Raw genomic sequence first — 112,583 nt, forward strand, 5'->3', positions numbered from 1 at the left:
TCCCCCCTGCTCATCAAAACCTACCAGCGGAAACAGTACCGCATCCAGTGCCCAGGCCGGTCTGCGCCTTGAGCGTGGAAATGCCGGTTCCGGGATGCCAAAGCGATTAGCGGTCAGTTCAACGCCGTCAAAGTACGGACTGAACACCAGTTTGCCCGGATACACCGGGTGCAGAATTGGCAGGTAAAACCGAATGCCTTTGCGCCGGCCCAGATCAATGAAAAGGCTTGGGTCGATCTCGCCATCATTGGGCAGATAGATGCCAATATGCCTGGCACGGTAAAGGTCGGGGTGCTTCAGAAGGTTCAGTGCCAGTCGTTCCGAGGCTTGCTGTTGCTGTTCGAAGGATAAGGCTCGGCGTTTTTGCCGGAGGTGCCTGCGGAGCTCCGTCCTGGACAGGGTGTCCGGATGGGATTCAAACGGTTGGGGGGAGTGGAAATGACTCAAAATAAAGCTTCCCGGGCTGCCGTTATCGGATGTAGCCCTTGAACCCAAAGTTCAAGGTCGGTGGCCGCTGTGACATATTAGGCTTTCCCCCTTGGGGGACATGCTCACAATGCCCTGAAGTGGCCACCTGGGTAGTGCGCATCGGCTCGAGGACGTACCCGACCAGCGAACAGCCCAGGAAGTTGATCCCATTATACGGGCAGGGTCGGGGCCGATTGCAACCCCATTTCCCGGAATCTTTCTGAAATCAATTTCCGGACGATTCTCCGAGGGCTTCGTCCAGCCGGTTGTCCATGGCTCTGAGCAAATTGCTGGTTGCGTGAGACATGGTATCGCGCTCCAGCAGTTCGTGGGTAATGTTTAGCGCGGCCATCACGGCAATGCGCTCGGTTCCGAACACTTTGCCACTGGAGCGGATTTCCCGCATTTTGTTGTCCAGATGCCGGGCCGCACGAAGCAAGGCCTCTTGCTCTTCCTGCGGGCAAGCCACCAGGTATTCCTTGTCGAGTATTCTGACTTCAACGGTGGTTGATGACTTTGACATCAGTGGTGCTCCAGCGCCCTCAGGCGGCCTATCATGGCTTCAATCTTGTTTTTGGCAAGATCGTTCTTGTGCATTAGCTGGGCTCGTTCCCGATTCCAGTCGTCCTGCAGCTCGCGCAACAGGGCGTTATCCTTCTCCAGCTTTTCGCAGCGTTCAATCAGCTTGTCCAGCTTGTCCGCTAATGCCTGTACTTCGGACTGTTCCATGACGTGCCCAACAACGGTGATGTAAGTGTGAGTAACTATAAGTGCCGACGCCAAACCGGTCAATTTAACGCATTGTCATGGCGCGGATTCCCGTGATGGCCATCACCTTCGGCGCGGGTTCAGTCTGTATCGGCGGCACCAAATCCCTGTTTCCGGCTCTTTCGCCAGGTGCTGTTGGCCGGCACCAGTGATACCAGCAGGGCCGACACCGGAACGGCAGCCAGCAATAACCATTCGTCCTGTTTCAGCGGGCGCAGACTGATCTGGATACCGAACTGCTCCAGTAACCAGGGACTAAAACCGGCAATCGCGCCGGCTCCGATAACCAGGGCCAGCAGGCAGGCGGTGAGGGCCAGTACCACACACTCGAAACTGTAGAGTGATGCGATCAGGGCCGGGGAGGCGCCGGTCGCCCTTAAAACCGCCACTTCCCGCTGGCGTTGGGCCTGCAAGGTCAGCAGCACCGCCACCAGGCCAACCAGGCTGGTAACAACCACGAAGGCGCTGATGCCGAGCAGCGCTTTTTCAAATTGCCCCATCATGCGCCAGAGCTCGCTCAGCGCGACACCGGGGAGAATGGCGGATAACGGCTCGTCCCGGGACTGGTTCAGTTCCCGTTGTACCTGAAACGTGAGGATGGGCTGACTCAGGCCGACAAAGGCCGCCGTGATGGAGTCTGGTGTAAAGTCCCTGGCTCTGGCGCGGTCCGGGGATAAACCCCGGCCAGGGATGGCGACACCGGATTCCCAGCCTACATGAATCGCTTCCATGGCCTCCAGGCTGATATACACCGCCTGGTCCACTGGTGTGCCGGTTGGGGCAAGTACGCCGGATATCCCGAAGGGCAGGTCGGTGTGATTGGAGAAGCTGGTACGACCGCCCCCGTGAGACAACACGATCTCATCGTTGAGGTGATGGTCGAGTTGCCTGGCAACACCGGCGCCGAGGACCACGTCGAACAGGTCGTCAAACCACTCGCCTTGGGCCAGTTCCAGAGACTGGTTGTTGCCGAACTGGAGCCGGGCCAGAAACTGGTCGTTGGTGGCGACCACCCGATAGCCACGATAGCTGTCCCCCAGTGAAATGGGGATGGCCCAATCAATTCGGCGATCCTGCTCTAGCTTCTGGAAGCTGGACCAGCGGATGTTGTTGGTGGCATCACCAATATGAAACACCGTGTACAGCAGCAGGTTAAGCTGGCCACTCCGGGCGCCGACAATCAGGTCGGTTCCGCTGATGGTGCTGGTGAAAGACTGGCGGATTTCGGTGCGCAGGTACTGGATGCCCAGCAGCAGAGATACGCTCAGAGTCAGTGTCAGGCAGACCAGAGCAAGCACTCGGCGGCGATACCAGAGGCTGGCGGTAGCGAGGGAGAGGGCAAGTTTTACTTTGCTCATGGGGTCGCTCCCAAAGCCACTTGGTGATGGAAGTGGCTGGCCAGCGCGCGGTCATGGCTGACAAAGATAACCGAGCTGCGCCGCTGTTCAGCCAACGCCAGTAGCAGGTCCAGAAAACGGTCCCGGTTGTCTGCATCCAGTGCCGAGGTTGGCTCATCAGCCAGGATGATTTCCGGCGCGCCAATCAGTGCCCGGGCAGCCGCCACCCGCTGTTGCTGGCCAACGGAGAGTTCGGTCACGCCTTTGTGCCAGTGGTCGTCCGGGATCGCCAACTGCCTGAGCAGGTCCGCTGCCGATGTCTCGGGGTCTGGGCTGGTGCGGGTGCGGCGCACCGCAGACAGGCGGCAGGGCAGGGTCACGTTGGCCAGCGCGCTCAGGTAAGGCACCAGGTTGAACTGCTGGAAGATCACGCCCATGTGATTTGCCCGGAACCGGTCGCGAGTGCCGGCCTTCAGCCTGGACACCGGCTGCCCCAGAAGTTCGATGGTGCCAGACTCCGGGGCCAGCATACCCGCCAGTAATCCCAGCAGAGTACTCTTGCCGGTGCCGCTGGGGCCATGCAGGAACAGATGCTCTCCCTGGACAAGCCGGATATCGGGAAAGGCCGTGGCGGTTGTCTGGCCGGGCCATCGAAAGGCCAGTTGGCGTGTCACGATCGCAGGTTCCGGTATACTGGAACCGGATTGGTTTCTTACTGTCTCGGTGCTCATATCCGTATTGTCTTTGCCGTTGTATGATGGCGTCCGTTACACGGTTGACCCCATGGGGAGTGGTTGTACATGTTCGATACCTTGCAAACCCGGAACCTGCTTGCGCGGCTTGGACCGATGATACTGCTGATGGTTTCATCCATTGCCCTGGCAGAGCCGCGGGAGATCGACTGGCTGGAACTGATGCCGGCCGAGGATCTGGCGTTGCTGGAGAGTATGCCGGAAATTGAACACGAAGGAGACGGCCCCGCCCTGTTGCCGGATGAAATCATGACCGGCCGGGTTGTTCCGGAGATGGGTAACGTTGAAGGCCGGGTTCCGGGTTTTGTCGTGCCCCTGAAAGTCACCAACGACATGCGTATCCTCGAGTTCTTCCTGGTCCCCTACTACGGCGCCTGCATTCATGTGCCTCCGCCACCACCGAACCAGATTATTCACGTCAAATATGAAGAAGGATTCACGCTCCGGGCTTTGTATGACCCGGTGTGGATAGAAGGCGAATTGGTCATCGAACGTACCGAGAATGATCTCGGTACGTCCTCCTACTCGCTGGTAGCGACGTCGGTCAAACCCTACAGCGAGTAGTTCACCGGGCTACTACCGGGTCAGCCGGAACTGGATGTTACCCGGTGACAGACGTGTGGCGCCTTGTCCCAGTGGGCCGACCCACTGCACGTTCAGGTGTTGGAGTTCAGGGAAGCGGGCCATCAGGCCGGTTTCGAACTGAGCGGACTCCGATAGATTCGGGCAGTTGAGCGTCTGGGTAACTTCGATGTCTGCGTGACCGGAGTCGTGGTCATGGTCGTGGTCATGATTGTGACTATGGCTATGGGTGTGACCATGGTCATGCTTGTGGCCGTCGCCTTTCGCTTCACTCCAGCCCACGTGCATGGCGCTGGAGACCAGGGTGCAGTTGCCCGCCACGGTATTGATCATGGCAGTTTCACTGGCCCATTGTTCGGTGTCGTTCACCCGTTGTTGCTGTTCATCCGTGCGGGGCTTGTGCTCGAAGCCGATCAGGTTGTAGGCGGGTGACAGAAGCAGCAGATCTACGCGCTCGTTATCAATCGCCATTTGCAGATCGGCGTGCCCATGCTGGTGTGCGCCCGGGTTGTCGGAGGCTAGAACCGGCCATGCGGCCAGGCTGAGTGATAGCAGCAGGGTTGCAAAACGTGCGGATGCGCGTGGGTAAAACATGGTTGGTACCTCTCGCAGCTTTGATACGTTATAACATTTTTGATTTTTGCCAGTGCAAAAGCAAGCCTGCCGGTACCCGGAAGTGCCACTTGTCTGCCGGAATGCTAGGATAGAGGCTTGCTTAAATGTATACGGAACCCGGCGGGCAGAACGGCCGGGCTCCCCTGACACAGGAACACAGGGTTTCATGTCTGACACCGATAGCACAGGTGCTGCCCGCGCCGCTGAATTTGAACGCTGGGCCAACGTTTACACCACACACAAGGCGTTCAGCCACCCCTCTGAGCTGCATGGTGCATTGTGTGGTCGATTGGCGGCTGGTTCCCGTATTCAGGAAGACGAATGGCTGGCCATGGTTTGTGAACAGATGGGGCTTGCCACTCAGGCCATGGAAGAGTCCGGGGATCTGGCGCCATTTATGAACGGCGCCTACCAGACGGCGCTCGCGCAGTTGCAGTCGTCAGACCTCAGTTTTCACCCGTTGCTGCCGGATGATGATTACGCCATTGATCAGCGCCTTGAGGCACTGGTGGCCTGGGTTCGGGGTTTCCTGGAAGGCATGGCACTGGCGGCCGGAGCATCCCTGGGGCAGGCTCCGGACGAGATTCGCGAGCTGATTGAAGACATGGTGGCCATCAGCCAGTTGTCGGAAGATGAAGAATCGGATGAAGAAAGCGAGCAGCAGTTGCTGGAGATAACCGAATACATCCGGCTGGGTGCCCTGGCGGTATTTACCGAGTTCAACGAACCGGAAAAGCCGGCCAACACCCCGACCCTGCATTGACCTGGAGACATCATGACCTCAATGATTTCCGTGAAAGAGTTTGCTGAGCGCCGGCGCAAGTTGATGGACCGTATGGCGCCAGACAGCATCGCGATCCTGCCGGCGGCCCCGGAACGGGTCCGGAACCGGGATGTGCTGCATCCGTTTCGCCAGGACAGTGATTTTCAGTATCTGACAGGCTTCGGCGAGCCCGAGGCCGTGCTGGTGCTGATTCCCGGCCGTGAGCACGGTGAAACCGTGCTGTTTTGCAAAGAGCGGAACCCGGAGAAAGAACTGTGGGATGGTTTCCTGGTGGGGCCGGAAGGCGCCATTGAGCGCTTCGGTATGGACGATGCCTTTCCGATTTCCGACATCGACGACATCCTGCCCGGAATGATTGAAGGCCGCAGCCGGGTCTATTACCCGCTGGGCAAGGACCACGCCTTTGATAACCGGGTGATGGACTGGGTCAAGGTTATCCGCAGCAAGGTGCGCGCAGGCGCCCATCCTCCCGGCGAGTTCGTGGCCCTGGAACACCTGCTGCATGACATGCGGTTGTACAAAAGCGCCGCTGAAGTGAAAGTGATGGCCAAGGCCGGACAGATCAGCGCCGAAGCCCATTGCCGTGCCATGAAACGGGCACGCCGGGGCGGTTACGAATACAACCTGGAAGCCGAGCTGATCCATACCTTCATGGAACACGGTGCCCGTTCAACGGCGTATCCTTCCATCGTGGGTGGCGGTGCCAACGGTTGCATCCTGCATTACATCGAAAACAGCGCGCCCCTGAAAGAAGGCGATCTGGTGTTGATCGATGCCGGGTGCGAGCTGGAATGCTACGCCTCGGACATCACACGCACTTTCCCGGTCAGCGGCCGTTTCAGTTCGGAACAGAAAGCCCTGTACGAAGTGGTGCTGGCGGCCCAGTACGCGGCAATTGATGCCGTGCGTCCGGGCAATCACTGGAACCATCCTCACGAGGCGGCACTGAAAGTGCTTACCCAGGGGTTGATTGACCTGGGGCTGCTCTCTGGTTCGCTCGATGACGCCATCGCCAGCGAGGCCTACAAGCCCTTCTTTATGCACCGGACCGGTCACTGGTTGGGCCTGGATGTGCACGATGTGGGCGACTACAAGGTGGGTGATGCCTGGCGCGAACTGGAACCGGGCATGGCGTTGACGGTGGAGCCCGGGCTTTACATCGCGCCGGACAATGCCAATGTAGACGCCAAATGGCGAGGCATTGGCATTCGCATTGAAGACGATGTGGTGGTCACCAAAGAAGGTTGTCGGGTTCTGACTGGCGATGTTCCGAAGACCATTGCCGAGATTGAAGCGCTGATGGCGGACTGACACAGTGACAGACACCCGCACCGATACCGATCTGATCATTGCCGGTGGCGGCCTGGCCGGGGCCACTCTGGCGCTGGCGCTGGCGCGCGTGGTGCCGGAGTTACGGGTAACGGTAGTTGAAACCTTTCCACTGTCGCCAGATGCCTTGCCCGAAGACTACCAGCCCAGTTACGACGCACGCTCCACGGCGTTGGCCTGGGGCTCGCGGCTGATCTTCGAAAACCTTGGGCTGTGGCAGGTACTGGCGGAACATGCCACGCCAATCCACCACATCCGCGTGTCGGACCGGGGGCGATTTGGCGCAACCCGTTTGCATGCGCAGGATCATGGTCAGGCCGCCCTGGGCTATGTTGCCGATAACCGCTGGATGGGTCTGAGCTTGATGCGGGCGCTGCTGGACACCCCCGTGAGCTGGCAGGCACCGGCGGAAGTCACCGGTATGACGCCGATGCCTGGTGGCGTTCGTGTCGAGATTCGCAAGGGTGACGACCAATACAGTCTGACCGGGCAGTGCCTGGTGGTGGCTGATGGCGGCCGCTCTGGCCTGCGGGAGCAGCTGGGGTTTGTGACCCGCACCGAAGACTACGGTCAGAATGCCCTGATTGCCAACGTCTCCACCAGTGACGCACACGGATTTACCGCTTTTGAGCGCTTCACCGAGGCGGGCCCTATGGCCTTGCTGCCCCATGGCTCGCCGGTGACGGCGGAAAACCAGTCCGCCCTGGTGTGGACGCTCACCGACAGTGCGCTGGAGCAGGTACTGGCACTGTCCGATGACCAGCGATGCCAGGCCTTGCAGGAACGCTTTGGCTGGCGCCTGGGGCGCTTTACCCGGATAGGGGAATGTCATCATTACCCGTTGAAACTGACCACGGTGGATGAAGCCGTGCGCCCGGGCGTTGCGTTGGTCGGTAATGCGGCCCACGCGTTGCACCCGGTCGCCGGACAGGGGTTTAACCTGGCCCTGCGCGGGCTGATGACCCTGGTGGAGCAGTTCCGGCGAGCGGTGGACGAAGGCACGCCGCTGGGTGATCTGTCGATCCTGGGTGAGTATCAGCGCTTGCACCGGCAGGACTGGCAGCAAACCGTGCAGTTTTCGGATTCCCTGATTCGCGTATTCGGGCAATCATTGCCACCTCTGGCGGCCGCCCGGGACGCGGGCCTGGTGGGCCTGGATCTGGTACCCGGCGCCAAGCGCTGGTTTGCCCGCAAAGCCATGGGCACCGGTGGCCGTAAACCCATTGTTTCCCGTGCCGATTGTTCGAAGGAGCCTGCCCGCAATGACCAGTGATTCCGGCAATTCGCAGATGGATATCCTGATTGTGGGTGGCGGCATGATTGGCTCAGCACTGGCCCTGGGGCTGTCCCGCCAGGGCTGGCAGGTCGGGTTGATTGAAGGTGCCACCGCAGCGGAGTTGGTTGCACCGGCGGCCCCGGCAACCGACGTGAACGCCTTTGAGCCCCGCGTCAGCGCTATCTCCCTGGCCAGCCAGCGCCTGCTGGATGAGTTGGGTGCCTGGCGGCGGGTGCAGGACAGTCGCCATTGTGGCTACCGGCAGATGACGGTGTGGGACGGTGACGGCACCGGGCGTATCCATTTTGATGCAGCGGAGCTGCACGCCAGCTCACTGGGCACCATTGTTGAGAACCGGAACATTGTGCGCGCGCTGTTTGAAGAACTCGCTGACAGTGAAGTAACACTGTTTGATGGCGTCCGGGTGAAGGCCTGGCATGGCCGCGACGGTGTTGAGCTGGAAGACGGTCGGCGCCTGAATGCCCACCTTGTGGTCGGAGCCGATGGCGCCATGTCTCGCTTGCGGCAATGGAGTGGCCTGGCGACGCGGGAATGGGATTACGATCAGCAGGCAATTGTATGTACGGTCCGCACCCGCCAATCGCACCGCCACACCGCCTGGCAGCGCTTTTCGCCAACAGGGCCCCTGGCCTTTTTGCCGTTGCTGAATGAAGCCGGCGATGACCATTTCTGCTCAATTGTCTGGTCCCAGGATACGTTGGAAGCAAAACGTCTGATGGCGTTGGACACCGAGGCGTTCAGGCAGGCGCTGGGTGTTGCCATCGAGCAGCAACTGGGTGAGGTGCTGGAGGTCTCCGAGCGTTTTGCCTTCCCGCTGCGCCAGCGACATGCCAAGGACTATGTTACCGACGGCCTGGCACTGGTAGGGGATGCCGCCCACACCATTCACCCGCTGGCAGGCCAGGGTGCCAACCTGGGCTATGGGGATGTGCGGGCCCTGCTGGAAGAGTTGGCTCGGGCAAAAGCCCGCAACCTGGCCCCGGACGATGCCCTGGTGCTGGCCCGCTATCAGCGGCGCCGGAAAGGGGAAAATCTCACTATGATGGCGGCGATGGAAGGTTTCAAGCAGCTGTTTGCCCGGGACGAGCTGCCGGTTCGCTGGTTACGGAATACCGGTATGCGCTGGCTCAACCAGTTGCCCATGCTGAAGAATCGCATGGCGGCCGAGGCCATGGGTATCACGGAATAAGAGACGGCTTTGCGGGTAGCTCAGCCGCAGGCATCAAACAGCCGGCTGATCAACACTGGCACGGCCGTTTCCACCCGCAGAATGCGGGGCCCCAGATGCACGCCCTGGCATCCGGCCTCTTCCAGTTTGCCCACTTCGTAATCGGTAAAACCACCTTCCGGCCCGATGCACAGGGCTGCCGGCTCGTTCAGGTGAACCGGGCAGGGTGCGGTGGTGCCGGGATGCGCCACCAGTGCGATTTTATTTGCCAGCAGGGCCGGTAGTTCGTCTTCCACAAAGGGTTTGAACAGCTTGCGGATATGCACCTGTGGCATCACCGTATCTTTAGCCTGCTCAAGGCCCAGTGTCAGGTTTTCCCTCAGGTTGTCGTCTGACAGCCACGGAGTTTGCCAGAAGCTTTTTTCCACCTTGTAGCTGTTAATCAGCCAGATATCCTTCACCCCCAAGGACGCGCAGGTATGCAGCACGCGGCGGAACATCTTTGGCCGTGGCATGGCCAGGATCAGGGTCAGTGGCAGGGGCTGGGGTGGGCGTTGGCTGAGCGTGACCTTCAGCTCCGCTTCGGTATCTGTCAGGGTCAGGATCTCACCGGTGCCCATGGCGCCGTTGGCCCGGCCGACCGGAATCTGGTGGCCGGTACTGGCTTTGAGTACGGTCCTCAGGTGTTCAAGGCGGCGACCGCGGAGCAGCACCCGGTCTGTGCCGGTGAAGTCTTCGTCAAACAGCAGCGCCAGGTTCATGCGGAGTCGGACTCGCCCTCAGAGGCGCCATCTACCCGGCGGTAGGCCAGGCGCCCGAACAGGATGCCGAATTCGAACAGAATCCACATGGGCACCGCCAGCAGGGTCTGGGAAATAATGTCGGGCGGGGTCAGCAGCATGCCGATGATAAAGCAGGCCACCACCACGTAGGGGCGTTTTGCGGCCAGATCCTGGGGTGTAGTGGCACCTGTGAGGATCAGGAGTACGGTGGCAATGGGAATCTCGAAGGCCACGCCGAAGGCAAAGAACATTTTCAGCACGAAGTTCAGGTAGCTGCTGATGTCTGGCAGCTCGACAATGCCCTCGGGCCCGATGGCGGTAAAGAATCCGAAGACCAGGGGGAAAACAACGTAATAGGCAAAGGCCGCGCCGGCATAGAACAAGATGACTGAGGTAAACAGCAGGGGAAACGCCAGGCGTTTTTCATGGGCATACAGGCCCGGTGCTACGAAGCTCCAGAGCTGATACAGGATCACCGGGATGGCGGCAAATACCGCCAGCACCAGGGCCAGTTTCAGGGGCGCAAAGAAAGGCGAGGTGATGTCGGTGGCGATCATGGTCTGGCCCACCGGTAAAAGCTCACGCAGTGGTAACGACAGCCAGAGGTAAAGGTCGTTGGCGAACGGGTAGATAAAGGCAAAACACACAATCACGGCCAGCACCATTTTCAGGAGCCGGTTGCGCAATTCGAGCAGGTGCTCGATCAGGGGCATCTCCTGTTGTTCAGGAGGTATCGGGTTACTGCCTGGGTCGCTCATGAACGATTATCCGATGGCCGCTCTGGTGTCGTGCTGCTGGCTTCACCGCTGGCTTCCTGATCGGCGTTGTCGCCTTGCGGAGCGGGTTGCGGAGACTCGGCGGTGGACTGATTGGTGCTTTCCTCGCCGGCAAGCCTGCGGGTTGCCGGTGCGGACCGCGGTTTGCGGGTCTCGCTGTCTGGCAGGATCATGTGTTCGTATTTCTTGGCTTCATCGAGGGCGCCGCGGACGGTTTTCTCCATGTCGTCCAGGCCGACGTCACCGGCCTTGCGGAGCTCTTCCCGCAGCTCTTCTGCCTTGAGCTGGCGATCCAGTTCCGAGGTGAACTGGCCCACCATGCGCCGCGCGCCGCCAATCCACCGGCCCGCAGCCCGGGCAGCGGTAGGCAGGCGCTCAGGCCCAAGTACAAGCAGCGCGATGATGCCGCAGATCAACAGCTCAATGAAGCCAATATCGAACATTCAGGTGGTACTCAGCTTTGCTTTTCCCGGGGCTTCTCTTCGGCCGGGGCCTCAGTTTTCTCAGCCTGCTGGCCTTCCAGCGTGCTCTGATCAGCGGATTTTTCTTCTTCGTCGCTCATGGATTTCTTAAAGCCACGAATCGCGCCGCCCAGATCACTGCCGATGTTGCGCAGTTTCTTGGTTCCGAACAACAGGATGACGATGCCGAGTACGATTAAAAGTTGCCAGATGCTGATACCCATGAGGGTTCCTCGTTCAATTGTTGCTGTTCCATGACATTGTACGCCAACGGCGACCGTTCCCGGAAATCCCCGTTAGGGGTACCTCTTTACGAGTTCCGCGACGCTTTCTCTTCAAGGCCTGACAGGTCGAAACGACTGGCCAGTTCATCAATCACATCTTTTGGGCCGAGCCCAAGCCGGGAGAGCATCACCATGCTGTGGAACCACAGATCGGCCGTTTCGTACACCACATCCCGGGTGTTCCCGGAGTGTTCGGCGTCTTTGGCGGCCAGCAGTGTTTCGGTGCACTCTTCGCCCACCTTCTCCAGAATCTTGTTCAGCCCCTTGGCGTGCAGGCTGGCCACGTAGGAGGTTTCCGGGTCGGCTTCCTTGCGGGCTTCCAGGACCTGGGCCAGGCGTTCCAGTACATCACTCACGGTCTCTGCTCCTCAATCACTGCCGTAGATGGCGTTCGGGTCTTTCAGCACCGGCTCGGCGCTGACCCATTGGCCGTCTTTCAGGGTCCGGTAAAAACAGCTTCGCCGACCAGTATGGCAGGCAATACCGCCTTTTTGTTCCACTTTCAGCAAAATGACGTCGGCATCGCAGTCGAGCCGGATATCCCGGAGTACCTGCTGGTGTCCTGAGCTTTCGCCCTTACGCCAGAGCTTGCCCCGGGATCGGGACCAGTACACCGCCCGTCCTTCCTCAACGGTCAGCTTCAGTGACTCGGCATTCATCCACGCCATCATCAGGATGTCGCCGTTGTCGGCATCCTGGGCGATGGCCGGTATCAGGCCGTCTTCTGTCCAGCGAATCTCGTTGAGCCAGTCAGGCTGTACGACGTTAGCGGGGGAATCTTGCATTTTTGTGAATCCTGATAAATCCAATCGTTTAACGGCTGCCCCGGAGCATGACCGCGCCGGCAAGGGCGAGCAAGGCCCAGCTCCAAAGTGGCGCATCGGCCGCCAGCTGCGTGGCCTGCTCCTGAGTGCCCGCCAGGGCTGCGGCGGCGAGTGCGGCGGCAATGAAACCCCGGCGCCACCGGCGGTCGCTGCGCTGTTGCTGCTCTTTCATTAACTCAAGCGTAGCCCGATTCTGTTCTTCCGTGGGGCCGCTGCTTCGAAGCTGTAATAGCGCATCATGAACCAGTTGCGGCATCTCTGGCGACTGTTCAAGCCACGCCGGCAGGTGCATTTGCAGCGACTTGATCAGCCCGGCGGGGCCGATGCGCTGGCGCATCCACTTTTCCAGGAACGGCTGGGCGGTGCTCCACAGGTCCAGATCCGGGTACAGCTGGCGGCCCAGGCCCTCGACGTTCAGCAGGGTTTTCTGCAGCAGTACCAGCTGCGGCTGCACTTCCATATTGAAACGGCGGGCGGTCTGGAACAACCGCAGAAGGAAGTGGCCGAAGGAGATGTCTTTCAGTGGCCGTTCGAAGATTGGCTCGCACACGGTACGGATGGCCGCCTCGAATTCATTCACCCGGGTGTCCGGCGGCACCCAGCCGGACTGTATGTGCAGCTGGGCCACCTGGCGGTAATCCCGGCGGAAGAAGGCTAGCAGGTTACGGGCCAGGTAGCTCTGGTCGTCTGGCGCCAGGGTGCCCACAATGCCGAAATCGATGGCGATGTACTTCGGGTCAGCCGGGTTGGAGACGTCGACAAAGATGTTGCCCGGGTGCATGTCGGCGTGAAAGAAGCTGTCCCGGAACACCTGGGTGAAGAAGATCTCCACGCCTTTTTCGGCCAGCACTTTCATATTGACGCCGGCCGCTTTCAGGCTGTCTACGTCGGCAATGGGGATGCCGTGAATGCGCTCCATCACCAGCACGGATTTGCGGGTGTAGTCCCAGTCGATGAACGGAATGTAGATCAGCGGTGAGTTGTCGAAGTTGCGGCGCAACTGGCTGGCATTGGCGGCTTCGCGCTGAAGGTCCAGCTCATCGTGGATGGTGGCGTCGTAATCGGCCACTACGTCTACCGGGTGCAGGCGTTTGCCTTCAGACCAGTATTTTTCCAGCAGGCCGGCCATCAGGTACATCAGGCCAAGGTCCTGGCGGATGACTTTTTCGATACCTGGGCGCAGCACCTTGACCACCACTCTCTGGCCATTGGGCAGGGTGGCGGCGTGTACCTGGGCCACGGAGGCGGAGGCCATCGGGTCCGGGCTGAACTCGGCGAACAGATCCGACACCGGCGCGCCCAGGGATTTCTCGATAATGCCCCGGGCCTGGTCGCTGGGGAACGGCGGCACCCGATCCTGCAGTTGTTTCAGGGATTCGGCCATGTCGTCGGGCAGCAGGTCCCGCCGGGTGGAGAGAATCTGGCCGAATTTGACAAACACCGGGCCGAGCTCTTCCAACGCCAGTCGCAGCCGGTCACCCCGGCTCAGTTTCGGCTGGGGGAACAGGTGCCAGGGCGCCAGCAGGAAGAAAATCTTCAGCGGTGTGGGCAGTTCCGCCAGGGGCAGGAACGTGTCCAGCCGGTAGCGGCAGAATACCCAGGCAATTCGGAACAGGCGTTGCAGGCGGGTCACAGGGTCTCCGTATCGTTGTCGCTACCGGAACTTTCCAGCTGTGTCAGCCGGGCTTCCAGGCGTTCAGTGCGCAGGTTGAGCTGGTCAATGTCCTGGAATGTGGCCTCCAGCTCTCTGCGGCCGGGCAGGGCCCGACTCTCTTCGTGCAGGTACTCTTCCAGATTGGCGTTCATGGCATTCGCAGCCTGCCGGCTCCATTGCACCGCACTGCGGATGCGCTTGCCCAGAAAATGTGCCGGAAGGTCGCCAAGGTGTCGGGCCATGGCCGCTTCCCAGTCAGGCTCCAGCTGGTTCAGGGCACGTTGCAGCTGGTGGGCCAGGGCGGTATTGCCCTGCACGCCCAGCCGATCGTCCGCAAACACCTGATCATCGCCCAGGGCGAGGGCAGCAAAGGCCATGGGGCGGCCGGTAATGACCAACTCGGGGGCATCGGCGGGCTGACTGCGCACCTGAACCCGTTCGCCCACACGCTCCAGGGTCCAGGTCAACGGGACCGGTGCGCTGATGTTGAATTGTGCCGGCCCGGTCAGGGCGTCCAGCAGGGCCTGCCGGCCCGCTGTGTCCAGTTCCAGTGCCCGGTTCAGCGCGATCTCTACAATGGCGCTGGCAGCGGACAGAAGGGTCGGGCCGGGGAACATCAGGGTTTGATTCCCACGTGCAGGGCGACAATGCCACCGGTCATGTTGTAGTACTTGCAGTTCACCAGACCGGCCTGTTCCATCATGCCTTTCAGGGTGTCCTGGTCCGGGTGCATGCGGATGGATTCGGCCAGGTACTTGTAGCTTTCACTGTCGCCCGCGATGAGTTGGCCCATCAACGGCAGGGCGGTGAACGAGTAGGTGTCGTAGGCCTTGCTCAGCAGTGGGTTGGTGGGCTTGGAGAATTCCAGCACCATCAGCTTGCCGCCGGGTTTCAGGACCCGGGCCATGTCCCGCAGGGCCTGGTCCTTGTCGGTGACGTTGCGCAGGCCAAAGGCGATGGACACGGCCTGGAAGCTGTTGTCCGGGAATGGCAGGTGCTCGGCATCGGCCTGCACGTACTCGATGTTGCCAGCGTAGCCCCGGTCTGTCAGCCGGCTGCGGCCTACCTGCAACATGGAGGCGTTGATGTCGGCCAGGACCACCTTGCCGGTGGGGCCGACAAGGTCAGAAAATTTCATGGTCAGGTCGCCGGTGCCACCGGCAATATCGAGCACCTGGTGGCCTGGGCGAACACCGCTCAGCTCGATGGTGAAGCGCTTCCACAGGCGGTGGATTCCCATCGACATCAGGTCGTTCATGAGGTCGTACTTGCCGGCCACACTATGGAAAACCTGGGCTACCTGGCTGGCTTTCTGGCTCTTCGGTACATTGCGGAACCCGAAGTGGGTTACGTCGTCCTGGCCGTTGCCGGGGGTGCCCGGTGTTTGCTGCTCGCTCATGGGTGTTGGTCCTGTCAGAATCTCAGATTGGTATTCTAACCTTTGAGGGGTTGGCTACAAGTTTATTGCCGACTTACACTGTATATCTGTCTCCAAACAACCGAGAAAACTGATCCATGTCTGTCATTGATATTCATCGCGCCCACTCTCTGGACAAAGCCCACGCCCGTGAAGCGGCGGAAACCCTGGCCAAGGACCTGTCGAAGCAGTTCGATGTCAATTACCAGTGGGAGGGCGACCTGCTCACGTTCAAGCGCAGTGGGGTGAAAGGCCACCTGAACCTCTCTGACAGTGATTTGCACATCCGCCTGGAACTGGGGCTGATGCTGCGCCCGTTCAAATCCCGTATCGAGCAGGAAATTCACTCGCAACTGGACCAGATTCTCACGGCCTGAGCCCGTTTACAGGTTGCCCGGTACCGAGAAGGGCTCCGGGTGGCCGGCCAGAATGTTCTCCATCACCTGTCTTTCCCGGCCGATCAGCCGTTCAATCAGCACGTCGACACCCTCCATCTTCCGGAATGCGCTGTAGCCCCGGTGCAGGAAACTGTGCAGATCGCCCAACTCGGCCATTTCCGCCGGCCCCCGGCTCATCGACAGCAGCCAGCCCAGGGTGCGGTTGCGCACGTAGCGGTCCAACTGCTGGCCAGTGTCGGCCACTAGTTCCAGTTGCCGGCTGCGGATGCTCAACTGGCCGCTGGCCCGATAAGCGTCGCAATAGTCGCTGGTGGTGATTGAGTTGGTACTCAGGTTGTGCCGGTCAAACCATTGTGCCAGTTCAAGGTCCAGGCTCTGGGTGACCAGGTTCAGTTCAACCAGCCCGGTAAAGGTGCCCAAGAGGTGGTCTGGTAGCCACTTCACCATCTTCGGGAAGACCCGGTCGATGTTATCGTCCCGTTGGGTCATGCCAGCAGGGGCGTAAAGGTCTGTCAGCAAGAATTCCAGGCCAGTGTGATAGCCGGGATTCTGGTAAAGGTCCTGGTGCGTGGCTTTCAGCCGTTCCGCTTGCCAGTCGGCGATGCGGCGGGTGTCTTCCAGCAGGGGGTGGGCTGACTTGAGCTGGCGAAAGTCGTGGTATTCCAGTAGCAGGCGTTTAAGCCGGTGGGCGTTGTCTGAATTCACGTCCGTTGTGACCAGGCGCTCACGATACATGCAGGGGCTCCAATAAAACCGGCGACAAGAGGCATGGCCTCAGAAAAAGGCGCTCAGTTTAGCGAAGCGGAAACCGGGCTGCACCTGTTAAGGTTCAGCCCTCGGCGGCAACAGGCAGAGTTTCCAGACCGGGCACCCATTCCTTGCTGTCCAGCGTGATGAAGTGGCTGGGGGCTTCGGTTTCGATGATGCGCATGTTGGTCGGGCTGGTACGGGCACTGGCCAGCATGGCATTGCGATCCAGGATGCGATCCGTCGCAGGTATCAGGAACGTGCCATGGCGCACATGCTGGTACACCGAGGTGTCTGTGCGGACCATCCACTCCATGATATTTTCAATGTTGCGTACGATGGTCAGATGATCCTTGGTGGCATAGAACAATTTGTTCAGCAGCTGCCGTTTTCTCGGGTTCATCTTGCCAAAGAATGTCTGGCCATAGGCGGATTGCGGCGCGCTGTTGATCAGACGGATCAGCCAGGGCCACATGCCGTGGCTGACCGGCTCCAGCAGGGTGGTCACCAGGGCGTGCAGTTTGCCCTGGGGCAGCACTGGCGCTTCCAGCACAATTTCGACATCTTCGTACAGCTCTGGCCACTGCTTGATGGCTTCAAGAATCACCGCACCACCCCTGGAGTGGCCGTGGATCCGGATATTGCGGGTGCTGGGCAGGTTTTGCAGTGCCTGATTCAGAACACAGGCATCATACTCAATGGTACCTTCCAGATGCTTGATGGGCACTTCCCAGCCCGGGTTCTCCGGCGTGACACCGTTTACCGGAATATGGTAGTTGCTGCAGGTGAGAAGAATCAGTTCGGTGGTCGGGCCGTCATAGGCCTGGGTGAAGTAACAGTGATTTTCCAGAAAGCCGTGGACGCCGATGACGGTATGTTCCGCAGCGCCGCTATGATTCCGCACCGATACGGCGCCTTTACCAACACGGTAAACCCGGCCTGAGAACATCTCTGAATAGGCGCTCTCGATAGGCTTGATCAGTTTGCGAACATGACTGGCTTTCATGATTCATCTCCCCCGGCATTGCAATGGACTGTTATTGGTTTTGGTTGTGCCGGTCTCTCATTTGTACCGCGTCTGGCTGGGCGAGTTAGTGGCACTACCGCCGGGATTTCCGGAGATCTGTAGCCAATCGCGCAGCATCGTGGTCCTTCTCTATAACCATTGCATCATTACATATAACCAGTATAGAGCCGAAGGGTTACTTGCAGGTAATTTTTTGTAACGCTGTGGGCGATGCACGGTGATGGAGCCCCGTAAAGGACTCTGGCACAATGCGGGATTGGCTTTTTACTTATCGGGCACGTTATTCATCGGGGACTATCAGGTTTGAACCAGGAGCAATCGCATCTCATGCTGCCTTCGGATTCGGCCTGGCTGGCTTTGGAACGGCCGGAAAACCCCATGACCATTACCATTATGCTCCGGGTTGACGGCTTGACGGCCGGCCGGTTCCGGGAATTTCTGGAGGTGTACTGGACCGCCTGGGAGCGTTTTCTCTGCCGCCCGGTCTGGAAGGCGCCGGCCTGGTACTGGCAGAAAGACCCCACTTTTTCCGTTTCCCATCACCTTGATGTGGTGATAGACCGGTTTGATCAGCATCAGTTGCAGGACTGGGTGTCGGCGCGGCTGAACGAGCCGCTGCCGCGGTATCGCCCGGGCTGGAAGTTCTGGCTGGCGCCCAACGCCCAGGGTGGTGCGGCCTTGCTGCTGCGCCTGCATCATTGTTACGCTGACGGGCTGTCCCTGCTGGGCATTTTCTCAACACTATGCCCGCCGTCGCCCCGGCAGTACCCGGCCATCTATGGCGCTGCCGAGTTGCCGCAGCTGGAACGGTGGACAACCTACGCCAGGCAATGGTTGGGAAATATGGCTGCCCAGGCAGGCCAGGTTTCCGGCGCGATACCGGATGATGACCCCACCAAAGGGGCGGGGCACGCCGGGCGGGCACTGGAGGCCAGTGCCCGGGTGGTGCATGAGCTCAGCGAGTTTCTGGCGGAACCGGCCGATACGCCCTCTGAGTTGCGGCGGCCATTGCTGGGCCGGCGTAGCTGTCGGTGGTCTGAACCGTTGGCGCTTGACCGTTTTCGTGCAGTCGCATCGGCCACTCATACTACGATCAACGATGTGTTACTGGCCTGTGTGGCGGCTGCTGTGCGCCCACGGCTGGGGATGTCACCAGAACAGTTGGACGATGCGGTCATGCATGCGGCCGTGCCCGTGGATATCCGGTCCCGGATGCCGGAGGGGGTTCGGCCGGAGGACGGAGAGCCCGGCAACTGCTTTGGCACGGTGTTCGTGCCCATGCCGGTGGATGGAGCCAGTGCCCTGGAGCGGCTGTTCCGCATCAAGCATGAAACCCGCAAGCTCAAGAAGAGCTGGCAGCCGGGGATCGCCTGGGGGCTGACGGCCAGCGCCGCGCTGTTGCCGGAGGTGGGGCGCAAACCACTGGCTGACCTGTTTTTCCGCAAAGCCTCTGCGGTGGTGTCCAATGTACCTGGCACGCCGGAGACCCGTTACCTGGCCGGTTGTGCCATCACCGAACAGATGTTCTGGGTGCCCCAGGCCGGCGATATCGGGTTGGGTGTGAGTATCGTCAGCTACGCCGGTCAGGTGCAGTTTGGTGTGGTGGCAGACGAGGCCGTGCTGGCCAACCCCCATGAGTTTCTTGATGACTGCTTGTCTGAACTGGACCAGTTCCCGGGTGGTCTTCCCACGTAGTCGTACTTCCAAAGTTTCGTTCCAAATGCCTCCCAAATGAGCAGAAAACCTGCTCGCTGGAAGCATTTCCCCCTGTTGTTGCATCACCGACCATGGAAATCAGGCGTCAGACCTCGCCTGGAGCGATCGGATAACCGGTCCTCTTATCCCAGATTTCCAAAAAACAACCGGGGGATGTATGAAAAACAACAACTTCAGAAAGTCAGGGTTGGCCATTGCCATGATGGCGGCCATGGGAGCCAGTGCCGGAGCCAATGCAGCCATTGAACTGTACAACGAGGACGGCACCAGCTTTTCGGTGGATGGCTACTTCAATGCGTTTTACGTGAACCGTGATGACAAAGTTGCTGACGTGCGCAATTCCGACGTCAAGATGGGTTTTTTGCCGAACACCATCGGCTTCAATTTCAGTAAGGAGATGGGCGACCTGACACTGGGTGGCCGTTCATCGTTCTGGAGCACGATCAACGACAGCCTGCAGTCGCCGACCGACACCGCAATCGATGTGCGTCAACTGTATGCAACCGTGGATGGCGCTTTTGGTCAGGTCCTGATTGGTAAAGATTTCGGCCTGTACGCCCGTTCCAATATTTTCCTGGATGAGATCCTGATGGGTTTTGGTTCTCCGGGTGCAGCCACAGGCGTGTCTTTCGGCAATATCCGCACTGGCTACCCTTACCCAAATCCGTCAGCCCAGATCACCTATCGCACACCGGACATGGGCGGCCTGAACGTTGCAGCGGGTATTTTTGAGCCTGCCAACACCACGCCGGGCGCCCAGTCTGAGCAGTCTGCCCCGCGTTTTGAGGCGGAAGTCACCTACAGCGCTGACCTGAACGGCGTGGCCTTGACGGGTTGGGTGAACGGTCGTCATCAGAGCTCCGAAAACGCCACTACCAAGATCGACAGTCGGGGCGTTGGCTATGGTGTGAAAGCGGCTGTGGCCGGTCTGTCCCTGACGGCTTCAGGCTTCACTTCCAAAGGCGATGTGCCGGTTCTGATTACGGATGGGGCTCTGGCCTCTGAAGAAGACGCCGATGGCTACCTGGTTCAGGCTTCCTACACCCTGGGGGCGAACCGCTTTGTGCTGTCTTACGGTGAAACCGATTCCGATCAGGGTAATTTCGAGACCGAGAATACGTCTGTAGCCGTGTTCCACGACGTTAACAGTAACTTCAAGCTGGTGGCCGAATACAACATGTTCGAGCAGGAGACCAAGTCTACCGGTGTCAAAGCCGCAGATGCCAACACTCTGGCCCTGGGTGCCGTTGTAATGTTCTGAGGAGTTTTGCTCCTGTCTATGGCCTTGCAGGTAGCCGGCAGGACGCCGGTGCGCCTGCGATGGCCGTCTCAGACTAAAGTGCCGGTTTGCTCTTGCCAAAACCTGGCTGCGTCACCGGACATTGATTCAAGGGGGATATAATCAATGGCTTACGGAAGATTTGGCGCGCCGACAAAGTGCACTGAAGTCGCATTGGCTGGTGGTTCAGGAGGCGTAGAATCGGTATCAGATTCCCGTATTCCGAGCAGGCAACCGATGAAGCCAGTCAGTCAGTTACCCGCAGTGCGAGTCGCCAGTTCCAGCGTCCGCGAGCCCGAGCTGGCCGCCGCAGAGCTTGCCAGGCAGCTTGTGCACGACAACCTGGGTTGCGTACTGTTCTTCTGCTCTGTTGAGTATGACCTGCAGAAACTGGGTCCCGCTCTGCAAAAAGCCTTCTCTGGTGTGCGTGTCTACGGTTGCACCTCGGCCGGTGAGATTACCGAGCAGGGATACGACCGGGGCTGCATCAGCGCCATCGGGTTTGATGCCCGTTACTTCGCCATCGATTGTGCTTTGATTCGGCAGCTGGATCGATTCACCCTTCAGGACGCCCAGGGCGTCATTGACCAGATGCTGACCACCTGCCGGGATGCCAGCCTGGCGCCGGTCAAGGGCAATACCTTTGCCATTACCTTGCTGGATGGTCTTTCCAGCCGGGAAGAACTGGTACTGGCGACTCTCAATGCGGCTTTAGGCACAATCCCTCAGTTTGGTGGATCTGCGGGGGACGACGAGCGCCTGGCAGATACCCACGTTTATTACGATGGTGAATTTCACTGCGGGGCGGCCACGGTCATGCTGGTCAATACCCCGCTGGATTTCCGGGTGTTCTCGACCCACCACATGGAACCGCTGAATGAAAAACTGGTGGTTACCCGGGCCTGTCCGCAAAGCCGGACTGTATACGAGTTGAACGCGGAGCCGGCAGCTGAGGTCTATGCCCGGGCGGTGGGCGTATCGCTGGATGAACTGGACCGCAAGGTGTTTGCCCTGCGGCCCCTGGGCGTTCGAGTAGGAGGGAACTATTTCGTTCGCTCTATCCAGAGAGTCAATCCTGATCGCAGTCTCACGTTCTATTGCGCAGTGGAGACTGGCATTGTCATGACCGCCATGGCGCCGGGTTCGCTCCTGGACAGTGTACGAACCCAGATTGAAGCCTCCGAGCGGGTGGTCGGCACACCGCTGGTAACACTGGGGTGTGACTGTTTTTTACGCCGGCTCGAAGCCGAGCTGACCGGGCAAAGTGACGCGGTTTCCGAATTCCTCAAAGCGCACCGTGTGGTGGGGTTCAACACCTACGGGGAGCAGTTCAACGGTATGCACATTACTCAGACCTTTACGGGGGTGGTCATTGGCCAGCCTGAGTTCAGTACCTGATATCCCCGAATCTTCCGGCGAGTCTGACAAGGACCAACGCATTGCGGAACTGGAAGCTGAAAACCGGCGCCTGCGTGATATCCGGGACGCGTTGATTGTTCGGGTGGAGTCTGGCTCTGCCCACAAGCCGGAGCCCTACGCGGCGTTCGAGCACTCGGTGATACTGGCCGAGCAGGTCCGTGAGCGCACGGAAGCCCTGAACCTGACCATGGAAGAACTCAAGGCCAGTAACAAAGCCCTGATGCGTGCCCGGGAAGAGGCGGAGACCTCGCGCCAGCGCCTGAACGATGCTATTGAAAGCATTGCTGATGGATTCGTATTGTTCGACCACAACCACTGCCTGATTCAGACCAACAGCCGTTTCCGGAGTTACTGGCGCCATGCCGGTGTGCCGGTGCCGGCAGCGGGCACCCCGATAGACAAGGTGAAATCGAAAGCGCTGAGCTCCGGGCTGGTCGTCGAGGAGCACAGTCACGAGGATGCCGAGGGCACGGTGTTCCTGCTGTCCAACGGCCGCTGGGTGCAGATGACCGAAAGGCCCACGCGGGAAGGCGGGCTTGTGGTGCTGTATTCCGACATCACTGACGTCAAGAACAGCGAAATGGCGCGCCGTATCAAGGCGCTGGAAGAAAGCGAGCGTTGGATTCGCGTGGTGACAGACCATGTGCCGGCATTAATTGCATACGTGGGCGCTGATCTGACCGTGCAGTTCTGCAACAAGGTTTACCAGGCCTGGTATGGCCAGCCCGGGCAGTCGCCCCTGGGTATGCGCCTGGACGAGGTGCACGAGCCTGAATTTTACCAGCGGCTGCTACCCCAGATTCTGGAGGTCATGGACGGCCACAGCGTGACATTCGAGTTTGACGAAACCGGTGTTCGGGGTGAGCAGCGGTACATGCTCAGATCGTATGTGCCCAACGTTGATGACAATGGCGAAGTGGTCGGCTTCTTCGTGCTGATTCGTGATATTACCGATCGCCGAAAAACCGCGCTAGCGTTGGAGCAGGCCTATGACAACCTGGAGAAGCGGGTACGGGAGCGCACAGCGGCACTGACCGGCCTCAACGCCCAGCTTCGTCAGGAGATCTCCGAGCGTGCAGCGGTTGAGGCGCGCCTCAGGGAGGCCAAACTGGAGGCTGAGCGGGCCAATCTGTCGAAAACCAAGTTTCTGGCCGCCGTCAGTCACGATCTGCTGCAACCGCTGAACGCCGCCCGTCTTTTTACCAGTGCGTTGCAGGAGCAGAGCTTCGGCCCCAGGGCCGAGGGCCTGGTGCGCTCGGTCAGCACCTCGCTGGACGACGTAGAGAACCTGCTGGGCACGCTGGTGGACATTTCCAAGCTGGACGCCGGGGTGATCAAACCGGACGTGACCGCCTTTGATCTGCGGGATCTGCTCAACAACATCGCCCGGGAATTCCGACAGATGGCTTTGGCAGAGGGGCTGCGGCTGGATTTCGTGCCGTCTTCGGCGGTGGTGCAGTCTGACTCCCAGCTGTTGGCCAGAATCCTGAGAAACTTCCTGACCAACGCGATCCGTTATACCGGTCAGGGGCGCATCCTGCTCGGTGTTCGCCGCCGGCATGATCACGTGTTGCTGCAGGTTTGGGACACCGGCCCGGGTATTCCCGAAGACAAGCTGACCGAGATCTTCCAGGAATTCAAACGTATTCGCCCGAGTGGCTCTCAGGCCGACAAGGGGCTTGGCCTGGGGCTGGCGATCGTCGACAAGATATCCCGCATGCTTGGGCATGAAGTATCTGTGGCGTCGACTGAGGGCAAAGGCTCGGTGTTCAGCGTGCGGGTGCCTCTGGGGCAGTTGCAGCCCTCGCCGGCGGCGACCACGGACATCCAGAAGGTTGAAGTGGATCACGGCATGTCCGGCGCCAGGGTGTGGGTAATCGACAACGATCTGGCCATCTGTGAGGGGATGAAAACCCTGCTGGAGGGTTGGGATTGCAGGGTGGTGACCGCTGTCTCTCTGCCTGATCTGGACGCCAAAGTGGATATCGCCAGCGCACCGGTGGACCTGATCCTGGCGGATTACCATCTGGATAACGATGAGAACGGTGTGGATGCGGTTGCCCAGATCAATGGCCGGCGCAGTCAGCCGGCGCCGGTATTGATGATCACGGCCAATTACACCAACGAGCTGAAACAGCACATCCGCGAGCTGGGGTATTTGCTGATGAACAAGCCGGTCAAGCCGCTGAAATTACGCAGTGTGCTTTATCACGTTTTCAGCAAACTGCAGAACCAGGTGTGACTGTGATCTGATCAACGTTTCAGGTAATGACTGAAATCGACATCACCGGCGGAGAGTATCGCCTGGACGCGGTTGTGAACTGCTAGCTTGCGCAGTATTGCAGATACGTGGGCTTTCACTGTGGTTTCGGCAATGTTCAGGTTGTAGGCAATCTGCTTGTTTGACTCGCCCTTGGCCATGCGCTCTAAAACCAGTAGCTGGCGACGGGTGAGAGAGTTGAGCATTTCCGGTGAAATCGCGTTTTCATCGTTTCTGTGTTTGCGAGAGTGGTTTTCTTTGCTGGTACGAATGATATCTGAGGGGAGGTAGACATTGCCGTTCAAAATCTGTTGAATTGCCCCTGTCATTTCTGACCGTGGGGATGATTTGGTAATGAATCCGATGGCGCCATAGGTTATCGCCTGCAAGACAACTTGCTTGTCCTCTTCCGCCGACACAATCACCACAGGAAGGCTCGGAGCTTCATTGCGAAGTGTAATCAGTCCATTTAGACCGTGCATTCCCGGCATATTGAGATCAAGCAATATCAGATCAAGATCATCGGTGTTCTTTGCGATCTCTAATGCATTGTCGAGGTTTTCAGTTTCGATTATCTCGGTATTTTCAAACCCTGAAGCAATGACGTTGCTGATTGCCTCCCGGAATAAAGGGTGATCATCGGCTATGAGAATCTTGTAGGCCGGTTCCATGGGGTTTATCACCTGATTTTGTTGATCTTCAGAACGCTTATTATGAACATGATAGCTCTTATCAGCGGAGCGTGTCTGAGCGAATGGCATCGTCATGTGGTCTCCCGGGGTGGCTTTGCCGCCAGTTATTGTTGTTCAACATTCATTACACGACACCCTCGGGCAGCAATAAATGAGACCATGGGATTGAAACGGGTAATACCAAAGTACTGGTTTTGCCGCCGTGACGTTTAAAGAACTTTGGTTCGCTGTGGAGAGAAACCGCGAACGGCAAAAAGTGCCAGTAATGCCGTGCTTGCGATGGCGAAGCCCAGTGACTGGGGATGCCAGGACAGCGTCAGGGCATGGCGGATAGATTCAGTAACGTGAGTAAAAGGGTTTGCCATTGCCAGGCCATAGAGCAATCCGCTTTGACCTTGAAAATTCTCGGCAGGGTAAAGGGCTGAGGACAAAAAGAACACCGGGAAAATGACGAAGTTCATGACACCGGCAAAGCTCTCCAGCTGCTTGATCCAAGTTGCGATCAGTAGACCGAGTGAGCCCAGCATCAATGCGGCCATCAGAAAAACGGGCAGAACAAAAAGCAAGGGTATCAGCCCGATGTCGACCACTCCGGTCATCCAGGCGATCGCGAGAAAGGCGCTCGCCTGGATGACTGATAGTGTCCCCATGGCCAATAATTTAGACGATAGCAGAAACCAGCGGGGCAATGGGCTGACCAGCATTACTCTCATACTGCCAACTTCCCGATCATAAACGATGGACAGAGCGCTCTGCATGCTGTTGAAGAGGATGGCCATGGCACAGAGGCCGGGTACGAGATAGCTTTGATAGCTGGTCGTCTGGCTGGAGCCCGTCAGGTTGTATTCGCGGTCCGAGAGGCCGAGGCCGATGGCAAAGATAAACAGCCAAAGTAAGGGGCGAATCAGCGCTGTGGCAAAACGGTTTCGTTGTTGCCAGAAGCGCTGCCATTCCCGGATCTGAATGCCCAGATAAGCGTGCCAAAAGAAGCGGACTTTCATTAGGGTTGAGCCTTGCCAAGAGTTTGAACTAGCTCTCCAAGATCGGCGGAATCAGTTTGATGGCACAGAGTCTCGGCAATGCCCTGCATTTTTAGCCGACCTTCGTGAAGGAGCAGTACGTTATCCTTTGGCCAAATTTCGTCAACCAGGTGGGTGGCCCATAGCACAGTCAGGCCTTCATCGCGGCAGAGCTGGTGAATATGGCAAATGAGTCCATGTCGGGTATCCAGGTCCAGACCAGTAGTTGGTTCATCGAGAATCAGAAGGCTGGGGCTGTGCAAAAGCGCGCGCGCTAGCTCCACACGGCGCTGATGCCCGCCGTTTAGTGCCCGGACACGAGTCCCGGCGCGCCCTTCCAGACCAAAGCGAGCCATTTCGCGGTCTATCGCCTGGCGCCGGTCCTTTCGGTTCATTCCCTGGAGTGCGCCGTGGTATTCGAGGTTCTGCAATACCGTCAGATCAGGGTCAAGAGCGCTTTGCTGAAAAACAACGCCAAGCGATTTCATCGCCTCCGTCGCATGGCGATCTAGCAGGTGCCGTCCCAGTCTGATCTGCCCTTGCTGTAGTGCCAACAGGCGGGTAATCAAGCCGAACAGGGTCGTCTTTCCGGAGCCATTCGGCCCCAGAAGCCCGTGAAATTGCCTTGATTTAAGCCGAAAGCTGAGGTTTTTCAGGGCTTCACGGCTTCCGTAACGGAAGCTCACCTCGGTTGCCTGCAGTTCCATAGTCGCCAGATCCTGTCTTGCATCGGTCCAGCATAGGGCATGGCGTTTGGCACCGGAATATTCGGAAAGTAGCAAAGAGTTGGTACTAAAGAACCATTTTCGGCCCAAGATGGGGGGATAGGATAAAAAAGGGAGACTGTGAAACTCGACGATTGTCCTTGGAGGCAACGATGCGGATATTGCTGGCGGAAGGTCAGAGCATTACGAGAGAGGGGGTCGCCTGCCTGCTGCGAACCATGATGCCCGGTGTCATTGTTGACCAGGCAGATTCCGGCGCCGGGGCGCTGTCCCGGTACGCCGAGCAGACGCCCGATATTGTTGTCACCGAGCTCCTGCTTCCGGATTTTTCGGGTCTGGAACTTTGCAAGAGACTGAAAGCGCGCTGGCGTCGCAGTGCCGTTCTGTTTGCGTCGGTGATAGATGACCCTGCCCTGGTTCGCCAGGCTCTGGATGCCGGGGCTCTGGGGTATGTGTCACGGAATTGTCGACCGTCCGAGCTCATAGCCGCTGTGCGTGGGGTAGCTGACCACCAGCTTTACCTTGAGCATGCGCTTGCCACGCGTCTGGCATTTGCCACTCAGGGCATTGAGGATTCGCGTCTGGGTGATATCACTCAGAGAGAGCTGGAGATAATGATCCTCACGGCTCGTGGTTACTCAACCCGGGAGGTTGCTCAGTGCCTCAACATCAGTACCAAAACGGTGGCGAATCATCTGGCGGTTCTGAAAGGCAAGCTGGGCATCAATTCGTCGATCGAACTGTTGCACCTGGCCGCGGATGCGGGGCTTGTGAATTATGGGAAGGTCGGGAAGCTTTCAGAATCGGCCTCCCACCTTTCCTGATTTTATAAGCTGGCCTGATTCTGCAACTTGCCTCACCAGTCAAACGGGCAACCATCGCAACCTTCCATGAAAGTGCCTTCAAACGTTGCGAAATGAATCCGGGTACCGTTCATGTTGGCATTCGCCAGGTTCGCGTGTCCCAATTTTGCCTCCTGAAGATTGGCACCAAACAGATTGGATCCTGCGAGATTTGCCTTCGGCATCCAGGAAATCTCGAAGCTGGCAAAGTTGAGATTACAATCAACCATGGTGGCACCTGAGAACCTCGAAAAATCGAAATTGGCTCCGGTCATATCGGTCCCTGTGAAATCGGCGCCCTGCGCGAACAGGTATTCTGCCTGCGCACCCTGAAAGTTGGCGTTTCTGATTTTTGCGCCGCGAACGTCGGCCCGGTACAGGTTTACCCGGTGGGCGATCACCTCATCCAGTTGCGCACCGCTCAAGTCGGCTCCCCGCAGGTTGGCGTGGCTCAGGTTTGCCCCGGTCAGGTTGGCGCCCTCAAAGTTGGCCTGCTTCAGGTCCATGTTCGAGAGATTGGCACCGCTCAGATCTGCGCCTCGGCAGTCGGTTTTGGGTTGCAGCTTGCAGCCATTGATCTCGGGAATCTTCAGGTCGGCCATGTAGTCGTCGGCAAGTGCCGGCGTGATAAACGCAGTCAGCGCGATTGCTACCAGTGTTTTCATCATTGTTCTCCCGGGTACAACATTCACAGTGTTGAAAATGCCAGGCTGTTCAAGCCTGGCATTTATCCACGAACCATCTCGTGGCCTTGCGGTTTGCTTAGTTGGACGCAGTCGCCCAGGACGGGATCTTGAACACCCAGAAGGAACCGCCTTGCGAAATCGGCTTGGTCAGCTCAGCCATGTCGCCACCCCAGAGAGGAACAGCGCCACCGTAGCCTGAAGCAATACCGATATACTGCTCGCCATCCATCTCCCAGGTGACCGGAGAGGAGATGATTCCGGAGCCGGTCTGGAACTTCCAGAGCTCTTCGCCGGTTTCGGCGTCAAACGCCTTGAAGAAGCCATCGCCGGTACCTGTGAACACCAGACCGCCCTTGGTGGTCAGTACACCTGCCCACAACGGCAGACGCTCTTTGTGCTCCCACTTGAACTCACCGGTCATCGGGTCCATCGCACGCAGGATGCCCACGTGATCGTCGTACATGCGCTTGATGCGGAAGCCCTGTCCAAGGTAAGCAGCGCCTTTCTTGTAGGTGACTTCCTCAGTCCAGTAGTCCTCTTTCCAGTGATTAGCCGGGATGTAGAACAGTCCGGTGTCCTGGCTGTATGCCATCGGGTTCCAGTTCTTGCCGCCCAGGAACGGAGGAGACACTTCGATGGACTCACCGCGGGTTTTGCCTTCCGGAACAGGTGGCGGACGCTGTCCTTCTACCTCAACCGGGCGACCGGACTCCAGATCGATGTGAGTCGCCCACGTGATGTTGTCAACGAAGGGGAAGGCCTTCTCGAGTTTTCCATTGGTGCGGTCAACCACGTAGAAGAAACCGTTACGATCAGCGTGCGCCGTAGCCTTAACCTCACGCCCGTCTTCGGTGTACTCGAAGAGCACCAGCTCGTTGTTGCCGGAAAAATCCCAGGCATCGTTTGGTGTGTGCTGATAGAACCACTTCACTTCGCCGGTGGTAGGATCTACGCCCACCTGACCAGAGGTATACAGGTTGTCGTAATCCAGGGGATTTCCACCGGGAGAGGTGCGTGCCCAGGTGTTCCAGGGCGCGGGGTTACCGGCACCTACGATGATGGTGTTGGTCTCTACATCAAAGCTGGCGCTTTGCCAGGGTGCGCCGCCACCATGGCTCCAGGCCTCAACCTTTCCGGTGTCGCGGGAGGGATCATCCGGCCAGCTGGGTGCACGGGGGTCGCCGGTAGGTGTGCTTTGCTCGCCATTCAGGCGACCATAGTGACCTTCAACGAAGGGACGCATCCAGACTTCTTCGCCCGTATCAGGATCGCGAGCAAACAGTTTGCCGACCACGCCGAACTCGTCCCCGGAGGAGCCGTGGATCAGCAGAACTTTGCCGCTCTTCTGATCTTTGACCAGAGTCGGTGCTCCGGTCATGGTGTAACCCGCTTCGTGATCGCCGAATTTCTTGCGCCACACGACGTCACCGGTGTCTTTGTTCAGGGCTACGATGCCGGCATCCAGGGTTCCGAAGAAAACCTTGTCGCCGAAGATTGCGGCGCCCCGGTTAACGACGTCGCAGCAGGGACGGATGCCCTCGGGAAGGCGGTGGCTGTACTCCCAGATTTTCTCCCCGGTTTTTGCGTCCAGAGCCCACATCCGGGAATAGGAACCGGTGACGTAGGCGACGCCGTCATGAATCAATGCCTGGGTCTCCTGGCCCCTCTGTTTCTCATCACCAAAAGAGAATGACCACGCCGGGACCAGGCGATCTACGTTGTCTCGATTGACCTTTTCCAGCGGGCTGTAGCGCTGGGCCTTGGGGCCAATGCCGTAACCCAGTACATCCTGGGTTGTTTCTGCGTCGTTGAGGATATCCTCCCAGGTAACGTCTTTGGCCTGTGCCTGGAGGGCAAATCCCGCCGCACAGCTGAGGCCAAGCGCGAGGCTGACGCTACGCAGCAGGGGGCGTTGTTTAAAATTTGTTTTCATCACTTTCCCCTTGATTGTTGTTGTGACAAACGCAATTCGGTTGTGCGTTGACGCCTAGAAGTATTAGCGCGCCCCGTCCAGGCCGGCGACGGATAAACACACGGTAAAAGCAGGATTATTGGAATCGGGAGGTGGGAAAAATTCCCGGCACCCCTGGTATGCGATGATTTTTATCAAGTTTTCGAGGTGAGCCCGGGCGTCTCATGCTTTGGCTGCTGTTCCAGCAGCGTACTACCAAGGAACTAGGTCGGGAAATCGAAAGTGGAGTTACGCGCAGGCTTTGGCCTTGCATAGACTGGTTTCAATCAAGTGGCAGTCCCGAAACGGACGCCGCAGGCATTCAGATAAAACAAAAGGTAAACCGCTATGATGTCTAGCATCAGCCTCAGAACTCTCATCCTTGGAGCCGGTCTGGCGTGGACCATCGCTGCCTTTGGTCATGGAAACGTTACGCCTCAGCCGGTGGATACCGGTGATCTGCCGGACCTTGGCACAGAAGCACTGAAAGAGAATCCGTTCCGTGCAGGCAACGAGTACGGCAACCTCAATGCCCAGGCCGTGGAGGTTGGCAAGAGTGCCTACGCAGGCAACTGCGCGGGCTGCCACGGCATTGAGGCGCAGTCTGGTGGGTTGACGCCGGATCTCCGGGAACTGACCGAGTGGGACGACGAGTACTACATTGGGCGAGTCATGAATGGCACCGAGCGCGGCATGCCCTCTTTCAAGAGCAATCTTGGTCAGACCGCAATCTGGTCCATCCGCACCTACGTCGAGTCGGTCTCGGGGAACTGAGCCGGTCCAACTGTTGTACCTTCTTCTGTGTGAAAGGGGCTGCCTTCGGGTAGCCCCTGTTTCGTTCAGGCCGCCTGGTTGCGGGCGGTCTCACTGACCGACTGGTCGATTTCCTCATACAGCTTCCGATCCGTCTGCCCGATCGGCAAGTCGTAGGTGATGGTGGCACCAAACGCCTGTGGATCGTGGGGGTCGTTTCGCACCTTATCGAACACCAGTAGACGTGTACCCAGGTAAAAACCCTCTTTAAGATCGTGAGTTACCATGAAGATGGTAGTACCTGTCTCCTGCCAGAGTTTCAGTAGCAGGTCGTGCATGTCACCGCGAATACCCGGGTCCAATGCGCCGAAGGGCTCATCCAGCAGCAAAACCCGTGGGCGCATGATCAGCGACTGGGCAATGGCGAGCCGCTGCTGCATGCCGCCGGAGAGTTCGTGGGGCCATTTGTTGGCGGATGGGGCCAGGCCCACCGACTCCAGCATGGCGTTCGCTTTTTCGAGAGCTACCTTTCGGGCGCTGCCAAACAGTTTGCCCAGCCAGGGTTTCTGTTCCAGTTCCAGACCCATCAGTACGTTCTGTCGTACGGTCAGATGGGGGAAAACCGAGTAGCGCTGAAATACAATGCCACGGTTACGATCGGGTTCGGCGGGAAAGGCGGCATCATCAAGCAGCAGTTCGCCACGGGTCTGGGTTTCCTGCCCCAGCAGCATTTTCAGGAAGGTGGATTTTCCGCACCCGGAAGCCCCCACCAGCGTGCAGAATTCACCCTGTTTGACGGACAGGTTGAGGTTTTCCAGAACCACCTGGTCACCGTACTCTTTCCAGAGATTGTTAACAGTAATAAAGCTCATCAGTGGCCTCCGGCGTTGTACCACGGGAATAATTTACGATTGGCAAGGCGCAGCAGTTGGTCGATGACGATGGCAAGAATGGTGATCCAGATAACGTAGGGCAGGATCACATCCATGGCCAGGTAGCGCCGCACCAGGAAGATCCGATAACCAAGGCCTTCGGTTGACGCGATGGCTTCAGCGGCAATCAGGAACAGCCAGGCAGGCCCCAGGCTAAGCCGAACCGAATCGATCAGGCGGGGCAGTGTCTGGGGCAGAGCCATGCGAGTGATCACCTGCCACGAATTGGCTCCCAGGGTCTGGATCTTGATCAGCTGTTCGCCGGGCAGTTCCCGGACTCGCTGTGCCACATCCCGCATCATGACCGGCGCCGTGCCAATGACAATCAGCATCACTTTGGACAGCTCGCCAAGGCCAAACACTATGAACAGAATGGGCAGTATCGCCAGCGGTGGCACCATCGACAGGGCGGAAACCAGGGGAGCGAGGTTGGCCCGGACCAGGGGCAGAACTCCGTTCAGCAAGCCCACCACCAGCGCCAGCGACGCAGCAATACCCACCCCCATACCGAGGCGCTTCAAGCTGGCGGCGGTGTCTTCCCACATCAGGTAGTTACCGCTGCGCCGGTCTTCCTGAAAGGCCATACGGTCAACCGCTGCGGTCATCTGCTCGAGACCAGGTAGGAGTTTGTCATTGGGGTTGTCGGCCAGGCGCTGCTGGGAGGCCAGGCTGTATATCAGCATGATCAGCAGAAAGGGCAACAACCCCAGCAAGGTGGCTGAAACCCGCCCGGGGTGGCGGTTGATCAATCGCATAATCGGTCTCCTGTGGTCACACAACACGACAAGGTGATCGCGGGTTGGCATCCCTTGCGATTCGGTCTCCCGGGCTTTTGTCCCGCCGTGTAACCTCCAAGAGGTCGGTAACTCTCGGACCAGCCATCCTGCTGTTGATGATCACAGCCAGGACCGGAACCCTAGTCACCCATTTGTCTTCGTTGTACTGCCGCACGTGTTGCGGTGTTGCTGCGAACGGACTGCTTTCAGAAAACAGCGTTTGCTTGTCGGTTTGGTAACAAGCCTTTGCAGATGGCGTGCCAGTTCCCGTATTGCCGTACTCGAGGTGTTGTCCGGCTATGTGATTGCTGCTGAGCTGCGCTATCCCGGTGCATGGCCGCACAGGGCGCACCGTTATGGCGCCTGCCCCGACAGCAGTTCTTCGGCGGCAGCCAGAATCTTTTGCTGGCTTTGTGATTCTCGCCCGGGGCCCCCGGCAATGTGGCCCCAGTCAGACGCCAGCACCTCGAGCCTGGCTCCCGGCATAAGCAGGGCATCCTGTTCCGCATCGTTGGCGGTAAAGTAGAGGTCGGTAGAGCTCGGTATAACGCGCGTTGGCATGATTAACGCGGCAAGCGCCGCCTGATAGTTGCCCTCAAACACCGGGTTGTTGCTGATATCTCCCTGCTGCCAGGTGTTGAGAACCGACAGCAGGTTATTGGCATCTTGCGCCAGGTGGTCCTCCTCCCAGCAGTGCAGCAATGCTTCAATGGATTCGAACCCCAACTCACGCCAGCGCTCGTGGCGAAAAAAAGCCTGGGAATATGCCCAGCCGGCATAGACCCGGCCAAAGGCCCGGAGACCTCGTTCTGGCGGCTGTTGATAATGGCCCTCATGAAACCTCTGATCGCACGTCAGCGCGGCTTTTACGCCCTCCAGAAATACCCGGTTGTGCGGGTAACAGCGGGCGGTACAGCAGGTGGCAAGCACGGCGCGGACCTGCTCCGGAAACAGGCAACCCCATTGCAGTGCCTGCATGCCCCCCATGGACCAGCCCATCACCAGGGCCAGGCTGGCGCCGCCGAACACCTCGTCTACCAGGCGTTTCTGCAGCATTACATTGTCGTACAGGCTGATGGCCGGGAAGCCGGCGCCGGCCTGCAGCCCTGGCGTGTTGGAGGGGGAAGACGATTCACCGGCACCGAGCAGGGCGGGGATCACAATGCAGTATTTGCCGGGATCAAGGGGGCTGCCTGGCGCCACCCAGGGATGATTGCCCTCAGCTGCACCACCATAGTACGTGGGCAACAGGATCAGGTTGTCTTTTGGTGCATTGAGTTGGCCGATCTGATGGTAGTGCAGGCGGGTCGAACGCAGGGTGTTACCGCCGGAAAGGGGCAGGTCGCCTGCCTCAAACTCCTCTTTAAGCCATTGGTTTCCCGTCATTTTGGTTCCTTTTTGGGTGTCGTTGTCAGGTCTCGGAGATGACCTTTCCTGACTTATATATACACGCTGGCATGTATGTTGAATGGTGAAGACGTAGGAAGAAACGTGCCAGAACATTCAACGACCGCCTGTGCTAACGGGCAACAGAGGACTCACAATGACTGACCTGACCAACACCCAGGCGCTGAAACAGCAACTCACCGACGCCGGCGTAAAATACGCCATCGCCAGTTACGTGGATATCCATGGCATTACCAAGGGCAAGTTCGTGCCGGTGGCCCACCTCGGCCAGATGATGGAAGGCTCGGAGCTGTACACCGGCGCCGCCCTGGACGGCGTGCCCCAGGACATCTCCGACGACGAAGTGGCCGCCATGCCAGACGCCAGTGGCGTCGCCATCTGCCCCTGGAATCGCCAGCTGGCGTGGTTTCCCGGCAACCTGTATCTGAATGGCAAACCGTTTGAAGCCTGCTCCCGCAACATCTTCCGGCGTCAGCTGGAGGCCGCGGCCGACATGGGCTACCGCTTCAACCTGGGGATCGAAACCGAGTTCTTCCTGTTCAAGGACACCGAAAACGGCGGCTTTGCCCCGCTGAGCGACCGCGACACCCTGGGCAAGCCCTGTTACGACCCGCGCACTCTGATGGACAACTTCACCATCATGGACGAGCTGGTGGAGGCAATGAACGAGCTGGGCTGGGATGTGTATTCCTTCGACCATGAAGATGCCAATGGCCAGTTCGAGACCGACTTCAAATACGCCGACGGCCTGACCATGGCGGACCGCCTGGTATTCTTCCGCATGATGGCCAACGAAATCGCCCGCAAACACGGCGCCTTCGCCAGCTTCATGCCCAAGCCGTTTGCCGACCGCACCGGCAGCGGTGCCCACTACAACATGTCGCTGGCGGACATCAAAACCGGCGAGAACCTGTTCGAGCCAAACGGTGACGACCTGCACAGTTGCGGCATCAGCAAGATCGCCTATCACTTCATCGCCGGCGTGCTGAAACACGGTGCGGCCATCAGCGCCGTCATTGCCCCCACGGTCAACAGCTACAAACGCCTGGTGCGCCAGGGCAGTATGTCTGGCTCCACCTGGGCGCCGGTGTTCATGTGCTACGGCTCCAACAACCGCACCAACATGATCCGCATCCCCGGCGTCGGCGGCCGCATCGAATGCCGCGCGGCCGACATTGCCTGCAACCCCTACCTTGGCAGCGCCCTGATCCTCGCCGCCGGCCTGGAAGGCATCCGCGAAGGCCTGGACGCCGGCGCCCCGCACCACGAGAACATGTACAACTACAGCGATGCTGAAATTACCGAACAGGGCATCGAGTACCTGCCCCGGAATCTGGGTGAGGCGGTGGAGGCTTTCGAAGCAGATCCTTTGGCCAAAGAAGTCTTTGGCGAGGCGATGTTCAAGAGCTTTGTCGATTACAAGAAAGGGGAGTGGGAGAGCTACCAGAACCACGTGTCTGAGTGGGAGGTGAAGCGGTACCTCAAAATGTTCTGAGCATGTTAGCTTGACGACCGCGCCGGCAAGCGGGAAGGGGTTCAGGGACACGCTGTGAATACGTCCCTGTACGCTCGACAAAAACATCCATGTTTTTGACGGTCCCTGAACCCCTTCCCGCTCACCAGCGCTACTTCATGCATTGCTGTTCTGCGGCTCACGCCCGTTCGGTATTAAGGCTTACCGAGTAGCGTCCAGAACTGCCGTTGGAAAAACGGCATTTCTTTTTTCAGGGAAAACAACTTGGGCGCGAACAGCCAGGTCTGGGTAATCCCCATCAGATAGGTGTAACACAGCAAGCCCAGTTCCTTCGGATCCTCCTGCGTCGAGATCATCCCATCCTCAATGGCCCGCCCGACCAGATCCTGAAACATCCCGATAATCGACTTGGTCAACGCCCGCTCACGTTTAAGCGTGCGGCTCATGGCATCGGTCAGCTCGGTCTTGTTCAACAGAATCTCAAACGACTGCCGATACTGCCGGTTGTTGGCCAACAGGCTCAGCCATTGCTCGATAAACCGGTCCATTGCCTCAATCGGCGTATCCCGCATCGCCGCACACTCGGCAACCAGCACCTCGAGCGGTTCCTGGGAATAGCCCAGCACCGCCTCGTACAGGTCGTCCTTGTTCTGAAAATGCCAGTAAATCGGCCCGCGACTGCAACCGGCTTCCTTGGCGATACGGCTCAGGGTTGTCAGGGAGTAACCGTCCCGGCTGAACAGGGTGAGTGCGGCTTCGAGAACGGTTTGGCGGGTTTTCTCCGCATCTTCCTTGGTACGACGCATGTGTGGTTTTTCTCTCCGGCTTACTCGGAAGTTTAGGGGTGGTGTCGGTTGGGCTCTCCAAAACTGTGCGGAGCCAGGGATGGCGGAGCCCAAGCGTCACATGGATGTGCCGAAGGAGCGTGTTTTGGAGAGCCCAACCGACACCAACCCTACTCGAAAGCCAACAAAAAAGGGCACGAGTAATCGTGCCCTCGGCTGCCTTTTAAGGCAAGCAATGACGGATTCAGATCTCGCCATCCGCCGCCATCTGCATGTAGCTGTCGTTAAACCGCAACTTCACATTGCTGGAATCGCCCATAATCGAACCATCCGGAAACTCGATGCCGACAAAATCCGGACTCATCGCCCCCTGGCCCAGCAAGCCCTTATCAAACGAGAACTCACGAACGCTATCCATCGCCTCCCGGGCCTCGTCGCTGCGAATAAACTCAACCGAATTCTCCGGCTTCCAGAACATCTTCATACCCGCCAGTTGCGCCTCGTAACCGGCCTGATCGGTCCCGGAAATCTCGCCCAGAAACGCCCGTGCCTCCTGACCTTGCTCAGAGTCAGACGCCAGAATGCTCATAGTCTCATACCAGGCACCTACCATCGCCTTGCCCAGCTTCGGGTTATCCTCCAGGGTCTTGGTGTTTACCAACGTCAGATCCTTGATGTGCCCCGGAATCTGGCTGGAATCGAATAACGGCGTGGCGCCGGGATAATTGGCCACCTCGGTCAGCAGCGGGTTCCAGGTAGCCACATGGCGCACATCGTTGGTCTGGAAGGCCGATACCAGATCGGCATCCGAGATATTCACCACCCGGATGTCACGCTCTTCCAGCCCGACTGTATCCAGAGCCCGCACCAGCAGGTAATGGGACACCGACAACTCCACCAGGTGCACCGTTTCGCCCTTCAACTCCTCGATGCTTTTGGCGTCTTTGGATACCAGGCCGTCATTGGCGTTGGAATAGTCGCCTACGATCAGTGCGGTGGTATCGATGCCGGACGCGGCAGGAATCGACAGGCCATCCATACTGGTGGCTACCACGGCATCAAACTGACCGGCGGTGAACTGGTTGATGGACTCGATGTAGTCGTTCACCTGCACGATATCCACCTCGATATCGTACTTGTCTGCCCACTTCTTCATGATTCCGAAGTCTTCGGCGTACTGCCAGGGCACCCAGCCGGCGTAGATGGTCCAGGCGATGCTGAAGGAATCCTTTTCCTGGGCCAGGGCACCCATAGACAGGGAGGCGGTCATCAGACCGGCCGCAAGACGTTTTGTAAAAGCACGTGTTTTCATGGTGTCTCTCCTCGGGTCATGCCCGTGTTTTCGGGTTCGAAATTATGTCGGTTTGTCTCGTTTCCTGATTACTCGGTAACCTCTTCCACGATCACCACGGGGGTTCCCGGGGCGACCGCCTGGCCCGGCTCTCGCCGCACTTCAATGACCTTGCCGGCAATCGGGCTCAGCAGTTCAATCTCCATCTTCATGGACTCCACCACCGCCACTGGGCGTTGTGCCGCAATCATGTCTCCCGGTTTGACCAGACACTCCCAGACATTGCCCGCGATGTGGCTCTCCACGGCGTGATGGCCAACTGGCAGATTGGCGATGTCGTCTTCCCCGGTTTCCTCGATGGGCGCCTCGGAGCTGAAGTTTATCTGGCCGGATTCGATCCAGCGTTGCAGTTCCTCGTCAAAGGCCTGTTTGCGCTGATCGGTGAAGGTCTGGATCTCGTCGTGGTTGTCTGCGAGGAACTGCTCGTAGTCCTTCAGGTTGAAGCGGGTGTGCTCGACCCGGATCGGATAATCCCCGTTGGGGAAGTCTTTCCGGATTTGCTGAAGTTCCTCGGCACTGACCTCATAGAAACGCACCTGGTCAAAGAAGCGGAGCAGCCAGGGTTTGCCTTCCTCGAAAAAGTCTGTGGTGCGGTATCGGTTCCACATCTGTAGGGTGCGGCCGACAAACTGGTAGCCGCCGGGGCCTTCCATGCCGTAGATGCACAGGTAGGCCCCGCCGATACCGACGGAGTTCTCTGCGGTCCAGGTACGGGCCGGGTTGTACTTGGTGGTCACCAGTCGATGGCGCGGATCAAGGGGCGTGGCCACCGGCGCACCCAGGTAAACGTCGCCCAGGCCCATCACCAGGTAGCTGGCGTCGAATACGGTCTTCTTGACCTCGTCGATGCTGTCCAGGCCATTGATGCGGCGAATGAATTCCAGGTTGCTCGGGCACCAGGGCGCATCCTTGCGCACTGACTGCATGTACTTGGCGATGGCCGTCTGGCAGGCCTCGTCATCCCAGGAAAGGGGCAGGTGCACAATTCGCGCCGGCACGTCCCACTCCGGTTGTTTTTCCAGCTCCTTTTCGGCGCGAATGAGCAGATCCAGCAGTGTGCGCTGGTTCAGTGTCTGGCTGTCGTAATGCACCTGCAGGGAACGGATGCCGGGGGTCAGTTCCAGAATGGCGTCGTGATTCTGTTCGCGCAGCCAGAGCATCAACGCGTGGGCTCGGAACCGTAGGCGGATGTCCAGTTCCATCGGGCCGTATTCCACCAGCACATAGTTGTCGCCGGCGGCCCGGTAAACCACGCCGGTTTCGTGTTCGTTGGTGCTCAGCGAGTCCAGAATCGGAGTGATTGGTTTGATGGGGGTGATGCGGGCGGTGGCGGCAGTCAGTGTGACGACCGATTCGTCCAGGGCTTCTCGCAGGGCTACCGCCTGATCCTGGCTCACCGGCACAAACTGCACCTTGTCGCCGGCTTTGAGCTGGCCCAATTTCCAGAGGTCGGCGCTGATCACCGTTGCCGGGCAGACAAAGCCGCCCAGGCTCGGGCCATCGGGCCCCAGAATCACCGGCATATCACCGGTGAAATCCACGGTGCCTACGGCGTAGGCGTTATCGTGAATGTTGGAGGGGTGCATGCCGGCCTCGCCGCCGTCGCTGCGCGCCCATTCCGGTTTCGGGCCAATCAGGCGCACGCCGGTGCGGCTGGAGTTGTAGTGAATTTCCCACTCGCTGGCGAAGAAGGTGTCGATGTCCTGACCGGTGAAATAGTCTGGAGCTCCGTGGGGGCCATAGGTAACGTGCAGCTTCCAGGTCTTGCCAATGGTCGGTTTCAGGTCGGCGGGCAGGGTGATCGGGCCGGTGGGTTCAGCGTCTGCCAGTGCCAACACATCGCCAGCCCGCAGTGCCCGGCCGCAGTGGCCTCCAAACTGACCCAGGGTAAAGGTACTGTAGGAGGTCAGGTATTGCGGGCAATCCAGCCCGCCGCGGAATAGAACATAGGCCCGTGCGCCGTCGGCGGTGGTGGCACCCAGTTTCAGAGTGGCGCCGGCGGGCACATCAATCACCTGCCAGAACTCAACCGGCTCATCGTTGAGCGTGGCGTCCATCGGCGCCCCCGTGAGGGCAATCTGGGTGGCACGATTGAAGGTAAGCACGGGGCCCTTGAGGGTAACTTCAAGCCCGGGGGCTCCTTCCGGGTTGCCCAGCAGGCGGTTACCGAGGCGGAACGAATAGCTGTCAAACGGGCCGGACGGCGGCACGCCGATTTCCCAGTAGCCGATGCGGCCGGGGTAATCCTGAATGGTGGTCAGGGTGCCACCGCTGAGCACATCCACCGTGGCTGGGCGGTATTCGAATTCGTTGAGGGTGCGGGTGAACAGGCGGCCTTCGGCAAAGCGCGGATCGTCCAGCACCTGGCGAACGTACTTCAGGTTGGTCTCAATGCCGTACAGCTGGCTATCGTCCAGGGCGCGCATCAGTGCCTGGCGGGCCGATTCGCGATCTGGCTCGTGTACGATCACTTTGGCGAGCATGGGGTCGTAAAGCGGCGACACTTCTGTACCTGGCTGAATCCAGGTGTCGATGCGCAGGCCATCTTCGTCAGACCAGGCTACGTTGGTAAGCAGGCCTGCACCGGGCTGGAAATCCTTGTTGGGGTCTTCGGCGTAGATCCGGGCCTGAATGGCGTGGCCGGACGCCGACAGGTCGCTGGCCAGTGTCGCCAGGTCGGGCAGGGTGCCGGCACCCAGTTCCACCATCCAGCGCACCAGGTCAACACCAAACACTTGCTCGGTAACACCGTGTTCCACCTGTAAGCGGGTATTCACTTCCAGAAAATAGAACTCGGTGGTGTCCGGGTCGTAGATAAACTCTACGGTGCCGGCACTACGGTAGCCGATGCTTTCGCCCAGCTGGCGGGCGGTGGCGTGCATGCGGAGGCGGACATTGTCGGTCAGCCCCGGTGCCGGGGCTTCCTCAATCACTTTCTGGTTGCGTCGCTGGGCCGAACAGTCCCGCTCGCCCAGGGCCAGCACCTGGCCCTCTCCGTCACCGAACAGCTGCACTTCAACATGGCGGGCGTGTTCCACAAACTTCTCCAGGAACACGCCGGTGTTGCTGAAGTTGTTCTGGCTCAGACGCTGCACCGACTCGAAACTCTTGCTCAGGTCTTCCGGCCCATAGCAGCGGGACATACCGATGCCACCCCCGCCAGCGGTGCTTTTCAGCATGACCGGGTAGCCGATGGTCTCGGCGGCCTGCAGGGCATCCTCCAGGTCAGTCAGCAGTCCGGTACCGGGCAGCAGCGGTACGCCGGCGCTCTCGGCCAGCGCCCGGGCAGTGTGTTTGAGGCCGAACTGTTCCATCTGCTCGGGTGTCGGGCCAAGAAACACCACGCCCTCGGCATCGCAGCGCCGGGCAAAATCGGCGTTCTCGCTGAGGAAGCCGTAACCGGGGTGAATGGCGCCGGCTCCGCTCTCGCGGATGATCGAAAACAGTTTGTCCTGATCCAGGTAGGTGGCTGCCGCGGGACCCTCGCCCAGGGAATAGGCCTCATCGGCCTGGCGCACGTGCAGCGAATCCGCATCCGCCTCGGCGTAGACCGCCACCGAGGTCATGCCCATGTCCCGCAGAGTGCGGATCACTCGGCAGGCGATGGCGCCCCGGTTGGCAATCAGAACCTTGTTGAATGTTCGGTTCAGCTCCATACCAGCACCTCGATCGGCGTCGGGTTCCAGCCGTTGCAGGGATTGTTGAGCTGAGGGCAGTTGGAGATCATCACCAGCACGTCCATCCGGGCTTCCAGTTCGATGTATTTGCCGGCGTCGGAAATGCCGTCGGCAAAGGTCAGGCCACCGTCGGCGGTCACCGGTACGTTCATGAAAAAATTGATGTTGTGGGTGATGTCCCGCTTGCTCATGCCCAGTTCCTCGTGCTCGGTGACCGCCACCAGCCAGCTGTCGCGACAGGCGTGCATGCATTTCTTCTCAAGGGCATAACGGGTGGTGTTGCTCTCTGCCGCGCAGGCACCGCCCAGGGTGTCGTGACGGCCACAGGTGTCGGCGGTGATTTCCAGCATCACGTTGTTTTCAGAGGACATCAGCTTCGAGCCGGCGGTCAGGTAAACGTTGCCCTGCTCGCGGATGGTGTCCACGGCGCTGTAGCGCTCTGTGGGGTTGTGGGCGTTGTAGAACAAGGTGTCTGCGGCCTGGTTGCCTTCCAGATCGAGAATCCGGATGGTTTCGCCAGCTTTTATCACTTTCAGAAAATACTCACCTGCCGGGACGGTTTCGCGGAAGGCGGCGTTGTCTGGGGTCAATGCACTTTGCTTGATCATGTCCGGCCTCCGTTACTGGAACAGGTGGTAAAGAGCGTTGTTGGCGAAGGCGCGGGTGGCCTCCGGCGACGAGGTCTTGCACAGGTCGGCATCCGTCACCGGAGCCGCTTTAAACAGCTGATAGCGCACCGGGTTGCGTGGATACTCCGTGGCAGGGTTCATCGGGTGCGGGCAGGTGTGCAAAACCACCAAGGTATCCATCTCAAAGCGCAGATCGATGGTGGCACCGGCGTGGGAGTGGTTCTCGGAAAAGGCCATGTTGCCGTCGTCATCGGTTTTTACCTTGCTGAACCAGTTCAGGTTGGCGGTCAGGTCTTTCTTGCCCAGGCCATACTTGGCCAGTTCGTTGAGGAAGCTGGTGACGCCGTTGCGATGGTAGTGGTTGTGGGCTTCCTGATAGGTCTTCCTGCCCCAGCGCTGTTCCACCAGGTCGGCATGACAGGTGCCGGCCACGGTGTCGTGCCAGCCCAGGTCATCACGGATGATGGAGGCGAACACCCGGCCCATGTCCGAGAGCAGAACATGGCCTTTGGTGAGCAGGAAGGTGTGCTGGTTCTTCAGGGTGTCGGGCATGTTGTAACGCTCGAGGGGATTCTCGGGGTTGTACATCAACATGCCGACGTTGGCGCCGCCGGTTTCGTCAATCAGCCGTAGCACATGGCCTCGGCGCATGATGAATGACCAGTGGGATCCGCCGGGAATCAGATCATCGTAGAGGGGGGCTGCTGTTTCGAGCATAACCTTTTCCTTCTGGGTCGGGTGTCAAAAAACGAGAGACGTCAGTCACTGAACGATTCTCCCGGGCTTTTGTCCCGCCGTGTAACCTTGGAAAAGGTCGTCAACTCTCGGACCAGGCGTCTGCGCGACTAACCGGCAGACCGGAACCCTAGTTGACCATTGGTCAGATTGTTGCGCTTCGATGGTGGCTTCAATCACCGACTTCTCGTTGCGTGAAAAGATCATTGCAGAGTTTGTGCCAAAACCTAACTGTCCGTTTTTATTGGTTGTTTTGCTTGCGTTCAGAAGCGGCGTGAATCGCTATCGTGCATCTGCCCTGTTTTGGTGCGGGGTCACCTACTACCAAGGAACGAGTTTTTCGCCCCCAACGACGCATTCACGGAATCCGGCATGGGGTCTACATTGAATGAGTAAACGCGAAAGGCCGCGTTGCCATGCGACAAACACAACAAAGAGGTCGATATCATGATCTACGCACAACCAGGAAAGGACGGCTCCGTTGTTTCTTTTAAATCCCGCTATGAGAACTACATTGGCGGTGAATGGGTAGCGCCGGTTAAGGGCCAGTATTTTGAGAACATAACGCCGGTGACCGGCGAAGCTTTCTGTGAGATTCCGCGCTCGACCGCTGAAGACATCGAGCTGGCGCTGGACGCCGCCCACAAAGCAGCGCCGGCCTGGGGCAAGACGTCTCCCACCGAGCGTTCCAACATCCTGCTGAAAATTGCTGACCGCATTGAAGCCAATCTCGAGAAGCTCGCGGTTGCCGAGACCTGGGACAACGGCAAGGCCGTTCGCGAAACCCTGAACGCCGATATTCCCCTGGCGGCGGACCACTTCCGTTACTTCGCCGGCTGCCTGCGTGCCCAGGAAGGCCATATGGGCGAAATCGACCACAACACCGTGGCCTATCATTTCCACGAGCCGCTGGGTGTGGTTGGCCAGATTATCCCCTGGAACTTCCCGCTGCTGATGGCGGCCTGGAAGCTGGGCCCGTGCCTGGCGGCCGGTAACTGCACGGTGCTGAAGCCCGCCGAGCAGACCCCTGCCAGCATTCTGGTACTGATGGAAATCATCGGCGACCTGCTGCCGCCGGGCGTGCTCAACATTGTTAACGGCTACGGTATTGAAGCCGGCCAGGCTCTGGCCACCAGCAAGCGCATTGCCAAGATCGCCTTTACCGGCTCCACCCCGGTGGGCTCCCACATCCTCAAGTGCGCGGCTGAAAACATTATCCCGTCTACCGTTGAGCTGGGTGGCAAGTCACCGAACATTTACTTCTCTGACGTGATGAAGGCTGAGCCGGAGTTCATCGACAAGTGCGTGGAAGGTCTGGTGCTGGCGTTCTTCAACCAGGGCGAAGTCTGCACCTGCCCGTCACGGGCGCTGGTTCAGGAAGACATGTTCGAAGAATTTATGCAGAAAGTGGTTGAGCGCACCAAGGCCATCAAGCGTGGCAACCCGCTGGATACCGACGTTCAGGTGGGTGCCCAGGCGTCCAAGGAACAGTTCGACAAGATCATGTCGTACATGGAGATTGGCCGTCAGGAAGGCGCGGTTGTGCTGACCGGTGGTGACCGTGAGCATCTGGAAGGTGAATTCAACAACGGCTTCTACATCCAGCCGACCCTGTTCAAGGGCGACAACAAGATGCGTGTGTTCCAGGAAGAAATCTTCGGCCCGGTGGTGGGTGTCACCACCTTCAAGACTGAGGAAGAAGCCTTGGCCATCGCCAACGACACCGAGTTTGGCCTGGGTGCCGGCGTCTGGACCCGCGACACTAATCTTGCTTACCGGATGGGCCGCAACATTCAGGCCGGTCGGGTATGGATGAATTGTTACCACGCGTACCCGGCCCATGCCGCGTTCGGTGGTTACAAGAAGTCCGGTGTTGGCCGTGAAACCCACAAGATGGCGCTGGAGCATTACCAGCAGACCAAGTGCATGTTGACCAGCTATGACACCAACCCGCTCGGGTTCTTCTGATCTGCAAGTGGCAGTTGGGGCCCATCCACACGGGCCCCGTTTCGTGTGACCGCACAGGGACGGTGCACATTGTTGGCCTGGCATTTGTCAGGTAGCTCCTTCGCGGAGCGCGGGATCTTTCTGCACTCTCCTTAGGCCCTTCCCAGGGCCTTTTTTATGGTTCATCGCGCTTTACCGGGAAATGCTGCTTTTATCTTCAGAAAGAAGTAGTCGTTATCCCGGTAGCCGTAGGCCACCCGCTTGATCACCTTGATCTTGTTGTTCATTCCCTCCAACACACTGGTGTTCAACCGGTAGACCGCGCTGGCGATAATGCCGTCGACGTAGCCCTTGAGGCGCCTGGCAAACTGCTGCACGGGGGCCAGCCCACTACTCATAGCCAGATTTAGCCAGTCTTGCCAGCGTTGTCTGGCATCGGCCTCTGAGGGAGCGTACCAGAGCTCTTTGAGCTGGTCTTTCAGGACGTAGACAGTCATCAGGGGCTGGTTGGCTTGCAGCAGTTCTTCGAGCTTCAGAGCCTGCTCGTCCTTGAGGTTGCCTCGGTTTCTGAGCAACAGCCAGCGACTTCGTTTCACTACTTTGCGAGCCGGCTTGTCGTGTCGAAGCTGATTGGCCTGATCGACCCGGACACGGTCAATCACTTCCCGTCCGAACTTTGCTACAACGTGGAACAGGTCATAGACCACCCGTGCTTGTGGGCAGTGGTGCTGAACTTCCAGGTCCATGGCGGTATTCATATCCATCGCCACGGCTTCGATCTGGCCACAGGTTTCCGGCCCCAGCCATTCAAAGAAGGGGCGTACCGCTGCTCGACTGCGGCCTTCTCCAACCCAGAGGACTTGTTGAGTATCCGCATCAATCGCCACGGTGGCGTAGCGGTGTCCCTTGAACAAGGCGAACTCATCCATGATCAGTCGACGAATCCGGCGTTTATCTGGCTCAGTCACTTCTCGTTTGAGGCGCCGATGGTCGATGGCCTTGACCGTATGCCAATGCAACCCTAGCAGCGTTGCCACATGTTGGATCGGCATCAGTCGTACCAGGGATTCAATCCAACTGACCATGCCTGCCGTCAGACGCTGTCGCCCTGGTAACCAGCGAATCTGTTCAAGCTTGGGGCCACAGGTCGTACAACGAACTCGGCGAACTGGCACGTCCAGCCAGACGCGGTATTGGAACAGGTCGCGTTCTCGGACTCGTCGGGTGCTGATGTCATGGATGGCAAGCGTGTGCTGATTACAACCACTGCAGCATGGCAAGTAATCGTCGGCAGGTTGCAGTCGGATGAGCAGAGATTGAGCGTCAATCTGGGCATACGATTCTATCGTGAATCCTTCCCAGAACAGGGCAAGAGGATTAGCATTCATAGGGACGGCGGTGAGTCGGTCAGGTTTGTTGTTTTGGCGAACTCAAAACTAACCGGTTTGACCGCCGTCTCCTACTTTTTCACGCTAACCCGCGATGAACCTTTTTTATTCCTCTATTTTTACAGCCGTTTACGCTACAGTGAGGGCGACTTCGTAAATTGTTTTCTGGCTGAGGCAGAGTGCCGGTGCTCCGGCGTTTACCTTGGCACCTGATTCGAGGAGGGCATATGTTCAAAGGTATTCTGATCGAAGGCAGCCGGGGCGACCAGCAGGTGTCCCTGAAGTCCATAGATGAAGCGCAGTTACCGGAAGGCGATGTGACTGTGGATGTGGCATACAGCACCCTGAACTACAAGGACGCTCTGGCCATTACCGGTCGTGCGCCCATTGCCAAGACCTATCCGATGGTGCCGGGCATCGATCTGGCCGGTGTGGTGACGGAATCGTCCAATCCCGACTTCAAGGCCGGAGACGAAGTGGTCCTGAACGGCTGGGGTGTGGGTGAGAAGCACTGGGGTGGTCTGGCCCAGAAGGCTCGACTCTCTGGTGACTGGTTGATCCCGCTGCAGGCTCCGTTCACGGCTCGTCAGGCCATGGCCATTGGTACGGCCGGTTACACCGCCATGCTGTGTGTCATCGCTCTGGAGAAGCATGGCGTGAAGCCGGAGTCTGGCGACATTCTGGTGACCGGCGCCACCGGTGGTGTTGGCAGTGTGGCAGTCGCCATTCTGGCCAAGCTGGGTTACTCCGTGACCGCTGTGACTGGCCGGAAGGAAGAAGAAGCCTATCTGAAGTCGCTGGGCGCCAAACAGATAATGGATCGCGCTGACCTGAGTGAGCCCGGAAAACCCCTGGCCCGCGAAACCTGGGCTGGCGCGGTGGATGTGGCTGGCGGCCAGGTGCTGGCCAATGTCTGTGCCGGCATGAAATACCACGGTGTGGTCGCCGCCTGCGGCCTGGCCGCCGGTATGGATTTCCCGTCCACCGTCGCCCCGTTCATTCTGCGTGGCGTGACTCTGTGTGGTATCGACAGTGTGATGGCCCCGAAAGCAGACCGCCTTTACGCGTGGAAACGATTGGCCGAGGACCTGTCCCCGGAGCTGCTCGACAGCATGATCACCGAAGTCGCCTTCGATGATGCCATTGATGCGGCCAGCCGTCTCATGGACGGCAAGATCCGCGGCCGTATCGTTATCCCCGTAGCTGGCTGAATCAGGCCCCGGCGGCGTCCGTGGCCAGAATCCGTGCCTGCTTTTGTTGCTGCTTGTTGCGGACAATAGCATCCACGCACTGATTCTGGTCGCGGAGAATCACCACGCACTCCAGGCACTGGATACACTCGTCGTAATCAATCCGGCCATCCTTGCGAATGGCATTGATGCCACAGGCATTCTTGCAGTGCTGGCAGGGCTGGCCGCAACGGTCAACCCGCTCCAGCCAGCTGAAGATCCGGAATTTGCCAAGCACCGCCAGGCCGGCCCCCAGGGGGCACAGGTAGCGGCAGTAGAATTTGTGGATAAACATGCCCACCGCCAGCAGGGCCACGGCGTAAACCACAAACGGCCAGTAACGCACGAAGAACAATGTAATGCTGGTTTTGAAGGGTTCCACTTCAGACAGCTGTTCCGCCAGCGTCAGCGAATAAAACGATGCAATAACGATGGCCAGCAGCACCGGGTATTTGATCAGGATGAGCTTCCGGTGCCAGCGCTCCGGTACCTTGATTTGCCGGAAACGGAGTTTCTGGCCCAGCCAGGCGGCCATCTCCTGCAGCACGCCAAACGGGCACAGCCAACCGCAGAACACCCCCCGGCCCCAGATGAACAGGGTGACGAACGTGTACGTCCATAGGATGAAAATCACCGGGTCCAGCAGGAACATGTTCAGGCTGAAACCATCCCTGATGGCCAGCAGCAAGGTGTAGATATTCACCACCGACAACTGGCCCTGGGCGTAGAAGCCGATAAAGAACAGGGTGAAGAACAGGAAGCCCCAGCGAAACCGATGAACCAGCTTCGGGTGTCGGGTCAGGGTTTTCTGGCGGGCGAAGAAAATCGTCAGCAGAGTGAGGCTCAGCACCAGCAAGGTAATTTGCCACCAGCGCTCTTTCCACAGCCCCACCCACATCGGTTCCCGGGTCTGGTCCGGCCCGGCGGCAATGTCTACCGTCTCAAACAGTTCCTCCGGGAAAGCAACGGGCAGCTCGAAACGGGCGGTGTCCACCACCAGGTGGTTGCGGGCCAACACGGTATTGAGAGTCAGTGTGGATTCGACCCCGGGGTTAAAACCGGCGTTGCCACCGACCCGGAACAGGTTAACCGCCGTCATCTCCGGCACACCGGCAGCGGCGAAGCTCTGGCCGGTTTCCAGCCAGTTCAGGTCTCGCATCTCGACAGACAGCTGATTCTGGCTCAGACCAAACCGGTCCGGAGTGCTGCCCGGCACAAAGTCCGCGCCAATGTGGGGGTAACGGCCCCGAGACATCACCAACATCACCTTGCCGTTGTCGCCAAGGCGCTCCCTGAAGGCCTGGTATCGATCGTCGCCCAGCAGGTTGCGACCGACCATGGGGGAGTTCATATAAGCCAGGTAGAGTTCCGAGAAAGCCTCGCCAGGATCGGGCTCAAGGTTGCCAGGATAGTCCGACAGCGGTCGGCCCAATTGCTGTTCCACATCCGCGGCCGTTACCTCGATGCGGGTGACGTAACCCCGCTCCAGCAGTTGCTCCCAGGTGAGCGGTTCGAACAGGTCCTGGCGGGCCCGGGTGGGTGCAGCCTGGGCGAAGCCCTCGAGCTTGTTGCGGGCCACCTGCAAGGCCGAGGAGAGCACCGAATCGTTGATGATCAGAACCGACACCGTGGCCTTGCTGACGCCATCAAAGTACACCACATTGCCGGAGGAAGTCCGGCCCGAACGGCCCGAGGAACTCACCACAATCTGCTCCGTCAGTGCGCGCCCCTCGTACTGATCGACAAATTCGTAGAGTGATTCCTCCCCCAGGCCATGAAGGAATACCGGCTCGTGGTGATGCAGTACCCGCACGCCGGTGAACCGGCCCCGTGTATCCAGGCCGATCATCATGGTAATCGGCTTGCCGGCAAAGCCCGGAAGTTTGCTGAAGTCTGTTGAAACGTAGGCGTAACCCAGCAGTTCCTGGAGCTGGTAAACCGGATACACCGGGAAATCCGCCAGTTGCTCTTCGATAACGGTGGCCGAGGGAAACAGATCCTGGATGATCTGCCGGGTGTCGTCGGAAAGTTCTGCCCGCAAGGGCGTTGCAGCCAGACAACAAAGCAGTAGCGAGAGCAGAAAGCGCCCGGCCATGGTGGTCTCCTGAAGTTATTATTGTCCTTCTCCCATGCTAGGCCGCTGGGGGTTGGGCTCAATTCAACCTCGGGGGCAAACGATTGCTACTTTCAGCCGGCGGAAAACAGTTCCAAAGTACCATATGGGGTGCCAGCGTCTGTGATTACGATGATTGTGTGCATCTGGCAAACGCCCGTTCGCACCACCATGCAACGCACTAATAATCACGACAAGAGGTGAGCATCATGTGGACCAAGCCTGCTTATGAAGACCTGCGGATCGGTTTTGAAGTAACCATGTACTTCGCCAACCGGTGAGCCCTGGCCGGCCAGCCCTTTGGCTGGTCGTTCCCGCTCGGGAGATCTGCTGATGCACCTGCACATTCTGGGGTCGGCCGCTGGCGGCGGGTTCCCTCAATGGAACTGCAACTGTCGAAACTGTGCCGGCTTCCGCGCCGGAACGCTGAATGCTCATGCCCGCACCCAGTCGTCGATTGCCATCTCTGAGGATGGCGAACGCTGGATTCTGTTCAATGCCTCTCCGGATATTCGTGCTCAACTCGCTGCTTTTCCTGCCATGCAGCCGGCGCGGGCGCTCCGGGATACGGGCATCGCCGCGGTTGTCTTGATGGATAGCCAGGTTGACCACACCACGGGGCTTCTGTCTCTGCGTGAGGGGTTACCGATGGATGTCTGGTGTACTCGCCAGGTGCACGACGACCTGAGTTCCGGGTTTCCGTTGTTCACAATGCTTAGCCACTGGAATGGCGGGCTTAACTGGCGCGAGATTCCGGCCGATGAGCAGCAACCATTCAGTCTGCCCTGCGCGCCCTCCCTTGAATTGACGGCCATTCCCTTGCTCAGTAACGCCCCGCCATACTCCCCGCGCCGGGATAATCCCCATCCGGGTGACAACATCGGTCTTTTCATTCGAGATACCCGCACCGGGCAGACCGTGCTCTATGCGCCCGGCCTGGGGCAACCCGATGCCCGCATTCGCGGCTGGATGCAGCGGGCGGATTTGCTTCTGGTAGATGGCACCGTCTGGCACGACGACGAGATGATCCGTCAGGAAGTGGGCACCAAAACCGGCCAGGCCATGGGGCATCTCGCCCAGTCCGGCGCCGGTGGCATGATCGAGTTACTGGACAGCATGCCGGCCCAGCGCAAGGTGCTGATCCACATCAACAACACCAATCCGATTCTCGACGAAGACTCGCCGGAACGGGCAGAGCTCACGGCCCATGGCATCGAAGTCGCCCGGGACGGAATGCATTTTGAACTGACGGGGCAACCATGAACGCCAAAGCCAACACCGCCATGAACCGGCAGGATTTCGAACAGGCCCTCAGAGATAAAGGCGCCTACTACCATATTCACCACCCTTATCATCGAGCCATGTACAGCGGCCGGTGCACGCCGGAACAGATTCGTGGGTGGGTCGCCAACCGATACTACTACCAGGTGCGGATTCCACAGAAGGATGCCGCCATCATGTCGAACTGCCCGGATGCTGGGGTTCGGCGGTTGTGGCTGCAGCGCATTCTGGACCACGATGGTCACGAAGGGGATGTGGGTGGTATCGAGGCCTGGCTGACGCTCGCCGAAGCCGTGGGGCTGAGCCGGGAAGAGGTGATCGACGAACGCCACGTACTCCCCGGTGTCCGGTTTGCTGTGGATGCCTATTTCAACTTTGCGCGCCGGGCAACCTGGCAAGAGGCGGCCTGCTCGTCACTGACCGAGCTTTTTGCGCCGGAAATCCACCAGTCGCGGCTCGACAGCTGGCCACAGCATTACCCGTGGATTGAAGAGAATGGCTACCGCTATTTCCGTAAACGTCTATCGGAGGCCAGACGGGACGTGGAGCACGGCCTGGCCATTACCCTGGACCATTTTGTCACCGAGGCTCAGCAACAAAGGGCGTTCGAGATTCTGCAATTCAAGCTGGACATTCTCTGGTCGTTGCTGGATGCCCTGACCATGGCTTACGTTCACCAGACACCGCCATACCATACGGTCACCGATCAGCCGGTCTGGCATCGGGGCCTGTAAGGAGCGTTACCATGACTTTGGAGAAAACGCCCAAACTCCGCCGTGGTTTCCGGTTCCAGTGGGAGCCGGTGCAACAAAGCCATGTGTTGCTGTACCCGGAGGGTATGGTCAAGCTCAACGGCAGCGCCGGTGCCATCCTGGCGGAAGTGGACGGGGTTCGCCCGGTACACCAAATTATCCACTCCCTGGAACAGCAGTTCCCGGAGGCCGGCCCGCTGGCGGCCGATGTGGAAGCGTTTCTGGCAGACGCGGTTCAGCAACAGTGGATTGAGTGGTCATGACGGCGGCCGCAGAAGCACGGGTAGGGCCGCCGCTGTGGTTGCTGGCGGAGCTCACCTATCGCTGCCCGCTGCAATGCCCCTATTGCTCCAACCCGTTGGACTACGCCAGCCAGCAACAGGAACTGTCCACGGAGCAATGGCTGGATGTGTTGCGCCAGGGGCGAGCCATGGGGGCGGCCCAACTGGGCTTCTCCGGCGGCGAGCCGCTGGTGCGCCAGGACCTGCCGGAGCTGATTGCCGGGGCCCGGGATCTGGGGTATTACACCAATCTGATTACCTCCGGCATCGGGCTGACTGAAGCAAAAGTGCAGGCGTTTGCCGAGGCGGGGCTGGACCACATTCAGGTCAGCTTTCAGGCCTCAGACCCGGAACTCAACAACGCCGTGGCCGGTTCCCGCAAAGCCTTCGAACAGAAGCTGGCCATGGCCCGGGCGGTCAAGGCGGCCGGCTACCCGATGGTGCTCAACTTTGTGATCCACCGTCATAACATTCACCAGATGAACGACATTCTGGCCCTGTGTGAAAACCTGGATGCCGATTACGTGGAGTTGGCCACCTGCCAGTACTATGGCTGGGCATTTAAAAATCGGGAAGGACTGATGCCCTCCAAAGCCCAACTGGTTCAGGCAGAACATGAGGTGAATTGCTACCGGGACGATCTCCGTAGCCGTGATCGCGCCATGAAAGTGATCTTCGTCACCCCGGACTACTACGAGGAGCGCCCGAAGGCCTGCATGAATGGCTGGGGCAACCTGTTCCTGACCGTGGCACCCGATGGCACCGCCTTGCCTTGCCACAGCGCCCGCCTGTTACCCATCGATTTTCCCAACGTGCAAACCAAGTCCCTGAACGACATCTGGTATCACAGCCCCGGCTTCAACCATTACCGTGGTGACAGCTGGATGCCAGAACCCTGTCGATCCTGTGATGAAAAAGACAAGGATTTTGGCGGCTGTCGGTGCCAGGCTTATCTGCTGACCGGTAATGCCGATAACGCCGATCCGGTCTGCTCCAAATCGCCCCATAACGATCGGATTCTGGCCGCCCGCACCGCTGCGGATCACGCTACAGCGGGGTTGGACGACCTTATCTACCGCAATGCCCGGAATTCCAAGTTACTCTACCGTGGCTGAGCCGATTTCGGCGCATGCTGCCTGCGCCGGTTTTTCCCAGTATGCGCAGCTGAGAGTGTGCGGCGATAGCATTTTCTGGCTTGCGTCTGAGCCGGAAACCGGTTCTGTTGCCCTTTGGCAGGCGGACAACTCCGGCATCTGTCGGGTCAACACCGGCCCGGGCAGTATCCGAAGTCGCCTCAACGGCTACGGTGGTGGTGCCTATGCGGTACTGCCGGGGCGAGTGGTCTGGGTAGCGGAGGATCAGCGCGTCTGGCAGCTCAACCGAGTGACAGGTAGACGAACCTTATTGGTGCCGGAGGTTGACGCTACCTGGGGAGGCTTGGTGGCAGACCCGCAACATGAGCGGGTGTTGGCGGTGCGTGAACGGCATGAACAGCAGGCGTTGATGGCCCTGGAAGCTACGGGGCAAGTCCGGGTGTTGCACCAGGGGCTGGACTTCTACGGCGCGCCGGCGGTCAGCCAGGACGGTTCCCGCGTGGCTTGGTGCAGCTGGCAACTGCCGGATATGCCCTGGTTGCAGTCAACGCTCTGGCAGGCAACGGTCACGGCTGACGGTGATGTTGCAGGTGCGTCAGGGCAGTCCCCGCCGGTTTCTGGTTCGGTTCAGCAACCGCAGTTTGTCGGTGAGCATCTGTGGGTCATATCCGACCATGAGGGCTGGTGGCAGCCCTGGCGGGTAACGCGCCGGGATGGCCGCGACCAGTGGCTGAAAAGCACGGCGCCCATGCTCGATCATGCCAACGCGCCCTGGCAACTGGGTGAGCGGCATAGTTGCCCGTTGCGTGAGGGTGGTTGGGCCAGAGTGCAATACCGTCAGGGTATCGGTGAACTTTGGCTGGAGCGGGCCGGCCAGTGTCAGAGAGTGGCTGAGGGCTGGACGGATTTCCGGGATCTGAGTCCGTCAGCCGATGGCCTTGTGTGCATAGGGCGGGCTGCCGACCGGCACGATGCGGTTCTGAAGGTGTGTGCGGACTCCGGCTCGGCAACCATCCTGGCTGGCGGACAAGTGCCGGATCGCTCAATCATGGCGCCGGTGGCCCCCGTCGCTTTTGTAGTGGATGCGGAAGCGCCCGACACTCTCCCCGTTCAAGGGTTTCTATATCCTCCCATATCCGCATCCGCCGCGGCACCACCGGTCATCCTGATCGCCCACGGTGGGCCAACGTCAGCCGCCTATGCGGTCTACAACCCCCAGGTTCAGTTCTGGTGTCAGCGGGGCTTTGCCGTTGCGGAGGTGAATTACACCGGCAGCACCGGTGCTGGCCGGGATTTCCGCCTTCGTCTGGCCGGCCGGTGGGGCGAAGCGGATGCACGGGACATGGTGCGCTGCGCCGATTACCTGGCGGCACAAGGGCTGGTCTGCGCCGACAACGTGTTCATTCAGGGCCGAAGCTCCGGGGGTTTTACTGCACTGATGGCGGCGGTGCAGACTGACCGCTTCAAAGCCGTTGGCAGCCTGTTTGGCGTGACCGATCCATTGCGGCTTCGTGCTGCAACCCATCGGTTTGAATCCGGTTACCTGGACTGGCTGCTGGGGAATCCTCAGTCCAATCGTGCCCGCTGGCAGGCACGTACTCCGGCCCTGCAGGCTGACCAAATAAGCTGCCCTGCTATTTTTTTTCAGGGTGGGAAAGATGCCGTCGTGGTGCCTGAGCAGACCCGGCGGATGGTGGCCGCGCTTCAGGACCGGGGCCAACCGGTGGAATTGCACTGGTATGAGGATGAAGGCCACGGGTTTCAGAGGGCAGAAAATCAGGCGCACATGCTCGAATCGCTGTACCGGTTTTATGGAAGCCTGGTCCCAGACAACCCTATGATACGCCAAAAGGACAATGAACCAGCGCACAAACTGAGTTAAACTCTCAACTATTCCTATAACAACAAAACGGTTGTCCCTGAGCGTCATGAGCTACGATATTTCCGCGCTGCGCAAGTTTGTCTCTCCCGAGATTGTCTTCGGTGCCGGGTCCCGCCGGTCGGTGGCTAACTTTGCCAGTAATTTTGGTGCCCGCCATGTGTTCCTGGTGTCTGATCCTGGTGTCGCCGCCGCCGGATGGGTTGCAGAAGTTGAAACCCTGCTGGTTGAGGCGGGGTTGCGCTGTACCACGTTTACAGCGGTGTCGCCCAATCCCAAAGTAGATGAGGTGATGGCCGGCGCCGAACTCTACCGGGCCAGCGAATGCGATGTCATCGTGGCGATCGGCGGCGGCAGCCCCATGGATTGCGCCAAGGGTATCGGCATTGTGGCCAGCCATGGCCGCAGCATCCTGGAATTTGAGGGTGTGGATACCATCCGTAATCCTTCGCCACCACTGATCCTGATTCCCACCACCGCCGGTACGTCAGCGGACGTCTCGCAGTTTGCCATCATTTCGGACCCCAACCGGCGCTTCAAGTTTTCCATCATCAGCAAAGCGGTGGTGCCGGATGTCTCGTTGATCGACCCGGAAGTAACCGAAACCATGGACGCCTACCTCACCGCCTGTACCGGGGTGGATGCCCTGGTGCACGCCATCGAGGCGTTTGTTTCTACCGGCAGCGGGCCTTTGACCGATACCCATGCTCTGGAAGCCATTCGGCTGATCAACGGCAATCTGGAAGCGCTGGTGGCAAACCCGTCAAACCCGGTGTTGCGAGAGCAGATCATGCTGGCGTCCATGCAGGCGGGGCTGGCCTTCTCCAATGCCATTCTGGGGGCTGTCCATGCGATGTCCCACAGCCTGGGCGGTTTCCTGGATCTGCCCCACGGCCTCTGCAATGCACTGCTGCTGGAGCATGTGGTGGCCTACAATTTCCCCTCCGCCGAGGACCGGTTCCGCCGGGTTGCCGAGGCCATGGCGATTGATACCCGGGGTTTGAACGGGGCACAGGTCAAGGCACGGTTGATGGCCCGCATTATTGAACTCAAGAAGACCGTTGGCCTTGAGGCGCGGCTCAAGGAGCTCGGCGTCACCACCTCTGATATTCCCTACCTTTCCGGCTATGCATTGAAGGACCCCTGCATACTGACCAACCCAAGGAAGTCGTCACTTCGGGATGTTCAGGTGGTCTATGAAGAAGCCCTCTGACTCAACCAGCACCGGTTACGACATCGGCGATCTTTTGGGGCTCAGCAGCCAGTCTGCCCGAAAAAGCTATTACCCCGCGTTGCAGGAGCGCCTGGAGGAACTGGAGCAGGAGCGCAACCGCTACAAATGGCTGTTTGAGAACGCTCTGCACGGTATCTTCCAGGCCAACCTGCGTGGTGGTTTTCTGGCCTGCAATCCCGCCATGGCCCGAATCTGCGGCTATGACAACCCGGAGCAATTGCAGAAAAAAGTGATTCGACTCAGGGAGCAGCTGTTCTGCAGCGCCGCAGAGTTCGATCAGCTTCGCCAGGAACTGCTCGACCATGGCAGCCTGAGCGCCCGCGAGACCCGTCTTCGGCGAGCAGACCAGACCCCCGTGTATGTCGCACTAACCATGCTCCGCCGGCCGGATCTTGGGCCGGAAGTGGTGGAAACCTTCGTTGCCGACATTACCGAGCGGGTGCAGGCCCGGCAGAAACTGGAGCAGCTGAATGCCGAACTGGAAAAACGCGTGGAGGAACGTACCGAGGCGCTGCAAAACGTCAATGTGGACCTGCGTTATCAGATTGAAGAGCGGGAAAAGGTTGAGCAGGAGTTGAAAGTGGCGGTGAACGCTGCCAAAGAAGCCAATCGCAGTAAAGACAAGTATCTTGCGGCTGCCAGTCATGACCTGCTGCAACCCCTGAATGCTGCCAGGCTGATGATTTCGGCCCTGCAGGACAGCCAGTTACCCGAGGCGGAAAACCGGATGGTGCATCAGGTGCACAGGGCCCTGGAAGGTGCCGAGGATTTGTTGGCCGATCTGTTGGATATTTCCAAACTTGACCAGCAGGCCATGAAGCCGGATCTGACCTGTCTCAATCTGGCTGCCATGCTGAAAGGATTGGGCGAAGAATTTGAGGCGGTGGCTACCAATGCCGGACTGCAGTTCCGGCTCCGGGTGCCACCGGTATCACTTCGGACCGACCCCCGAATGCTGGCACGGATTGTCCGTAACCTGTTGAGTAATGCCTTCCGCTATACCCGTGAGGGCGGCGTGATGCTGTCTGTCAGGCAACGTCGGGATCGGCTGGCCATTGAAATCTGGGACACCGGCGTGGGGATCGAATCCCACAAGCTGCAGGATATTTTCACCGAATTCCACCAGCTACTGCCCCAGGGCACCGGCGGTCGCCAGGGCGTCGGATTGGGACTGGCCATTGTGGAGCGCATGGTACGGGTTCTCGGTTACGGAATCCGGGTGACCTCACGGCCCGGCCGCGGTTCGAGATTTGAGGTGTCGATCCCGCTTGAACACAGGGTAAATGAGGCCTGGCGAAGCCAATCTTCAGCCGGAGGTGCCACCCACGGAAACTTTGACGGACTGGCGGTATTGGTGGTCGACAACGAGCCCGCGGTGCTTGAAAGCATGGCCGCGTTGCTCGAAGGTTGGGGTTGTGAGGTGTTTCCGGCCGACGGCGAATCCAGTGCCCTGGACATGCTGAGTGAGGGCCTGGTCCCGGACGTGATTCTGGCGGATTTCCACCTGGACAATTGCGCGACCGGTTGTGAGGCTGTCTACGCCGTTCGCCGTGCACTTGACCATGATGTTCCAGCGGCCATCATCACTGCTGACCGCAGTGATGAAGTGCGCACGCTGCTCAGGGCCCAGTATCTTCCCATCCTTAACAAACCCGTCAAGCCCAACCGTTTGCGGGCGTTGCTGGCCAGTCTTGCCGCCCCGTCAACCTGACCCCACGCGCTTGCGCTTTACGACTACACTTATTCCTGAACCAGTCCTTGATTCAGGAGACCGTCATGAGCCACACCGAGCATGCCCTTACCAACCATGAAGTCACCGTTTGCCTGGCCGGCGGAGCTGTGCTTGGCCCATTCAATGCGACCTGGAGCCAGGATGAGGGCGGGGACGTGCGGGAGCTTGTCCGCGAATACGACGCCTTCCTGCAGGGTGAGAAACAGCGCCGTTACAAATTTCATCTGCATGATACCTACACCAACACCGTCCACACACTGATTCTCAATTTTGAGCAAGTGACCGGCATTTGCGACCATGTCAGGCTAAGATCGCAGGACCGAGGGGCTTAGTGTCCCGCCTGGCAAGCAAAAAGGAGGACGCAATGAGCGAGTTCAGAACGGAAAAAGACAGCCTGGGTGACGTGAAGGTGCCCGCGAATGCCCTGTGGGGCGCGCAAACCCAACGGGCCATCGATAACTTTCCGGTCAGTGGTCAGCCGATGCCGGCCCGGTTCATTGTGGCGGTGGCGCAAATCAAGTGGGCGGCAGCCCAGGCCAACGCGTCTTTGGGGTTGCTGGATGCCCGTTTGCGGGACGCTATTGCCGAAGCCTGTGATCAACTGATCCAGGGCGAACACGCGGACCAGTTTCCGGTGGATCGGTATCAGACCGGCTCCGGCACCAGCACCAACATGAATGTGAACGAAGTGATTGCGGCCATTGCCCGGAATCAGGGTGTCGATGTCCACCCTAATGATCACGTTAATATGAGCCAGAGCTCCAACGATGTGATACCAACGGCTATACACGTCAGTTCGCTTTTGGCCGTAAAAGAGCAACTGCTGCCGGCCCTGTCGCACCTTCGGGGTGTCATTTACGAGCGGGAAGCGGAACTGAATGCCCAGGTCAAAACCGGTCGTACTCACCTGATGGACGCCATGCCGGTGACCCTGGGGCAGGAATTGCGGACCTGGCGGGAACAGCTGGCCCTGGCTGAGAAACGTCTTGAGCAGGCAATGGAGGAACTGGCGGATGTGCCCCAGGGCGGCACTGCAGTGGGCACCGGTGTGAATGCGGCGTCTGAATTCTCTGGTCAGTTCATCAAGTTCCTGCGCAGCAACACTGGCTACCCGTTCCGTTCCATGGAGCACAAGTTTGTTGGTCAAAGTGCTGTGGATGCGCCTGTCGCCCTGTCAGGCCAACTGCGGGGTGTGGCGGTGGTGCTCACCAAAATTGCCAACGATCTGCGCTGGATGAACAGCGGTCCGATTCACGGGCTGGCAGAAATCAGCCTGCCGGCATTGCAGCCTGGCAGTAGCATCATGCCGGGCAAGGTGAACCCGGTTATTCCGGAGTCGGTCGCCATGGTGGGCGCCCAGGTGATGGGGCTGGACAATGCGGTGGCCATTGCCGGCCAGTCCGGAAACTTTCAGCTCAATGTGATGCTGCCTCTGGTGGGGGGCAACCTGCTGGACATGATCGGTCTGTTAACCGGGGCCTCCGCTATCCTCGCGGACAAAGCGATGAAAGGCTTTACGGTGAACGCCGATAATCTGAATGCCGGTGTCGGGCGTAATCCGGTACTGGTGACGGCGTTGAATCCAGAGATTGGCTACACCCTGGCGGCGGATATCGCCAAGGAAGCCTACCGCACCGGTCGGCCGGTGATTGATGTGGCCGAGGAGCGCAGCGGTCTCGGCCGTCAACACCTGGAAAAACTGATGGATCCGCTCAAGCTCACCCGTGGCGGGTTGACCTGAGCGGGCAAGACCGGAGGAGTCATTCTTGCTGCTGTCCCTGGAGCTGTTTGTCATGCTGGTTCTGGCCAATGGCTCGCCGGTGGTCGTGGCCAGGCTGTTGCATCAGACCGGCAACCGGCCTGTGGATGGCGGTCGGGTTTGGCGGGATGGTCGCCCGGTGCTAGGCCCCAGCAAGACCTGGCGAGGGTTGGTCGCGGGCACGGTGTCTTGTCTGCTGTTTTCGGCCTGGGTTGGGCTGGGCTGGTTGTTTGGCGCGTTGTTCGGTTTGCTAGCCTTGCTGGGGGACCTTGTCAGCAGTTTTATCAAACGCCGGATGGGGCTAGCGTCCAGTGCCCGGGCATTATGGCTGGACCAGTTGCCCGAGGCCTTGCTGCCCATGGCCATGGCGTGGCTCTGGTTATCCTTGCCGTTGTGGGAAGCGGTTGCCGTGGCGCTGCTGTTTGCGCTCAGCAATATGCTGTTCTCTCCGGTGCTTTATCGTTTGGGTATCCGCAAACAGCCCCATTGAGGAAGCTACTCGGGCCCCCGGGACAAGGTGTGCAGGGTAACCTCCGGCGGGCAGTTCAGGCGGACATTCAGCACAGACGTGCCAGCGCCTGGCGAGGTATAGCCTTGCATGCCGTTAACCTGCCAGAAACCGCGGCCAAGCCGGCGAGGGCAGTCGGAGTCGAGGGTGACCGGAATGCCCCCGGGCAGGCAGAGCTGCCCGCCGTGGGTGTGTCCGCACAGAAACACGTCGTATCCGGCATGGGCAGCTTCCCGCCAGATCTCGGGCGTGTGGCTCAGCAGCAGGCTGATGCCGCCGGGAGGAATATCATCGCCGGCCCGGTGCAGGTTGTGAACCTTGTAGTAATGGGCATCGTCCACGCCGGACAGGTAGAGCTTGCTTGCTCCGCGGGCAATGGGTGCCATTTCGTTCATCAGCAGCCGGTAGCCCATGTCTTCAAGGGCAGGTACCATGCGCACGCTGTCGTGGTTGCCCAGTACCGCGTAGGCATCGCCCCGGATGGCCTGGCGCAGGCGGGCCATGCCCTCAAGGGCTGCGTCAATCGGCCCCCAGGTGAGCTTCCGGTAATCGCCGGTCAATACACACAGGTCATAGTCCAGAGGCGTGATCTGATCGATCACTGCATTCAGGTTCTGTTCATCCATATCAACGTGAAGGTCGGTCAGGTGCAGGATGCGAAAACCCTCGAACGCCTCGGGCAAATCGGGCAGGGTAAAAGTGTTCTGGGCAGTGGTCAGCTTGCGGCTGTTCTCCCGGGCCCGGCCAAACAAGCCAATGGCTTGCAGGCAAAACCGAATCAGCCTTGGCGCGTTGGCGACATTCTCAAGGTGGAACGAGCGACGATCGCGCCCGAACACCCGGGCCTCGGCTTCCTGTTCGATGCCCAGTCGCTGGCGGGCATGCACCGGGCCAAGCCGAAGGCTGAGTCGGTACTGGAGAAGTTCGTTCTGATCTTCTGGTGCGCGAACCCTTGCGGTCATGTGAATCGTCCTGATGCCGAGCGGAATCTTATGTTTGATTCCTTCACTCATTATGGATGGTCAGCGGGGTAGTGCAACCGGATAGACACAATGTTCATGTTTTACTGATGCACCGCAAATCCAGGAGAGACAACGAGTAATGACTGAATCCGACAAGCCGGTGCGATTAGGCAGCTGGCAGGTATTCCTGATCTTTCTGCGGCTGGGGCTGACGTCTTTTGGTGGCCCGGCAGCTCACCTGGCGTATTTCCATGATGAGTTTGTCAAGCGCCGGAAGTGGCTGTCAGACAGCGCCTACGGTGAGGTAGTGGCGCTTTGCCAGCTGTTACCGGGCCCCGCGTCCAGCCAGGTCGGGCTGACCATCGGTTTTCTGCGGGGGCATTATGGCGGTGCCATGGCGGCCTGGGTGGGTTTTACCTTGCCCTCGGTACTGGTCATGGCGCTGTTTGCCTTCGGGCTTACGCTCTGGCCGGACCTGGGTGAGGGTGGCTGGGTCAGCGGCCTGAAGCTTTTTGTGGTGGCGGTGGTGGCACAGGCCGTCTGGCAGATGGGGCAGTCGCTGTGCCCTGATCGGCCTCGCATCGTCATTGCCATGTTGGTGGCGGTTGTTCTGCTGTTGGCTGGTGCCGTGTGGATGCAGGTACTGGTTCTGGCGTTGGCAGCCGTTGCAGGAGCGGCATTGGGATTGCCCTCGCAAAATAAGCAAGAATCCTTGCAGGTGCCGTTGCAATCGCGAAAGCCGGGAATGTTTGCCCTGCTGTTTTTGGTGTTGCTGGCACTGTCCTTTGTTCCCCAGGTAACGGGATCCCTGGCCTGGATCGGTGCGGAGCTTTATCGCGCCGGCGCCCTGGTATTTGGCGGCGGTCACGTGGTGTTGCCATGGCTCCAGGAGGGCTTTGTGGTCTCCGGTAATATGTCGGCCGATACCTTCCTGGCTGGCTACGGTGTCGCGCAGGCGGTGCCGGGGCCACTGTTCAGTTTCTCTGCGTTTCTCGGGGGTGCCGAGGGCGGCATCGCGGGCGTTCTGATTGCAGTGGTTGCGGTGTTTCTGCCTGGAACCCTGTTGGTGTTCGCCGGTCTACCGTTATGGCAGTGGTTACGTGAGCACGAGAAAGCACGAGCGGCACTGACGGGCGTCAACGCCGGGGTGGTGGGCTTGCTCCTTGCAGCGCTGTACGACCCGGTCTGGACGTCGGCCATTCACGGTGCCGGCTATTTCGCTCTGGCATTGGTGTTCTGGCTGGCACTGGTCATCGTTCGGGTGCCGGTATGGCTGCTGGCACCCGCCAGTGCGCTGCTCGGAGCGGTCTTTTTGTAACACCCGTACGTATAAAAGCGTGAACTCCCCGTTTGGAATTCCGAACCAGAACCGCCACAATCGAATAAACCGAACCCACTGGAGCAATCTGATGAGTGACGCATGCAACATTCCAGGACTGACCGTGCCTCGTAGCCGGTTTCCGGCACCTGAGAAAGACCTGCACGAGCCCGCGGGTGAATCCCGGGTGGTTCTGGCTGGAGGTTGTTTCTGGTGTGTTGAAGCGGTTTTGGTGGCGATTGACGGTGTCATCCGTGCGGAATCCGGATACGCCGGCGGTGCGGCTGAAGCGGCCAACTATGAGGCTGTCTGCAGCGGGACCACCGGCCATGCGGAGGTGGTGGATGTTCACTACGACCCGGCGAAGGTCAGCTTTGGCGAATTGCTAAGAGTGTTTTTTTCGGTGGCTCACGACCCCACCCAACTGAACCGCCAGGGTAACGATATTGGGGGCCAGTATCGCTCAGCGGTGTTCTACGAAACGGATGATCAGAGGCAGGTGGCTGAGGCCTACATTCGCCAGCTTGATGCCGCCGGGGTGTATTCCGATCCGATTGTCACCCGACTGGAGCCGCTCACCGCGTTCTACCCTGCGGAGGCATACCATCAGAATTTTGCGGCCCGTAATCCCAGGCAGCCCTACATTCTGGCGGTGGCAGCACCCAAGATGGCCAAGCTGGTCAGCACCTGGCCAGACCACCTGAAACCTGAATTCAGTGACGATGATCCTGACCTGGCCTGAGGAGTTTCCCAATGACAGTATCGGCAAAAGGCTATGACCTGACCCCTCTGACGAAAGCAGAGGTTGAGGTAAGGGCAGCGGGATTGACCGCTGAGGAAAAACGGGTACTGCTGGATCACGGCACCGAGCACCCGTTCTGTGGCACCTTGCTGGATAACAAAAAAGCCGGGGTTTACCTGTGCCGGCTGTGTGATCTCCCGTTGTTCAGCTCGGACGCCAAATTTGATTCCGGAACCGGCTGGCCCAGTTTCTTTCAGCCGTTCGCCCCGGAGCATATCCGGTACATTGAAGACCACAGCCTGGGTATGAGCCGCACCGAGATCCGCTGCCCGCGCTGTGACAGCCACCTTGGGCACGTGTTCCCGGACGGCCCGGCGCCCACCGGTCAGCGGTATTGCCTGAACTCCATTGCCATGGTGTTTGAGGAACAGGAGTAACACTCAGGCACCTTCCTTGTTCTCCGTTTGGCGGTTATTCAGGGGACGATTGAGCCGCTATAATCCCTTTCTGTTGTTCCGGGCCCACGGCGCCCGTCCCATAGCGGAAAGGATGTGTGCATGAAACGATTGAACTTGAGCCCCCTGACGGAGTCTGCGACGCTGCTAAGACGTGCCGCTGTTGTATTGGGCTCGGTAGGGCTTACCGCCATCTACTCTTTGCTGGTGCTACTGAGGGCTTTGTTTGGTCGTCTGAACCGGCCGATTGTCGACAAATACTGCCGGGAGTGGTCTGCCGCGTTGTTGAAGCTGGTTCGGGCAAGCCTGACGGTGCGGGGCGAGGTTCCGGACTTCAATGACGGGCGTCGCTACATCATCATGAGTACCCATGCCAGCCACTACGATATTCCGGTGAGTTTTGTGTCTTTGCCTGGCTCCATCCGGATGCTTGCCAAAAAGGAACTGTTCCGGATTCCCCTGCTGGGGCAGGCGATGGCGGCAGCAGAGTTTCCCTCGATCGACCGGTCTAATCGTATCCGCGCCGTCCGGGACCTGGAGCGGGCAAAGCAGATGATGGAAAACGGTATTGTGCTCTGGGCGGCTCCAGAGGGCACGCGCTCCTCCGATGGCACACTGTTGCCGTTCAAGAAAGGCTGTTTTCACCTGGCACTGGATACTGAGGCGGTGATTGTGCCGGTAGCCATTCGCGGTATACATCAGGTGCTACCGGCCCGGAGCTTGCAAATCAATCTTGGTCAGCCGGTCGACGTTCGAGTCGGGACGCCCATTGAAACAGCGGGTAAAAGCAAAGAAGACCTGGCGCAGATCATGTCAGATGTACACCAGAGCCTGGAACAACTGTTGGGTGACGGAGAGCCTGAGTAACCGGGCCCTGCCTGTGTCAGCCACCTGAGCTGGCGGCCACCACGGTGTAGAAAAGGTAGCCGGTGTACGCAAAGTAAACCGTCACCAGTATTGTGCCGTCCACCCGCGAGACCAGCTTGCGCCAGCCGGTCAGGCCGAAGCCCATCAACAGCAGGCCAACGGTAAGTGCCAGCATCAGAGTCCAGTCCCGGTAAAGCACTTCCGGGTCTACGGATAATGGCTGAATGGCAGCGGCCAGGCCAACCACGGCCAGGGTGTTGAAGATGCCCGAGCCAAGGATGTTGCCCAGAATCAGATCGTGCTCATTCTTGCGCACCGCCGCGATGGCCGAGGCCAGTTCCGGTAGCGACGTGCCAATGGCTACAATGGTCAGCCCGATAATCAGATCGCTTACGCCAAGGGTCTGTGCCACGGTGACGGCTCCCCAAACCAGCAATCTGGAGCTGGCAATAAGCAGAACCAGCCCGATGATCAGCCAGATAACGGCGTGCTTTAGCGGCATGGGATGTTCGATCAGCTCGGCATCGGCAGCGTTGCCCAGTGGGTCGTCTTTGTTCTTGATGCCCTGATAGATTGACCAGCCCATCACCGCTGCAAAAACGCCCAGTAACACCCAGCCATCCAGTCGCGTTAGTTCACCATCTATTAACGGGGCACCGGCGATGAGGGTCAATACCACCAGCAGCGGCAGTTCCTTGCGGATAACCTGAGAGTGCATGGTAATAGGCGCAATAAGGGCAGTCAGGCCTACAATCAGGGCAATGTTGGTAATGTTGGAGCCATAGCCGTTGCCCAGTGCCAGCCCGGGATTGCCGTCTGCGGCAGCCATGGCAGATACCGCCAGTTCCGGTGCCGAGGTGCCGAAGCCGATAATCACCATACCAATCAGCAGTGACGGCATGCCCAGATGCTTGGCGGTGGCTGCTGCGCCCTCAACAAATTTGTCAGCACTCCAGACCAGCAAGACAAGACCGGCAAGAATGGCACCGATTGCCATCAACATAGAACAGACCTCAATCAGAATGTGGTGTAACTCCGCACCGGCCGGCGGGGTAGGTGGCGCACAAGATACCACAAGTCAAGGTTTCAGGTCAGCCCCGACGGAGATGAACTTTTTGATTCCGGCACTGATCCGCACTATCAGGAAAAGGGTATCAGACTAAAGTGGCGCTGATATTGTTAACAAAACGCGCGAAAATCGTGGCAAACCATAATAGTTAGTCCGACACACATCGATTGACAATCGCAATTTATTATTCCGGCAAAAATCGGGATAATGCGCCCAATTTCAGACCGGAGGCACACAGCAGCGCCGTCTACCTCGCGCCCCGCTGGCTTCCGACAGGCCGCTTTCGCTGATCGTGGAGTGGCAACAGGCTCAACACTAGCTAGGGTGAAAACCAATGGCCGTTAGACAGGCAGACGTAGTGCTGGTCGGTGGGGGCGTCATGAGCGCAACCCTCGGCATGATGCTCAGGCAGCTGGACCCGTCACTGGATATCGTCATGGTGGAGCGTTTAGACCACGTTGCCCATGAAAGCACAGACGGATGGAATAACGCAGGTACCGGCCACGCCGGCTACTGCGAACTCAACTACACCCCCGAAACCGACGATGGCGACGTTGAAATTGCCAGAGCTCTGCAAATCAATGCGCAGTTTGAGGTGTCGCTGCAGTTCTGGTCGTACCTGGTAGAGCAGGGCATTCTGCCAGAGCCTTCTACTTTTATTAACCGCACGCCACACCAGAGCTTTGTCTGGGGCGAGAAAGACGTCGCTTTCCTAAAGCGCCGTTACGAGCGCCTGAAAGAACACCATCTGTTTCGCGAGATGGAATATACCGAGAGCCCAGACGACCTGTCCGAGTGGATGCCGCTGGTGGTCAAGCATCGCGACCCTATGCAGCGTGTGGCGGCAACCCGTATCAAGCACGGTTCGGATGTGGATTTCGGTTCCCTCACCCGCAGCATGGTCGAATGGCTGGAAACCCAGCCCAACTTTGAGTTGATGCTCAGCAGCCCGGTGCATTACATCGATCAGCGGGACAATGGCCGCTGGAAGTTGCGGGTGAAGAACCAGAAGACCGGGGAGTTGACCAAGCTGGAGGCCGGCTTTGTGTTCCTGGGTGCCGGTGGCGGTGCGCTGCCGCTGTTGCAGAAATCCGGCATTGATGAAGCTCGCGGTTACGGCGGGTTCCCGGTCAGTGGCCAGTGGCTGGTGTGCCAGAAGCCGGATATTGTTGAGCAACATGATTCCAAGGTATACGGCAAAGCGCCCATTGGCGCACCGCCGATGTCCGTTCCGCACCTGGATACCCGGATCATCAACGGTGAACCTGCACTTCTGTTCGGGCCGTTCGCTGGTTTTACCACCCGCTTCCTGAAGCAGGGTTCGGTGTTTGATCTGTTCGGTTCCGTTCGCGCCACCAATCTTCGTCCGATGCTCTCGGTGAGCAAAAGCAATATGGATTTGACGCGTTACCTCATTGGTGAAGTGTTCCAGTCCCATGGCGACCGGGTTGAATCTTTGCGCAATTTTTTCCCGGATGCCCGGGAAGATGACTGGAAGCTGCAGATGGCTGGCCAGCGGGTACAGATCATCAAGCAAACCCCGGAAGGGGGCGGCAAGCTGGAGTTTGGTACCGAAATCGTGGCAGCAAAGGATGGTTCGCTGGCGGCCTTGCTAGGCGCGTCTCCTGGCGCATCGACAGCAGCTAACGCAATGCTGAACGTGATTGAACGTTGCTTCCCGGAGAAGTTGAAGACTGACCAGTGGCAGGAGCGGATGAAGGAACTGGTGCCTTCCTACGGCCAATCTCTGGTGAACGATGAACAGCTGCTCAACCGGGTTCGAGAGCGCACGCTCTCGACATTGAAGCTGGGTTAATCGGCGCCGATTTATACACTGAGTCTGTCTCTTTAACGGGCTCCAGATTTGGTTCTGGCGCCCGTTTTTGTTTGACGTCGCTCTGCCAAAAGTTGCGATTTGCAGCTAACAGGTGCAGGCTGAAAGGCCAACCCTGACGAGGAGAGCGCTGTGACTGAACAGAACTATAATCCCGACAAAGGGTATGTTGCCCTGCTGGGCTGGAGCCTGAATGCCGTGGAAGCGGTTTGACTATGGCTATAAACCTAATCCCTCCGCCTGGCTGATTCAGGGGGTGTTGAACATGCTGGGCCAGCCACTGGGGGTAGGGCAGGGTAACAACCCCACCTGCCAGTCTGCCCGGGCCTTGTCCATGTGGGCTTATAGCGATCCGGATTACCTGCTGCAAATGGTAGCCTGGGCTGCCCGGGACAATGAGATTGTCATGCACTTTGAGGGGCGGCCCGTGTCTTCGGCGCAGAGTGCCGGTGGATTACAGTGAGAACCGCCGGGTGTTTGATGAGGAACTGGCGGAACTGACCTGTCGGCTGTGACGCGTGTATGATGCCAGAAAGTATTGTATGCAAGGTGCTGATGAATGATTCGTCTTGGTGTTCGTGGATTTTTGATGGCGCTCGTTGTGCTGGCGATAACCGGCTGCAGCAAGCCTGAAACGCCCCAGGAAGTGGCAGCGGCCTTTTGGCAGGCCATGGCCGACAACGACGCAGGTGACGTGGTGAGATTCTCCACCCTGGACGACCCCCGTGACGTTGACGGCTACCAGCGAAGCTGGGCCAATGCCGTTCCCTCCTTTGGCCGGGTTGTTATTGATGAGCGTGAAGCAACGATCGTTACCCGCCTTCCGGCGGAAGAACGCTCCGGCGGAGAACGTCTGGAACTGACCACCTATCTGGTGCGGGAGCAGGACCAGTGGCTGGTTGACTATCAGCGCACAGGGGAGGCCATACTGAACCCGTCCCCGTTCAGTAACATCATGGGTGAGTTGAGCCGACTGGGGCAGAGGCTCAGTGCGACCTTTTCCTCTTCAAGCAGTGAGCTTGAAGACAAAATGGAGCAGTTGGCCAGAGACCTGGAAACCTACTCAGACGAGATGAGCCGAAGGGCCGAGAGCGCCATGGAAGATTTTGCCCGGCGATTGCAGGAATCCATGCGCGCCCTTGAGCGTTCGCTTGACGAGGCGCTGAGAGATGATCAACCTGAATCCGCCGAAGACCAGGCTATCATGGAGCAGACCGCACGGGACCTCGGGCGCCAGGCAGACGAATTGAGCGAGCCCACCCTCGAGGCACTGGCCAATGCCAGCCGCACCGTTGCCGAAACCGCTGAGCGCTTCAGCCGGCTCAGCCGGGAAACTCTCAACCGGTATCAGGAAAAGCTGAACGAGAAACTTGCCGAAATGCGGGCCGACGCCGAAGCCTTCATCGAAGACATTCGGCCTTAGCTGGCTTGTTCAGCCCCTCTGAGCATCGCCTGCAATAACTCCTCGGCGTCAAACTTGGTGAGCGCCTCGTTGGCGCCCACCTGGTTGGCATAGCTCAGGCTCATCTCACTGTTCAGCGAGGTGTGCAGAATGACGTATGGCTGCTTCAGGGCGTTATTGTCGCGAACATTGAACGTCAGTTCGTAGCCATCCAGCCCCGGCATCTCGATATCGCTGACCAGGATGTCGATCGGCGTGCCGCGCTCGTGCTGACTAAGCAGCACCTGCAGGGCATCGTCACCGTTGGTGGTCACATGGTAGGTAATGTCCTTGTTGTCCAGCACATCGCTGAGCTGCTTGCGGGCCACCTGTGAATCATCCACCAGCAGAATGTTCAGGGACCGCAGGGTTTCGCTCTGCACGTCTGACAGCACCACCTCGCCGGCGTCCAGGGACTCCGGGTACACCTTCGCCAGCAACAGCTCCACATCCAACAGCTGAATGATGTCGCCTTCCACATCCAGAAGCCCCGTGATGAAGGCATTAGTGCCCAGCGCCTTGGGCGGCGGTATCACACTCTTCCAGTCGGTTTCGATAATCTGCTGAACGCTGCGCACCAGAAAGCCGATCTCCTGGCGCTGAATGTCGGTCACGATGATGGAGCCCTTGGCCTGCTCTTCTTTTGTCAGCGCCGGATAACCAACCGCAGCCGACATATCAATAACAGGAACCGCTGAACCCCGGAACGTAGCAGTGCCAATAACCGCGTGATGACTATGGGGCAACTTGGTCAGCCGTTGAAAGGGCAGGATTTCCCGAATCTTGAGCGTACCCAGACCAAAAAGGCGCGATCCGAAAAGGCGGAACAGCAGGAGTTTCTGGGACTGCTTCGCTTTGCTGGACATACAGAAGGATCCTTGCAAACACAAAAGCCCCTACGGTGAGGAGCTGTTCTGTAGAAGTTGGAATTCATCTGTAGCAATAGTAGCAGCTTTGCTGTGATGCAGGGTTTCACTGGTTTGTATCAATTGGTGACAGGGCTTTTCCCTACCACTCAAAACCGCAGTTGCGTTGACACTTTGTGGACACTTTCAGGCGTTGAATCATAGCAGTAGATTTGGCGAGAAATGCCAACCTCGCATCGCTGAATTCTAGAACGCCAATGGCTCACCAATGCACTTTTCAAAAATTTCTGCGAGGGGAGCGTAGTTACAAACCACGGCCGCTTCGTTCGCTTTAATCCACCTCTCTGGATCAATTCCGTTCCAAGAAATGTCGAACCCAGCGTTCACGATGAGGTGTTCGAAGAAGATCCTTTGTGCCCGTCCGTTACCCTCTCTGAACGGATGAATCATGTTGATGTCACCGTAGTACTCTGCGGCCTTTACGACCAACTGATCCCGGGGTAGCGAAGTGAGGTATTCCTCTTTCTTGAGGCAGTCGAAGATCTTATCCGATTCTTTCTCAATTCGTCGGACAGTGCAGAAACGCGTATCGGCTTTCGAGATATCAACCGTTCGTAATTCACCGGCCCAGGAATAGATCTCCTGGAAAAGCACCCGATGAATCGATCTGAGGTAATCTAAATCATAAGGGGGAGGGCTGAACTCGATGGTATCGGCATTGACGTTCGAGATCTCGCGCTCTGCTTCGTGTAGCAGTTCGCCGTCCCTTATGTCGAAGAGGTTGATTAAAACATCTGAGTTTTTATAGCAGTAGCTGTCGTTACCGACGCCATACTTATCAAGCACACTTCATAGCCAGCTTTTTGTATTTCCGGATCAGTGTTTTCTTGTTCGACGCTTTGGGGCCTTCCTTCACGCAGAAGCCTTCCAGGCGCATGCTGGCATGATAATTGGCCATCCTGGTTTTTCTGACGTGCGCCGCTTTCTGCTCGTCTGACGGCATTTTAGCTTCTGCGTTTCGAGCCATCGTGACATAACCCTATATTGGCCGCTAAATTTGATCGGTTGCAGCAAGATTATACGTGCTCTAGAGCCTTAACCGGTCACCTCAGTATATCAGTTCTTCAAATCCTTACCATTAAGGCTAGATCAGTAAATCGACCGACTGATCCTATGTTGTGTTGCTACCTAACAACCGCATTGGGTAATCTTCACATAACCAAATTCAAAGGAGTGAATGATGTCCTGGTTAAAGATCTTCTCTGCAGTCCTTGCCGCGAACCTCGCCACAGCCGTTATCGGCTTCCTCGTTTCCACCTTCCTGTTCGCAAGCGCTATGAATATGACCATGTCAGCTGTTCAGGATCGAATGTTCGGTGGTCACGTTACGTTCGGTTCAACACAAACCGCGCCAGACCCTGAAGCCGTTCGGGCTATGAACGAAAAGTTGAAGCAACAACGCCTGGAAAGAGAAGCCCAAGCCCGTCGGCAACAAACACTGAGGGAACGGCAGCAAAACGCGCAGCGTATCAACGCCGAAACGTGCAACTTCTGGCGCCAGCAGTACCAACAGTCACCAACAGACAAGAACAAAGCCTACAGAGACTCGGCGTGTTCTAAACTGTAGAAAACCTGCCGTCTCTGAGGTGCTTCATGTGCGGCCGATTCAACCTATCAGCCGACCCCTTAGTCCGGGCCTCCTGGACGAACTCGGTATCCCGCTCCGGATAGAGCCCCGCGTTAACATCGCCCCCGGAGCAAAAGCTCAGATCGTCTATGAAACCCACCAGGGCCGCACCCTGCAGGACGCCATCTGGTTACTGCTCATAGAACCCAAACCAGACGGCACTGGCTACCGCCCCTCGCCAAAGTACAGCACCTTCAACGCCCGATCGGGCAGCCTGGGCACCAGCCCACTCTGGATGAAACGCTTTCACAGCCAGCGGGCCATCATACCGGCCAGCGGATTCCATGAATGGACAGGCGAGAAAGGCCACAAACAGTGCTACAACATCCACACCCCAGGTTCAGCCACATCCACCCGAAAACCATATCGCTCATGCTCAACCGGGAAGACTTCGACATGTGGCTTGACCCAAGCCTGACCAACACAGACTCATTCCAGGACTTACTCAAAACCCGAATCCGGCAACGTTTGCTGGTAGAGCCAATTAGTTCACCTACTGACCTCAATGCCATTGGGCCGGGATTCTTCATCCAGTCAGACTGATCTAGTCCTTGACTAGCGCTGCACGTTGAATTGGGGTGAAAAACTTCTTCTATTGGTCCATAATTCGCTCACGAACGAACTTTCGACTACGCGAGCGACGCTTTGTGGATTTGAAACTAAGCAACGATTCTATTGTAGAAGCTTTATTTGAGCTTAGGTTTAATAGTACTTTTGCCATGCCAAGTTCGGCATTTGCGGGGCTTTTGTACTCGAAGCTAAGATCAGAGTATCCAAAGTTTGAGGAGCTCCCAGCGGCGAGCGTCCCTGAAGACGTAAGAACGAAAGATCCGCGTTTCCGTTATTCTCCAACTCATCGACTGACTGGTGACAACTATTCAGTTTCTGTAGGTGAGTCGGTCTGTGTAGTTTCTTGCCGAAAGCCTTATGGCCACTGGGAACAGTTTAAACCTAAAATCGAATCAGTGTTGAACGAGGTCAAAGAGATTGGCGTCGTGGAATCTGTTGAGAGAACTGGTTTAAGGTATATTAATATCATCCCAAATGGCGTTGACCCTAAAGCTCAGTTTTCAAATCTACAGTTTGTCGCTTCATTAGCTGATCTTGATCTTTGTGAGTACATGACGTCGATACGTACAGAGATTCCTTCGGGGCGTTTTGTAAACATTGTTACGGTTTCTGCTAATGGTGAGGCAGTCAGCTCTGACGATCGCGAATCTGTTAGGGGGCTTATTTTTGATATAGATACTATATGCAAAGGTCCTCTTTTAGATTTTTGGTCAGAGGCTTCTGACTTGTTAGAGGAGGCTCATGCTGTTGAGAAGGGGATCTTTTTCAAAGGTCTCAGTGAATCTGGAAAGGATTTCTTGAAATAATATGGGAGGGAGTTTGCTATGTACGGTAAAATCATGCCCGCGTTAAATCCTGCTTTTTCTGCATTGGCTGCAGCTGCTGCGTCGGTTCCGTCTGGTTTTTGTGAAGATGCCAACCAACAGCACCAACATTCTAGTCAGGTGTGGGCATCTGCTGCTATACACGGTCATCGGCAAGGCTCCACACAAAATATAGATGGCTTTAACGGTTATTACGTCGTGCGGTCAGAGGGAGGTAGTAATTCTACTCTTTCCCTTTTTCAAGATAATGTGACTGAAAAGCTCAGAGAAGCAGGTAGTCGAGTCTCTCGGCATCTTCTACGCAATGAGACTGACTTTGACGATAATATAAAATCTATGATATCAGAGAACCTTTGGGAGCTTTACGGTTGACTGATTCGGTTCAGAAGGTAATGAATGTAGCAGAGACATTCTTGCCTTCTTACCTTACCCCCGCGCAAAAGGAAGATTTGGTTTCGGAGCTTAGGAAGTTCCCTAATATTGTTAATTATTATCTTTCCTCTGGATTTGAAGATGAGGCTCTTCAAGGGGATGTGTGGTCAAACTTTGAGATTATAAAATTTGACTCCGGCGATAGGAGGACTTGCTCAGGCATTATACTCTCAAATAGTTGTGATATCAGCCCTGATAATGAAAGGCACTTGCCGGTAAACAATGTATTGTTTGCTCCTCTTCTTTCTCTTGATAGGCTGAAGAAATTTTTATCTGAAAATAAGGTCCCTGTTGCAAAGATCGAGAGCATTTTTCAAGGGATTAAATCTCAAAGCAATACTTCGACATTCTTTCTTCCTGGTATGCCGGGTGTTATTGAAGACTCAGTTGTTCTTCTCAGTGATGTGCACATCGTGCCTGCTTCTTATTTCAAGGAAAACTGCAAAAAGAGTTTGACCTTGAGTATGCATGGTTTTTATATTTTTTTGATAAAGCTTTCTATTCATTTTTGTAGATTTAATGAAAGGGTTTTTCGCTTTTAAAAGTATATCGTGTCATTTTGAGTCTTGGTCTTTGATTTTATCTAAAAGCTTCATTGCTATTTCTGTCGCATTTATTGAAAAGTCTTCAGGTACCATTGGCACTACTGCTCTTTGCAAATATTCGGTTTGCCATTCTTGCTTTAATCCACGAGTATCGCTTTCCGCTTATTGCCAACACCTGTAGATTTGCGTTTAGTGTAAAGCTATCTGGCGTCTACTGTATCGGGGGCTTGCCAGCCATACCTTTATAGTCACTTCATGATGAAAGGAGGAGGGCATTCCGACTTTGCAAAGAGTGCTTAGCCAAACAATCATCGTCATGACTATGCGATACGCCCGCATGAGTTCAGATTATCTAAACTCGGTTCTGGAGCTTAATCTTTTCAACCGGGTTTGCTAAGGAATTCTGGGGGCTTTCAAGGATACCGATCAGTGTCTTCAGATTTGATCTTCTGGCTCGTTCTAGGTGGAATACTCGTTTTTTTATTTTTTCCTCCCATTGTTCTGTTGGCACCATTGGTTTTGGATACTTCAGTTGAGAGGTAAGCTTCATCAACTCGGGAAGGCGCATCCTCTCTAGACTATATCCGCAACTTTTTTCCAGCGCTTCAACTCCTACCTGTCCTGAACCGAAGAAAGCTCGAGATAGGTAGGCGTCAGCAATATCTTGTTTTTGCTGGTGCCGGCACAGCTCAATGGCGATTAATTGTTCTCGAACTTTTCGTTTAATCGAGGGTTCGTACCTGCATGTCACTACCCTTACGAATTGCTGCTCTATCGTGCTTGCACCGCGCCTTTTGCCCTTAAATCGTCTCTCGTGGAGCGCAGAAATGATCGCAATAGGGTCTATTCCATAGTGCAGCTCGTTTCTGTGATCTTCCGCAATCACAAGGGCTTGACGGAGGTATCTGGCTCGGGTTGACGAGTGTTTGACCTCGGCTAAGCACTTTTGAATGTCGTCCCTAAAGGCTCTTGGGCCAAATCTGGCTAAAAACCTTGATGAGATTACGTAGGGCACTGATAGTAAGGCAATCAGCACCTTCAGAATGGTGTTCTTTGCCACTGTACCTCACCACTTTGCTTGGCAACCATAGAGTAAAACTGACCTTGCATTTTCTTCTTGGTGTTGAACTTGAGTTCATGAAAGGTGGTTGACTCGCGACTTTCACCATTTTCGATTATATGTATAAACACTCTATCCTTGCGCAGATAGTTCTTCTGGATAAAGCCCCCTACTTTTGCTCTGGTTCGATGTTCACCTACGTACTCTCGTGTCCGGTTTTGCGCATCTTCGTAAAACTTTTCTGCAGAGCCTCGTACAGTGGCTCCCTCAACCCAGAGCATAACTTCGTATCGCAAGACCATATTTTTGTATGGGTTATAGGCGGTCTTTAGGGTTGTTTTCTGAAAGTACCAGCGACCGTTGATGTTGGGAATTGGGCATATTATTTCTTTTATAATGAAGATCACGAGTGCCAGAATGGCGCCGCCGGCCACAGTCGCACTTGTCGCGATTAAAAAAGCATAAAAGTCCATTTTCTGATCTCCATTTTATTCTATCTTTTTTGTTGCCCAAATGGGGCTCCCGAGCTGTTTCAGGTACGGCGTTGACACACTGTTGACACTTTAAAAGATTTTCCTAAGTTCAGAAATAAAAAAAGCCCCTGAAATCAGGGGCTTTTCTCTTGGAAGTTGGTGGAGACGGCGGGAATTGAACCCGCGTCCGCCAGCACTAGGCCTTGAGATCTACATGTTTAGTGTCCTTCTATTAATTTAACCTCTTGCGACCCGAAGGCCAGGGTGCGAGAGGCGAGCTCTTTAAATCTTAGCCTTTAGCCAGTGAGCTCTGGATAAAGGAGCATCCCGTAAGCGATGACGTCCTGAGATGTTGCTTCCGGGCTACGGGCGACCCGGTCAGGACGACTAGCAGCTTACGCTGCTAGTGCGTAGTTTTCGTCGTTTGCGACTATTGCGTTGCAGCTTTGGATTAACGAGATTGGCTGCCATCTCGACATGCACCCAAGGGTTCGCCACCAGCGTCGAAGCCATGTCGTCCCCTTATGATCAGTATATGTGTCCGGTTTGCCGGACTTCAAGGCTTGTTTGTCACTATTTGTACTTATCCTGTTCACGAGGCCTGCGCAATGTGCAGGCCATGGGCGTGAGACATGGCCGCGTCGTACAGGTGCTGGAAGCTGTCCCGGAAGTAGTTCATCACTGCTTGCGGGTCGGCCTGTATGCCCTTGTCGACGGTGATGCCGAACTGGACGGTGTCGGCGTAACTGAAAATGCTCATGCCAATGCCGATGTTGCCGCTCTGGGGCACCCAGAACATGGGTTGCACCAGTTTGCTGCCGGCCAGGTAAACCGGATGCCGTGGGCCGGGCACGTTGGTCAGTACTGCAGAGGCTTTATTGCTGAGCAGGTCCAGGGCCCGGCGCTCAAGAATATCCGGGCCCCGGCCAAACAGGTCCAACAGGCTGTAGGTTACCTGGGCTTGATAGGACTGTTTGAGCCGATTCATATTTTCCTGCACCTGGCGGAAACACATTAATGGGTCATGCACTTCCACAGGCAGGCATACCAGAACCAGGCCAAACTGGTTGCCCAATGATTCAATGGGTTGGTCCAGGGGCCGAAGGTTGAACGGCACCGCAACGCGAATACCGCAATCGGGTATGGTTTGCTTGTGTTCGGTAAAGTGCCGGCTCAGGGCGCCGGTGGCGGCGCACAGCAATACGTCGTTGACCGTTCCACCCAGGGTCCTGGCGCAGTGTTTTACGTCATCCAGGGCCAGGGGCTCCGCCCAGGCCACTTTCTTGCGGCCTACCAACTGGCTTTTCAGGCTGGTTTTCGGCTCAAACGGGGCCAGCCCGAGTTTCGCCAGGTCCATGGCGATGCCGCCGGCGGTCCGCGCCAGTTTCAGGGGGTAATTGGGCTCTTGCCGAACGGAATCCAGGAACAGTTGCGCCTGTTGCCAGCCAGCCTGGCTGCTGTCCACCAAGCGGTGCAAAAACCGGGTGGCAGCGTTGCCCTGGGGTTTGGGAATGGTGACTTTCTTGGCGATGCGCTCCAGTTTGGGTTCTGGTGTCCGGTCGGTGAGCGATAGCAGAACCCGAACCAGTGAAATGCCATCGGCAATGCAGTGGTGAATGCGGATCAGCAGGGCGCAGCCGCCGTTGAAGTTATCGATGTAGTGGATTTGCCAGAGTGGCCGGCGAAAGTCGAGCGCCGTGCTGTTGAAGTCGCTGGCCAGTTCCTGCAACTCTTTCTTGCTGGCTTGTCCTGGCAGTGCAATGCGGTGCAGGTGGTTGTCGAGATCAAAGTTGGGATCGTCTTCCCAGTAGCATTTGTCGCCCTTCTCAACCACCCGTTGGCGAAAGCGCCTGAATCTCAGAAATCGTTCTTCGAGTGTGCGTTTTAGCCGTTTGATCGGAATTGGTTGCTCGAACATCAGCACCGCGGAGATCATCATGGGGTTCTCCGGGGTGTCCATACGCAGCCAGGATCGGTCGACTGACGTCATTGCAGTCCGTTCAGATGACATAAGCCCTCCCTTTGCTGTTTGCCAACTAACAGGGGCTCCAGGTACTGCCTGTGGGGTCGGAGCAGGTGTGAGCACCTGAGTATAGGAGGGATTCCGAGGCCGGGAAAGAGGTGGTAAAAGCGACAGTGCGAGCGAGGCTCAGGTATTGGCCTCGCGCATGATTCTCTGTTTCTGGCGGTTCCAGTCACGCTCTTTTTCGGTGGCACGCTTGTCGAACAGCTTCTTGCCTTTCACCAGGGCAATTTCGCATTTCACTTTATTGCCTTTCCAGTACAGGGCGAGCGGTATGCAGGTATGCCCGGCCTGATTGACCTGGCCGATGATCTTGGCAATTTCCTTCGCGTGCAGCAGCAGTTTGCGGGTACGGGTCGGATCAACGATCACATGGGTGGAGGCGGTGTTGAGCGGCGTGATATGCGCGCCCAACAGCCAGGCTTCACCATTTTTCAGAAGTACGTAGGCGTCTACCAGCTGAGCCTTGCCGGCCCGCAGCGACTTCACTTCCCAGCCCAGCAGGGCAAGGCCGGCCTCAAAGCGTTCTTCAATATGATATTCGTGCTTTGCCTTCTTGTTCAGGGCAATGGTGTTGCTGGTTGGTCCGTTTGCTTTCTTCTTGCTCATGAATCCTGTCCGGGATCGGAAGAATGTGTGTGCCGGCCGGGTGACTGTTGGCCGGTAAATCGGGCATTGTAGCCCAGGACTGCCAGACGGGTCACGATTTCACCGCCGGGCTTGTAGATCCAGTCGTTCCGGGATGCCGCCTTCGGCTACAATGGGGCGCATTTGACTGTCAGGGATCGCCATGTCGAGCAAGTATCACACGTCCATCGGGTCATTTACCCGAAAATCCACGTTTTTCTGGGCCTCGGTGGGCGCAACCGTGGGCCTGGCCAATCTGTGGCAGTTTCCATACCTGGCCAGTATGCACGGTGGCGGGTTGTTCATTTTCCTGTATCTCGCCTGCCTGCTCCTGGTAACCCTGCCTCTGATGGTGACCGAGGCGGTGCTTGGGCGGCACTCACGCCATGGCATCGTGCTGGCGATGGACGGCATGGTGAAAGACGCAGGCTGTTCGCCGCTGTGGCGCCTGGCCGGCCCCTTGAGTGTGCTTGCCGCGTTCCTGGTGTTGTCATTCACGGCGGTGTTCGGTGGCATCGTGCTGGCCTATGTCTTCTTTGGGGCAGCGGACAGTTTCAGGGCAGCGACGCCCGAGGCGGCGACCGGTATCCTGACGGATCTGGTGTCCAGGCCGGGTGGGCATCGGGAGTTTATGGCCTGGCACGCGTTCTTCATGGTTCTCGTGGTCTGGGTATCGGCCCAGGGCGTTGTGAAGGGGTTGGAGCGATCGCTGCGATTTCTGGTGCCCGCAGCGTTGCTGCTGATGCTGGGGTTATTTGCCTTGTCGGCCAGTCATGGGCGGCTGGATTCGGGTATTGAACACATCCTGGCGCTGCGGCCAGACAACGTTGGTTTAAATAGCGTCAAGGCGGCCTTTTTTCACGCTTTCTATACCCTCGGCCTTGGGATGGGGGTGTGGGCGATCTTCGGCGCTTACAGCACGTCACATACCCGGTTGAAGCGGTCATTGCTGGCGGTGGTGTTGATGGACACTCTGGTGGCCATCCTGGCGGGGCTGATGATGTTCTCGGTGGCGCTGGATGGTGCCAGTCTTGATGGTGAGCGAGGCTTCGGGCTGTTGTTTGTCTCCCTGCCGGTCACGCTGGCCCAGTTGCCCCACAGTCAGTTGATCATTGCGGCGGTGTTCCTGCTGGTGCTCATGATCGTGTGGGCGACCGCCATATCGCTGTTGGAGCCTGTGGTGGGCTGGTTTCGTGAGTGGACTGGCGCACCCAGAGGGTGGTCTGCGGTTATTGCCGGTGTTGCCGTGTGGGCTGCCGGCCTGGGTTCGCTATTCTCCTTCAATCTCTGGGCGGACTACCGGTTTGCCGGTGCCACCCTGTTTCGATGGCTGGAGCTGACGACGGGCGGCATCCTGATTCCGCTGGTGGCCTTGCTGATTGCCACCTTTGCCGGTTGGTGCCTGACCCGGCGCTATGCCGCAAGGATTCTTGGTAACACCCCGGTGGCTATTCGCAAGATCTGGTATTGGGTCATGCGCCTTCTTCTGCCGGTTCTGGTGGCCTGGATTGGCATACAATACACAGTATTCTCGTTGTCAAACCTGTGTGATAACGGCAGCGCCGCCATTTGGTGCGCACAAGATGGCGCGCCGGAACAACCGATGCCTGCGACGGCAAACGATGACGGTGACGGTTTGCCTGCAAGCCCGCAAAGTGAGGGCCCAGGGCCAGAAGGTAACGCGTCTGGTCAGGGCGCAGAAAGCCAGCCGGCGGAAAACGCCCCCAACGGGGACGATATCCTTTATCATAGTGTGTAGTTGGCCTTCGCGGGCCAGTCAGGCTCTTTTGTTGTAAAAAACGCAGGAATCCCGGTTTTCATGGCGCATCAGATTGATAAGACCGCATTGGTCATGCACTCCGCAGAGCGCATGTTCCATCTGGTCAATGATATTGCACGGTATCCCGAGTTTCTGCCCTGGTGCGCCGGGGCAGAGGTGCACGAACAGACGGATGCAGAGATCATGGCGTCACTGGAGATTGCCAAGGGCGGTGTGCGCCATCGCCTGACCACGCGTAATCAGCTGTTGATGCCCGAGGCGATCGAGATGAGCCTGGTGGATGGACCGCTGAAAAATCTGCGGGGGCGGTGGCACTTCAAGGCGCTCAACGAGCAGGCCTGTAAGGTGATCCTGACCCTGGAGTTTGAGTTTTCGGGCTCACTGTCCCGAATGACTTTTGGTCCGGTGTTCAATCAGGCTGCCAATACCATGGTGGATGCGTTTTGCCGTCGGGCAGACCAGATTTATCAGGGAGGGACGGTTTGATGCAGGTAGAGGTAGCGTATGCCCGGCCAGACAAGCAGCAAATCGTGGCGATTGAAGCGCCTGAGGGAACCACCGCCATCGAGGCCGTGAAGCTGTCTGGAATAACGGATATTTTCCCGGAAATTGCCCCGGACGCAACGGATATGGGCGTGTTTGGCAAAGTCATTAAAGACCCCGCGGGCCATGAGCTGCGCGAGGGAGACCGGGTTGAACTATACCGCCCGCTGAAGATAGATCCCAAGCAGGCCCGGCTGAACCGGGCCAAAAAGAAAGCCTGAACGATCAGTAAGCAGGCGTTTCTTCCAGCAGTCGCGCGTCGTAATGGCTGAACTCGTCACCTTCGTAATAGACGATGATGCGCTGCTCCTGGATATCCCCGCCCCGGCGCTGGAAGGTGTACACGTAGTACTCGCGCGAGGGGTCCACCGGATTGAGCATCAGCGGCGACCCGAGAACCGCATGAACCTGACTGCGGGCCATGCCTTGGGAGAGGCTCTTGAGGTCGTCTTCGGTCACGATATTCCCCTGTTGCACATTGATTTTGTAAACGCCAGGGAATACGCAACCGGACAAGGATAAAATGCTAATAAGAACGATAGCGGTGAGCTTTTGCATCGCCGGGGGAAATCCTCTATCTTGAAATCGCCTGCATCAAGCAGGTGTGAAACGGGTAGTCCGTTGAACGGCGGCTTCATCATACCGGAAGCCGTGAGGCACACCAAAGAGTGAATAGTAACATGTCATCTGAAAACGCCGAATTACGAAAGGTCGGTTTGAAGGTTACTCTCCCGAGAGTCAAAATCTTCAATATTCTGGAGAACGCCGAAGAGCACCATCTGAGTGCCGAGGATGTTTACAAGAAGCTGCTGGATCAGGGAGATGACGTGGGGCTGGCAACCGTCTACCGGGTGCTGACTCAGTTCGAGGCTGCGGGCCTGGTGTTGCGCCATAACTTTGAGGGTGGCCACGCCGTCTTCGAAATGGCGGGCGATGATCACCATGACCACATGGTATGCACGCAAACCGGGGAAGTGATCGAATTTGTGGATGATATCATCGAAGAGCGCCAGCAGAAGATCGCCAAGGAGCATGGCTATGAGATCGTTGATCACAGCCTGATCCTCTACGTTAAGCCTTTGGGCTCTTCCAGGAAATAAGTCAAAAAAAGGGGCCAGCAAGCGCCGGCCCCAACAGCTCTCCGAATCGAGAGGGGGATTCAGTGATGGGTCGCCTGACCCTTAACGAACATCTCCCGGGCGTGGGCAATGGTGTGCTCTGTCATGTCTACGCCGCCCAGCATTCTTGCCACTTCGCTGATTCTTCCCTGGTCATCCAGCGTTTCAATGCGTGAATAGGTTGCGTCCTGTTCGGTGAATTTGCTGACGAACAGGTGCTGGTGGCACTGAGCTGCAACCTGGGGCAAGTGAGTGACACACAGCACCTGGCCGTTGCTGCCCAGAGACCGGAGCAAACGCCCGACCACCTCTGCTGTGCCGCCACCAATACCCACGTCCACTTCGTCAAACACGAGGGTGGGGGTGGTTGAGGTCTGGGCGACCACTACCTGAATGGCAAGGCTGATCCGAGACAGTTCGCCCCCGGAGGCCACCTTGGCCAGTCGGCGTGCGGGTTGCCCCGGGTTGGCGCTGACCAGGAACTCGACATCTTCCATACCGTGGGGGGCCGGTTCGTCATTGCTGTTGCGGCCCAGTTTGGTAACAAACTGGACGGCCGGCATGCTCAGCTGTGCAAGCTCCTGAGCAATTCGCTGATCCAGTTCCGCCGCTGCCTGCTCCCGCTTGGCCGTTAATTGTCCGGCCAGTTCATCAAACCGTTTGCGCAGGGCTTGCTGCTCTGCCTCAAGCTGCTCGAGGCTGCCTTCGCCGCCGTCCAGTTCTTCCAGTTCGTTCGACAGGCGTTGGTGCAGTTCCGGCAATTCCTCCGGTGTGATGCGGTGCTTTCGAGCCATCTGATAAATGGCGCTCAGGCGTTCCTCGACCTCGGCCAGCCGTGCGGGGTCTGCTTCGTAGTCTTCAACAAAGTGCCGAAGGTTGTCCCCGGCTTCTGAAATCTGGATCTGTGCTTCGGTCAGCATCTGGATGGCGTCAGCCAGTGCCGGAACATCCACTGGGAGTTGCTCCAGTTGCTGGAGTGCCTGACGCACCAGGTCGGCGGCACTGGTTTCGTCCTCAGTGCACAGCAGGGCAGCCTGATGGCTGCTATGCAGTACCGCATCGGCCTGGCTCAGCTGCGCTTGTTCCTGTTCAAGCGCTTCCTGTTCGCCATCGCCCAGGGCAAGCCGGTCCAGCTCTTCCGCCTGGTACCGGAGCAGTTGCAGTTTTGCCTCTGCCTCGTCGGCGTTCTGGCGCCGCTGTTCCAGCTTCTGACTGGTTCTATGCCAGGCTTTCCAGGCATCCCGGGTTTGCTCTGCCAGGTCTTCGGCGCTGGAGAATTCGTCCAGCAGCTTCCGATGAGTGTCTTTTTGCAGCAGTGACTGATGTTGGTGCTGGCTGTGAATATCCATCAGCAGGCCGCCAAGGTCCTTGAGCTGGGAGAGTGGGCAGGGCTGGCCATTAATAAAGGCTTTTGAACGACCATCCTTGCTGATGGTCCGGCGCAGGATGCAGTCGTCTTTGTCATCCAGTTCGTGTTCTTCCAGCCATTGTCGGGCAATCGGAATACGTGAGATGTCGAAGCTGGCGGTGATATCGGCTCGTTTGGCGCCGTGGCGCACGGCTCCGGCATCTGCTCGGCCGCCCATGGCCAGGCTGAGAGCATCCAGAACAATGGATTTACCTGCGCCGGTTTCACCGGTCAGGGCCGTCATGCCTTTGCTGAAATGCAGGTCGACCCGTTCGGCGATGGCGTAGTTGGAGACCATAAGTTGTGTGAGCATGCCGATAACCTCCGCTCAGGATTGGAGACTCTCTGAAAATTGTCTGGACACTGTTGATCTATACAGTTGCTGTGAATATATACAGGGTTTTTCCTGATTGCAAACAATCGAATCGTGAAAATCTGAAAGAATGCATCGTTTGAGGTTGAAACCTGAGGGGCGGGCCCCATATCCGTTCGCAAAGTCGTATTTTCCTGCCTGTGCAAGGCGGGGCTCATTTAGCCGCAGGCCCTCGGGCCCAGGGAAAGTCATCAGGAGTTGTCATGAGTGCTGACGATAAGCGCAACGAACAAGTAGACGAGCTGAACGAGGCAGTAAACGCCACAGAAGAGCAGGGCGAAGCAGAAACCGCCGGTGCTGAAGAAGGTTCCGAACTGGAATTGCTGAAGGCGCAGTTGCAGGAATACCAGGATCAGGCGCTGAGAGCCCAGGCTGAGATGCAGAATGTGCGTCGTCGTGCCGAAATTGATGTGGAAAAGGCCCACAAGTTCGCCCTGGAAAAGTTCGTGAAAGAGCTTCTTCCGGTGGCGGACAGCCTTGAAAAGGCAGTGGAAAGTACTGAAGGTCATGAAAACGCCGGGGAGCTGGTTGGCTCCATTCGCGAAGGTGTGGAAATGACATTGGGCCTGTTCATGAACGGCCTCAAGAAATTCAACGTTGAACAGGTGAACCCGGTGGGTGAACCGTTCGATCCGCAACAGCACGAGGCGATGTCTATGGTGCCCGCGCCAGATGCCGAGCCGAACAGTGTGGTTGCCGTGGTGCAGAAGGGCTACCTGCTGAACGGTCGCGTGGTTCGTCCCGCCATGGTGGTTGTGGCCAAGGCCGAAGATGCACCAAAAATCGACGAGCAGGCTTGAAAAGCCGATTAAAGCGCCAATATAGCGATTAAACAGCGACAGTCAGGGCAAACCTCCCTGGGACAGCATTCAGAAAGATTTGGAGTGATTCGATGAGCAAGATTATTGGTATCGACCTGGGAACTACCAACTCCTGTGTGGCCATCATGGATGGCGACAAGGTAAAGGTTATTGAAAATGCTGAGGGTGATCGTACTACTCCCTCCATTATCGCGTACACCGACGATAACGAGACCCTGGTTGGTCAGTCCGCCAAGCGCCAGGCGGTTACCAACCCCCATAACACACTGTACGCCATCAAGCGTCTGATCGGTCGTCGTTTTGAGGACGACGTGGTTCAGAAAGACATCAAGATGGTGCCCTACAAGATCACCAAGGCCGACAACGGCGACGCCTGGGTTGAAGTGAAGGGCCAGAAGATGGCACCGCCGCAGATCTCTGCAGAAGTTCTGAAGAAAATGAAGAAGACTGCAGAAGACTACCTGGGTGAGAAGGTAACGGAAGCAGTTATCACTGTGCCGGCTTATTTCAATGACAGCCAGCGCCAGGCCACCAAAGATGCGGGCAAGATCGCCGGTCTGGAAGTGAAGCGGATCATCAACGAGCCGACCGCGGCTGCCCTGGCCTATGGCCTGGACAAGAAGAGCGGTGACCGCACAGTTGCTGTATACGATCTGGGTGGTGGTACTTTCGACCTCTCCATTATTGAAATTGCCGATGTCGACGGCGAGCATCAGTTCGAGGTTCTGGCCACCAACGGTGACACCTTCCTGGGTGGTGAAGACTTCGACCTGAAAGTCATCGAGTACCTGGCAGACCAGTTCAAGAAAGACAGTGGCATCGACCTGCGCGGCGATTCCCTGGCCATGCAGCGCCTGAAGGAAGCCGGTGAGAAAGCGAAGATCGAGCTGTCCAGCAGCCAGCAGACAGACGTGAACCTGCCGTACATCACTGCAGACGCGTCTGGGCCCAAGCACATGAACGTGAAGCTGACTCGCGCCAAGCTGGAAAGCCTGGTGGAAGACCTGGTTCAGCGTAGCCTGGAGCCCTGTAAAGTCGCCCTGCAGGACGCCGGCATGAAGGCGTCTGAAATCGACGAGGTTATCCTGGTGGGTGGTCAGACCCGTATGCCGCTGGTGCAGGAAAAGGTAAAAGAGTTCTTCGGCAAAGAAGCCCGTAAAGACGTGAACCCGGACGAAGCCGTTGCCATGGGTGCTGCCATCCAGGCGGCTGTTCTTTCCGGTGACGTGAAAGACGTGCTGCTGCTGGACGTAACCCCGCTGACCCTGGGTATTGAAACCATGGGTGGCGTGGCAACGCCGCTGATCGACAAGAACACCACCATCCCGACCAAGAAGTCGCAGACGTTCTCAACAGCGGATGACAACCAGACGGCCGTAACCATTCACGTGGTTCAAGGTGAGCGTAAGCAGGCTTCCCAGAACAAGTCGCTGGGCCGCTTTGACCTGGCGGATATTCCGCCGGCGCCACGCGGTGTGCCGCAGATCGAAGTCACCTTCGATATCGATGCCAACGGTATCCTGAACGTGTCTGCCAAGGACAAGGCGACCGGTAAAGAGCAGTCCATCGTGATCAAGGCTTCTTCTGGCCTGAACGATGACGAGATCGAGAAGATGGTTCGTGATGCCGAGGCCAACGCCGAGGAAGATCGCAAGTTCGAAGAGCTGGTTCAGGTCCGCAACCAGGGTGATGCCATGGTTCACGCCGTGCGCAAGACGCTGACCGAAGCCGGCGACAAGGTTTCTGGCAGTGAAAAGGAGTCTATCGAGGCGGCCATCAAGGATCTGGAAGAAGCCCTGACCGGCTCTGACAAGGAAGCCATCGAAACCAAGACTCAGAAACTGACCGAAGTGTCTTCCGAGCTGGCACAGAAGATGTACGCGGATCAGGCAGACCAGGCGCAGCAGGCTGGCGGGCAGGAAGGTGCCCAGTCCCAGGCGGCTGACGATGCGGTGGACGCCGAGTTCGAAGAAGTCAAAGACGACGACAAGAAGTAAATCCTAAGTACATCAGGTAGTTGGAAAACGCGGGGGGGGTAAGCCCCGCGTTTTCCGCGTTATAGCAACAGGGTTTTAAGCATGGCCAAGCGCGATTATTACGAAGTACTCGGGGTCTCCCGGGACGCGGACGAGAAGGACATAAAGCGGGCTTACCGAAAGCTTGCGATGAAATACCATCCGGACCGTAACCCGGACGACAAAGACGCCGAGAACAAGTTCAAGGAGGCCAGCGAAGCCTACGAAATTCTTGCCGATGGTAGCAAGCGTGCGGCCTACGACCAGTTTGGTCATGCCGGCGTGGATGGCCAGGCCGGCGGTGGCTTTGGCGGCGGTGGTGCCAGCTTCTCCGATATCTTTGGTGATGTATTCGGTGACATCTTCGGTGGCGGTGGCCGGGGCCGCAACACTCGCGGTTCCGACCTGCGCTACACCTTGGAAATCGATCTGGAAGAGGCCGTCAAAGGCAAAACCGTCAAGATCAACATTCCTGGCCACAAAGAGTGTGAAGCCTGCGATGGCAGTGGTGCTGAAAAAGGCTCCCGTCCTGAAACCTGTGGTACCTGCCAGGGTATGGGGCAGGTTCGCATGCAGCAGGGTTTCTTCACCGTGCAGCAGGCATGCCCGACCTGCCGGGGCTCCGGTCAGGTTATCAAGAATCCCTGTAAAGTGTGCCACGGCCAGGGCCGCGTGAGGCAGGAAAAAACCCTGTCTGTGAAAGTGCCACCCGGTGTGGATACCGGCGATCGCATTCGTCTCTCAGGTGAGGGCGAGATGGGCGTTGATGGCGGGCCGCCAGGTGACCTGTATGTGCAGATTGCCGTGCGCGAGCATTCCATCTTCACCCGTGATGGCCGTAATCTATACTGCGAAGTGCCAATCAGCATTGTTGACGCTGCGCTGGGCGGTGAGCTGGAAGTGCCGACCCTGGATGGCCGGGTCAAACTCAAGATTCCACCGGAAACCCAGACCGGCAAACTCTTCCGCCTGCGCAACAAGGGGGTTAGCCCCGTTCGCGGTGGCCCTGCAGGCGATTTGCTGTGCCGCGTGATGGTGGAAACGCCAGTCAACCTGACCAAGCGCCAGAAAGAACTGCTGGAAGAGTTCCAGGAAACCCTGAGCGGCAATAACGGCACCCACCATGCTCCGAAGAAAACCTCCTGGTTTGAGGGTGTGAAAAGCTTCTTCGACGAAATGAAATTCTGAGGGCATAACAGATGCGGGTAGCAATCATCGGCGCCGCCGGGCGCATGGGCAAAGTACTGATCGAAGCCGTAGACGGCACCGAAGGCCTCGAGCTCGGCGCCGCCATCGTTGAGCCAGGCAGCAGCCTGATTGGCGCCGACGCCGGCGAAATGACCGGCATCGGCAAAACCGGCATCAAAATGGCCGGCAGCCTCGAAGACGTCAAAAACGACTTCGACGTACTGGTGGACTTCACCTTCCCGGACCTAACCCTGGAAAACGCCAAGTTCTGCAGCGCCAACGGCAAAATGATCGTCATTGGCACCACCGGCATGACCGATGCTGAAAAAGAACAGCTGGCCCTGGCGGCCGAATCCACCCCCGTGGTCTTCGCCCCCAACATGAGCGTTGGCGTCAACGTCGTCCTCAACCTGCTGCGCACGGCCGCGGCTACCTTGGGTGACGACTACGACGTAGAAATCATCGAAGCCCACCACCGCCACAAAAAAGACGCCCCCTCCGGCACCGCCCTGCGCATGGGCGAAGTGGTAGCCGACGCCCTCGGCCGTGACCTGAAAGAATGCGCCGTTTACGGCCGCGAAGGCTTCACCGGCGAACGCACCCGCAAGGAAATCGGCTTCGAAACCATTCGTGCCGGCGACGTAGTGGGCGACCACACCGTTCTGTTCGCCACCGAAGGCGAGCGCATCGAAATCACCCACAAGGCCAGCAGCCGGATGACCTTTGCCAAGGGGGCTATGCGGGCGGCCCTGTGGCTCGAGGGTAAGGCGGCCGGTTTGTACGATATGCAGGACGTGCTCAGCCTTAAAGGCTGATTTCGATCTGCAGACTCTTAGGGCGGAGGAGCAGGAGGCCTTTCCGAAAATTTCGAAGGCCAGGGATGGCCTGAGAGAAGCGCACATGGATGTGCTCGTAGCGGTTTTCGGAAAGGCTTCCTGCTCCTCCGGCCGGGCCAGCGACATGGTTCAAAGTAGAATTCGACGTGGACAAAAATCGCCAGAAATCTTACAATAAGGCGATTTGACTGCACCAAGCGTACCTTTGAAAAGTTTATAAGAAAGCGGGACCGGGTTTTTACCCTGTCTCGCTTTTTTGCAACCTGAATTTGCGCTTGCGTTCCTGTTCGTGACGAACTTACGCCACTCGATGAGGATACAAGCCTTGAGCACACCAGCAATCCTTGCACTCGCAGACGGAAGCCTCTTCTACGGCACCGCCATCGGCGCAGACGGAGAAACCAGCGGCGAGGTAGTGTTCAACACTGCCATGACCGGCTACCAGGAAATCCTGACCGACCCGTCCTACTCGCGCCAGATCGTCACCCTGACGTATCCCCACATTGGCAACACCGGTGTAAACGAAGAAGACGTAGAATCCGACCGCATCCACGCATCCGGCCTGATCATCCGCGATCTGCCCCTGGTCGCCAGCAGCTGGCGTAACCAGCAGAGCCTGGGCGAGTACCTGCGAAGCAACAACATTGTTGGCATTGCGGACATCGACACCCGCCGTCTGACCCGCATCCTGCGCGACAAAGGCTCCCAGAACGGTGCCATCATCGCTGGCGAGAACGCCACCGCCGAGCGCGCCCTGGAACTGGCGAAAGCCTTCCCCGGCCTCAAGGGCATGGATCTGGCTAAAGAAGTCACCAGCGACAAAGCCTACCAGTGGAGCCAGACCGAGTGGGATATCACAGACGGTTACGGTGACCAGGCCGCCGCCAAATTCAAGGTCGTTGCCTGGGACTACGGTGTGAAGTTCAACATCCTGCGCATGCTCGCCGCCCGTGGCTGCGACATCACCGTGGTGCCTGCGCAAACCCCGGCCTCGGAAGTGCTGGCCATGAATCCCGACGGCATCTTCCTGTCCAACGGCCCCGGCGACCCCGAGCCTTGCGACTATGCCATCACGGCTATCCAGCAAGTGCTGGAAACCGAAATCCCGGTGTTCGGCATCTGCCTCGGTCACCAGTTGCTGGCTCTGGCCAGTGGCGCCAAAACCATGAAAATGGGCCACGGCCACCACGGCGCCAACCACCCGGTGCAGGATATTGCCAAAGGCACCGTGATGATTACCAGCCAGAACCATGGGTTTGCGGTAGACGAAGCAACCCTGCCGGCTAATGTGGAAGCCACCCACAAGTCGCTGTTTGACGGCACTCTGCAGGGTATTCGCCGCACAGACAAGCCGGCTTACAGCTTCCAGGGTCACCCGGAAGCCAGCCCGGGCCCCCATGATGTGGCGCCCCTGTTCGACGAGTTTATCCAGCTGATGGAAGCGCGATCTGCCTGAGGGCAAGGCCATCACAGATAGCTCACTGGCGCATCGTACGCGCTGAAAGAATTCAAAAGTTGCTGACAGGTTTACCGAGACATGCCAAAACGTACAGACATCCAAAGCATCCTGATCCTGGGCGCAGGTCCCATTGTGATCGGGCAGGCGTGCGAATTCGATTACTCCGGGGCCCAGGCCTGCAAGGCGCTGCGCGAAGAGGGTTACCGGGTTATCCTGGTGAACTCTAACCCGGCCACCATCATGACCGACCCGGCCATGGCCGATGCCACCTACATCGAGCCCATCACCTGGAAGACGGTCGAAAAGATCATTGAGAAAGAAAAGCCGGACGCCCTGCTACCCACCATGGGTGGCCAGACCGCACTGAACTGTGCGTTGGATCTGGAAAAGCACGGCGTGCTGGAGAAGCACGGCGTCGAAATGATCGGTGCCAATGCCGACACCATCGACAAGGCCGAAGACCGTGACCGCTTCGATAAGGCCATGAGAAAGATCGGCCTGGAATGCCCGCGCGCGACCATCGTTCACTCCATGGCCGAAGCCTGGGCAGCGTCCGAAGACATTGGCTTCCCGTGTATCATCCGCCCGTCCTTCACCATGGGCGGCTCAGGCGGCGGTATTGCGTACAACAAGGATGAATTCGAGGAAATCTGTACTCGTGGTCTCGACTTGTCCCCGACCAACGAACTGTTGATCGACGAGTCCCTGATCGGCTGGAAAGAGTACGAGATGGAAGTTGTTCGCGACAGGAACGACAACTGCATCATCGTCTGCTCCATCGAAAACTTCGATGCCATGGGCGTGCATACCGGTGACTCCATCACCGTGGCACCGGCCCAGACCCTCACTGACAAGGAATACCAGATCATGCGGAACGCCTCGCTGGCGGTACTGCGTGAAATCGGTGTGGAAACCGGCGGTTCCAACGTGCAGTTCGGCATCAACCCGGACACCGGCCGCATGGTGGTGATCGAGATGAACCCGCGGGTGTCCCGTTCCTCGGCCCTGGCCTCCAAGGCCACCGGCTTCCCGATTGCCAAGGTAGCGGCCAAGCTGGCGATTGGTTATACCCTCGATGAGCTGCAGAATGAAATCACCGGTGGCGTGACTCCGGCCTCGTTCGAGCCGAGCATCGATTATGTGGTCACCAAGATTCCCCGGTTTACCTTCGAGAAATTCCCCCAGGCCGACGCTCGCCTGACCACCCAGATGAAGTCTGTGGGGGAAGTCATGGCCATTGGCCGTACTTTTCAGGAGTCCATGCAGAAAGCACTCCGCGGTCTGGAAGTGGGTTCCGAAGGTTTCGATGAGAAGCTGGAGGACCTGGATTCCGAAAACTCCCGGGAAACCCTCACCCGTGAGCTGAATGTGCCGGGCGCTGACCGGGTTTGGTACATCGGTGACGCATTCCGGGCAGGCCTGACCGTGGACGAGGTGTTCCGTCATACCAAGGTGGACCCCTGGTACCTGGTGCAGATCGAAGACATCATCCGGGAAGAGCAGGCCCTGAAGTCCGCCGGCAAGGCCGACATCGACAAGGCCACCCTGTTCCGTCTCAAACGCAAGGGCTTCTCCGACGCTCGCCTGGCCAAACTGCTGGGCATTTCCGAGGTGAGCCTGCGTAAGCTGCGTCACGAGCTGGGCATCCGCCCGGTGTACAAGCGGGTAGATACCTGTGCCGCCGAGTTCGCCTCAGACACCGCCTACATGTACTCCACCTATGAGGAAGAGTGCGAGGCAGATGCCAGCGATCGCGAGAAAATTGTGGTGATCGGCGGTGGCCCGAACCGGATCGGCCAGGGCATCGAGTTCGACTACTGCTGTGTGCACGCGGCCCTGGCCATGCGTGAAGACGGCTATGAAACCATCATGATCAACTGTAACCCGGAGACCGTGTCCACCGATTACGACACCTCCGACCGGTTGTATTTTGAGCCGATCACCCTGGAAGACGTGCTGGAAATTATCCACGTTGAGAAGCCCAAGGGTGTGATCGTGCAATACGGCGGTCAGACACCGCTGAAACTGGCTCGTGGTCTGGAAGCCGCCGGCGTGCCCATCATCGGCACCAGCCCGGACGCCATTGACCGCGCCGAAGATCGTGAACGTTTCCAGCAGATGATCCAGCGCCTGGGCTTGAAACAGCCGGAAAACGCCACCGTGCGCAGTCACGAGGAAGGTATCGTCGCTGCCCGCGAAATCGGTTACCCGCTGGTGGTTCGTCCGTCCTACGTACTCGGCGGCCGGGCCATGGAAATCGTTTATGACGAAACCGAGCTGGTGCGCTACATGCGCAACGCAGTGCTGGTGTCCAATGACAGCCCGGTGCTGCTGGACCACTTCCTGAACGCCGCCGTTGAAGTAGACATTGATGCTATCTGCGACGGCACAGATGTGGTCATTGGTGGCATCATGCAGCACATTGAGCAGGCCGGTGTTCACTCCGGCGACTCCGCCTGTTCGCTGCCACCATACAGCCTGCCTAAAGAGGTGCAGGATGAAATGCGCGAAGCGGTCAGGAAGATGGCCATCGAGCTGGACGTTATCGGCCTGATGAACGTGCAGCTGGCGTGGCAGGATGGCGAAATCTACGTGATTGAGGTCAACCCTCGCGCCTCCCGTACCGTGCCGTTTGTCTCCAAGGCCATTGGTGTGTCCCTGGCGGCAGTGGCGGCCCGGGTAATGTCCGGCAAGACCCTGAAAGAACTGAACTTCACCCAGGAAATCGTGCCGACTTACTATGCGGTAAAAGAATCGGTATTCCCGTTCAACAAGTTCCCGGCGGTAGACCCGATCCTTGGGCCGGAAATGAAGTCCACCGGTGAGGTGATGGGGCTGGGCGACAGCTTCGACGAAGCTTTTGCCAAGGCGGCTCTGGCCATCGGTGAGCGCCTGCCTGCCCAGGGTACCGCGTTCATGTCTGTGCGGGATGTCGACAAGCCCGGTGCGGCGAAGGTGGCCCGTGACCTGGTTGAGGCCGGGTTCAAGGTGATTGCCACCACCGGCACCGCCAAGGCGCTGGAAGCCGAAGGTGTTGCCGTGGAGCGGGTAAACAAGGTTCGCGAGGGGCGCCCGCACATTGTTGACGCCATCAAGAATGGTCAGGTTCAGCTGATTATCAATACCACTGAAGGTCGCAAGGCGATTTCCGACTCGGCCCAGATTCGCCAGTCCGCCCTGCAGACCAAGGTAACCTACACAACCACACTGGCAGGCGGCGAAGCCTTCTGTCGGGCCATCAAATTTGGCCCGGAGCGCACAGTACGTCGCCTCCAGGATCTACACGCAGGAAAGTAAGACTATGGCTGACAGAGTACCCATGACCAAGGCGGGCGAAGCCCGCCTGCGCGAGGAGCTGAAAAAGCTGAAGTCCGAAGATCGTCCCCGGGTAATTCAGGCAATCGCCGATGCCCGGGAGCACGGTGATCTCAAGGAAAACGCCGAGTACCACGCTGCTCGCGAGCAGCAAAGCTTCATCGAAGGCCGGATTCAGGAAATTGAAGGCAAGTTGTCCGTAGCCCAAGTGATTGATGTGACCACCATGGAGAACACGGGCAAGGTGATCTTCGGCACCACGGTACACCTGGTGAATATGGATACCGACGAAGAGGTTAAATACCAGATCGTCGGCGAAGACGAGGCCGACATCAAGGCCGGCAAGCTTTCTGTATCCTCACCGATTGCCCGTGCGCTGATAGGCAAGAACGAAGGCGACGTAGTCGCCATCCGCATCCCCTCCGGCACCGTAGAATACGAAATCTCCGAAGTAGAATACATCTAGCGTCAAAGGGTCTGTCCAACGGGTCTGTCCCCGAACGGGGACTGACCCCCTTTTACCAAGCCGATCTCCTAACCAAAAACAAAAAAGCCGCACTCCCCAGCGCGGCTTTTTAGTCTCCGTGGCCAATAATCATTTGTTCCTAAGCAGATTAGACAACTTCGGATTAGGCTTCTTAGCCCGCCGCAGAATCACCGCAATCTTACCAATCGTCTGCACCAGCTCCGCCCCGGAGCTCTCGCACAACGCCTGAATCGCTTCCTGGCGCGCTTCGCGATCAGTGCTGGCCACCTTGATCTTGATCAGCTCATGATCATTCAGGGCGCGCTCTAGCTCATCCTGCAAGCCCTCAGACAGGCCTTTATCGCCAACAATAATGACGGGCTTCAGATTGTGGGCAATCGCCCGGTATTCCCGGCGCTGTTCCGGTGAAAGACTCATGATGTAATCTCTTTATCGGTGCAATTAACAAAAGGTCAGCGGCGAAACGGCTGACGACGTCGTATAATTTCGCAATTGTAACAGATAGATTCCCGCCACAAATGGTCGTAATCACCTACAGTCGCGCCCACTGGCGCGGTGTCGTGCGGGATGACGGGCCTTGGCGCCCTACCGGTTGTCGGCTGGAACCTTCCTGTACGGTCAGGGTCAAAGGTTTCACGAAATCTCCAGTGGTGCCGGTTGCAGTCCTCAGATTGTGTTTTGCCGGGTCAGTCAGCGGATCTGTGGTCGATACGGATGGGCCGTTTCTGGTGGACAGGCGTATAATTGGTGTAAGGTGTCGGAAAAGGGTTGGTGGCCACATGGCTGCAGCCCCGCAATTCACAGGTGATGATCCTTGAACGATATGGCAAAAAATCTGGTTCTCTGGCTAATCATAGCCGCCGTGCTGTTGATGGTGTTTCAGAATTTCTCTCCCACCACCACCGGCCAACAAGTCAACTATTCCCAGTTTGTGGAGATGGTCCAGCAGGGCCAGGTCCGGCAGGTGACCATTGATGGTCTTCAGGTACAGGGCGTCCGTGGTGACGGCTCCCAGTTCCAGACCATTCGCCCGCAGGTCTCTGACAACAAGCTGATGGATGATCTGCTCGCCAATAACGTCGAAGTGATCGGCAAGGAGCCTGAGCGCCAGAGCCTGTGGACGCAGTTGCTGGTGGCCGCGTTCCCGATTCTGATCATTATCGCGTTGTTTGTTTTCTTCATGCGCCAGATGCAGGGCGGTGGCGGCGGCAAAGGCCCCATGTCCTTTGGCAAGAGCAAGGCCCGCCTGCTCAGTGAAGACCAGATCAAAACCACCTTTGGCGACGTCGCCGGTGTTGATGAGGCGAAGGAAGACGTCAAAGAGTTGGTCGACTTCCTGCGTGACCCGAGTAAATTCCAGCGTCTGGGTGGCCGCATTCCGAAAGGCGTGTTGATGGTGGGCCCGCCGGGTACTGGTAAGACGCTGTTGGCAAAAGCCATCGCCGGTGAAGCGAAAGTGCCGTTTTTCTCCATCTCCGGTTCTGACTTCGTAGAGATGTTCGTGGGCGTTGGTGCTTCCCGTGTTCGTGACATGTTCGAGCAGGCCAAGAAGCAAAGCCCCTGTATCATTTTTATCGATGAGATTGATGCGGTAGGTCGCCATCGTGGCGCCGGCATGGGCGGTGGCCACGACGAGCGTGAACAGACGCTGAACCAGTTGTTGGTTGAGATGGATGGCTTTGAAGGCAACGAAGGCGTCATCGTGATCGCTGCTACCAACCGTCCGGACGTTCTGGACCCTGCGCTGCTGCGTCCGGGTCGCTTTGACCGCCAGGTGGTGGTCAGCCTGCCAGACATTCTTGGTCGAGAGCAGATTCTTAAGGTGCACATGAAGAAAGTGCCCCTGGCCGATGGTATCGATCCGGCGGTTATCGCTCGCGGTACGCCTGGCTTCTCCGGTGCTGACCTCGCTAATCTGGTGAACGAGGCTGCCCTTTTCGCGGCACGTCGTAATCAACGCCTGGTTTCGATGGAAGAGCTGGAACTGGCGAAAGACAAGATCATGATGGGCGCCGAGCGCAAATCCATGGTGATGAGCGAGAAAGAAAAGCGGAACACCGCGTACCATGAGTCTGGCCATGCCATTGTTGGTCGCCTCGTGCCTGAACATGATCCTGTCTACAAGGTCAGTATCATTCCCCGAGGGCGCGCCCTGGGTGTGACCATGTTCTTGCCGGAAGAGGATAAGTACAGTCACTCCAAGCGCTACCTGACCAGCTCAATCTGCAGTCTGTTCGGTGGCCGAATTGCCGAAGAACTGACGCTTGGCTTTGACGGTGTGACGACCGGTGCCTCCAACGACATCGAGCGTGCCACCAGCCTGGCCCGCAACATGGTCACCAAGTGGGGGTTGTCGGAAAAGTTGGGTCCCCTGCAGTACGATACCGACAGCGAAGAGCCGTTCCTGGGTCGTTCTGCTGGCCAGTCGCACTCCCATCACTCTCCGGAGACCGCCCAGCGGATTGATGAGGAAGTCCGAAATATCATTGATGAGTGTTATGCCACGGCCAAGCAGATCCTGATTGAGAACCGTGACAAGCTGGACCTGATGGCTGAGGCCCTGATGAAGTACGAGACCATTGATCGCTACCAGATCGATGACATCATGGCAGGCAAAGAGCCGCGGCCCCCGAAAAACTGGGGCGATAGTGGTCCCACCGGCGGAGTGAAAGCTGAAGAGCCGGCTCCGGAGCCCCGGTCATCGGATGACGGGCGTCAGCCCGGAGTAGGCAGGCCTGCCGGCGAGCACTGATCGCCCGCGCAAGACCTAGTCAAATACAGCGCCGCCCGGCCTCCGGGCGGCGTTTGTTTTTGTTATCCCTGAACAGAAAATTTCGGAATACCTGCTATGAAAATGAATTTTGCTGGCCGTTTGGTGGATCTGTCCCGGTGCCAGGTAATGGGGATTCTCAACGTTACGCCCGACTCCTTTTCAGACGGCGGCCGGTTCACGACCGCCGATGCCGCGCTTGTTCGTGCCCGGACCATGGTGGAAGACGGCGCATCCTTTATCGATGTTGGTGGTGAATCGACCCGGCCGGGAGCGGAGCCGGTATCGACCCAGGAAGAGCTGGACCGGGTTTGCCCCGTGGTAGAGGCCATTGCCCGTGAGCTGGATACCGTGATTTCAGTGGATACCAGCAACCCCGTCGTGATGGAGGAAGTGGTCGGGCTCGGCGCCGGTTTGATCAACGATGTGCGGGCGCTCCAGCGAGAGGGTGCACCGGAAGTGGCGGCCAAAGCCGGCGTGCCCGTCTGCATTATGCACATCCAGGGTGAGCCGGACACCATGCAGAATAACCCCCGATACCATAACGTTCGGCGCGACGTCAGTTCGTTTCTGACCGAACGGATGCGAGTGGTCGAAAAGGCCGGCGTGCGGCCGGAAAACATCATCCTGGACCCGGGATTTGGCTTCGGGAAAACCGTTGAGCACAACATCCAGTTGTTGGCGACTCTGGAGCAGTTGCATTTGCTGGGGCATCCGTTGTTGATCGGGGTGTCCCGGAAATCCATGCTCGGAGCAATTACTGGCCGAGACGTCAACGAAAGGTTGCCGGCAAGCCTCGCTGCCGCGACAATATCCGCCATGAAAGGCGCAAGCATCCTCAGGGTGCATGATGTGCGGGAGACGGTGGACGCCGTCAAGGTCGTGACGGCAGTTAAGGAGGCAATCTGATGTCCCAGCGCAAGTATTTTGGAACCGACGGAATCCGGGGGAGAGTGGGCGAAAGTCCGATTACCCCGGAGTTTATGTTGCACCTTGGGTGGGCAGCAGGCCAGGCATTCAAGAGGCAGGGCCAGCGAAACAGCGTGCTGATTGGAAAGGATACCCGCTTGTCAGGTTACATGTTTGAATCCGCACTTGAGGCGGGTTTGTCCGCTGCGGGGGTGGATGTGAAGTTGCTTGGCCCAATGCCGACGCCGGCCATTGCCTACCTGACCCGAACGTTTCGGGCGTCCGCAGGCATTGTGATCAGTGCCTCTCATAACCCGCACCAGGACAACGGCATCAAGTTCTTCTCGGCTAACGGTACCAAGCTCGATGACGCCCTGGAGGCTGAGATCGAGCGCTGGCTCGAGCAGCCGATTCAGGTGTGCGAACCCAATGAGCTGGGCAAGGCAAGCCGTGTCGACGACGCTCCGGGCCGGTACGTGGAGTTCTGCAAGAGTACTGTGCCCAATGAGTTTACCCTCGATGGACTGCATATCGTACTCGACTGTGCCCATGGCGCCACATACCACGTTGCCCCCAAGGTGTTTAAAGAGCTCGGAGCCAGGGTTTCGGTGATTGGCGCAGAACCGGACGGGCTGAATATCAATCTCAACGTGGGGTCCACCCACCTGGATGCCCTGAAACAGGCAGTCTCTGAGAAGCAGGCTGACATGGGTATTGCTTTCGATGGCGATGGCGACCGTGTGCTGATGGTAGACCGCGACGGCTCAGAGGTGGATGGTGATGAATTGCTGTTTATACTGGCCTCCCAGCGTCATGCCGAAGGTCGGTTGAACGGTGGCGTGGTTGGAACCCTGATGACCAATCTGGGGGTTGAACTGGCGCTGCGTGAGATTGGCATCGAATTCGAGCGTGCCAATGTGGGTGACCGTTATGTGATGGAGCGGCTGCTGGCCAATAACTGGATTATTGGCGGAGAAGGCTCCGGCCATATGGTGATTCGTGACTGTACCAGTACCGGCGACGGTATTGTCTCTGCGTTGCAGGTGCTGTTGGCGGTTCGCCGGTCTGGCAAGACTCTCGGAGAGCTGCGTCAGGGTATGGCCAAGTTGCCCCAGACGATGGTGAATGTGCGGGTGGCCCAGCGATTTGATCCGCTCAGCCGGTCAGACATCGTTGAGGCGATGCGCAGGGCAGAGGCGGATCTGGGTGAGGCCGGCAGAATCCTGTTGCGGGCGTCGGGAACGGAGCCCCTGATTCGGGTGATGGCAGAAGGTCAGAATGCCGATGACATTGCCCGGGTTGCCGAGCAGCTGGCCCTTGTCGTGGAGCGTTCAACACCCTGATTTTGTGGAATGGGGCGGGTTGTGCGAGACAAATGTCTGCTGTATAGTTCGCCCTCCCTCAGGTCGGGACGATTGAGATTTGGTATGCGTCGCAAGATCGTAGCTGGAAACTGGAAGATGAACGGGTCGAAAGACCTTGTGCAGCAGCTGGTCGGTCAGGTCCGCGAGCAGGTTGCCAGTCTTGATGCCAGGGCAGAGGTGGTTATCATACCTCCTGCCCTTTATGTTGACTCTGTGGTTGCGCTTTGTGGCTCTGAATTGGTTGCTGGCGTGCAGAACGTCAGCCAGTGGCAGTCAGGTGCCTACACTGGTGAAGTCTCCTCTGATATGGCGAAAGATCTGGGGTGTCAGTACGCCCTCGTTGGTCATTCCGAGCGTCGCCAGTTGTTTGGTGAGTCCGACGAAGTGGTTGCCAGGAAGATCGAGCAGGTTCTGGCATCCGGGCTGACGGCAGTACTCTGCGTCGGTGAGACTCTGGAAGAACGCGAAGCCGGTTCGGCTGAGCGGGTAGTGGCCAGCCAGGTTCAGCAAGGCCTGGCGTCGGTGGCTGGTGAGCAGTGGTCGAAAATTGTGGTTGCCTACGAGCCGGTATGGGCGATAGGTACCGGAAAGACAGCGACTGCAGAAGATGCCCAGGCCATGCACGCGGACATTCGCCGGGTGCTTGCAGAGATGGGTGCGCCGTCTGAGACGATTTCAGTACTTTACGGCGGCAGTGTAAAAGCGGATAATGCGGCCGCTCTGTTTGCAGAGCCCGATATAGATGGCGGTCTTATAGGTGGTGCTTCCCTTAAGGCTGAAGATTTTGTAAGTATCTGCCGTGCGTTTCCGGTGGGTGCGTAAGCCAAAACGTTTACGAGAGTCTGTATGGATTGGATGGAAACACTGGTAGTCGTTGTTCACGTCGTGATCGCCGTGGCTCTGGTGGGTCTGGTCCTTATCCAGCAGGGTAAGGGTGCAGATGCCGGTGCTGCTTTCGGTGGCGGTGCCTCCCAGACCGTGTTCGGTAGTCAGGGTAGTGGCAGCTTTCTGACCCGTCTGACCACGTTTATGGCGGTTGTGTTTTTTGTGACAAGTTTTTCGCTGGCAATCTTCGCCAAGCAGCGTGCTGAAGTGGCAGGTGAGGCCGGTATTCCGACAGTTCAGGAATCCCGTCAGGCGCCAGCTGAAGCTGCGCCGGGTATCGAAGAATCTGCAGGTAGCGAAAGCGAGGGTGGGGAGTCTCAGCTCCCTGACCTCGAGTAAAGAATGTTGCCCGGGTGGTGAAACTGGTAGACACGCCATCTTGAGGGGGTGGTAGCGAAAGCTGTGCCGGTTCGAGTCCGGCCCCGGGCACCATATTTGAGTAAGACGGCTTGGAAGTTCCAGGCCGTTTTTTTTGGTCAGTCCTTGACCAGTCTGCGCGGCGTCTCTATACTCCGGCGGATATTGGACCTTGCAACGGCGTTGTAGTGTCCAGGCAGGCCAGGTGTCTGTCGGCAGAGGGCAGAGTTGGGTTAGCTTTCTGCGAATTCTTGCAACAAAAGGCCCCATTCATAGGGGCTTTTTGATTAAGGGGCCTGGCGCAAAGGGCCCTGGTGCATAAAAAGGGCTGATCAACAGCCCTTTTTTTGTTTTTGTAGTCCGAAAATCTGAATACGGAGGCGGCGACACTTGTCAGCCAAGCTTAAACAACTGGAAGACATTCTGCGCCCGGTAGTGGAAGGGCTCGGGTATGAATTCTGGGGTATCGAATACCGTTCCCGGGGCTATCAGTCCATGCTTCGGGTGTTTATTGATGATGCGGAAAATGGCATCAGCATTGAAGACTGCGAGAAAGTCAGCCGTCAGATAAGCGGCGTGATGGATGTGGAAGACCCCATCCAGAGTGAATACACTCTGGAGGTGTCGTCGCCGGGTATGGACCGGCCACTGTTTCGTCTCGAGCAGTATCAGGAATTCGTTGGCCATCAGGTTCAGATCAAGCTGCGCATGGCGTTTGAAGGCCGGCGCAAATTTACAGGCCTGATCAAAGGTATAGAGGGCGATGAAGTCATCGTGGTTGTTGATGACCACGAATACCTGTTGCCTTTTGACAGTATTGAGAAAGCCAACATCGTACCGGTTTTTGAATGACCCATTCGAACAAGACTGTGGATGCATCGATTATATTGAGGGCAGGGCAATCCAATGAGTAAAGAGATCTTGCTGGTAGTAGAATCCGTCTCGAACGAGAAAGGTGTCGAGAAAGACGTGATTTTCGAGGCGATCGAGCTGGCGCTCGCGACCGCTGCCAAGAAGCGTTATGAAGATGAAGAAGCGGACATCCGGGTTGCCATTGACCGCCGCACCGGAGAGTACGAGACCTTCCGCCGCTGGTTGGTGGTGGACAACGACGCCGTTCCAGCGCTGGGTACAGAGCTTACCTTCCAGGAAGCCGAAGAGATCAGTCCAGACCTGAAGCCGGGTGACATCCACGAAGAAAAAGTGGAATCAGTCGCCTTTGGACGTATCGGTGCCCAGGCTGCCAAGCAGATTATTTTCCAGAAGGTTCGCGAAGCTGAGCGCATGAAGATCGTCGACAGCTACCGCGACCGCGTTGGCGAGCTGGTGTCCGGAACGGTCAAGAAGGTGACACGGGACAACGTTATTGTGGATCTGGGTGGCAATGCCGAAGCACTTCTGCCCCGTGAGCATCTGATTCCCCGGGAAACCTTCCGCATGGGCGACCGCGTGCGTTCCCTGTTGCTGGAGATTCGCACCGATCATCGGGGCCCGCAGCTGATCCTGAGCCGTACCGACGCGCAGATGCTGATTGAGCTGTTCCGCATTGAAGTGCCGGAGATTGCTGAGGACCTGATTGAGATCCGTGGTGCAGCCCGTGATCCCGGCTCCCGTGCCAAGATTGCCGTGAAGACCAACGATCGCCGTATTGATCCCGTGGGTGCCTGCGTGGGCATGCGGGGCTCTCGGGTCCAGGCCGTGTCCAACGAACTGGGCGGCGAGCGTGTTGATATTGTGCTGTGGGACGACAACCCGGCCCAGTTGGTCATCAACGCCATGGCGCCGGCCGAGGTTGCCTCCATTGTGATGGATGAAGACCGCCACACCATGGACGTTGCCGTCGCCGAAGACAATCTGGCCCAGGCCATCGGCCGTAACGGCCAGAACGTTCGTCTGGCCACTGAGCTGACCGGCTGGACTTTGAACGTAATGACCGAGGAAGAAGCCGGCGAGCGCCAGGAGCAGGAATACTCTCGCCTGGTTGAGCACTTTACCGCGCACCTGGACGTTGACGAGGAATTTGCCGGTGTCCTGATCGACGAAGGCTTTACCTCGATTGAGGAAGTGGCGTACGTGCCGATGGAAGAAATGCTGGCCATCGATGGCTTTGACGAGGAAACCGTCACAGAGCTGCGCCGTCGTGCCAAAGACGTCCTGTTGAACCAGGCGTTGGCGAGTGAAGAAGCCCTGGAGGGCGCAGAGCCCGCCGAAGATCTTCTCAACATGGAAGGCATGGACCGTTCACTGGCGTTCAAACTCGCCGGTATGGGCGTGCGTACGATGGAAGATCTGGCTGAGCAGTCAATTGACGAACTGCTTGAAATTGAAGGTATGGATGAAGAGCGTGCTGGTCAGCTGATCATGACCGCGCGTGCCCCCTGGTTTGAAGACCAGGCCTGATTCGGGAGAGGAGGACCAGTATGGCTGATGTAACGGTAAAACAACTGGCCGCAGATGTAGGCGCTCCCGTGGATCGTTTGCTGAAGCAGATCGTGGAAGCGGGCCTGAAATCCCGCAGTGAGAACGACGCTGTCACCAGTGATGAGAAGCAGCAGTTGCTGACCTATCTGAGAAAGACCCACGGTGAAGCTCAGGCAGAGCCGAACAAGATCACCCTGAAGCGTAAAACCACCACCACGCTGAAGGCCGGTAAGGCAAAAACCGTGAACGTGGAAGTGCGCAAGCGCCGCACCTATATCAAGCGTGCGGAACTGCAGCCGGAACCAGAGGTTGAAGCACCGAAGCCGGAAGAGGTAGCGGAACAGCCTGTGGCTGAATCCCCGGTGGTCGATGAAGCACCGAAAGTGGCTGCAGAGCAGCCGCAAGAACAGCCGGCAGAAACCGCCGCTCCATCGGAGCCGGCAGCGGCCGAGCCTGTTCAGGAAGAAAAGTCCGAACCCGAACTGGAAACAGCGCCGGAGGACATTCCCATGCCTCCGCCTGAAGACGAAGGTCGGGATCGCAAGCCAAAGAAAAAGAAAGAAAAGGTACGCGAGCGCGGCGACGATATCGAAGAAGGCAAGCCGAAGAAGAAGCAGGCTGGCCATCGCGGCCCTCGCAGCCGTCCGGTTGAAGAACCGCTGGTTATTTCCGAAGACGAGGAAGAAACCGTTCCTCGCAAGCAGCTGCGGGCTAAAAAGAAACCGAAAGAAAAGCGTCATGCTTTCGAGAGGCCCACAAAGCCAATGGTTAGAGAAGTACAGATTCCGGAAACCATCACCGTCGGTGATCTTGCCCAGCGCATGGCTGTCAAAGCCGCTGATGTCATCAAAACCCTGATGGGAATGGGCGTTATGGCCACCATCAACCAGGCACTGGATCAGGAAACCGCCGTTCTGGTAACCGAAGAGCTGGGCCACAAGCCCAAAGCGGTCAGTGAAGATGCGTTTGAAGAAGAAGTGCTGAGCGAGATTACCGAGCTGCACGAAGGCAAAGAAAAGATCAAGCGTGCCCCGGTTGTGAGCGTGATGGGTCACGTTGACCATGGTAAGACATCCCTTCTGGATTATATTCGTCGCACCAAGGTTGCGGCTGGAGAATCCGGTGGTATCACCCAGCACATCGGCGCCTACCACGTAGAAACCGATCACGGCATGGTGTCGTTCCTGGATACCCCGGGCCACGCGGCGTTTACCGCCATGCGTGCGCGCGGTGCCCAGTGCACCGATATTGTTATCCTCGTTGTGGCTGCGGATGACGGTGTTATGCCGCAAACCAAGGAAGCGGTTCAGCATGCACGTTCTGCCGGTGTGCCGCTGGTGGTCGCCATCAATAAGATGGACAAGGAAGAGGCGGATCCGGACCGCATCAAGAACGAGCTGTCTGCCCTGGATGTGATTCCGGAAGACTGGGGCGGCGATGTACAGTTTGTGCCTGTGTCGGCTCATACAGGTCTTGGCATTGATGATCTTCTGGAAGCCGTCCTGCTGCAGGCCGAGATTTTGGAACTTGAAGCATCACCGGATGCCTCCGCCCGCGGTGTGGTTGTTGAGTCCAGCCTGGAGCGTGGTCGTGGTTCTGTTGCGACCGTTCTGGTTCAGAACGGCACCCTGCGCCAGGGCGACATGGTCGTGGCCGGCTCATTCTACGGCAAGGTTCGGGCGATGACCGACGAAGCCGGCAAGCAGGTCAAGGAAGCTGGCCCGTCCATTCCGGTCGAAATTCTTGGCCTGAATGGCACACCGGATGCTGGCGATGAGTTCTTCGCCGTGGCTGATGAGAAGAAAGCCAAAGAACTGGCCGAATTCCGCCAGACCCGCGAGCGCGAGCAGCGTCTGCAGCGCCAGCAGGCCGCCAAGCTGGAGAATATGTTTGAGAACATGGGTAAAGACGAAGTCAAAACCCTTAACGTTGTTCTCAAGACCGACGTTCGTGGTTCCCTGGAGGCCATCACCAAGGCCCTGCAGGACCTGGGTAACGAGGAAGTTCAGGTCAAGATTGTTTCGTCTGGTGTTGGCGGTATTGCCGAGACAGACGTGAGCCTGGCCATGGCCACCAACGCGGTTATCTTCGGTTTCAACGTGCGTGCGGATACCGCTTCCAAGCGCCTGGTGGAGCAGGAAGGTCTGGATCTGCGTTACTACAGCATCATCTATAACCTGATTGATGATGTTAAGTCCGCCCTGACTGGTATGCTCAAGCCTGAGTTCCGGGAAGACATCGTGGGTATCGCCGATGTGCGGGACGTGTTCCGTTCACCGAAGTTTGGCCAGGTGGCCGGCTGTATGGTGACCGAGGGTACCGTATACCGTAACAAGCCGATTCGCGTACTGCGTGACAACGTGGTTATCTTCGAGGGCGAGCTGGAATCCCTGCGTCGCTTCAAGGATGACGTACCGGAAGTCCGCAACGGTATGGAGTGTGGTATCGGTGTTAAAGGCTACGACGTGAAAGTGGGCGATCAGATCGAGGTGTTCGATCGCGTTCGCGTTGAGCGTCAGCTCGAATCAACGGGGGCCTGATGGCGCGGGAATACAGTCGCATAGATCGTATCGGCGATCAGATGCAACGTGAACTGGCCCAGCTCATCCAGCGCGAGGTCAAAGACCCTCGCGTTGGCATGGTCACGGTGAATGCCGTCAAGGTCAGCCGTGATCTGGGCTATGCCGATATTTACGTTTCCCTGTTGTCGACCGAAGAGCTTACCGAGCAATCTCCGGAAGTTCAGGATTCCCTGGCGGTGCTCAACAAGGCCTCGGGATTCCTGCGAGGTCAGGTCGGGCGGGCGATGAAGCTGCGGGTGGTACCCCACCTGCGTTTCCACTTCGACAGCCTGCTTAACCAGAGTCGCAAGATGGACCGTCTGATTCGAGAAGCCGTTGGGGATCAGCCTGCTGTTCCTCGCGATGATAACGATGATCCGGTTTCAGATAATCCGGAGCGTGATGCTTGAGCCGAAGACGTAAAGGCCGTGACGTAAATGGCATCCTGGTGATCGACAAGCCCCAGGGTGTCACCTCCAACGGGATTCTGCAGCAGGTCAAGCGCCTGTATGGCGCCGCTAAGGCGGGCCACACAGGTGCGCTTGATCCGCTCGCCACCGGTGTTTTGCCGCTGTGTTTTGGTGAAGCCACCAAATTTTCCCAGACCATGCTCGACAGTGACAAGGCGTATGTCACGACCGCGCGGCTGGGTATCCGGACAGAAACTGGAGACAGCGAAGGCGCAGTGGTTGAGGAAAAACCGGTGCCTGCATTGACTGAGGCGCAGGTGGAAACCGTGCTGGAGCAGTTCCGGGGTGATATCCAGCAGGTACCGTCCATGTACTCTGCGCTCAAGCACCAGGGCCGCCCGCTCTACGAGTATGCCCGTGAGGGTATTGAGATTGAGCGCCCCGCGCGCCCCGTCACCATCTACGACCTGACTTTGTTGGCGGTTCGCGAGCAGGAGCTGGACCTGGCGGTTACCTGTACCAAGGGTACGTATATACGCTCACTGGTTGAAGATATTGGTGCGGTACTGGGGTGCGGTGCCCATGTCAGTGCACTTCGGCGCACCCTGGCCTCCGGGTACACTCTTGAAAATGCTCACGATGTCAAAGACCTGGAAGCCATGCGAGAGCGAGGTGAGAGCCTGGATGGGTTGCTGCTGCCGCCGGAAAGCGCGTTGACTATGTTTCCCGAGTACCGGCTTTCTGGCTCGGCACTGGTATCGATATTGAACGGACAACCGGTTAGAATACCGGGTCAGTCCCTTGAAGGCTTCGTGCGTGTCTACGGCGATCGTAACTTCGTGGGATTGGCAGAAGCTATGCCGGAGGACGATGACACCAAACTGGTGCCGCGCCGTCTGGTAAAGAACAGCGGCGGGTAACACCGCCGCTGATTAGCCGGGCTGTAGAGATGCGCGGTTCGGCCGGATTTATCAGCATCGCAAACCATGAGGTGTAATATGGCACTGTCTGCCAATGAGAAAGCTCAGATCGTTAAGGATTTTCAGCAAGTTGAAGGCGATACCGGTTCTCCTGAAGTACAGGTTGCACTGCTGAGCGCCAACATCAACAAGCTGCAGGATCACTTCAAGGCCAACAAGCAGGATCACCATTCCCGCCGCGGCCTGATCCGGATGGTAAACCAGCGTCGTAAGCTGCTGGACTACCTCAAGCGTAAAAACGCTGACCGTTACCTGGAGCTCATCCAGCGCTTGGGTCTGCGTCGCTAATCCGGTTTAGCGACCTGAAGGCTGGCCCGGGGTTGCCCGGGTTCAGCCGCGCTTCTCTCCCACTGTCTGTGTGTGCCCGCTCAGGGGATGCCAGACGGTGTTTATGCTGCAGTTGATTTGTCAGTGAAACCGAAGGATTTTCTCTGTCTAATGGAAAGCCGATATTGATAGCAGGTTGTTGAAAAGCCCGGGAGCCGCACACAGTTGGCCGCTCGCCAACCGGGGTTTTGCAACAGCCTGTTAGCTTTCAGACGGGTTGCCTTTCGGTTCACAGATCAGACTGCTGCGGTGGTAAAGAAAACCTGGCAAGGGTGAGTGTCACCCGGCCAGGTATTAACCGTTGAAAAGAGCAGGAGTTTATTGTGGATCTGCAACCACGTAAGAAAACGTTTGAAATGGGTGGCGAAACCTTCACCCTGGAAACGGGTCGTGTTGCCCGTCAGGCAACCGGTTCCGTTCTCGTGTCTACCGGCGATACCGCTGTTCTGGGTACCGTTGTTGGCGCCAAAGAAGCCAAGCCGGGTCAGCCGTTTTTCCCGCTGACCGTTAACTACTTCGAAAAGACCTACGCAGCCGGCAAAATCCCCGGTGGTTTCTTCAAGCGCGAAGGCCGTCCGTCCGAGAAAGAGACGCTGACTTCCCGCCTGATCGACCGTCCGATCCGCCCGCTGTTCCCCAATGGCTACATGAACGAAGTACAGGTGATCTGTACCGTCATGTCTGCCAGCAAGAACCACGATCCTGACATCGCGGCGATGCTGGCGGCGTCTGCTGCGCTGGCGATCTCCGGTATTCCGTTCGATGGTCCTATCGGTGCTGCCCGTGTTGGTTTCACCAACGATAAAGGCTACTTCCTGAACCCCACCTTTGAAGAGCTGGCCAGCTCTGATCTGGACATGGTGGTTGCCGGTACCGAAGACGCCGTACTGATGGTTGAATCCGAGGCCAAAGGCCTGACTGAAGACCAGATGCTGGGCGGCGTACTGTTTGGTCATCAGGAAATGCAGGCGGCCATTACCGCCATCAAGGAATTTGCCGCTGAACACGGCAAGCCGCGCTGGGAATGGCAGCCTGAAGCCGAAAACACCGAGCTTCTGAATGCCATCAAATCCGAGTTCGGTGGTGCCATCGAAGAAGCCTACGCCGTGCGCGACAAGATGGCTCGCTACGAGCGTCTGGGCGAGATCAAGGCTGCCGCCGTCGAAAAACTGGCCGGTGAAGAAGAAGGCCAGCCTTCTGAAGAACTTGTGAAGAAGTACTTCGGCAAGGTTGAGAAGGCTGTGGTTCGCCAGCAGGTTATCGATGGCAAGCCGCGTATTGATGGCCGTGACAACAAGACTGTGCGCCCGATCGAAGTGGAAGTTGGCATTCTGCCGTCTGTTCACGGTTCTGCTCTGTTCACCCGTGGTGAAACCCAGGCCATCGTAACCGCCACTCTGGGTACCACCCGTGATGTGCAGATCATCGATGCCCTGGAGGGGGAGCGCAAAGATCCGTTCCTGTTCCACTACAACTTCCCTCCGTATTCAGTAGGTGAAGCTGGCCGCGTTGGTACTCCGGGCCGTCGTGAAGTGGGTCATGGTCGTCTGGCCAAGCGTGGCGTTCTGGCGGTTATGCCGACCATTGAAGAATTCCCGTATGCCATTCGTGCGGTTTCCGAGATCACCGAATCCAACGGTTCCAGCTCCATGGCTTCCGTGTGCGGTTCTTCTCTGGCACTGATGGACGCCGGTGTGCCGATCAAGGCACCGGTGGCCGGTATCGCCATGGGTCTGGTCAAGGAAGGTGACAAGTTTGCCGTTCTGACTGACATCCTGGGTGACGAAGACCACCTGGGCGATATGGACTTCAAGGTTGCCGGTACCAAAGAGGGCGTTACCGCCCTGCAGATGGATATCAAGATCCAGGGCATCACCGACGAGATCATGGAAATCGCCCTGGAGCAGGCCCACGCTGCGCGTCTGCACATCCTGGACGAGATGAACAAGGTGATCTCCACGCCGCGTGCCGAGCTGTCTGAGCGTGCACCGAGCATCACCACCATCAAGATCCATCCGGACAAGATCCGTGACGTTATCGGTAAGGGCGGTTCTGTGATCCGTTCTATCTGTGACGAGACCGGTGCGTCTATTGACCTGGACGACGATGGCAATGTGAAGATCTACGCCGATAACGCAGCAGCTGCACAAGCCGCCGTGAATCGGGTGAAGGAAATCACCGCCGAGATCGAAGTGGGCGCAATCTACAAGGGCCGCGTTGAGCGCATTGTGGACTTCGGTGCCTTCGTTAACATCCTGCCTGGCAAGGATGGTCTGGTGCACATTTCCCAGATCTCTGAGCGCCGTATCGAGAACGTGACAGACGAGCTGAGCGAAGGTCAGGAAGTTCTGGTGAAGGTGCTGGATGTGGACAACCGTGGTCGCGTTAAGCTGTCCATGAAGGAAGTTAAGGAAGGCGAGCAGCCGACTGACTTCGCTGACTGATTTTTCAGTTAGTCAGTATTGAGAGAGCCCGCCTGTATGGCGGGTTTTTTCTTTTCTAGGCCTCGGACCTTTGTGCCCTGCAGGGGTTGGGAGAGCCTTTTCAAAAGACGCTACGAGCACTTCCCTGTGCGCTTCGTTCGGGCCATCCATGGCCCTCAAGACTTTTGAAAAGGCTCTCCCAACCCCTGCTTAAACATCGTTCGGGGAGTCTCGTGTCTTTTGGTCCGTGAGTGTCCGTGTCGTCCGTGGCTAAAAAGCCCCGGCCATGAACTCCAGCACCGCCTCCCGATAAGCGGGCAGAATAAAGGTCGCGCCGTGAGGTGTATCGGTCCGGAGGAAGTTTTTGGGCTGTTCTGCGGCTTCATACAGTCGCATGCCGTGGTGGAACGGGATAATGCCATCACGGGCGCTGTGGATGATTTTGACGGGGACCGGGGTGATGTTGGCGATGCGGTCTACACCTTCGTAGTCGTCGGTGATGCTCCAGCTCAGGGGGATCTGGAACGGCCAGGTTAGCCAGAACTCGCCGAGTTTTTCACGGGCGATCAGGCGGAAGCCGGAGAAGGTGCCGTCGAGGATCACGCCGCTGAGTTGGGGTTGTTCGCTGCGCTGTACCCATTCACTGGCCAGGGCGATGCCGAGGCCGCCGCCGAGGCTTTGGCCGAGGAGGAACAGGGGATGGTCGTTTTCGGGGTGGCGTTCTGCGAGCCAGCGCAGGCCGGTTTCGGTGTCGTGCAGGGCGCCTTCTATGTCTGGCGCGCCGGTGGATTGGCCGTAGCCCCGGTAGTCTATGGCAAATACGTTGTAGCCTTGCTCCGGCAGCCAGGCGACGTTGAGGATGTGGGCGCTGACGTTCTGGGCGTTGCCGTGCAGGTAATAGACCGTGCCTTTGGCGGGTTCTTCCGTGAGGGCGGGCAGCCACCAGCCGTGGAGGGTTTCACCATCGGCGGTGTCCAGGTAGATGTCTTCATACTCCAGGTTCAGGCGGTCCGGGGTGATGTAGGTTACCTTGTCCGGGTAGAAGAACACGCTGCTGCAGCCGGTTTGCAGCAGGGCGAGCAAGGCCAGCAGGGTGAGTGTTGCCGGCCGCTTGTCCAGCCTGGAGAGCGTCAGAAATACGCGTGAATGCCAGCCTGCCATATGCTTTGGTACCTGTTGAAGTGGTCTTCCCGGGTGAATTCGGCAAACAGGCTGAATTCCCGGCCGATGTGCAGATTGCCTTTAACGTACAGCTGGTCTTGCCGGTGTTGGCTGCTGATGATCCAGGCCTTGGTTTTGGCGCCGGCCAGAAGGCTAAACCGGTTGTTCTGGTGCAGCAGGCCCAGGTCAGCGCCCGGAGCGAAGTCGTAGCCGCGGCGGATGTCATCGTCGATTTCCAGGTCGGCGGTGGCGACGGCGAAGGCTTGGGTGTTGTAGTTCAGGCTCCAGCTCCCACCGGCACCGCCCTCCAGGTAGGGCGTGAGCACTCGCTGTGTGCCGGTGTCTGTGCGCCGTCCGCCGAAGCCTACCTGCCAGGAAATGGGTGAGAAGAACTGGTTGCGAGGGCTCAGGGACCGGATTTCCACGCCCACAATCTGTTCCACCTGAAGTTCATCATTGTCATGGTACAGCCGCGCGTCCAGCCGCAGGAACTGCAGCTGGGCACCGGAGCGGTAACCTTCCGGCGGGTCCAGTACGTCATGGTAGGCCGGGCGCAGGGTGAGCTGGGTGAATTCGGCGTGGTCCAGTTGGCCACTGCCGAGGCTTACTCGAAAAGTGTCGTGGCCCTGATCGTCGCGAACCACAGGCTCCGGGACAGGAGGTATCTCCTTTGCATTGTCTATCCGGCTGCGTGAAACCAGCAACTGATGTGACAAGGGGGCCGCGAATTCCCTCGGCCAGCTCCTGGCTTCGCTTTGATAGCGCACGTAATCGTAGGTGGCGTCCAGCACCCAGGCCTTTTCCTGGTCGGAGAGCTCTTGCATCTCCGGGCCATCTACCTGCACATAGCCATTGGCGATGGCAGCAGCCAGGGTTTGATGGTCCCGGGGCAGGGTATCGAGGCTGTGGCTAACGGCCGTAGCAGCCGAGGGCCGGTAATGAATGCTCTCGACAAGGTTGGCGTCCCGCACCCAGCGTACCGTGTCGGATGGAATGGCGTGTGTGCTGACTTCACCCAGCAGGTTGGTGCCCGGGCGCGCGGCATCAATCAGTGCCAGCAAGCGATAGGCGCAGTTCTCGTCAAAGAAGTAGTAATCGAAGTTTTTGTCCTGAATCTCCCAGGTGTGGGCCAGCATGGTGTCTACTTCCGGCTGGGTCAGGTTCAGGGTGTATTCCCATAAGTCCCGGTGTTCAATGTCGTTATAAAGCCGGATCATCTCGTAATAGGGTCGGATGGAGGTAATTCCGGGATAGCCGCCGAAAATTCCCCGATAGGCAAATAGCAGCTCGCTGTCGTGTTCAGCTGCGTCCGCTGCGTAAGAAATGGTATTGGCCAGCAGCAGGTCGGCTTCTTCATCCTCCTGGGGTGGGTCCAGTCGAAGGAAGGTGTGGCCGAACATGGACGATGGGCTGTTCAGGTACGAGGCGGCGAACACCAGTGTGACCTTCTCGGTGTTCAGTTCGGCCGCCCACTCGTCATAAGCGGGGCAAACGACAGGATCAGCGGGCAGGTCGAGCTGTTCCCGAAGCCAGGCATCCCGGGCCGGAAAGCGGCATCGGGCGTGATCGTTGCCTTCACCTGGCTCCTGAATAGCGGCAAGCGTTGCTTCTAGTTCTTCCCTGGGTGAGGTTTTGCCGTTCTCGCTCAGAAAAAACGCAGAGTCGTCTGCCTGACTGGTGTAGCCGGCGCCAAATCGATCAGGCTGGTAGTGACCAAGGGTCAGCCATACCGGGTGCTGGTGAAGTTCATCGGGTGCAACGGCAAGGGCGGCCTGGGCCGAGAGTGAGCATGCAAGCCACAGAGCGGCCTGCCGGGGGCGCAAGATGTTACCCATAGGGGAGATCAGAGTCCGGATTGCGATTGGGTGCAGGAGGGCGCCATCCGTGGCGCCGCGTCAATCCTTTGGGAATGCGTTATTACGCAGCCACGTACTTGCTCAGAGACTCGTTCTGCTCGAGCAGGGAAACGATAGCATCTACCGCTTCACCAGAGGTGGTGTCAGAGTTCGGGAAAATACTGGCGAAGTTGTCTTGCAGCACTTTGCGGAAGGCCTCACGGTCAGCCGCGTCTACACCCAGCAGTACCGCCAGGGTTTCCAGATTTTCACCGGAGCCACGGGACATGTCACGGGCAACCTTGTCGATGTTGCTGTCCATGTACATGGCCATGGACTGAACAGACTGGTTAGTCTGGCAGCCGAGGGTACCGGTAGTCATACCGAAAGTCTGGTTACCGAAGGTTCCGTTGGTGGTGGCGGCCAGTACGTGCGGCGCAACGCCGGACTGTCCTTTCCAGATCATGGCGCCTACGCCACAGCCAGGCTGAGCGAATGCCATGGAGGAAGCACCAAGAAGAATTGCACCTGCGATCAGTTTTTTCATTATCCACTCCTTTATGTGGTTTTTTGCTTTCGTCGCATACCCTGCAACCTGTAAGTCCTGAATCGGCTGCAAGCTAACGGCCCCGATATGGTTACCGGTGATTGGTGTGACCGTTGGGTTCAGTATAGATGAAAACCCGTGTTTGGGAAGAATACAAACTGACGGATCAAAGGGTTATTGATATCTGTCACTTCGAATTCTGTCGTTGTCGGCGGCGGGTAACGATCACCCGCCCAGATAAGCCTCCCGCACCTCCGGATTGGCCAACAGGTTTTTACCTGTATCGTGCAGCCGGATACGCCCGGTTTCCAGCACATAACCCCGGTCGGCCAGGTTCAGGGCCTGATGGGCGTTCTGTTCTACCAGGAACACGGTGATGCCTTCCTCCCGAAGGTGGCCGATGATCTCGAAGATCTGTTTGATGATAATCGGCGCCAGACCCAGTGACGGCTCGTCCAGGATGATCATCCGGGGTTTGCTCATCAGTGCCCGGCCGATGGCGAGCATTTGTTGCTCGCCGCCAGACATAGTGCCGGCCCGCTGGTGTTCCCGCTCCTTCAGGCGGGGGAACAGCTCGTACACGTGATCCTGGCTTTTACGGATCTCGGCCTTGGTGTTGAAGAACCCACCCATGGCCAGGTTCTCTTCCACGGTCAGCCCGGAAAAGACCCTCCGGCCCTCAGGCACAATGGCGATACCGGATCGCATGATGTTAGAGGT

The 112,583-nt window shown here is 57.9% G+C and carries 108 protein-coding genes, 1 tRNA gene, 2 other RNA genes, 2 pseudogenes and 2 riboswitches (2 of these 115 running past the window's edge); of the genes and pseudogenes, 63 read left to right on the top strand and 50 right to left on the bottom strand.

Annotated elements, in window-relative coordinates; all coding sequences use genetic code 11:
• The 6 genes from ACZ5Q2_RS06920 to ACZ5Q2_RS06945 all read right to left on the bottom strand — a co-directional run.
• Positions 1–447, bottom strand: partial view of a 5-formyltetrahydrofolate cyclo-ligase gene (locus ACZ5Q2_RS06920; RefSeq protein WP_106693872.1) — the 5' portion only. 189 nt of this gene lie to the left of the window's left edge; only the first 447 of its 636 coding nucleotides appear in the window; its start codon is at positions 445–447; the stop codon falls past the left edge of the window.
• Between the two features lie 4 nt (positions 448–451).
• A non-coding RNA gene (gene ssrS / locus ACZ5Q2_RS06925) (6S RNA) lies at positions 452–631 on the bottom strand.
• 63 nt (positions 632–694) lie between these two features.
• Positions 695–991, bottom strand: a complete 297-nt coding sequence (locus ACZ5Q2_RS06930; protein WP_072676232.1) for a cell division protein ZapA — start codon at positions 989–991, stop codon at positions 695–697.
• Positions 991–1,197 carry a TIGR02449 family protein gene (locus tag ACZ5Q2_RS06935; protein ID WP_061330711.1) on the bottom strand — a complete coding sequence of 69 codons (207 nt, stop codon included), beginning with the start codon at positions 1,195–1,197 and terminating at the stop codon, positions 991–993. The genes ACZ5Q2_RS06930 and ACZ5Q2_RS06935 overlap by 1 nt, the downstream gene beginning before the upstream one ends.
• A 119-nt stretch (positions 1,198–1,316) precedes the next feature.
• Positions 1,317–2,594: an ABC transporter permease gene (locus ACZ5Q2_RS06940; RefSeq protein ID WP_432210298.1), complete on the bottom strand. Its 1,278-nt coding sequence runs from the start codon at positions 2,592–2,594 to the stop codon at positions 1,317–1,319.
• Positions 2,591–3,304 carry an ATP-binding cassette domain-containing protein gene (locus ACZ5Q2_RS06945; protein ID WP_058092469.1) on the bottom strand — a complete coding sequence of 238 codons (714 nt, stop codon included), beginning with the start codon at positions 3,302–3,304 and terminating at the stop codon, positions 2,591–2,593. The genes ACZ5Q2_RS06940 and ACZ5Q2_RS06945 overlap by 4 nt, the downstream gene beginning before the upstream one ends.
• A gap of 69 nt (positions 3,305–3,373) precedes the next feature.
• Here ACZ5Q2_RS06945 and ACZ5Q2_RS06950 point away from each other — a divergent pair, with 69 nt between their 5' ends.
• Positions 3,374–3,889, top strand: coding sequence for a DUF3299 domain-containing protein (locus ACZ5Q2_RS06950; RefSeq protein ID WP_058092470.1), 516 nt, complete (start codon positions 3,374–3,376; stop codon positions 3,887–3,889).
• A gap of 12 nt (positions 3,890–3,901) precedes the next feature.
• Here the strand turns inward: ACZ5Q2_RS06950 and ACZ5Q2_RS06955 are convergent, their stop codons facing one another.
• Positions 3,902–4,501 (bottom strand): ZrgA family zinc uptake protein, encoded by a 600-nt coding sequence (locus ACZ5Q2_RS06955; protein WP_230714829.1) that lies wholly within the window; start codon positions 4,499–4,501, stop codon positions 3,902–3,904.
• Positions 4,502–4,688: 187 nt separating this feature from the next.
• Here ACZ5Q2_RS06955 and ACZ5Q2_RS06960 point away from each other — a divergent pair, with 187 nt between their 5' ends.
• From ACZ5Q2_RS06960 to ACZ5Q2_RS06975, 4 genes are read left to right on the top strand one after another with little or no spacing between them, the layout of a single operon-like run.
• The gene (locus ACZ5Q2_RS06960) at positions 4,689–5,285 is read left to right on the top strand and encodes a UPF0149 family protein (protein WP_061330706.1); all 597 of its coding nucleotides are present in this window, start codon (positions 4,689–4,691) and stop codon (positions 5,283–5,285) included.
• A 12-nt stretch (positions 5,286–5,297) separates the two neighbouring features.
• On the top strand, positions 5,298–6,617 hold the full coding sequence (pepP, locus tag ACZ5Q2_RS06965) for a Xaa-Pro aminopeptidase (RefSeq protein WP_374786914.1): 1,320 nt from the start codon (positions 5,298–5,300) through the stop codon (positions 6,615–6,617).
• A 4-nt stretch (positions 6,618–6,621) separates the two neighbouring features.
• Positions 6,622–7,908 (top strand): 2-octaprenyl-6-methoxyphenyl hydroxylase, encoded by a 1,287-nt coding sequence (ubiH, locus tag ACZ5Q2_RS06970; protein ID WP_374786913.1) that lies wholly within the window; start codon positions 6,622–6,624, stop codon positions 7,906–7,908.
• Positions 7,898–9,121 carry an FAD-dependent monooxygenase gene (locus ACZ5Q2_RS06975; RefSeq protein ID WP_374786912.1) on the top strand — a complete coding sequence of 408 codons (1,224 nt, stop codon included), beginning with the start codon at positions 7,898–7,900 and terminating at the stop codon, positions 9,119–9,121. Before ubiH ends, ACZ5Q2_RS06975 begins: the two co-directional genes overlap by 11 nt.
• Before the next feature lie 20 nt (positions 9,122–9,141).
• Here ACZ5Q2_RS06975 and ACZ5Q2_RS06980 read toward each other — a convergent pair whose 3' ends face one another.
• The 9 genes from ACZ5Q2_RS06980 to ubiE form a co-directional block, all read right to left on the bottom strand.
• Complete coding sequence (locus ACZ5Q2_RS06980; RefSeq protein WP_374786911.1) at positions 9,142–9,861, bottom strand: 16S rRNA (uracil(1498)-N(3))-methyltransferase; 720 nt, start codon at positions 9,859–9,861, stop codon at positions 9,142–9,144.
• Entirely contained in the window at positions 9,858–10,640 is a 783-nt protein-coding gene (gene tatC, locus ACZ5Q2_RS06985; protein WP_374786910.1) for a twin-arginine translocase subunit TatC, read from the bottom strand. Before tatC ends, ACZ5Q2_RS06980 begins: the two co-directional genes overlap by 4 nt.
• Positions 10,637–11,101, bottom strand: a complete 465-nt coding sequence (gene tatB, locus ACZ5Q2_RS06990; RefSeq protein ID WP_286921320.1) for a Sec-independent protein translocase protein TatB — start codon at positions 11,099–11,101, stop codon at positions 10,637–10,639. Before tatB ends, tatC begins: the two co-directional genes overlap by 4 nt.
• An 11-nt stretch (positions 11,102–11,112) precedes the next feature.
• A complete protein-coding gene (gene tatA, locus ACZ5Q2_RS06995) occupies positions 11,113–11,343 on the bottom strand; it encodes a Sec-independent protein translocase subunit TatA (protein ID WP_058092479.1) in 231 nt (76 codons plus the stop codon).
• Positions 11,344–11,429: 86 nt separating this feature from the next.
• Complete coding sequence (locus ACZ5Q2_RS07000) at positions 11,430–11,759, bottom strand: phosphoribosyl-ATP diphosphatase (RefSeq protein ID WP_058092480.1); 330 nt, start codon at positions 11,757–11,759, stop codon at positions 11,430–11,432.
• A 12-nt stretch (positions 11,760–11,771) separates the two neighbouring features.
• Positions 11,772–12,188: a phosphoribosyl-AMP cyclohydrolase gene (gene hisI / locus ACZ5Q2_RS07005; protein ID WP_374786909.1), complete on the bottom strand. Its 417-nt coding sequence runs from the start codon at positions 12,186–12,188 to the stop codon at positions 11,772–11,774.
• A gap of 28 nt (positions 12,189–12,216) precedes the next feature.
• Complete coding sequence (gene ubiB / locus ACZ5Q2_RS07010) at positions 12,217–13,860, bottom strand: ubiquinone biosynthesis regulatory protein kinase UbiB (protein WP_374786908.1); 1,644 nt, start codon at positions 13,858–13,860, stop codon at positions 12,217–12,219.
• Entirely contained in the window at positions 13,857–14,498 is a 642-nt protein-coding gene (locus ACZ5Q2_RS07015) for a ubiquinone biosynthesis accessory factor UbiJ (RefSeq protein WP_374786907.1), read from the bottom strand. The genes ubiB and ACZ5Q2_RS07015 overlap by 4 nt, the downstream gene beginning before the upstream one ends.
• Positions 14,498–15,280 (bottom strand): bifunctional demethylmenaquinone methyltransferase/2-methoxy-6-polyprenyl-1,4-benzoquinol methylase UbiE, encoded by a 783-nt coding sequence (ubiE, locus tag ACZ5Q2_RS07020; RefSeq protein ID WP_374786906.1) that lies wholly within the window; start codon positions 15,278–15,280, stop codon positions 14,498–14,500. The genes ACZ5Q2_RS07015 and ubiE overlap by 1 nt, the downstream gene beginning before the upstream one ends.
• A 116-nt stretch (positions 15,281–15,396) precedes the next feature.
• On the opposite strand from ubiE, the gene ACZ5Q2_RS07025 reads away from it, so the two are divergent.
• Positions 15,397–15,675 carry a polyhydroxyalkanoic acid system family protein gene (locus ACZ5Q2_RS07025; protein WP_058092485.1) on the top strand — a complete coding sequence of 93 codons (279 nt, stop codon included), beginning with the start codon at positions 15,397–15,399 and terminating at the stop codon, positions 15,673–15,675.
• 6 nt (positions 15,676–15,681) lie between these two features.
• Here the strand turns inward: ACZ5Q2_RS07025 and ACZ5Q2_RS07030 are convergent, their stop codons facing one another.
• On the bottom strand, positions 15,682–16,431 hold the full coding sequence (locus tag ACZ5Q2_RS07030; protein WP_374786905.1) for a DUF8198 family protein: 750 nt from the start codon (positions 16,429–16,431) through the stop codon (positions 15,682–15,684).
• Between the two features lie 94 nt (positions 16,432–16,525).
• A complete protein-coding gene (locus ACZ5Q2_RS07035) occupies positions 16,526–17,449 on the bottom strand; it encodes an alpha/beta hydrolase (protein ID WP_058092487.1) in 924 nt (307 codons plus the stop codon).
• Between the two features lie 348 nt (positions 17,450–17,797).
• On the opposite strand from ACZ5Q2_RS07035, the gene ACZ5Q2_RS07040 reads away from it, so the two are divergent.
• The 4 genes from ACZ5Q2_RS07040 (at position 17,798) to ACZ5Q2_RS07055 (ending at position 24,126) form a co-directional block, all read left to right on the top strand.
• Positions 17,798–19,165 carry a WS/DGAT domain-containing protein gene (locus ACZ5Q2_RS07040; protein ID WP_061330693.1) on the top strand — a complete coding sequence of 456 codons (1,368 nt, stop codon included), beginning with the start codon at positions 17,798–17,800 and terminating at the stop codon, positions 19,163–19,165.
• A 178-nt stretch (positions 19,166–19,343) separates the two neighbouring features.
• Entirely contained in the window at positions 19,344–20,447 is a 1,104-nt protein-coding gene (locus ACZ5Q2_RS07045) for a porin (RefSeq protein ID WP_061330692.1), read from the top strand.
• 255 nt (positions 20,448–20,702) lie between these two features.
• On the top strand, positions 20,703–21,863 hold the full coding sequence (nosP, locus tag ACZ5Q2_RS07050; protein WP_061330691.1) for a nitric oxide-sensing protein NosP: 1,161 nt from the start codon (positions 20,703–20,705) through the stop codon (positions 21,861–21,863).
• Positions 21,847–24,126 (top strand): hybrid sensor histidine kinase/response regulator, encoded by a 2,280-nt coding sequence (locus ACZ5Q2_RS07055; RefSeq protein ID WP_227510055.1) that lies wholly within the window; start codon positions 21,847–21,849, stop codon positions 24,124–24,126. Before nosP ends, ACZ5Q2_RS07055 begins: the two co-directional genes overlap by 17 nt.
• A gap of 11 nt (positions 24,127–24,137) precedes the next feature.
• Here the strand turns inward: ACZ5Q2_RS07055 and ACZ5Q2_RS07060 are convergent, their stop codons facing one another.
• The 3 genes from ACZ5Q2_RS07060 to ACZ5Q2_RS07070 all read right to left on the bottom strand — a co-directional run bounded on the left by ACZ5Q2_RS07060 (position 24,138) and on the right by ACZ5Q2_RS07070 (position 26,562).
• A complete protein-coding gene (locus tag ACZ5Q2_RS07060; RefSeq protein ID WP_061330690.1) occupies positions 24,138–24,815 on the bottom strand; it encodes a response regulator in 678 nt (225 codons plus the stop codon).
• 230 nt (positions 24,816–25,045) lie between these two features.
• On the bottom strand, positions 25,046–25,837 hold the full coding sequence (locus ACZ5Q2_RS07065) for an ABC transporter permease (RefSeq protein WP_061330689.1): 792 nt from the start codon (positions 25,835–25,837) through the stop codon (positions 25,046–25,048).
• The gene (locus ACZ5Q2_RS07070) at positions 25,837–26,562 is read right to left on the bottom strand and encodes an ATP-binding cassette domain-containing protein (protein WP_061330688.1); all 726 of its coding nucleotides are present in this window, start codon (positions 26,560–26,562) and stop codon (positions 25,837–25,839) included. The genes ACZ5Q2_RS07065 and ACZ5Q2_RS07070 overlap by 1 nt, the downstream gene beginning before the upstream one ends.
• Before the next feature lie 170 nt (positions 26,563–26,732).
• On the opposite strand from ACZ5Q2_RS07070, the gene ACZ5Q2_RS07075 reads away from it, so the two are divergent.
• Entirely contained in the window at positions 26,733–27,404 is a 672-nt protein-coding gene (locus tag ACZ5Q2_RS07075; RefSeq protein WP_061330687.1) for a response regulator transcription factor, read from the top strand.
• Positions 27,405–27,436: 32 nt separating this feature from the next.
• Here ACZ5Q2_RS07075 and ACZ5Q2_RS07080 read toward each other — a convergent pair whose 3' ends face one another.
• Both ACZ5Q2_RS07080 and ACZ5Q2_RS07085 read right to left on the bottom strand, forming a co-directional pair.
• A complete protein-coding gene (locus ACZ5Q2_RS07080; RefSeq protein WP_082780476.1) occupies positions 27,437–28,087 on the bottom strand; it encodes a pentapeptide repeat-containing protein in 651 nt (216 codons plus the stop codon).
• 97 nt (positions 28,088–28,184) lie between these two features.
• The gene (locus ACZ5Q2_RS07085) at positions 28,185–30,041 is read right to left on the bottom strand and encodes a PQQ-dependent methanol/ethanol family dehydrogenase (RefSeq protein ID WP_061330685.1); all 1,857 of its coding nucleotides are present in this window, start codon (positions 30,039–30,041) and stop codon (positions 28,185–28,187) included.
• Between the two features lie 366 nt (positions 30,042–30,407).
• Here ACZ5Q2_RS07085 and pedF point away from each other — a divergent pair, with 366 nt between their 5' ends.
• Complete coding sequence (gene pedF, locus ACZ5Q2_RS07090; RefSeq protein WP_061330684.1) at positions 30,408–30,833, top strand: cytochrome c-550 PedF; 426 nt, start codon at positions 30,408–30,410, stop codon at positions 30,831–30,833.
• A 65-nt stretch (positions 30,834–30,898) separates the two neighbouring features.
• Here the strand turns inward: pedF and ACZ5Q2_RS07095 are convergent, their stop codons facing one another.
• From ACZ5Q2_RS07095 to ACZ5Q2_RS07105, 3 genes are all read right to left on the bottom strand, one after another.
• Positions 30,899–31,684, bottom strand: coding sequence for an ABC transporter ATP-binding protein (locus ACZ5Q2_RS07095; RefSeq protein WP_061330683.1), 786 nt, complete (start codon positions 31,682–31,684; stop codon positions 30,899–30,901).
• A complete protein-coding gene (locus tag ACZ5Q2_RS07100; protein WP_061330682.1) occupies positions 31,684–32,499 on the bottom strand; it encodes an ABC transporter permease in 816 nt (271 codons plus the stop codon). The genes ACZ5Q2_RS07095 and ACZ5Q2_RS07100 overlap by 1 nt, the downstream gene beginning before the upstream one ends.
• A gap of 64 nt (positions 32,500–32,563) precedes the next feature.
• Positions 32,564–32,675: riboswitch (guanidine-I (ykkC/yxkD leader) on the bottom strand.
• A 199-nt stretch (positions 32,676–32,874) separates the two neighbouring features.
• Positions 32,875–33,906, bottom strand: coding sequence for an alpha/beta fold hydrolase (locus tag ACZ5Q2_RS07105; protein WP_061330681.1), 1,032 nt, complete (start codon positions 33,904–33,906; stop codon positions 32,875–32,877).
• Between the two features lie 157 nt (positions 33,907–34,063).
• Between ACZ5Q2_RS07105 and glnT the strand changes: the two genes are divergently transcribed.
• Positions 34,064–35,422: a type III glutamate--ammonia ligase gene (gene glnT, locus ACZ5Q2_RS07110; protein ID WP_061330680.1), complete on the top strand. Its 1,359-nt coding sequence runs from the start codon at positions 34,064–34,066 to the stop codon at positions 35,420–35,422.
• A gap of 173 nt (positions 35,423–35,595) precedes the next feature.
• On the opposite strand, the gene ACZ5Q2_RS07115 is transcribed toward glnT, so the two are convergent.
• The 5 genes from ACZ5Q2_RS07115 to ACZ5Q2_RS07135 form a co-directional block, all read right to left on the bottom strand.
• Complete coding sequence (locus ACZ5Q2_RS07115) at positions 35,596–36,207, bottom strand: TetR family transcriptional regulator (protein WP_061330679.1); 612 nt, start codon at positions 36,205–36,207, stop codon at positions 35,596–35,598.
• A gap of 223 nt (positions 36,208–36,430) precedes the next feature.
• On the bottom strand, positions 36,431–37,498 hold the full coding sequence (locus tag ACZ5Q2_RS07120) for a putative urea ABC transporter substrate-binding protein (protein WP_061330678.1): 1,068 nt from the start codon (positions 37,496–37,498) through the stop codon (positions 36,431–36,433).
• A gap of 68 nt (positions 37,499–37,566) precedes the next feature.
• Complete coding sequence (uca, locus tag ACZ5Q2_RS07125) at positions 37,567–41,193, bottom strand: urea carboxylase (RefSeq protein ID WP_061330677.1); 3,627 nt, start codon at positions 41,191–41,193, stop codon at positions 37,567–37,569.
• Positions 41,184–41,822 carry an urea amidolyase associated protein UAAP2 gene (locus ACZ5Q2_RS07130; protein ID WP_061330676.1) on the bottom strand — a complete coding sequence of 213 codons (639 nt, stop codon included), beginning with the start codon at positions 41,820–41,822 and terminating at the stop codon, positions 41,184–41,186. Before ACZ5Q2_RS07130 ends, uca begins: the two co-directional genes overlap by 10 nt.
• A gap of 12 nt (positions 41,823–41,834) precedes the next feature.
• The gene (locus tag ACZ5Q2_RS07135) at positions 41,835–42,560 is read right to left on the bottom strand and encodes an urea amidolyase associated protein UAAP1 (protein WP_061330675.1); all 726 of its coding nucleotides are present in this window, start codon (positions 42,558–42,560) and stop codon (positions 41,835–41,837) included.
• A gap of 56 nt (positions 42,561–42,616) precedes the next feature.
• A riboswitch (guanidine-I (ykkC/yxkD leader) is annotated at positions 42,617–42,723 on the bottom strand.
• A 302-nt stretch (positions 42,724–43,025) separates the two neighbouring features.
• On the opposite strand from ACZ5Q2_RS07135, the gene exaC reads away from it, so the two are divergent.
• Positions 43,026–44,546, top strand: coding sequence for an acetaldehyde dehydrogenase ExaC (gene exaC / locus ACZ5Q2_RS07140; RefSeq protein ID WP_044389289.1), 1,521 nt, complete (start codon positions 43,026–43,028; stop codon positions 44,544–44,546).
• A gap of 161 nt (positions 44,547–44,707) precedes the next feature.
• Here the strand turns inward: exaC and ACZ5Q2_RS07145 are convergent, their stop codons facing one another.
• Positions 44,708–45,913, bottom strand: a complete 1,206-nt coding sequence (locus tag ACZ5Q2_RS07145) for an ISL3 family transposase (protein ID WP_011785425.1) — start codon at positions 45,911–45,913, stop codon at positions 44,708–44,710.
• Between the two features lie 227 nt (positions 45,914–46,140).
• On the opposite strand from ACZ5Q2_RS07145, the gene acuI reads away from it, so the two are divergent.
• Positions 46,141–47,124: an acrylyl-CoA reductase (NADPH) gene (gene acuI, locus ACZ5Q2_RS07150; RefSeq protein WP_061330674.1), complete on the top strand. Its 984-nt coding sequence runs from the start codon at positions 46,141–46,143 to the stop codon at positions 47,122–47,124.
• A gap of 1 nt (position 47,125) precedes the next feature.
• Here the strand turns inward: acuI and ACZ5Q2_RS07155 are convergent, their stop codons facing one another.
• On the bottom strand, positions 47,126–49,237 hold the full coding sequence (locus ACZ5Q2_RS07155; protein ID WP_061330673.1) for a NosR/NirI family protein: 2,112 nt from the start codon (positions 49,235–49,237) through the stop codon (positions 47,126–47,128).
• 227 nt (positions 49,238–49,464) lie between these two features.
• Between ACZ5Q2_RS07155 and pqqA the strand changes: the two genes are divergently transcribed.
• From pqqA to ACZ5Q2_RS07210, 11 genes are all read left to right on the top strand, one after another.
• Complete coding sequence (gene pqqA / locus ACZ5Q2_RS07160) at positions 49,465–49,536, top strand: pyrroloquinoline quinone precursor peptide PqqA (RefSeq protein WP_007153157.1); 72 nt, start codon at positions 49,465–49,467, stop codon at positions 49,534–49,536.
• A 52-nt stretch (positions 49,537–49,588) separates the two neighbouring features.
• Complete coding sequence (pqqB, locus tag ACZ5Q2_RS07165; protein WP_061330672.1) at positions 49,589–50,518, top strand: pyrroloquinoline quinone biosynthesis protein PqqB; 930 nt, start codon at positions 49,589–49,591, stop codon at positions 50,516–50,518.
• The gene (gene pqqC / locus ACZ5Q2_RS07170) at positions 50,515–51,270 is read left to right on the top strand and encodes a pyrroloquinoline-quinone synthase PqqC (RefSeq protein WP_061330671.1); all 756 of its coding nucleotides are present in this window, start codon (positions 50,515–50,517) and stop codon (positions 51,268–51,270) included. Before pqqB ends, pqqC begins: the two co-directional genes overlap by 4 nt.
• An 11-nt stretch (positions 51,271–51,281) precedes the next feature.
• Complete coding sequence (gene pqqD / locus ACZ5Q2_RS07175) at positions 51,282–51,551, top strand: pyrroloquinoline quinone biosynthesis peptide chaperone PqqD (protein ID WP_061330670.1); 270 nt, start codon at positions 51,282–51,284, stop codon at positions 51,549–51,551.
• A complete protein-coding gene (gene pqqE / locus ACZ5Q2_RS07180) occupies positions 51,548–52,684 on the top strand; it encodes a pyrroloquinoline quinone biosynthesis protein PqqE (protein ID WP_061330669.1) in 1,137 nt (378 codons plus the stop codon). Before pqqD ends, pqqE begins: the two co-directional genes overlap by 4 nt.
• Positions 52,677–54,545, top strand: coding sequence for an alpha/beta hydrolase family protein (locus ACZ5Q2_RS07185; protein WP_227510033.1), 1,869 nt, complete (start codon positions 52,677–52,679; stop codon positions 54,543–54,545). Before pqqE ends, ACZ5Q2_RS07185 begins: the two co-directional genes overlap by 8 nt.
• 46 nt (positions 54,546–54,591) lie before the next feature.
• Positions 54,592–55,755 carry an alcohol dehydrogenase-like regulatory protein ErcA gene (gene ercA, locus ACZ5Q2_RS07190; protein ID WP_061330668.1) on the top strand — a complete coding sequence of 388 codons (1,164 nt, stop codon included), beginning with the start codon at positions 54,592–54,594 and terminating at the stop codon, positions 55,753–55,755.
• Positions 55,739–57,487 carry a PAS domain-containing hybrid sensor histidine kinase/response regulator gene (locus ACZ5Q2_RS07195; protein WP_230714781.1) on the top strand — a complete coding sequence of 583 codons (1,749 nt, stop codon included), beginning with the start codon at positions 55,739–55,741 and terminating at the stop codon, positions 57,485–57,487. The genes ercA and ACZ5Q2_RS07195 overlap by 17 nt, the downstream gene beginning before the upstream one ends.
• A gap of 65 nt (positions 57,488–57,552) precedes the next feature.
• Positions 57,553–57,840, top strand: coding sequence for a hypothetical protein (locus ACZ5Q2_RS07200; RefSeq protein ID WP_072676270.1), 288 nt, complete (start codon positions 57,553–57,555; stop codon positions 57,838–57,840).
• Between the two features lie 32 nt (positions 57,841–57,872).
• A complete protein-coding gene (locus ACZ5Q2_RS07205; RefSeq protein ID WP_061330665.1) occupies positions 57,873–59,249 on the top strand; it encodes a class II fumarate hydratase in 1,377 nt (458 codons plus the stop codon).
• Between the two features lie 25 nt (positions 59,250–59,274).
• Positions 59,275–59,757, top strand: a complete 483-nt coding sequence (locus ACZ5Q2_RS07210) for a CDP-archaeol synthase (RefSeq protein ID WP_061330664.1) — start codon at positions 59,275–59,277, stop codon at positions 59,755–59,757.
• 5 nt (positions 59,758–59,762) lie between these two features.
• Here ACZ5Q2_RS07210 and ACZ5Q2_RS07215 read toward each other — a convergent pair whose 3' ends face one another.
• Positions 59,763–60,737, bottom strand: a complete 975-nt coding sequence (locus ACZ5Q2_RS07215) for a metallophosphoesterase (protein WP_061330663.1) — start codon at positions 60,735–60,737, stop codon at positions 59,763–59,765.
• A gap of 139 nt (positions 60,738–60,876) precedes the next feature.
• On the opposite strand from ACZ5Q2_RS07215, the gene chrA reads away from it, so the two are divergent.
• The 4 genes from chrA (at position 60,877) to ACZ5Q2_RS07235 (ending at position 64,119) form a co-directional block, all read left to right on the top strand.
• Positions 60,877–62,055 carry a chromate efflux transporter gene (gene chrA, locus ACZ5Q2_RS07220; protein ID WP_061330662.1) on the top strand — a complete coding sequence of 393 codons (1,179 nt, stop codon included), beginning with the start codon at positions 60,877–60,879 and terminating at the stop codon, positions 62,053–62,055.
• Between the two features lie 91 nt (positions 62,056–62,146).
• Positions 62,147–62,797 (top strand): peptide-methionine (S)-S-oxide reductase MsrA, encoded by a 651-nt coding sequence (msrA, locus tag ACZ5Q2_RS07225; protein WP_061330661.1) that lies wholly within the window; start codon positions 62,147–62,149, stop codon positions 62,795–62,797.
• Positions 62,798–62,808: 11 nt separating this feature from the next.
• Positions 62,809–63,234, top strand: coding sequence for a peptide-methionine (R)-S-oxide reductase MsrB (gene msrB, locus ACZ5Q2_RS07230; RefSeq protein ID WP_061330660.1), 426 nt, complete (start codon positions 62,809–62,811; stop codon positions 63,232–63,234).
• 120 nt (positions 63,235–63,354) lie between these two features.
• Positions 63,355–64,119 (top strand): lysophospholipid acyltransferase family protein, encoded by a 765-nt coding sequence (locus ACZ5Q2_RS07235; protein ID WP_061330659.1) that lies wholly within the window; start codon positions 63,355–63,357, stop codon positions 64,117–64,119.
• A 16-nt stretch (positions 64,120–64,135) separates the two neighbouring features.
• On the opposite strand, the gene ACZ5Q2_RS07240 is transcribed toward ACZ5Q2_RS07235, so the two are convergent.
• On the bottom strand, positions 64,136–65,122 hold the full coding sequence (locus ACZ5Q2_RS07240; RefSeq protein ID WP_197463798.1) for a calcium/sodium antiporter: 987 nt from the start codon (positions 65,120–65,122) through the stop codon (positions 64,136–64,138).
• A gap of 400 nt (positions 65,123–65,522) precedes the next feature.
• Here ACZ5Q2_RS07240 and mqo point away from each other — a divergent pair, with 400 nt between their 5' ends.
• From mqo to ACZ5Q2_RS07255, 3 genes and pseudogenes are all read left to right on the top strand, one after another.
• On the top strand, positions 65,523–67,004 hold the full coding sequence (mqo, locus tag ACZ5Q2_RS07245; protein WP_106693820.1) for a malate dehydrogenase (quinone): 1,482 nt from the start codon (positions 65,523–65,525) through the stop codon (positions 67,002–67,004).
• Between the two features lie 232 nt (positions 67,005–67,236).
• Positions 67,237–67,479, top strand: a pseudogene (locus ACZ5Q2_RS07250) (hypothetical protein); the annotation flags it as partial.
• 102 nt (positions 67,480–67,581) lie between these two features.
• The gene (locus ACZ5Q2_RS07255; RefSeq protein WP_230714778.1) at positions 67,582–68,445 is read left to right on the top strand and encodes a hypothetical protein; all 864 of its coding nucleotides are present in this window, start codon (positions 67,582–67,584) and stop codon (positions 68,443–68,445) included.
• Here ACZ5Q2_RS07255 and ACZ5Q2_RS07260 read toward each other — a convergent pair.
• The 3 genes from ACZ5Q2_RS07260 to ACZ5Q2_RS07270 form a co-directional block, all read right to left on the bottom strand.
• Complete coding sequence (locus ACZ5Q2_RS07260; protein ID WP_230714776.1) at positions 68,442–69,329, bottom strand: chemotaxis protein; 888 nt, start codon at positions 69,327–69,329, stop codon at positions 68,442–68,444. The two genes, ACZ5Q2_RS07255 and ACZ5Q2_RS07260, sit on opposite strands and share 4 nt — an antisense overlap.
• A gap of 246 nt (positions 69,330–69,575) precedes the next feature.
• Positions 69,576–70,175, bottom strand: coding sequence for a putative adenosine monophosphate-protein transferase Fic (locus tag ACZ5Q2_RS07265; protein ID WP_230714774.1), 600 nt, complete (start codon positions 70,173–70,175; stop codon positions 69,576–69,578).
• Positions 70,168–70,287, bottom strand: a complete 120-nt coding sequence (locus tag ACZ5Q2_RS07270) for a YhfG family protein (RefSeq protein ID WP_230714772.1) — start codon at positions 70,285–70,287, stop codon at positions 70,168–70,170. The genes ACZ5Q2_RS07265 and ACZ5Q2_RS07270 overlap by 8 nt, the downstream gene beginning before the upstream one ends.
• Before the next feature lie 282 nt (positions 70,288–70,569).
• Between ACZ5Q2_RS07270 and ACZ5Q2_RS07275 the strand changes: the two genes are divergently transcribed.
• The 6 genes and pseudogenes from ACZ5Q2_RS07275 to ACZ5Q2_RS07300 all read left to right on the top strand — a co-directional run bounded on the left by ACZ5Q2_RS07275 (position 70,570) and on the right by ACZ5Q2_RS07300 (position 73,384).
• Positions 70,570–70,956, top strand: a complete 387-nt coding sequence (locus tag ACZ5Q2_RS07275; protein WP_230714770.1) for a hypothetical protein — start codon at positions 70,570–70,572, stop codon at positions 70,954–70,956.
• 28 nt (positions 70,957–70,984) lie between these two features.
• A pseudogene (locus tag ACZ5Q2_RS07280) lies at positions 70,985–71,293 on the top strand (SOS response-associated peptidase family protein); the annotation flags it as partial.
• Positions 71,294–71,304: 11 nt separating this feature from the next.
• A complete protein-coding gene (locus tag ACZ5Q2_RS07285; RefSeq protein WP_374786930.1) occupies positions 71,305–71,559 on the top strand; it encodes a hypothetical protein in 255 nt (84 codons plus the stop codon).
• Between the two features lie 104 nt (positions 71,560–71,663).
• Positions 71,664–72,392, top strand: coding sequence for a TIGR04255 family protein (locus tag ACZ5Q2_RS07290; protein ID WP_230715523.1), 729 nt, complete (start codon positions 71,664–71,666; stop codon positions 72,390–72,392).
• 18 nt (positions 72,393–72,410) lie between these two features.
• Positions 72,411–72,782: a hypothetical protein gene (locus ACZ5Q2_RS07295; protein WP_230715521.1), complete on the top strand. Its 372-nt coding sequence runs from the start codon at positions 72,411–72,413 to the stop codon at positions 72,780–72,782.
• Positions 72,779–73,384, top strand: a complete 606-nt coding sequence (locus ACZ5Q2_RS07300) for a hypothetical protein (protein WP_230715519.1) — start codon at positions 72,779–72,781, stop codon at positions 73,382–73,384. Before ACZ5Q2_RS07295 ends, ACZ5Q2_RS07300 begins: the two co-directional genes overlap by 4 nt.
• A gap of 355 nt (positions 73,385–73,739) precedes the next feature.
• Here the strand turns inward: ACZ5Q2_RS07300 and ACZ5Q2_RS07305 are convergent, their stop codons facing one another.
• From ACZ5Q2_RS07305 to smpB, 5 genes are all read right to left on the bottom strand, one after another.
• Positions 73,740–74,447, bottom strand: a complete 708-nt coding sequence (locus ACZ5Q2_RS07305; RefSeq protein ID WP_230715517.1) for a transglycosylase domain-containing protein — start codon at positions 74,445–74,447, stop codon at positions 73,740–73,742.
• Positions 74,426–74,920, bottom strand: coding sequence for a hypothetical protein (locus ACZ5Q2_RS07310; RefSeq protein ID WP_230715515.1), 495 nt, complete (start codon positions 74,918–74,920; stop codon positions 74,426–74,428). The genes ACZ5Q2_RS07305 and ACZ5Q2_RS07310 overlap by 22 nt, the downstream gene beginning before the upstream one ends.
• Positions 74,921–75,077: 157 nt before the next feature.
• Positions 75,078–75,442: a transfer-messenger RNA gene (ssrA, locus tag ACZ5Q2_RS07315) on the bottom strand.
• A gap of 70 nt (positions 75,443–75,512) precedes the next feature.
• On the bottom strand, positions 75,513–76,931 hold the full coding sequence (locus ACZ5Q2_RS07320) for a wax ester/triacylglycerol synthase family O-acyltransferase (RefSeq protein ID WP_106694155.1): 1,419 nt from the start codon (positions 76,929–76,931) through the stop codon (positions 75,513–75,515).
• 138 nt (positions 76,932–77,069) lie between these two features.
• A complete protein-coding gene (gene smpB / locus ACZ5Q2_RS07325) occupies positions 77,070–77,552 on the bottom strand; it encodes an SsrA-binding protein SmpB (protein ID WP_230715513.1) in 483 nt (160 codons plus the stop codon).
• 181 nt (positions 77,553–77,733) lie between these two features.
• Here smpB and ACZ5Q2_RS07330 point away from each other — a divergent pair, with 181 nt between their 5' ends.
• Genes ACZ5Q2_RS07330 through ACZ5Q2_RS07340 form a run of 3 tightly spaced genes read left to right on the top strand, consistent with a single transcriptional unit; the run spans position 77,734 to position 80,114 of the window.
• On the top strand, positions 77,734–79,329 hold the full coding sequence (locus ACZ5Q2_RS07330; RefSeq protein ID WP_230715510.1) for a sodium-dependent transporter: 1,596 nt from the start codon (positions 77,734–77,736) through the stop codon (positions 79,327–79,329).
• A gap of 60 nt (positions 79,330–79,389) precedes the next feature.
• Positions 79,390–79,836 (top strand): type II toxin-antitoxin system RatA family toxin, encoded by a 447-nt coding sequence (locus tag ACZ5Q2_RS07335; RefSeq protein WP_058092533.1) that lies wholly within the window; start codon positions 79,390–79,392, stop codon positions 79,834–79,836.
• The gene (locus tag ACZ5Q2_RS07340) at positions 79,836–80,114 is read left to right on the top strand and encodes an RnfH family protein (RefSeq protein ID WP_432210297.1); all 279 of its coding nucleotides are present in this window, start codon (positions 79,836–79,838) and stop codon (positions 80,112–80,114) included. Before ACZ5Q2_RS07335 ends, ACZ5Q2_RS07340 begins: the two co-directional genes overlap by 1 nt.
• Positions 80,115–80,118: 4 nt before the next feature.
• Here the strand turns inward: ACZ5Q2_RS07340 and ACZ5Q2_RS07345 are convergent, their stop codons facing one another.
• Positions 80,119–80,451 carry an outer membrane protein assembly factor BamE gene (locus ACZ5Q2_RS07345; RefSeq protein WP_152439086.1) on the bottom strand — a complete coding sequence of 111 codons (333 nt, stop codon included), beginning with the start codon at positions 80,449–80,451 and terminating at the stop codon, positions 80,119–80,121.
• Positions 80,452–80,573: 122 nt separating this feature from the next.
• On the opposite strand from ACZ5Q2_RS07345, the gene fur reads away from it, so the two are divergent.
• Positions 80,574–80,993, top strand: coding sequence for a ferric iron uptake transcriptional regulator (gene fur / locus ACZ5Q2_RS07350; protein ID WP_230715505.1), 420 nt, complete (start codon positions 80,574–80,576; stop codon positions 80,991–80,993).
• Positions 80,994–81,052: 59 nt separating this feature from the next.
• On the opposite strand, the gene recN is transcribed toward fur, so the two are convergent.
• Entirely contained in the window at positions 81,053–82,732 is a 1,680-nt protein-coding gene (recN, locus tag ACZ5Q2_RS07355) for a DNA repair protein RecN (RefSeq protein ID WP_230715503.1), read from the bottom strand.
• Between the two features lie 263 nt (positions 82,733–82,995).
• Between recN and grpE the strand changes: the two genes are divergently transcribed.
• The 7 genes from grpE (at position 82,996) to greA (ending at position 92,892) form a co-directional block, all read left to right on the top strand.
• A complete protein-coding gene (gene grpE, locus ACZ5Q2_RS07360; protein WP_061330645.1) occupies positions 82,996–83,592 on the top strand; it encodes a nucleotide exchange factor GrpE in 597 nt (198 codons plus the stop codon).
• Between the two features lie 92 nt (positions 83,593–83,684).
• Positions 83,685–85,610, top strand: a complete 1,926-nt coding sequence (gene dnaK / locus ACZ5Q2_RS07365) for a molecular chaperone DnaK (RefSeq protein WP_058092539.1) — start codon at positions 83,685–83,687, stop codon at positions 85,608–85,610.
• An 81-nt stretch (positions 85,611–85,691) separates the two neighbouring features.
• Positions 85,692–86,816: a molecular chaperone DnaJ gene (gene dnaJ, locus ACZ5Q2_RS07370; protein WP_058092540.1), complete on the top strand. Its 1,125-nt coding sequence runs from the start codon at positions 85,692–85,694 to the stop codon at positions 86,814–86,816.
• A gap of 11 nt (positions 86,817–86,827) precedes the next feature.
• Positions 86,828–87,631: a 4-hydroxy-tetrahydrodipicolinate reductase gene (dapB, locus tag ACZ5Q2_RS07375; protein ID WP_230715496.1), complete on the top strand. Its 804-nt coding sequence runs from the start codon at positions 86,828–86,830 to the stop codon at positions 87,629–87,631.
• A 346-nt stretch (positions 87,632–87,977) separates the two neighbouring features.
• Complete coding sequence (gene carA / locus ACZ5Q2_RS07380; RefSeq protein ID WP_230715495.1) at positions 87,978–89,108, top strand: glutamine-hydrolyzing carbamoyl-phosphate synthase small subunit; 1,131 nt, start codon at positions 87,978–87,980, stop codon at positions 89,106–89,108.
• Between the two features lie 81 nt (positions 89,109–89,189).
• On the top strand, positions 89,190–92,408 hold the full coding sequence (gene carB, locus ACZ5Q2_RS07385; protein WP_319636194.1) for a carbamoyl-phosphate synthase large subunit: 3,219 nt from the start codon (positions 89,190–89,192) through the stop codon (positions 92,406–92,408).
• Positions 92,409–92,430: 22 nt separating this feature from the next.
• Positions 92,431–92,892 carry a transcription elongation factor GreA gene (gene greA / locus ACZ5Q2_RS07390; protein WP_432210720.1) on the top strand — a complete coding sequence of 154 codons (462 nt, stop codon included), beginning with the start codon at positions 92,431–92,433 and terminating at the stop codon, positions 92,890–92,892.
• A gap of 129 nt (positions 92,893–93,021) precedes the next feature.
• Here greA and yhbY read toward each other — a convergent pair whose 3' ends face one another.
• The gene (gene yhbY / locus ACZ5Q2_RS07395) at positions 93,022–93,330 is read right to left on the bottom strand and encodes a ribosome assembly RNA-binding protein YhbY (protein ID WP_058092544.1); all 309 of its coding nucleotides are present in this window, start codon (positions 93,328–93,330) and stop codon (positions 93,022–93,024) included.
• A 397-nt stretch (positions 93,331–93,727) separates the two neighbouring features.
• Between yhbY and ftsH the strand changes: the two genes are divergently transcribed.
• The 13 genes from ftsH (at position 93,728) to pnp (ending at position 108,341) form a co-directional block, all read left to right on the top strand.
• On the top strand, positions 93,728–95,665 hold the full coding sequence (gene ftsH / locus ACZ5Q2_RS07400) for an ATP-dependent zinc metalloprotease FtsH (RefSeq protein WP_171039986.1): 1,938 nt from the start codon (positions 93,728–93,730) through the stop codon (positions 95,663–95,665).
• A gap of 96 nt (positions 95,666–95,761) precedes the next feature.
• Positions 95,762–96,592, top strand: a complete 831-nt coding sequence (gene folP / locus ACZ5Q2_RS07405) for a dihydropteroate synthase (RefSeq protein ID WP_230715477.1) — start codon at positions 95,762–95,764, stop codon at positions 96,590–96,592.
• Positions 96,592–97,935, top strand: coding sequence for a phosphoglucosamine mutase (gene glmM / locus ACZ5Q2_RS07410; protein WP_061330639.1), 1,344 nt, complete (start codon positions 96,592–96,594; stop codon positions 97,933–97,935). The genes folP and glmM overlap by 1 nt, the downstream gene beginning before the upstream one ends.
• An 84-nt stretch (positions 97,936–98,019) precedes the next feature.
• A complete protein-coding gene (gene tpiA, locus ACZ5Q2_RS07415; RefSeq protein WP_106694145.1) occupies positions 98,020–98,778 on the top strand; it encodes a triose-phosphate isomerase in 759 nt (252 codons plus the stop codon).
• 24 nt (positions 98,779–98,802) lie between these two features.
• Positions 98,803–99,180, top strand: coding sequence for a preprotein translocase subunit SecG (secG, locus tag ACZ5Q2_RS07420; RefSeq protein WP_061330637.1), 378 nt, complete (start codon positions 98,803–98,805; stop codon positions 99,178–99,180).
• Positions 99,181–99,188: 8 nt separating this feature from the next.
• Positions 99,189–99,273, top strand: a tRNA-Leu gene (locus tag ACZ5Q2_RS07425).
• Positions 99,274–99,588: 315 nt separating this feature from the next.
• A complete protein-coding gene (rimP, locus tag ACZ5Q2_RS07430; RefSeq protein ID WP_058092549.1) occupies positions 99,589–100,050 on the top strand; it encodes a ribosome maturation factor RimP in 462 nt (153 codons plus the stop codon).
• A gap of 54 nt (positions 100,051–100,104) precedes the next feature.
• Positions 100,105–101,598: a transcription termination factor NusA gene (gene nusA, locus ACZ5Q2_RS07435; protein ID WP_152439077.1), complete on the top strand. Its 1,494-nt coding sequence runs from the start codon at positions 100,105–100,107 to the stop codon at positions 101,596–101,598.
• 20 nt (positions 101,599–101,618) lie between these two features.
• Complete coding sequence (infB, locus tag ACZ5Q2_RS07440) at positions 101,619–104,159, top strand: translation initiation factor IF-2 (RefSeq protein WP_230715476.1); 2,541 nt, start codon at positions 101,619–101,621, stop codon at positions 104,157–104,159.
• Positions 104,159–104,590 carry a 30S ribosome-binding factor RbfA gene (gene rbfA, locus ACZ5Q2_RS07445; RefSeq protein WP_061330634.1) on the top strand — a complete coding sequence of 144 codons (432 nt, stop codon included), beginning with the start codon at positions 104,159–104,161 and terminating at the stop codon, positions 104,588–104,590. Before infB ends, rbfA begins: the two co-directional genes overlap by 1 nt.
• Positions 104,587–105,510 carry a tRNA pseudouridine(55) synthase TruB gene (gene truB, locus ACZ5Q2_RS07450; RefSeq protein WP_230715474.1) on the top strand — a complete coding sequence of 308 codons (924 nt, stop codon included), beginning with the start codon at positions 104,587–104,589 and terminating at the stop codon, positions 105,508–105,510. The genes rbfA and truB overlap by 4 nt, the downstream gene beginning before the upstream one ends.
• 78 nt (positions 105,511–105,588) lie before the next feature.
• Positions 105,589–105,858 (top strand): 30S ribosomal protein S15, encoded by a 270-nt coding sequence (gene rpsO, locus ACZ5Q2_RS07455; protein WP_058092554.1) that lies wholly within the window; start codon positions 105,589–105,591, stop codon positions 105,856–105,858.
• A 368-nt stretch (positions 105,859–106,226) separates the two neighbouring features.
• Positions 106,227–108,341: a polyribonucleotide nucleotidyltransferase gene (pnp, locus tag ACZ5Q2_RS07460; protein WP_374786929.1), complete on the top strand. Its 2,115-nt coding sequence runs from the start codon at positions 106,227–106,229 to the stop codon at positions 108,339–108,341.
• A 249-nt stretch (positions 108,342–108,590) separates the two neighbouring features.
• Here the strand turns inward: pnp and ACZ5Q2_RS07465 are convergent, their stop codons facing one another.
• The 4 genes from ACZ5Q2_RS07465 to ACZ5Q2_RS07480 all read right to left on the bottom strand — a co-directional run.
• On the bottom strand, positions 108,591–109,481 hold the full coding sequence (locus ACZ5Q2_RS07465) for an alpha/beta hydrolase (protein WP_464597173.1): 891 nt from the start codon (positions 109,479–109,481) through the stop codon (positions 108,591–108,593).
• Positions 109,451–111,316 (bottom strand): Lnb N-terminal periplasmic domain-containing protein, encoded by a 1,866-nt coding sequence (locus ACZ5Q2_RS07470; RefSeq protein WP_432210295.1) that lies wholly within the window; start codon positions 111,314–111,316, stop codon positions 109,451–109,453. Before ACZ5Q2_RS07470 ends, ACZ5Q2_RS07465 begins: the two co-directional genes overlap by 31 nt.
• An 82-nt stretch (positions 111,317–111,398) precedes the next feature.
• Positions 111,399–111,863, bottom strand: a complete 465-nt coding sequence (locus ACZ5Q2_RS07475; protein ID WP_061330628.1) for a DUF3015 domain-containing protein — start codon at positions 111,861–111,863, stop codon at positions 111,399–111,401.
• 225 nt (positions 111,864–112,088) lie between these two features.
• Positions 112,089–112,583 carry the 3' portion of an ABC transporter ATP-binding protein gene (locus tag ACZ5Q2_RS07480; protein WP_138435758.1) on the bottom strand. The gene runs 207 nt beyond the window's last position, so the window shows 495 of its 702 coding nt (coding positions 208–702); the start codon falls outside the window, past its right edge; it ends in the stop codon at positions 112,089–112,091.

Source organism: Marinobacter alkaliphilus, from assembly GCF_055394375.1.

Coding starts and splice junctions, on each gene's coding strand:
- ACZ5Q2_RS06930 (WP_072676232.1), bottom strand. CDS start 991: ATGTCAAAGTCATCAACCACCGTTGAAGTCAGAATACTCGACAAGGAA.
- ACZ5Q2_RS06935 (WP_061330711.1), bottom strand. CDS start 1,197: ATGGAACAGTCCGAAGTACAGGCATTAGCGGACAAGCTGGACAAGCTG.
- ACZ5Q2_RS06940 (WP_432210298.1), bottom strand. CDS start 2,594: ATGAGCAAAGTAAAACTTGCCCTCTCCCTCGCTACCGCCAGCCTCTGG.
- ACZ5Q2_RS06945 (WP_058092469.1), bottom strand. CDS start 3,304: ATGAGCACCGAGACAGTAAGAAACCAATCCGGTTCCAGTATACCGGAA.
- ACZ5Q2_RS06950 (WP_058092470.1), top strand. CDS start 3,374: ATGTTCGATACCTTGCAAACCCGGAACCTGCTTGCGCGGCTTGGACCG.
- ACZ5Q2_RS06955 (WP_230714829.1), bottom strand. CDS start 4,501: ATGTTTTACCCACGCGCATCCGCACGTTTTGCAACCCTGCTGCTATCA.
- ACZ5Q2_RS06960 (WP_061330706.1), top strand. CDS start 4,689: ATGTCTGACACCGATAGCACAGGTGCTGCCCGCGCCGCTGAATTTGAA.
- pepP (WP_374786914.1), top strand. CDS start 5,298: ATGACCTCAATGATTTCCGTGAAAGAGTTTGCTGAGCGCCGGCGCAAG.
- ACZ5Q2_RS06975 (WP_374786912.1), top strand. CDS start 7,898: ATGACCAGTGATTCCGGCAATTCGCAGATGGATATCCTGATTGTGGGT.
- ACZ5Q2_RS06980 (WP_374786911.1), bottom strand. CDS start 9,861: ATGAACCTGGCGCTGCTGTTTGACGAAGACTTCACCGGCACAGACCGG.
- tatC (WP_374786910.1), bottom strand. CDS start 10,640: ATGAGCGACCCAGGCAGTAACCCGATACCTCCTGAACAACAGGAGATG.
- tatB (WP_286921320.1), bottom strand. CDS start 11,101: ATGTTCGATATTGGCTTCATTGAGCTGTTGATCTGCGGCATCATCGCG.
- tatA (WP_058092479.1), bottom strand. CDS start 11,343: ATGGGTATCAGCATCTGGCAACTTTTAATCGTACTCGGCATCGTCATC.
- hisI (WP_374786909.1), bottom strand. CDS start 12,188: ATGCAAGATTCCCCCGCTAACGTCGTACAGCCTGACTGGCTCAACGAG.
- ACZ5Q2_RS07015 (WP_374786907.1), bottom strand. CDS start 14,498: ATGTTCCCCGGCCCGACCCTTCTGTCCGCTGCCAGCGCCATTGTAGAG.
- ubiE (WP_374786906.1), bottom strand. CDS start 15,280: ATGAGCGAGCAGCAAACACCGGGCACCCCCGGCAACGGCCAGGACGAC.
- ACZ5Q2_RS07025 (WP_058092485.1), top strand. CDS start 15,397: ATGTCTGTCATTGATATTCATCGCGCCCACTCTCTGGACAAAGCCCAC.
- ACZ5Q2_RS07030 (WP_374786905.1), bottom strand. CDS start 16,431: ATGTATCGTGAGCGCCTGGTCACAACGGACGTGAATTCAGACAACGCC.
- ACZ5Q2_RS07035 (WP_058092487.1), bottom strand. CDS start 17,449: ATGAAAGCCAGTCATGTTCGCAAACTGATCAAGCCTATCGAGAGCGCC.
- ACZ5Q2_RS07040 (WP_061330693.1), top strand. CDS start 17,798: ATGCTGCCTTCGGATTCGGCCTGGCTGGCTTTGGAACGGCCGGAAAAC.
- ACZ5Q2_RS07045 (WP_061330692.1), top strand. CDS start 19,344: ATGAAAAACAACAACTTCAGAAAGTCAGGGTTGGCCATTGCCATGATG.
- nosP (WP_061330691.1), top strand. CDS start 20,703: ATGAAGCCAGTCAGTCAGTTACCCGCAGTGCGAGTCGCCAGTTCCAGC.
- ACZ5Q2_RS07060 (WP_061330690.1), bottom strand. CDS start 24,815: ATGGAACCGGCCTACAAGATTCTCATAGCCGATGATCACCCTTTATTC.
- ACZ5Q2_RS07065 (WP_061330689.1), bottom strand. CDS start 25,837: ATGAAAGTCCGCTTCTTTTGGCACGCTTATCTGGGCATTCAGATCCGG.
- ACZ5Q2_RS07070 (WP_061330688.1), bottom strand. CDS start 26,562: ATGGAACTGCAGGCAACCGAGGTGAGCTTCCGTTACGGAAGCCGTGAA.
- ACZ5Q2_RS07075 (WP_061330687.1), top strand. CDS start 26,733: ATGCGGATATTGCTGGCGGAAGGTCAGAGCATTACGAGAGAGGGGGTC.
- ACZ5Q2_RS07080 (WP_082780476.1), bottom strand. CDS start 28,087: ATGAAAACACTGGTAGCAATCGCGCTGACTGCGTTTATCACGCCGGCA.
- ACZ5Q2_RS07085 (WP_061330685.1), bottom strand. CDS start 30,041: ATGAAAACAAATTTTAAACAACGCCCCCTGCTGCGTAGCGTCAGCCTC.
- pedF (WP_061330684.1), top strand. CDS start 30,408: ATGATGTCTAGCATCAGCCTCAGAACTCTCATCCTTGGAGCCGGTCTG.
- ACZ5Q2_RS07095 (WP_061330683.1), bottom strand. CDS start 31,684: ATGAGCTTTATTACTGTTAACAATCTCTGGAAAGAGTACGGTGACCAG.
- ACZ5Q2_RS07100 (WP_061330682.1), bottom strand. CDS start 32,499: ATGCGATTGATCAACCGCCACCCCGGGCGGGTTTCAGCCACCTTGCTG.
- ACZ5Q2_RS07105 (WP_061330681.1), bottom strand. CDS start 33,906: ATGACGGGAAACCAATGGCTTAAAGAGGAGTTTGAGGCAGGCGACCTG.
- glnT (WP_061330680.1), top strand. CDS start 34,064: ATGACTGACCTGACCAACACCCAGGCGCTGAAACAGCAACTCACCGAC.
- ACZ5Q2_RS07115 (WP_061330679.1), bottom strand. CDS start 36,207: ATGCGTCGTACCAAGGAAGATGCGGAGAAAACCCGCCAAACCGTTCTC.
- ACZ5Q2_RS07120 (WP_061330678.1), bottom strand. CDS start 37,498: ATGAAAACACGTGCTTTTACAAAACGTCTTGCGGCCGGTCTGATGACC.
- uca (WP_061330677.1), bottom strand. CDS start 41,193: ATGGAGCTGAACCGAACATTCAACAAGGTTCTGATTGCCAACCGGGGC.
- ACZ5Q2_RS07130 (WP_061330676.1), bottom strand. CDS start 41,822: ATGATCAAGCAAAGTGCATTGACCCCAGACAACGCCGCCTTCCGCGAA.
- ACZ5Q2_RS07135 (WP_061330675.1), bottom strand. CDS start 42,560: ATGCTCGAAACAGCAGCCCCCCTCTACGATGATCTGATTCCCGGCGGA.
- exaC (WP_044389289.1), top strand. CDS start 43,026: ATGATCTACGCACAACCAGGAAAGGACGGCTCCGTTGTTTCTTTTAAA.
- ACZ5Q2_RS07145 (WP_011785425.1), bottom strand. CDS start 45,913: ATGAATGCTAATCCTCTTGCCCTGTTCTGGGAAGGATTCACGATAGAA.
- acuI (WP_061330674.1), top strand. CDS start 46,141: ATGTTCAAAGGTATTCTGATCGAAGGCAGCCGGGGCGACCAGCAGGTG.
- ACZ5Q2_RS07155 (WP_061330673.1), bottom strand. CDS start 49,237: ATGGCCGGGCGCTTTCTGCTCTCGCTACTGCTTTGTTGTCTGGCTGCA.
- pqqB (WP_061330672.1), top strand. CDS start 49,589: ATGCACCTGCACATTCTGGGGTCGGCCGCTGGCGGCGGGTTCCCTCAA.
- pqqC (WP_061330671.1), top strand. CDS start 50,515: ATGAACGCCAAAGCCAACACCGCCATGAACCGGCAGGATTTCGAACAG.
- pqqD (WP_061330670.1), top strand. CDS start 51,282: ATGACTTTGGAGAAAACGCCCAAACTCCGCCGTGGTTTCCGGTTCCAG.
- pqqE (WP_061330669.1), top strand. CDS start 51,548: ATGACGGCGGCCGCAGAAGCACGGGTAGGGCCGCCGCTGTGGTTGCTG.
- ercA (WP_061330668.1), top strand. CDS start 54,592: ATGAGCTACGATATTTCCGCGCTGCGCAAGTTTGTCTCTCCCGAGATT.
- ACZ5Q2_RS07195 (WP_230714781.1), top strand. CDS start 55,739: ATGAAGAAGCCCTCTGACTCAACCAGCACCGGTTACGACATCGGCGAT.
- ACZ5Q2_RS07200 (WP_072676270.1), top strand. CDS start 57,553: ATGAGCCACACCGAGCATGCCCTTACCAACCATGAAGTCACCGTTTGC.
- ACZ5Q2_RS07205 (WP_061330665.1), top strand. CDS start 57,873: ATGAGCGAGTTCAGAACGGAAAAAGACAGCCTGGGTGACGTGAAGGTG.
- ACZ5Q2_RS07215 (WP_061330663.1), bottom strand. CDS start 60,737: ATGACCGCAAGGGTTCGCGCACCAGAAGATCAGAACGAACTTCTCCAG.
- chrA (WP_061330662.1), top strand. CDS start 60,877: ATGACTGAATCCGACAAGCCGGTGCGATTAGGCAGCTGGCAGGTATTC.
- msrA (WP_061330661.1), top strand. CDS start 62,147: ATGAGTGACGCATGCAACATTCCAGGACTGACCGTGCCTCGTAGCCGG.
- msrB (WP_061330660.1), top strand. CDS start 62,809: ATGACAGTATCGGCAAAAGGCTATGACCTGACCCCTCTGACGAAAGCA.
- ACZ5Q2_RS07235 (WP_061330659.1), top strand. CDS start 63,355: ATGAAACGATTGAACTTGAGCCCCCTGACGGAGTCTGCGACGCTGCTA.
- ACZ5Q2_RS07240 (WP_197463798.1), bottom strand. CDS start 65,122: ATGTTGATGGCAATCGGTGCCATTCTTGCCGGTCTTGTCTTGCTGGTC.
- mqo (WP_106693820.1), top strand. CDS start 65,523: ATGGCCGTTAGACAGGCAGACGTAGTGCTGGTCGGTGGGGGCGTCATG.
- ACZ5Q2_RS07255 (WP_230714778.1), top strand. CDS start 67,582: ATGATTCGTCTTGGTGTTCGTGGATTTTTGATGGCGCTCGTTGTGCTG.
- ACZ5Q2_RS07260 (WP_230714776.1), bottom strand. CDS start 69,329: ATGTCCAGCAAAGCGAAGCAGTCCCAGAAACTCCTGCTGTTCCGCCTT.
- ACZ5Q2_RS07270 (WP_230714772.1), bottom strand. CDS start 70,287: ATGGCCAATTATCATGCCAGCATGCGCCTGGAAGGCTTCTGCGTGAAG.
- ACZ5Q2_RS07275 (WP_230714770.1), top strand. CDS start 70,570: ATGTCCTGGTTAAAGATCTTCTCTGCAGTCCTTGCCGCGAACCTCGCC.
- ACZ5Q2_RS07285 (WP_374786930.1), top strand. CDS start 71,305: ATGGACAGGCGAGAAAGGCCACAAACAGTGCTACAACATCCACACCCC.
- ACZ5Q2_RS07295 (WP_230715521.1), top strand. CDS start 72,411: ATGTACGGTAAAATCATGCCCGCGTTAAATCCTGCTTTTTCTGCATTG.
- ACZ5Q2_RS07310 (WP_230715515.1), bottom strand. CDS start 74,920: ATGGACTTTTATGCTTTTTTAATCGCGACAAGTGCGACTGTGGCCGGC.
- ACZ5Q2_RS07320 (WP_106694155.1), bottom strand. CDS start 76,931: ATGTCATCTGAACGGACTGCAATGACGTCAGTCGACCGATCCTGGCTG.
- smpB (WP_230715513.1), bottom strand. CDS start 77,552: ATGAGCAAGAAGAAAGCAAACGGACCAACCAGCAACACCATTGCCCTG.
- ACZ5Q2_RS07330 (WP_230715510.1), top strand. CDS start 77,734: ATGTCGAGCAAGTATCACACGTCCATCGGGTCATTTACCCGAAAATCC.
- ACZ5Q2_RS07335 (WP_058092533.1), top strand. CDS start 79,390: ATGGCGCATCAGATTGATAAGACCGCATTGGTCATGCACTCCGCAGAG.
- ACZ5Q2_RS07340 (WP_432210297.1), top strand. CDS start 79,836: ATGCAGGTAGAGGTAGCGTATGCCCGGCCAGACAAGCAGCAAATCGTG.
- ACZ5Q2_RS07345 (WP_152439086.1), bottom strand. CDS start 80,451: ATGCAAAAGCTCACCGCTATCGTTCTTATTAGCATTTTATCCTTGTCC.
- fur (WP_230715505.1), top strand. CDS start 80,574: ATGTCATCTGAAAACGCCGAATTACGAAAGGTCGGTTTGAAGGTTACT.
- recN (WP_230715503.1), bottom strand. CDS start 82,732: ATGCTCACACAACTTATGGTCTCCAACTACGCCATCGCCGAACGGGTC.
- grpE (WP_061330645.1), top strand. CDS start 82,996: ATGAGTGCTGACGATAAGCGCAACGAACAAGTAGACGAGCTGAACGAG.
- dnaK (WP_058092539.1), top strand. CDS start 83,685: ATGAGCAAGATTATTGGTATCGACCTGGGAACTACCAACTCCTGTGTG.
- dnaJ (WP_058092540.1), top strand. CDS start 85,692: ATGGCCAAGCGCGATTATTACGAAGTACTCGGGGTCTCCCGGGACGCG.
- dapB (WP_230715496.1), top strand. CDS start 86,828: ATGCGGGTAGCAATCATCGGCGCCGCCGGGCGCATGGGCAAAGTACTG.
- carB (WP_319636194.1), top strand. CDS start 89,190: ATGCCAAAACGTACAGACATCCAAAGCATCCTGATCCTGGGCGCAGGT.
- greA (WP_432210720.1), top strand. CDS start 92,431: ATGACCAAGGCGGGCGAAGCCCGCCTGCGCGAGGAGCTGAAAAAGCTG.
- yhbY (WP_058092544.1), bottom strand. CDS start 93,330: ATGAGTCTTTCACCGGAACAGCGCCGGGAATACCGGGCGATTGCCCAC.
- folP (WP_230715477.1), top strand. CDS start 95,762: ATGAAAATGAATTTTGCTGGCCGTTTGGTGGATCTGTCCCGGTGCCAG.
- glmM (WP_061330639.1), top strand. CDS start 96,592: ATGTCCCAGCGCAAGTATTTTGGAACCGACGGAATCCGGGGGAGAGTG.
- tpiA (WP_106694145.1), top strand. CDS start 98,020: ATGCGTCGCAAGATCGTAGCTGGAAACTGGAAGATGAACGGGTCGAAA.
- secG (WP_061330637.1), top strand. CDS start 98,803: ATGGATTGGATGGAAACACTGGTAGTCGTTGTTCACGTCGTGATCGCC.
- nusA (WP_152439077.1), top strand. CDS start 100,105: ATGAGTAAAGAGATCTTGCTGGTAGTAGAATCCGTCTCGAACGAGAAA.
- infB (WP_230715476.1), top strand. CDS start 101,619: ATGGCTGATGTAACGGTAAAACAACTGGCCGCAGATGTAGGCGCTCCC.
- rbfA (WP_061330634.1), top strand. CDS start 104,159: ATGGCGCGGGAATACAGTCGCATAGATCGTATCGGCGATCAGATGCAA.
- rpsO (WP_058092554.1), top strand. CDS start 105,589: ATGGCACTGTCTGCCAATGAGAAAGCTCAGATCGTTAAGGATTTTCAG.
- ACZ5Q2_RS07465 (WP_464597173.1), bottom strand. CDS start 109,481: ATGGCAGGCTGGCATTCACGCGTATTTCTGACGCTCTCCAGGCTGGAC.
- ACZ5Q2_RS07470 (WP_432210295.1), bottom strand. CDS start 111,316: ATGGGTAACATCTTGCGCCCCCGGCAGGCCGCTCTGTGGCTTGCATGC.
- ACZ5Q2_RS07475 (WP_061330628.1), bottom strand. CDS start 111,863: ATGAAAAAACTGATCGCAGGTGCAATTCTTCTTGGTGCTTCCTCCATG.